At 70.9% G+C, this 112,638-nt stretch carries 109 protein-coding genes, 1 pseudogene and 2 riboswitches (1 of these 112 only partly in view); of the genes and pseudogenes, 43 read left to right on the top strand and 67 right to left on the bottom strand.

The annotated features are described in order from the left end of the window. Positions 1–817: the 3' portion of an ABC transporter ATP-binding protein gene (locus ACIA77_RS14410; protein WP_395886323.1), read on the top strand. The gene continues 47 nt to the left of window position 1, outside the view; only the last 817 of its 864 coding nucleotides appear in the window; the start codon falls outside the window, past its left edge; its stop codon occupies positions 815–817. A gap of 51 nt (positions 818–868) precedes the next feature. On the opposite strand, the gene ACIA77_RS14405 is transcribed toward ACIA77_RS14410, so the two are convergent. The 5 genes from ACIA77_RS14405 to ACIA77_RS14385 form a co-directional block, all read right to left on the bottom strand. Continuing rightward, positions 869–2,086, bottom strand: coding sequence for an acyl-CoA dehydrogenase family protein (locus ACIA77_RS14405; RefSeq protein WP_395886322.1), 1,218 nt, complete (start codon positions 2,084–2,086; stop codon positions 869–871). A gap of 44 nt (positions 2,087–2,130) precedes the next feature. Beyond that, positions 2,131–3,714 (bottom strand): benzoylformate decarboxylase, encoded by a 1,584-nt coding sequence (gene mdlC / locus ACIA77_RS14400; protein WP_395886321.1) that lies wholly within the window; start codon positions 3,712–3,714, stop codon positions 2,131–2,133. 220 nt (positions 3,715–3,934) lie between these two features. Further along, positions 3,935–4,099 carry a DUF397 domain-containing protein gene (locus ACIA77_RS14395; RefSeq protein ID WP_395886320.1) on the bottom strand — a complete coding sequence of 55 codons (165 nt, stop codon included), beginning with the start codon at positions 4,097–4,099 and terminating at the stop codon, positions 3,935–3,937. A 2-nt stretch (positions 4,100–4,101) separates the two neighbouring features. Then, positions 4,102–4,944, bottom strand: a complete 843-nt coding sequence (locus ACIA77_RS14390) for a helix-turn-helix domain-containing protein (protein WP_395886319.1) — start codon at positions 4,942–4,944, stop codon at positions 4,102–4,104. Between the two features lie 130 nt (positions 4,945–5,074). Further along, the gene (locus tag ACIA77_RS14385; RefSeq protein ID WP_395886318.1) at positions 5,075–6,715 is read right to left on the bottom strand and encodes a protease pro-enzyme activation domain-containing protein; all 1,641 of its coding nucleotides are present in this window, start codon (positions 6,713–6,715) and stop codon (positions 5,075–5,077) included. Positions 6,716–7,081: 366 nt separating this feature from the next. On the opposite strand from ACIA77_RS14385, the gene ACIA77_RS14380 reads away from it, so the two are divergent. Continuing rightward, positions 7,082–7,672 (top strand): sigma-70 family RNA polymerase sigma factor, encoded by a 591-nt coding sequence (locus ACIA77_RS14380; protein WP_395886317.1) that lies wholly within the window; start codon positions 7,082–7,084, stop codon positions 7,670–7,672. A gap of 233 nt (positions 7,673–7,905) precedes the next feature. On the opposite strand, the gene ACIA77_RS14375 is transcribed toward ACIA77_RS14380, so the two are convergent. From ACIA77_RS14375 to ACIA77_RS14360, 4 genes are all read right to left on the bottom strand, one after another. Continuing rightward, entirely contained in the window at positions 7,906–8,643 is a 738-nt protein-coding gene (locus tag ACIA77_RS14375) for an ANTAR domain-containing protein (RefSeq protein WP_395886316.1), read from the bottom strand. A gap of 36 nt (positions 8,644–8,679) precedes the next feature. Further along, entirely contained in the window at positions 8,680–9,225 is a 546-nt protein-coding gene (locus ACIA77_RS14370) for an ANTAR domain-containing protein (RefSeq protein WP_395886315.1), read from the bottom strand. 249 nt (positions 9,226–9,474) lie between these two features. Beyond that, the gene (locus tag ACIA77_RS14365) at positions 9,475–10,152 is read right to left on the bottom strand and encodes a copper homeostasis protein CutC (RefSeq protein ID WP_395886314.1); all 678 of its coding nucleotides are present in this window, start codon (positions 10,150–10,152) and stop codon (positions 9,475–9,477) included. A gap of 11 nt (positions 10,153–10,163) precedes the next feature. Beyond that, positions 10,164–12,953, bottom strand: a complete 2,790-nt coding sequence (locus ACIA77_RS14360) for a nitrate- and nitrite sensing domain-containing protein (protein WP_395886313.1) — start codon at positions 12,951–12,953, stop codon at positions 10,164–10,166. A 196-nt stretch (positions 12,954–13,149) separates the two neighbouring features. Between ACIA77_RS14360 and ACIA77_RS14355 the strand changes: the two genes are divergently transcribed. Beyond that, complete coding sequence (locus ACIA77_RS14355) at positions 13,150–14,115, top strand: ABC transporter substrate-binding protein (protein WP_395886312.1); 966 nt, start codon at positions 13,150–13,152, stop codon at positions 14,113–14,115. On the opposite strand, the gene ACIA77_RS14350 is transcribed toward ACIA77_RS14355, so the two are convergent. Further along, positions 14,112–14,741, bottom strand: a complete 630-nt coding sequence (locus ACIA77_RS14350) for a hypothetical protein (protein WP_395886311.1) — start codon at positions 14,739–14,741, stop codon at positions 14,112–14,114. The genes ACIA77_RS14355 and ACIA77_RS14350 overlap by 4 nt on opposite strands. 88 nt (positions 14,742–14,829) lie before the next feature. Here ACIA77_RS14350 and ACIA77_RS14345 point away from each other — a divergent pair, with 88 nt between their 5' ends. From ACIA77_RS14345 to ACIA77_RS14335, 3 genes are all read left to right on the top strand, one after another. Continuing rightward, a complete protein-coding gene (locus ACIA77_RS14345; protein ID WP_395886310.1) occupies positions 14,830–16,476 on the top strand; it encodes a DNA repair helicase XPB in 1,647 nt (548 codons plus the stop codon). A 299-nt stretch (positions 16,477–16,775) separates the two neighbouring features. Then, on the top strand, positions 16,776–17,537 hold the full coding sequence (locus ACIA77_RS14340; RefSeq protein WP_395886309.1) for a DUF4253 domain-containing protein: 762 nt from the start codon (positions 16,776–16,778) through the stop codon (positions 17,535–17,537). 238 nt (positions 17,538–17,775) lie between these two features. Continuing rightward, the gene (locus tag ACIA77_RS14335; RefSeq protein WP_395886308.1) at positions 17,776–18,615 is read left to right on the top strand and encodes a DUF72 domain-containing protein; all 840 of its coding nucleotides are present in this window, start codon (positions 17,776–17,778) and stop codon (positions 18,613–18,615) included. A 1,389-nt stretch (positions 18,616–20,004) separates the two neighbouring features. On the opposite strand, the gene ACIA77_RS14330 is transcribed toward ACIA77_RS14335, so the two are convergent. Beyond that, complete coding sequence (locus ACIA77_RS14330; protein WP_395886307.1) at positions 20,005–22,758, bottom strand: BTAD domain-containing putative transcriptional regulator; 2,754 nt, start codon at positions 22,756–22,758, stop codon at positions 20,005–20,007. Positions 22,759–22,825: 67 nt separating this feature from the next. Here ACIA77_RS14330 and ACIA77_RS14325 point away from each other — a divergent pair, with 67 nt between their 5' ends. Both ACIA77_RS14325 and ACIA77_RS14320 read left to right on the top strand, forming a co-directional pair. Beyond that, positions 22,826–23,761 (top strand): o-succinylbenzoate synthase, encoded by a 936-nt coding sequence (locus tag ACIA77_RS14325; protein ID WP_395886306.1) that lies wholly within the window; start codon positions 22,826–22,828, stop codon positions 23,759–23,761. A 424-nt stretch (positions 23,762–24,185) separates the two neighbouring features. Continuing rightward, positions 24,186–24,401, top strand: coding sequence for a PspC domain-containing protein (locus tag ACIA77_RS14320; protein ID WP_395886305.1), 216 nt, complete (start codon positions 24,186–24,188; stop codon positions 24,399–24,401). A 214-nt stretch (positions 24,402–24,615) separates the two neighbouring features. On the opposite strand, the gene groL is transcribed toward ACIA77_RS14320, so the two are convergent. The 7 genes from groL to ACIA77_RS14285 all read right to left on the bottom strand — a co-directional run bounded on the left by groL (position 24,616) and on the right by ACIA77_RS14285 (position 31,179). Beyond that, positions 24,616–26,244, bottom strand: coding sequence for a chaperonin GroEL (groL, locus tag ACIA77_RS14315; RefSeq protein ID WP_204093030.1), 1,629 nt, complete (start codon positions 26,242–26,244; stop codon positions 24,616–24,618). Positions 26,245–26,680: 436 nt separating this feature from the next. Continuing rightward, positions 26,681–27,283, bottom strand: a complete 603-nt coding sequence (locus ACIA77_RS14310) for an AAA family ATPase (protein ID WP_395886304.1) — start codon at positions 27,281–27,283, stop codon at positions 26,681–26,683. 120 nt (positions 27,284–27,403) lie between these two features. Next, positions 27,404–27,811 carry a low molecular weight phosphatase family protein gene (locus tag ACIA77_RS14305; protein ID WP_395886656.1) on the bottom strand — a complete coding sequence of 136 codons (408 nt, stop codon included), beginning with the start codon at positions 27,809–27,811 and terminating at the stop codon, positions 27,404–27,406. Between the two features lie 59 nt (positions 27,812–27,870). Further along, entirely contained in the window at positions 27,871–29,499 is a 1,629-nt protein-coding gene (locus ACIA77_RS14300; protein WP_395886303.1) for a serine/threonine-protein kinase, read from the bottom strand. A gap of 69 nt (positions 29,500–29,568) precedes the next feature. Continuing rightward, positions 29,569–29,775 carry a cold-shock protein gene (locus ACIA77_RS14295; RefSeq protein ID WP_204093028.1) on the bottom strand — a complete coding sequence of 69 codons (207 nt, stop codon included), beginning with the start codon at positions 29,773–29,775 and terminating at the stop codon, positions 29,569–29,571. A 104-nt stretch (positions 29,776–29,879) separates the two neighbouring features. After that, positions 29,880–30,500, bottom strand: a complete 621-nt coding sequence (locus ACIA77_RS14290) for an AIM24 family protein (RefSeq protein WP_395886302.1) — start codon at positions 30,498–30,500, stop codon at positions 29,880–29,882. A gap of 1 nt (position 30,501) precedes the next feature. Beyond that, entirely contained in the window at positions 30,502–31,179 is a 678-nt protein-coding gene (locus ACIA77_RS14285) for a TIGR00266 family protein (protein WP_395886301.1), read from the bottom strand. A gap of 75 nt (positions 31,180–31,254) precedes the next feature. On the opposite strand from ACIA77_RS14285, the gene glp reads away from it, so the two are divergent. Continuing rightward, positions 31,255–32,448 (top strand): gephyrin-like molybdotransferase Glp, encoded by a 1,194-nt coding sequence (gene glp / locus ACIA77_RS14280; protein ID WP_395886300.1) that lies wholly within the window; start codon positions 31,255–31,257, stop codon positions 32,446–32,448. An 84-nt stretch (positions 32,449–32,532) separates the two neighbouring features. On the opposite strand, the gene ACIA77_RS14275 is transcribed toward glp, so the two are convergent. Together ACIA77_RS14275 and ACIA77_RS14270 are read right to left on the bottom strand one after the other, a co-directional pair. Beyond that, the gene (locus ACIA77_RS14275; protein WP_395886299.1) at positions 32,533–33,753 is read right to left on the bottom strand and encodes an MFS transporter; all 1,221 of its coding nucleotides are present in this window, start codon (positions 33,751–33,753) and stop codon (positions 32,533–32,535) included. Positions 33,754–34,066: 313 nt separating this feature from the next. Further along, on the bottom strand, positions 34,067–34,618 hold the full coding sequence (locus ACIA77_RS14270; protein ID WP_395886298.1) for a winged helix-turn-helix domain-containing protein: 552 nt from the start codon (positions 34,616–34,618) through the stop codon (positions 34,067–34,069). A gap of 60 nt (positions 34,619–34,678) precedes the next feature. Here ACIA77_RS14270 and ACIA77_RS14265 point away from each other — a divergent pair, with 60 nt between their 5' ends. Then, positions 34,679–34,963 carry a GlsB/YeaQ/YmgE family stress response membrane protein gene (locus tag ACIA77_RS14265; protein WP_395886297.1) on the top strand — a complete coding sequence of 95 codons (285 nt, stop codon included), beginning with the start codon at positions 34,679–34,681 and terminating at the stop codon, positions 34,961–34,963. Positions 34,964–35,011: 48 nt separating this feature from the next. Here the strand turns inward: ACIA77_RS14265 and ACIA77_RS14260 are convergent, their stop codons facing one another. After that, positions 35,012–35,188: a hypothetical protein gene (locus ACIA77_RS14260; RefSeq protein ID WP_395886296.1), complete on the bottom strand. Its 177-nt coding sequence runs from the start codon at positions 35,186–35,188 to the stop codon at positions 35,012–35,014. 248 nt (positions 35,189–35,436) lie between these two features. On the opposite strand from ACIA77_RS14260, the gene ACIA77_RS14255 reads away from it, so the two are divergent. The 3 genes from ACIA77_RS14255 (at position 35,437) to ACIA77_RS14245 (ending at position 39,538) form a co-directional block, all read left to right on the top strand. After that, positions 35,437–36,150, top strand: a complete 714-nt coding sequence (locus ACIA77_RS14255) for a phosphatidylserine decarboxylase (protein ID WP_395886295.1) — start codon at positions 35,437–35,439, stop codon at positions 36,148–36,150. A gap of 2 nt (positions 36,151–36,152) precedes the next feature. Beyond that, entirely contained in the window at positions 36,153–37,157 is a 1,005-nt protein-coding gene (gene pssA, locus ACIA77_RS14250; protein WP_395886294.1) for a CDP-diacylglycerol--serine O-phosphatidyltransferase, read from the top strand. A 98-nt stretch (positions 37,158–37,255) separates the two neighbouring features. Further along, complete coding sequence (locus ACIA77_RS14245; protein ID WP_395886293.1) at positions 37,256–39,538, top strand: AAA family ATPase; 2,283 nt, start codon at positions 37,256–37,258, stop codon at positions 39,536–39,538. Between the two features lie 84 nt (positions 39,539–39,622). Here the strand turns inward: ACIA77_RS14245 and ACIA77_RS14240 are convergent, their stop codons facing one another. Together ACIA77_RS14240 and ACIA77_RS14235 are read right to left on the bottom strand one after the other, a co-directional pair. Next, on the bottom strand, positions 39,623–40,306 hold the full coding sequence (locus ACIA77_RS14240; protein ID WP_395886292.1) for a LytR C-terminal domain-containing protein: 684 nt from the start codon (positions 40,304–40,306) through the stop codon (positions 39,623–39,625). Further along, positions 40,303–40,611 carry a DUF3263 domain-containing protein gene (locus tag ACIA77_RS14235; RefSeq protein ID WP_395886291.1) on the bottom strand — a complete coding sequence of 103 codons (309 nt, stop codon included), beginning with the start codon at positions 40,609–40,611 and terminating at the stop codon, positions 40,303–40,305. The genes ACIA77_RS14240 and ACIA77_RS14235 overlap by 4 nt, the downstream gene beginning before the upstream one ends. A 137-nt stretch (positions 40,612–40,748) precedes the next feature. Here ACIA77_RS14235 and ACIA77_RS14230 point away from each other — a divergent pair, with 137 nt between their 5' ends. The 4 genes from ACIA77_RS14230 to ACIA77_RS14215 all read left to right on the top strand — a co-directional run bounded on the left by ACIA77_RS14230 (position 40,749) and on the right by ACIA77_RS14215 (position 44,586). Further along, the gene (locus ACIA77_RS14230; protein ID WP_395886290.1) at positions 40,749–41,318 is read left to right on the top strand and encodes a peptide deformylase; all 570 of its coding nucleotides are present in this window, start codon (positions 40,749–40,751) and stop codon (positions 41,316–41,318) included. A gap of 413 nt (positions 41,319–41,731) precedes the next feature. Next, positions 41,732–41,863, top strand: a riboswitch (TPP riboswitch). Beyond that, positions 41,857–43,500: a phosphomethylpyrimidine synthase ThiC gene (thiC, locus tag ACIA77_RS14225; RefSeq protein WP_395886289.1), complete on the top strand. Its 1,644-nt coding sequence runs from the start codon at positions 41,857–41,859 to the stop codon at positions 43,498–43,500. (Overlaps the previous riboswitch by 7 nt.) Positions 43,501–43,537: 37 nt before the next feature. Beyond that, complete coding sequence (thiD, locus tag ACIA77_RS14220; protein WP_395886288.1) at positions 43,538–44,356, top strand: bifunctional hydroxymethylpyrimidine kinase/phosphomethylpyrimidine kinase; 819 nt, start codon at positions 43,538–43,540, stop codon at positions 44,354–44,356. Positions 44,357–44,373: 17 nt separating this feature from the next. Beyond that, positions 44,374–44,586 (top strand): hypothetical protein, encoded by a 213-nt coding sequence (locus ACIA77_RS14215; RefSeq protein WP_395886287.1) that lies wholly within the window; start codon positions 44,374–44,376, stop codon positions 44,584–44,586. A 45-nt stretch (positions 44,587–44,631) separates the two neighbouring features. Here ACIA77_RS14215 and ACIA77_RS14210 read toward each other — a convergent pair whose 3' ends face one another. Continuing rightward, positions 44,632–45,027 (bottom strand): winged helix-turn-helix transcriptional regulator, encoded by a 396-nt coding sequence (locus ACIA77_RS14210; protein WP_395886286.1) that lies wholly within the window; start codon positions 45,025–45,027, stop codon positions 44,632–44,634. 95 nt (positions 45,028–45,122) lie between these two features. Here ACIA77_RS14210 and ACIA77_RS14205 point away from each other — a divergent pair, with 95 nt between their 5' ends. After that, positions 45,123–46,046 (top strand): NADP-dependent oxidoreductase, encoded by a 924-nt coding sequence (locus ACIA77_RS14205; protein ID WP_395886285.1) that lies wholly within the window; start codon positions 45,123–45,125, stop codon positions 46,044–46,046. Positions 46,047–46,111: 65 nt separating this feature from the next. Here ACIA77_RS14205 and ACIA77_RS14200 read toward each other — a convergent pair whose 3' ends face one another. After that, positions 46,112–47,131, bottom strand: a complete 1,020-nt coding sequence (locus ACIA77_RS14200) for a phosphatidylinositol-specific phospholipase C domain-containing protein (RefSeq protein ID WP_395886283.1) — start codon at positions 47,129–47,131, stop codon at positions 46,112–46,114. 115 nt (positions 47,132–47,246) lie between these two features. Between ACIA77_RS14200 and thiD (ACIA77_RS14195) the strand changes: the two genes are divergently transcribed. Beyond that, on the top strand, positions 47,247–48,080 hold the full coding sequence (thiD, locus tag ACIA77_RS14195) for a bifunctional hydroxymethylpyrimidine kinase/phosphomethylpyrimidine kinase (protein ID WP_395886282.1): 834 nt from the start codon (positions 47,247–47,249) through the stop codon (positions 48,078–48,080). Here the strand turns inward: thiD (ACIA77_RS14195) and ACIA77_RS14190 are convergent. The 5 genes from ACIA77_RS14190 to thiO all read right to left on the bottom strand — a co-directional run bounded on the left by ACIA77_RS14190 (position 48,077) and on the right by thiO (position 51,338). Next, a complete protein-coding gene (locus tag ACIA77_RS14190; protein ID WP_395886281.1) occupies positions 48,077–48,568 on the bottom strand; it encodes a hypothetical protein in 492 nt (163 codons plus the stop codon). The genes thiD (ACIA77_RS14195) and ACIA77_RS14190 overlap by 4 nt on opposite strands. Before the next feature lie 35 nt (positions 48,569–48,603). Continuing rightward, positions 48,604–49,035 (bottom strand): MarR family winged helix-turn-helix transcriptional regulator, encoded by a 432-nt coding sequence (locus ACIA77_RS14185; RefSeq protein ID WP_204093011.1) that lies wholly within the window; start codon positions 49,033–49,035, stop codon positions 48,604–48,606. A 245-nt stretch (positions 49,036–49,280) separates the two neighbouring features. After that, positions 49,281–50,036, bottom strand: coding sequence for a thiazole synthase (locus tag ACIA77_RS14180; protein WP_395886280.1), 756 nt, complete (start codon positions 50,034–50,036; stop codon positions 49,281–49,283). 1 nt (position 50,037) lies between these two features. Continuing rightward, positions 50,038–50,238 carry a sulfur carrier protein ThiS gene (gene thiS / locus ACIA77_RS14175; protein WP_395886279.1) on the bottom strand — a complete coding sequence of 67 codons (201 nt, stop codon included), beginning with the start codon at positions 50,236–50,238 and terminating at the stop codon, positions 50,038–50,040. Beyond that, complete coding sequence (gene thiO / locus ACIA77_RS14170) at positions 50,238–51,338, bottom strand: glycine oxidase ThiO (RefSeq protein WP_395886278.1); 1,101 nt, start codon at positions 51,336–51,338, stop codon at positions 50,238–50,240. The genes thiS and thiO overlap by 1 nt, the downstream gene beginning before the upstream one ends. Beyond that, a riboswitch (TPP riboswitch) is annotated at positions 51,333–51,438 on the bottom strand. It overlaps the preceding gene by 6 nt. 30 nt (positions 51,439–51,468) lie before the next feature. Here thiO and thiE point away from each other — a divergent pair. Next, on the top strand, positions 51,469–52,134 hold the full coding sequence (thiE, locus tag ACIA77_RS14165; protein WP_395886277.1) for a thiamine phosphate synthase: 666 nt from the start codon (positions 51,469–51,471) through the stop codon (positions 52,132–52,134). Here thiE and ACIA77_RS14160 read toward each other — a convergent pair. Continuing rightward, positions 52,131–52,955 carry a hypothetical protein gene (locus ACIA77_RS14160; protein WP_395886276.1) on the bottom strand — a complete coding sequence of 275 codons (825 nt, stop codon included), beginning with the start codon at positions 52,953–52,955 and terminating at the stop codon, positions 52,131–52,133. The two genes, thiE and ACIA77_RS14160, sit on opposite strands and share 4 nt — an antisense overlap. Before the next feature lie 150 nt (positions 52,956–53,105). Between ACIA77_RS14160 and ACIA77_RS14155 the strand changes: the two genes are divergently transcribed. Then, positions 53,106–54,050, top strand: coding sequence for a threonine/serine dehydratase (locus ACIA77_RS14155; protein WP_395886275.1), 945 nt, complete (start codon positions 53,106–53,108; stop codon positions 54,048–54,050). A 1-nt stretch (position 54,051) separates the two neighbouring features. Here the strand turns inward: ACIA77_RS14155 and ACIA77_RS14150 are convergent, their stop codons facing one another. Then, a complete protein-coding gene (locus ACIA77_RS14150) occupies positions 54,052–55,578 on the bottom strand; it encodes an MFS transporter (RefSeq protein WP_395886274.1) in 1,527 nt (508 codons plus the stop codon). A gap of 110 nt (positions 55,579–55,688) precedes the next feature. Next, positions 55,689–56,444, bottom strand: a complete 756-nt coding sequence (locus ACIA77_RS14145) for a GntR family transcriptional regulator (protein WP_395886273.1) — start codon at positions 56,442–56,444, stop codon at positions 55,689–55,691. Between the two features lie 156 nt (positions 56,445–56,600). Here ACIA77_RS14145 and ACIA77_RS14140 point away from each other — a divergent pair, with 156 nt between their 5' ends. Further along, the gene (locus ACIA77_RS14140; RefSeq protein WP_395886272.1) at positions 56,601–57,644 is read left to right on the top strand and encodes an SIS domain-containing protein; all 1,044 of its coding nucleotides are present in this window, start codon (positions 56,601–56,603) and stop codon (positions 57,642–57,644) included. Then, on the top strand, positions 57,641–58,645 hold the full coding sequence (locus ACIA77_RS14135; protein ID WP_395886271.1) for an N-acetylglucosamine kinase: 1,005 nt from the start codon (positions 57,641–57,643) through the stop codon (positions 58,643–58,645). Before ACIA77_RS14140 ends, ACIA77_RS14135 begins: the two co-directional genes overlap by 4 nt. A 107-nt stretch (positions 58,646–58,752) precedes the next feature. On the opposite strand, the gene ACIA77_RS14130 is transcribed toward ACIA77_RS14135, so the two are convergent. Continuing rightward, on the bottom strand, positions 58,753–59,433 hold the full coding sequence (locus ACIA77_RS14130; RefSeq protein WP_395886270.1) for a DUF3159 domain-containing protein: 681 nt from the start codon (positions 59,431–59,433) through the stop codon (positions 58,753–58,755). A gap of 276 nt (positions 59,434–59,709) precedes the next feature. Between ACIA77_RS14130 and ACIA77_RS14125 the strand changes: the two genes are divergently transcribed. The 6 genes from ACIA77_RS14125 (at position 59,710) to ACIA77_RS14100 (ending at position 64,391) form a co-directional block, all read left to right on the top strand. Beyond that, positions 59,710–60,537, top strand: coding sequence for an SGNH/GDSL hydrolase family protein (locus tag ACIA77_RS14125; RefSeq protein ID WP_395886269.1), 828 nt, complete (start codon positions 59,710–59,712; stop codon positions 60,535–60,537). Positions 60,538–60,624: 87 nt separating this feature from the next. Next, positions 60,625–61,359 carry an OmpA family protein gene (locus tag ACIA77_RS14120; protein WP_395886268.1) on the top strand — a complete coding sequence of 245 codons (735 nt, stop codon included), beginning with the start codon at positions 60,625–60,627 and terminating at the stop codon, positions 61,357–61,359. Between the two features lie 5 nt (positions 61,360–61,364). Continuing rightward, complete coding sequence (locus tag ACIA77_RS14115) at positions 61,365–61,790, top strand: LapA family protein (RefSeq protein WP_395886267.1); 426 nt, start codon at positions 61,365–61,367, stop codon at positions 61,788–61,790. Positions 61,791–61,861: 71 nt separating this feature from the next. Next, positions 61,862–62,338, top strand: coding sequence for a DUF6932 family protein (locus ACIA77_RS14110; RefSeq protein ID WP_395886266.1), 477 nt, complete (start codon positions 61,862–61,864; stop codon positions 62,336–62,338). Continuing rightward, complete coding sequence (locus tag ACIA77_RS14105; RefSeq protein WP_395886264.1) at positions 62,335–63,219, top strand: hypothetical protein; 885 nt, start codon at positions 62,335–62,337, stop codon at positions 63,217–63,219. Before ACIA77_RS14110 ends, ACIA77_RS14105 begins: the two co-directional genes overlap by 4 nt. Positions 63,220–63,641: 422 nt before the next feature. Then, the gene (locus ACIA77_RS14100) at positions 63,642–64,391 is read left to right on the top strand and encodes a hypothetical protein (RefSeq protein WP_395886263.1); all 750 of its coding nucleotides are present in this window, start codon (positions 63,642–63,644) and stop codon (positions 64,389–64,391) included. 313 nt (positions 64,392–64,704) lie between these two features. Here ACIA77_RS14100 and ACIA77_RS14095 read toward each other — a convergent pair whose 3' ends face one another. From ACIA77_RS14095 to ACIA77_RS14060, 8 genes are all read right to left on the bottom strand, one after another. Continuing rightward, positions 64,705–67,476 (bottom strand): BTAD domain-containing putative transcriptional regulator, encoded by a 2,772-nt coding sequence (locus ACIA77_RS14095; protein ID WP_395886262.1) that lies wholly within the window; start codon positions 67,474–67,476, stop codon positions 64,705–64,707. A 472-nt stretch (positions 67,477–67,948) separates the two neighbouring features. Beyond that, positions 67,949–68,851, bottom strand: coding sequence for an ectoine hydroxylase (gene thpD / locus ACIA77_RS14090; protein WP_395886261.1), 903 nt, complete (start codon positions 68,849–68,851; stop codon positions 67,949–67,951). Between the two features lie 76 nt (positions 68,852–68,927). Next, entirely contained in the window at positions 68,928–69,323 is a 396-nt protein-coding gene (locus ACIA77_RS14085; RefSeq protein ID WP_395886259.1) for an ectoine synthase, read from the bottom strand. A 92-nt stretch (positions 69,324–69,415) separates the two neighbouring features. Next, the gene (ectB, locus tag ACIA77_RS14080; RefSeq protein WP_395886258.1) at positions 69,416–70,666 is read right to left on the bottom strand and encodes a diaminobutyrate--2-oxoglutarate transaminase; all 1,251 of its coding nucleotides are present in this window, start codon (positions 70,664–70,666) and stop codon (positions 69,416–69,418) included. A 38-nt stretch (positions 70,667–70,704) separates the two neighbouring features. Next, positions 70,705–71,208 carry a diaminobutyrate acetyltransferase gene (ectA, locus tag ACIA77_RS14075; RefSeq protein WP_395886655.1) on the bottom strand — a complete coding sequence of 168 codons (504 nt, stop codon included), beginning with the start codon at positions 71,206–71,208 and terminating at the stop codon, positions 70,705–70,707. Positions 71,209–71,637: 429 nt separating this feature from the next. Further along, on the bottom strand, positions 71,638–74,718 hold the full coding sequence (locus ACIA77_RS14070; protein WP_395886257.1) for a patatin-like protein: 3,081 nt from the start codon (positions 74,716–74,718) through the stop codon (positions 71,638–71,640). A gap of 49 nt (positions 74,719–74,767) precedes the next feature. Further along, a complete protein-coding gene (locus ACIA77_RS14065) occupies positions 74,768–76,012 on the bottom strand; it encodes a DUF445 domain-containing protein (RefSeq protein WP_395886256.1) in 1,245 nt (414 codons plus the stop codon). A 1-nt stretch (position 76,013) separates the two neighbouring features. After that, positions 76,014–76,805, bottom strand: a complete 792-nt coding sequence (locus ACIA77_RS14060; RefSeq protein WP_395886255.1) for an Abi-alpha family protein — start codon at positions 76,803–76,805, stop codon at positions 76,014–76,016. A gap of 65 nt (positions 76,806–76,870) precedes the next feature. On the opposite strand from ACIA77_RS14060, the gene ACIA77_RS14055 reads away from it, so the two are divergent. Beyond that, complete coding sequence (locus ACIA77_RS14055; protein WP_395886254.1) at positions 76,871–77,719, top strand: maleylpyruvate isomerase family mycothiol-dependent enzyme; 849 nt, start codon at positions 76,871–76,873, stop codon at positions 77,717–77,719. A gap of 122 nt (positions 77,720–77,841) precedes the next feature. Here the strand turns inward: ACIA77_RS14055 and ACIA77_RS14050 are convergent, their stop codons facing one another. The 4 genes from ACIA77_RS14050 to ACIA77_RS14035 all read right to left on the bottom strand — a co-directional run bounded on the left by ACIA77_RS14050 (position 77,842) and on the right by ACIA77_RS14035 (position 81,008). After that, positions 77,842–78,225 (bottom strand): lipopolysaccharide assembly LapA domain-containing protein, encoded by a 384-nt coding sequence (locus ACIA77_RS14050; protein ID WP_395886253.1) that lies wholly within the window; start codon positions 78,223–78,225, stop codon positions 77,842–77,844. 68 nt (positions 78,226–78,293) lie between these two features. Next, positions 78,294–79,430, bottom strand: a complete 1,137-nt coding sequence (locus tag ACIA77_RS14045; protein ID WP_395886252.1) for a dipeptidase — start codon at positions 79,428–79,430, stop codon at positions 78,294–78,296. A gap of 10 nt (positions 79,431–79,440) precedes the next feature. Beyond that, positions 79,441–80,046 (bottom strand): alpha/beta hydrolase, encoded by a 606-nt coding sequence (locus ACIA77_RS14040; RefSeq protein ID WP_395886251.1) that lies wholly within the window; start codon positions 80,044–80,046, stop codon positions 79,441–79,443. Next, a complete protein-coding gene (locus ACIA77_RS14035; protein ID WP_395886250.1) occupies positions 80,043–81,008 on the bottom strand; it encodes a ring-cleaving dioxygenase in 966 nt (321 codons plus the stop codon). Before ACIA77_RS14035 ends, ACIA77_RS14040 begins: the two co-directional genes overlap by 4 nt. A 94-nt stretch (positions 81,009–81,102) precedes the next feature. On the opposite strand from ACIA77_RS14035, the gene ACIA77_RS14030 reads away from it, so the two are divergent. Then, complete coding sequence (locus tag ACIA77_RS14030) at positions 81,103–81,555, top strand: MarR family winged helix-turn-helix transcriptional regulator (RefSeq protein ID WP_395886249.1); 453 nt, start codon at positions 81,103–81,105, stop codon at positions 81,553–81,555. 47 nt (positions 81,556–81,602) lie between these two features. Further along, positions 81,603–81,983: a VOC family protein gene (locus ACIA77_RS14025; RefSeq protein WP_395886248.1), complete on the top strand. Its 381-nt coding sequence runs from the start codon at positions 81,603–81,605 to the stop codon at positions 81,981–81,983. A 162-nt stretch (positions 81,984–82,145) separates the two neighbouring features. Here ACIA77_RS14025 and ACIA77_RS14020 read toward each other — a convergent pair whose 3' ends face one another. The 7 genes from ACIA77_RS14020 to ACIA77_RS13990 form a co-directional block, all read right to left on the bottom strand. Further along, the gene (locus ACIA77_RS14020; RefSeq protein WP_395886247.1) at positions 82,146–82,640 is read right to left on the bottom strand and encodes an RNA polymerase sigma factor; all 495 of its coding nucleotides are present in this window, start codon (positions 82,638–82,640) and stop codon (positions 82,146–82,148) included. Positions 82,641–82,772: 132 nt separating this feature from the next. Then, entirely contained in the window at positions 82,773–83,627 is an 855-nt protein-coding gene (locus ACIA77_RS14015) for an amidohydrolase family protein (RefSeq protein ID WP_395886246.1), read from the bottom strand. 13 nt (positions 83,628–83,640) lie between these two features. Next, the gene (locus ACIA77_RS14010; protein ID WP_395886245.1) at positions 83,641–85,203 is read right to left on the bottom strand and encodes a benzoate-CoA ligase family protein; all 1,563 of its coding nucleotides are present in this window, start codon (positions 85,201–85,203) and stop codon (positions 83,641–83,643) included. A 10-nt stretch (positions 85,204–85,213) separates the two neighbouring features. Continuing rightward, positions 85,214–86,635, bottom strand: coding sequence for a benzoyl-CoA 2,3-epoxidase subunit BoxB (boxB, locus tag ACIA77_RS14005; protein WP_395886244.1), 1,422 nt, complete (start codon positions 86,633–86,635; stop codon positions 85,214–85,216). A gap of 4 nt (positions 86,636–86,639) precedes the next feature. Then, positions 86,640–88,295 (bottom strand): 2,3-epoxybenzoyl-CoA dihydrolase, encoded by a 1,656-nt coding sequence (gene boxC, locus ACIA77_RS14000; protein ID WP_395886243.1) that lies wholly within the window; start codon positions 88,293–88,295, stop codon positions 86,640–86,642. A 31-nt stretch (positions 88,296–88,326) separates the two neighbouring features. Continuing rightward, positions 88,327–88,764, bottom strand: a complete 438-nt coding sequence (locus tag ACIA77_RS13995; RefSeq protein WP_395886242.1) for a hypothetical protein — start codon at positions 88,762–88,764, stop codon at positions 88,327–88,329. A 183-nt stretch (positions 88,765–88,947) separates the two neighbouring features. Further along, the gene (locus tag ACIA77_RS13990) at positions 88,948–89,391 is read right to left on the bottom strand and encodes a MarR family winged helix-turn-helix transcriptional regulator (RefSeq protein WP_395886241.1); all 444 of its coding nucleotides are present in this window, start codon (positions 89,389–89,391) and stop codon (positions 88,948–88,950) included. A 54-nt stretch (positions 89,392–89,445) separates the two neighbouring features. Here ACIA77_RS13990 and ACIA77_RS13985 point away from each other — a divergent pair, with 54 nt between their 5' ends. Further along, positions 89,446–89,904 (top strand): DUF1579 family protein, encoded by a 459-nt coding sequence (locus ACIA77_RS13985; RefSeq protein ID WP_395886654.1) that lies wholly within the window; start codon positions 89,446–89,448, stop codon positions 89,902–89,904. Between the two features lie 9 nt (positions 89,905–89,913). After that, positions 89,914–90,776, top strand: a pseudogene (locus ACIA77_RS13980) (alpha/beta fold hydrolase). An 8-nt stretch (positions 90,777–90,784) separates the two neighbouring features. On the opposite strand, the gene ACIA77_RS13975 reads toward ACIA77_RS13980, so the two are convergent. The 7 genes from ACIA77_RS13975 to ACIA77_RS13945 all read right to left on the bottom strand — a co-directional run bounded on the left by ACIA77_RS13975 (position 90,785) and on the right by ACIA77_RS13945 (position 97,632). Next, a complete protein-coding gene (locus ACIA77_RS13975; protein WP_395886240.1) occupies positions 90,785–91,264 on the bottom strand; it encodes a DinB family protein in 480 nt (159 codons plus the stop codon). A 97-nt stretch (positions 91,265–91,361) separates the two neighbouring features. Continuing rightward, positions 91,362–92,126 carry a glucose 1-dehydrogenase gene (locus ACIA77_RS13970; RefSeq protein ID WP_395886239.1) on the bottom strand — a complete coding sequence of 255 codons (765 nt, stop codon included), beginning with the start codon at positions 92,124–92,126 and terminating at the stop codon, positions 91,362–91,364. Further along, entirely contained in the window at positions 92,123–93,517 is a 1,395-nt protein-coding gene (locus tag ACIA77_RS13965; protein ID WP_395886238.1) for a cytochrome P450, read from the bottom strand. The genes ACIA77_RS13970 and ACIA77_RS13965 overlap by 4 nt, the downstream gene beginning before the upstream one ends. Before the next feature lie 48 nt (positions 93,518–93,565). Next, positions 93,566–94,576 (bottom strand): hypothetical protein, encoded by a 1,011-nt coding sequence (locus ACIA77_RS13960; RefSeq protein ID WP_395886236.1) that lies wholly within the window; start codon positions 94,574–94,576, stop codon positions 93,566–93,568. Positions 94,577–94,592: 16 nt separating this feature from the next. Then, positions 94,593–96,047: a cytochrome P450 gene (locus ACIA77_RS13955; protein ID WP_395886235.1), complete on the bottom strand. Its 1,455-nt coding sequence runs from the start codon at positions 96,045–96,047 to the stop codon at positions 94,593–94,595. Positions 96,048–96,397: 350 nt separating this feature from the next. Continuing rightward, complete coding sequence (locus ACIA77_RS13950) at positions 96,398–96,850, bottom strand: hypothetical protein (RefSeq protein ID WP_395886234.1); 453 nt, start codon at positions 96,848–96,850, stop codon at positions 96,398–96,400. Next, complete coding sequence (locus ACIA77_RS13945; RefSeq protein WP_395886233.1) at positions 96,847–97,632, bottom strand: 2-keto-4-pentenoate hydratase; 786 nt, start codon at positions 97,630–97,632, stop codon at positions 96,847–96,849. The genes ACIA77_RS13950 and ACIA77_RS13945 overlap by 4 nt, the downstream gene beginning before the upstream one ends. 152 nt (positions 97,633–97,784) lie before the next feature. Between ACIA77_RS13945 and ACIA77_RS13940 the strand changes: the two genes are divergently transcribed. From ACIA77_RS13940 to ACIA77_RS13930, 3 genes are all read left to right on the top strand, one after another. Further along, the gene (locus ACIA77_RS13940) at positions 97,785–98,288 is read left to right on the top strand and encodes a VOC family protein (protein ID WP_395886232.1); all 504 of its coding nucleotides are present in this window, start codon (positions 97,785–97,787) and stop codon (positions 98,286–98,288) included. 38 nt (positions 98,289–98,326) lie between these two features. Next, the gene (locus ACIA77_RS13935) at positions 98,327–98,728 is read left to right on the top strand and encodes a CoA-binding protein (protein WP_395886231.1); all 402 of its coding nucleotides are present in this window, start codon (positions 98,327–98,329) and stop codon (positions 98,726–98,728) included. A gap of 94 nt (positions 98,729–98,822) precedes the next feature. Next, a complete protein-coding gene (locus ACIA77_RS13930; protein ID WP_395886230.1) occupies positions 98,823–99,380 on the top strand; it encodes an NUDIX domain-containing protein in 558 nt (185 codons plus the stop codon). 67 nt (positions 99,381–99,447) lie between these two features. On the opposite strand, the gene ACIA77_RS13925 is transcribed toward ACIA77_RS13930, so the two are convergent. Genes ACIA77_RS13925 through ACIA77_RS13915 form a run of 3 tightly spaced genes read right to left on the bottom strand, consistent with a single transcriptional unit; the run spans position 99,448 to position 102,695 of the window. Continuing rightward, positions 99,448–100,575, bottom strand: a complete 1,128-nt coding sequence (locus tag ACIA77_RS13925) for an NHL repeat-containing protein (RefSeq protein WP_395886229.1) — start codon at positions 100,573–100,575, stop codon at positions 99,448–99,450. Positions 100,576–100,627: 52 nt separating this feature from the next. Then, a complete protein-coding gene (locus tag ACIA77_RS13920) occupies positions 100,628–101,311 on the bottom strand; it encodes a response regulator transcription factor (RefSeq protein ID WP_395886228.1) in 684 nt (227 codons plus the stop codon). 1 nt (position 101,312) lies between these two features. Continuing rightward, positions 101,313–102,695, bottom strand: a complete 1,383-nt coding sequence (locus ACIA77_RS13915; protein WP_395886227.1) for a sensor histidine kinase — start codon at positions 102,693–102,695, stop codon at positions 101,313–101,315. Positions 102,696–103,008: 313 nt separating this feature from the next. Here ACIA77_RS13915 and ACIA77_RS13910 point away from each other — a divergent pair, with 313 nt between their 5' ends. From ACIA77_RS13910 to ACIA77_RS13900, 3 genes are all read left to right on the top strand, one after another. Next, positions 103,009–103,782, top strand: a complete 774-nt coding sequence (locus ACIA77_RS13910) for an IclR family transcriptional regulator (protein ID WP_395886226.1) — start codon at positions 103,009–103,011, stop codon at positions 103,780–103,782. A 258-nt stretch (positions 103,783–104,040) separates the two neighbouring features. Continuing rightward, positions 104,041–105,726 (top strand): L-lactate permease, encoded by a 1,686-nt coding sequence (locus tag ACIA77_RS13905; protein ID WP_395886225.1) that lies wholly within the window; start codon positions 104,041–104,043, stop codon positions 105,724–105,726. 110 nt (positions 105,727–105,836) lie between these two features. After that, positions 105,837–106,706, top strand: coding sequence for a thermonuclease family protein (locus ACIA77_RS13900; protein WP_395886224.1), 870 nt, complete (start codon positions 105,837–105,839; stop codon positions 106,704–106,706). A gap of 1,179 nt (positions 106,707–107,885) precedes the next feature. On the opposite strand, the gene ACIA77_RS13895 is transcribed toward ACIA77_RS13900, so the two are convergent. From ACIA77_RS13895 to ACIA77_RS13885, 3 genes are all read right to left on the bottom strand, one after another. Further along, a complete protein-coding gene (locus ACIA77_RS13895; RefSeq protein WP_395886653.1) occupies positions 107,886–109,064 on the bottom strand; it encodes an RNA polymerase sigma factor in 1,179 nt (392 codons plus the stop codon). A gap of 126 nt (positions 109,065–109,190) precedes the next feature. Continuing rightward, positions 109,191–109,547, bottom strand: coding sequence for a YciI family protein (locus ACIA77_RS13890; protein ID WP_395886223.1), 357 nt, complete (start codon positions 109,545–109,547; stop codon positions 109,191–109,193). Continuing rightward, entirely contained in the window at positions 109,547–109,975 is a 429-nt protein-coding gene (locus tag ACIA77_RS13885; RefSeq protein WP_395886222.1) for a YciI family protein, read from the bottom strand. Before ACIA77_RS13885 ends, ACIA77_RS13890 begins: the two co-directional genes overlap by 1 nt. Before the next feature lie 156 nt (positions 109,976–110,131). Here ACIA77_RS13885 and ACIA77_RS13880 point away from each other — a divergent pair, with 156 nt between their 5' ends. After that, positions 110,132–111,133: a small ribosomal subunit Rsm22 family protein gene (locus ACIA77_RS13880; RefSeq protein WP_395886221.1), complete on the top strand. Its 1,002-nt coding sequence runs from the start codon at positions 110,132–110,134 to the stop codon at positions 111,131–111,133. Between the two features lie 19 nt (positions 111,134–111,152). After that, on the top strand, positions 111,153–111,725 hold the full coding sequence (locus tag ACIA77_RS13875) for a dihydrofolate reductase family protein (RefSeq protein ID WP_395886220.1): 573 nt from the start codon (positions 111,153–111,155) through the stop codon (positions 111,723–111,725). 19 nt (positions 111,726–111,744) lie between these two features. Here the strand turns inward: ACIA77_RS13875 and ACIA77_RS13870 are convergent, their stop codons facing one another. Next, the gene (locus tag ACIA77_RS13870; RefSeq protein ID WP_395886219.1) at positions 111,745–111,888 is read right to left on the bottom strand and encodes a hypothetical protein; all 144 of its coding nucleotides are present in this window, start codon (positions 111,886–111,888) and stop codon (positions 111,745–111,747) included. Positions 111,889–112,323: 435 nt separating this feature from the next. Here ACIA77_RS13870 and ACIA77_RS13865 point away from each other — a divergent pair, with 435 nt between their 5' ends. Then, positions 112,324–112,488, top strand: coding sequence for a hypothetical protein (locus tag ACIA77_RS13865; protein WP_395886218.1), 165 nt, complete (start codon positions 112,324–112,326; stop codon positions 112,486–112,488). Positions 112,489–112,638 lie beyond the last annotated feature (150 nt).

Here is a 112,638-nt window from a genome sequence, read left to right as displayed (position 1 = left end):
CGGCGAGGGCGCGCACGTCGCCGTCAACGACCTGTCGTTCACGGTCGAGGCCGGCCAGCTGGCGTGCATCGTCGGTCCGTCCGGGTGCGGCAAGTCGACCCTGCTGCGGGCGATCGCCGGCCTCGTGCCGCCGACGGCCGGCACCGTGAGCCTCCACGGCGACCTGGTCACCGGCGTGCCGGACGACCTCGCCGTGGTGTTCCAGGACTACAGCCGCTCGCTGTTCCCGTGGCTGTCGGTGGCGAAGAACGTCGAGTTCCCCTTGCGCTGGACCAAACTCGACAAGGCGGCGCGGCGACGGCGGGCCGCCGAGGCGCTGGCGGCCGTGGGACTGGCGGGCGTCGGCTCGAAGTTCCCGTGGCAGCTTTCGGGCGGCATGCAGCAGCGCGTGTCCATCGCGCGGGCGCTGGCTTCGCGGCCGGCGCTGCTGCTGATGGACGAGCCGTTCGCCTCCGTCGACGCGCAGACGCGCTTCGAGCTGGAGGACCTGCTGCGGCGCGTGCAGACGGAGCAGGGCACCACCGTCCTGCTGGTGACCCACGACATCGACGAGAGCGTGTACCTGGGCGACCGGGTGCTCGTGCTGTCGAAGTCGCCGGCGTCGATCGTCGCGGACCTGCCGGTGGGCCTGCCGAAGGAGCGCGACCAGATCACCACGCGCGAGTCGCCGGAGTTCGTGACGATGCGCGCCGAGGTCGCGCGGCTGCTGCACGGGCCGGCTTCGGCGGCGGTGGCCGATGAAGCCGAGGCGGCGGCTGCCGATGAGGCTGTCTCGGCGGTCGCGCCCGAGAAGGAAGAAGCCAAGGCGCAGCACTGAAACTCGGCAACGGCAACGGGGCGCCCGGCTGCGGGCGCCCCGTTTCGCCTGTCAGGCCTTGGCGCGGGAGTCCGGGCCGGTTTCGTCGGGGCTGATCTCCGGCAGCGTCCGCACGCCCAGGACGTTGGCGCCGACCAGCTTGCGCGTGGCCAGGTTGCCCATCGGCATGAACGTGCTCGCCTGCACGTCGCGCCACAGGCGCTCGAACGGCAGCTTCTTCGTGTACGACATGCCGCCCAGCACGTCGACGAGGCGCTGCATCACCTGCACGGCGTTGTTGGCCGCCACGTACTTCACGACGGAGCAGCGAGCCACCCCGTCCTGCACGTCACCCGTGAAGAGGCGCCGCGACATCACGTCCTCGGCCTGGCGGTAGATGAGCGCGCGCGAGCTCTCGAGGAGGATCTGGCACTCGCCGATCACGTCCTGCAGCACCGGGTCGCCCGTCTTGCCCCGCTTCCGCAGCGACCGGACGGTCCAGTCCAGCGCACCGGCCGCGACTCCCGTGTAGACGGCCGAGAACGCCGGCATCGCCCACGCCCACACGGTTTCCAGCACGCGCGCGTCGAGGTGCTTCACCGGCAGTGAGTGCACCACGGCCGAGTCCTCGACGAACACCTTGGTGAGCTCGACGTCGTTGCTCTGGGTGCCGCGCATGCCCATGGTGTCCCACGTCTGGTGGATCCGGACACCCGGCTGGTCGAGCGCGATCTGGCACAGCAGCAGCCGCGGGCCGCCTTCGGCGTCTTCGTAGCGCGCGGTGGTGGAGCAGTGCGTGGCGACGGACGTGTTGGTGGCGAAGCTCTTGCGCCCGGTCAGCTCGAAGCCACCGTCGACGCGGACCGCTTGGGTGTTCGAGTCGGTCAGGTCGTTGCGCAGGCCCGTTTCGCTGGTCACCGACGCCCAGATCAGCTCGCCCTCGGCCGCTTTCGCGAGCAGCTCGGCCAGGCGCGGCGACTGCGTGCGGCGCCAGATGCTCGCCCACTGCCCCAGCGGCGACAGGTGCATCGTGAACGCCAGCGCGGTGGCGCCGTCGCCCATCGCCAGCCGCTCCAGCACGGGCAGGATCTCCGGCAGGCCCGCGCCGAGCCCGCCCAGCTCCTCCGGCACGGACAACCGCAGGAACCCGGCTGCCCGCAGGTCGTCGTAGTTCTCGTGGGGGAACGTGTTCTCGCGGTCGTGCTCCGGGGCGCGCTCGGCGAAGGCGTCGGCGAGCTTGCCGGCCTGGTCGACGAGTTCCTGCTGGCGGGGAGTGAGTAGAGGCTGCACCCGGCCATCACAACAGCGTCACCCGGTCGGGTCAATCGCGAAGATCAGTACAGTTTTTGCGGGTTCGGGTCGACCTTCACGTGCACGAGCCGTGGCCCGTTCTCCCCGAGCGCGTCCGCCAGTGCGTCGCGCAGGTCGGCGCCCTGTTCGACGGTCCGCGCCGGCACGCCCATGCTCTGCGCGAGCTGCGCGAAGTCGATGCCACCGAGCTCGGTGCCGGGGACCTTCGTGCCGCCGGCCGTCTCGCCGAGGATGCGGACGGCCGCGTATTGCGCGTTGTCGAGCACCACGAACGTGACGGGCGCGTTCTCGCGCGCGGCCGTCCACAGCGCCTGCACGCAGTACATGCTGGACCCGTCGCCCAGCACGGCGACGACCTTGCGGTCGGGCCGGCCCAGCGCCGCGCCGACGGCCGCGGGGAGGCCGTAGCCGAGCGTCCCGCTCGCGACGGTGAGGAACCCCGTGTCGGTCGAGGTGATCGGCAGGTGGTCGTGGAGGCAGTTGCGGTGGCTCGGCGTCTCTTCGACCACGATCGCGTTGTCCGGCAACAACTCCGCAACAGTCGCGTACGCGAAGTCGGGCGAGATCGGCGTGGTTTCCGCGGGCTTGGCGGGCTTTTCGGGCCTGGGCTTGGTTTCGCGCGTCTTGGCGGCGACGCGTTCGGTGAGGGCGCGGATCGCGAGCTTCGGCGTGGACCGGATGCCGGTGCCGCTGCCCGCGCGGGCGAGGATCTGCTCGTCGTCGCTCACGAGGTACAGCGGTGGCAACGGTTCTTCGGGCTCGCCGCGGTAGACGTGGTAGGTGAACGCGGGCGCGCCCAGCACCACCACGACGTCGTGCTCGCGCAGGGCTTCGGCCACCGCTTTGCGTTCCGGCTGCAGGAAACCGAGGAACAGTTCGTGGTCCTCCGGGAACGAGCAGCGCGACGACATCGGCGCGGCCCACACCCCGGCGCCGAGCTTCTCGGCGAGGCCCACGACGTCCGGCACCGCGCCGTCCCCGTCCACGCTGGCGCCGACGACGAGCGCGGGGTTGCCGGCCTGGTCCAGGGCATTCGCGAGTTCTCGCAGCGCGTCGGGATCGGGCGCGAAACCGGCGGTTCGCGTTCCGGTGGGCAACGGCATGGTCGCCTCGGCGTCCCAGTCGTCCACGGGCACCGACACGAACACCGGCCCCTGCGGCGCCTGCGTCGCGACGTAGTACGCGTGCGCGATGGCGGCCGGCACGTCCTGCGCACGGGCCGGCTCGATGCTCCACTTCACGTACGGCTTCGGGAAGTTCGCCGCCTCCACGGCCCCCAGGAACGGCTCGTCCGGCAGCAGCGACCGCGTCTGCTGCCCCGCCAGCACGATCAACGGCGCCCGGTCGCGGAACGCGGTGAACACGTGGCCCAGCGAATGGCCCACCCCACCGGCGGAGTGCAGGTTCACCAGCACGGGCTTGCGCGTCGCCTGCGCGTACCCGTCCGCCATCGCCACCACGGCCGACTCCTGCAGCCCCAGGACGTACGTGAAGTCGTCCGGCCACTCGGTCAGGAAGGCGATCTCCGTGGTGCCGGGGTTGCCGAACACCGTGGTCAGGCCCAGGTTGCGGAGCAGCTCCCGGGTGGCGTCGCGAATCGTGCGCATGATCCGGAGGCTATCTCGCGGCAGGGTTCCTGGTGTCACCCACCCGAGTGAACGTTGGGGGCGTGTTCGCAGGTGGGAACGGTGGGGTGGTGGGTTCGGGGGTTGGTGTGGGCCGAGGTTGATGTGGGCCTGGGGTGGCGGGGCCGGGGTTGGTGTGGGCCGGGGTCCGAGGACGCCCCCTCGGGAGGGCGGGGGCTTGTCTGCCGGGGATGGGCGGGGCTCAGCCGAGTTTTCGGAGGAGAGCGGACCAGGCGGCGGGCGGGATGGTCAGTTCGCCGCCGCGGCGGTTCTTGGTGTCGCGGACGCGCACTGTCTTGCGCAGCGCAGCCTCAAGGCAATTGCCCGTATCGGAATAGCTGGACTTGCGCCAAGCGCTGCCAAGCATCTTCAGGCCTCCAGTTCGGCGAGCACCCCCTGGATGAACTCGATGCTCTCCTGCTCGCCCAGGGCCAGTTCCGCCAGCTCCTTCGCGGCCTCGCGGTACGCGGCCACATCAGCCTCATCGTACAAGTAGGCACCGCCCCGAAATTCCTCCACGTGCACGATCGAAGGGAGGTTCTCGTAGTCGAGGACAACGAAGCACCCGTACAACCCGGGGTGGAATCCGGCCCCACGCGGCACAACCTGGATCGCAATGTTCCGGCGTCTCGCGACCGTGAGCAGGTGGTGCAGCTGGGCACTCATGGTCGCCGCACCACCGATGTTCTGCCGCAGCGCTTCCTCGCCGATCATCGCGGTGAACTCCGCCAGTCGGGAAAGAACGTCGCGGCGGGCCATCCGGATCAGCACCGCGACCTCGACATCGTCCTTCGACCACCCGCTTCGCCCGCCAAGGCTTGCGCGCACGTAGTCGCCGGTCTGGAGCAATCCCGGAATCAGCAGCGGCTGCCAGTTGAACATCGCGCTCGCGGTTCGCTCGCACTCCGCGTACACCGCGGCTTCGTTCGGTGCGCCGGGAACCACGCTTTCCAGCCAGTTCGGCTCGCGTGCGTTCCGAGCCAGCTCCCCCAGCCGGTCCCGCTCCTCGACGGTCATCCGCAGGCACCCCGCGAGGAGCCCCACCTCGGACTCCTTCGGCACCCGCAGGCCGGTTTCCCAGTTGTGCAGGTGGCCCGGCGAGATGCGGGCCATGCGAGCCAGCTCGCGCAGCGCCATCCGGCGCTCCTCGCGGGCGGCTCTGAGCGAGAAGCCCAATGCGCGAGCCCGGGGCGTCGCGATCAGTGTCGGCATGAGCGCATTGTGTCACCGATCACGCGGCGCTCCGAGCAGCAGGTTCGGGTCCGGTGTCACCCGTTGCAAACACGCGAGTGGGGCCCTCTCCGGGAGGAAAGGGCCCCACCGCGAGGAAAAGCGGGAGAACTCAGCCGATCAGACCCGACAGCCCGGTGCCCTTGAAGGAGCCCCAGCCGGTGACCTGGTCGTAGCCCGTGCCGGCGGAGAAGCCGGTGGTGCCGTTGAACGTGTTGTTGCCCGTGGTGACGTCGTGGAAGCCCGTGGAGTACGACGAGCCGTTGCCGATGCCGTAGAAGGTCGGGTTCAGGTTGCCGAGCGAGCCGCCGTGGATCTGGTTCTGCAGGGCGGTGAAGGAGGCCCACAGCGGGGCCGCGCCGGAGGTGCCCCAGACGTTGCCGGTCTGGCCGCCGGAGACGATGGTGTACGCCGAGCCCGAGGCGGCGTCGCCCGCGACGTCCGGAACCTTGCGCTTCGTGGTGCTCTGCTGCGACTGCCAGGACGGCGCGTTGAACAGCGTCGAGATGCCGCCACCGCCGGCGCCGGCCGACGCGCCGTCGTTCCAGGCCTTCTCGCTGCTGTAGGTGTTGGACGAGGTGACCGTCAGCTGGGTGCCGCCGACGCCGCTCACGTTCGGGCTCGACGCCGGGAAGTCGACGGCCTTCGACAGGCTGCCGGTCTGGCGGGCGCAGTCGGTGGTGCCGTCGTCGCCCGCGGCGGCGAAGTAGGAAATGCCCTCCGCGGTGCCGGTGGCGATCGCGTTGTTCACGCTGTTGGCCGCCGACGATCCCTCAGCCGCCTCGCACGAGCCCCACGAGATCGAAACCACGTCGACGCGGTCGTCCGACGCGATCTTCTGGTACATCGCCAGCTCGCCGGCGTTGGAGTTCGGGGCCTCGTACACGTACGAGCTCACGGCCGGGGCGAGGGCGTGCACGACCTCGATGTCCAGGTCGACCTCGACCTCGCCGTCGCCCGGGTTCGAGTCGTAGTTGGCGCCGCTCACCGGGACGGTGGTGACGCTGCCGCCGGCAAGGCCGTACTTGGTGTCGTAGCTGGTGATGTCGGACTTGCGGTAGCCGTCGAACTCGACGAAGCCGACGTTGACGCCCGAGCCGGTCGCCGAAAGCCCGCTGGTGGAGTACGCGCTGCGCAGAATGCTCGGCGTCACGGCCTTCACCACGCGCGGAGCGGCGTTCGTGGCCGAATGCTCCTTCACGGCGTGGTTGTCGAGGCCGACCACCGACTGCACCACCGAGGAAACCGAAGCAGGCAACGCGGGTGCCGCGTCGTTCGCGAAGAACTTCCGTCCGTTGCTCGTGTCGGTGTAATTGCCCAGCCGCGTGTGGAATGTCGATTCCAGCTGAGCTGCCGAACCGGTGAACGTGATGGCCTGGCGGTTACCGGAAACCTCGATTCCGCGAGCGCCGTTTTGTTTCAGGAATGAAACGGCCTTGGCCACATCGGCCTGCGTTGGGCCGAATGCACTATTGAATTGGGCCGGAGTGAGGAACCGGTGGTACTGCGGCGAGGCCGGGTTCTGGACGTCGGCGAGGAACTGCTGGAGGGCTTGCTGGTTGTGGAGCTTGAGCGAGAGAGCGGCGGTGATCTGCTTGCCCGCGTCGACGTCGCCAGTACGGGCGCTCGAGGTCAGGGGTGCGGCGTTGGCGCTCAAAGTGATCAAGGGATCGGCGTGGGCCACGCCGGCCAGGGAAAGGCACAGCAACGCCGGCAGCGGGACCGCTGCGGCGACGAGCTTGCGCAAGCGCATGGCAATTCCTCTCAAACGGTGGGGGACCTGGCCGAAACACCCTTCACAGACAGGCGTTGTCCCGGCCTGCGGATGAGCATAAGAACCACCCCGACACCGAGGAACCTACTTTTGGCTGGGGTTCGTTTGTCTTTCACCAGAACTATTCCTCGAGTTTTCGAGACCCTGTTCCGAATTGCGGCGCCGGTTCGTAAATGCGGGTTTTGCCGGGTTCGCCCTGCTTGCTGCCGATTCGCCATGGACAATCCGGTATCTTCGTAGCAGGCTTTCGCTTGGCTCGCGACGCTTCCCCCAGACCCCGGCGGTCGAGCGGCCCCGCCACCGCGGCGCTCAGGCGCGGTGGCCCGCACGAGGGGGAAGAACAACATGACGACCGACGACCGTGCGCCCGCACCACGCCCGGAGAGGCAGGTAGTCGAGGCGGCCGTCGACGGCGACCGAGCCGCTGTCGCCGAGTTGCTCGAGTTCCTGCGACCGCTGGTGCTCCGGTACTGCCGCGGCCGGCTCGGCACGCACAGCTCGGGCACCGCCGCCGAGGACTGTGCGCAGGACGTGCTCCTCGCCGTGCTCGTGGAGCTGCCGCGCTACCGCTACGAGCCGGAGAGCTTCCTGCCGTTCGTCTTCGGCATCGCGAGCCACAAGGTGATCGACGAGTTCCGCCGCCGCGCCCGCAACCGCGCCGACCCGCACGCGGACCCGGCCGACGAGAACAAACCCGGCCCCGACGAGTACGCCCGCACCGACTCACGGCTGGAGATCGAACAGCTCCTCGACCACCTGCCGCCGGCCCAGCGCGAGCTGCTGACGCTGCGCGTCGTCCTCGGCTACACGGCGGAGGAGACGGCCACGGCGCTCGGCCTGCCCAGTGCGGCGGCCGTGCGCGTGAGCCAGCACCGGGCGCTGACGAAGCTGCGCCGCCTGCTTCAGGGCGGCCCGCTGCCGAAGCAGGAGGACTGAGGCGTCAGCGGCGGCTCCGGTCCAGGCGGTGAGAGAACCACCTGAGCCATCGAATGCCGAACGCGATCGACGACACCCCTCGCCGAGTCCTCGAGCGCATCCCGAACTGGATCCGCACGCCCATCACTCGCCCCCTCGCCGGCCGGACCGGAACCGCAGTCCGCCGGGGGCCGGGACGGAACACTCCACGCTAGTCCCGAACCACCCGGAGGGGTTGCTCCGAGCGGCGGAAGTTAGCGCGCGGGCGGGTTGTCGAACAGCTCGCGCACGGTCTCCGCGCGGTTCACGACGTCCGCAGCCACCAGGCTGAGCTTGCGGCTGTGCGAGCGCGCGAAGTGGCGCAGCAAGGCGAACGCCTCGTCCATCGCGAGACCGAGGCGCTCGGCGATGAAGCCCTTCGCCTGTTCGATCACCACGCGACTGCTCAACGCGGTCTGCAGCTGCTCGACCAGCACCTCGTGCCGCTGGATCGCGCGCGCCTGCAGCAGGCCGATCGTGGCGACGTCGACCATGCCGCGCGCCACCCGCGCGTCCTCGGGCGCGAGCTCACCCGGGTCCGAGGAGAACAGGTTGAGCGCGCCGATGACCTCGGACCGCAGGCGCATCGGGAAGGCGTGCACCGCACGGAAGCCCTGGTCGAGCGCGACCGCTGCGAACGAGGGCCACTTTCCGTTTCCCGCGTCGGCGCTCAGGTCGGGGATGGTCACTGTCCGGCCCAGCCGGAAGGCGTCCAGGCAGGGACCTTCGTCCTTCTGGAGCTGGAAGAGCTCCAGGAGCCGCACCTGTTCGTTCGAACTGGCGACCAGCTGCAACTCGCCGTGCGCGTCGGCGAGCAGCAGACCCGCCGCGTCGACGGACAGCAGCTCGACGCTGCGAGCCGACAGCAAGTGCAAGAAGTCGATCACGTCGAAGTCATCCGTGAGCGTGTCCGCCAATTCGACGAATGTGTCGACGAGGCGTCCGTCAATCACCCGAACCATCTCCCACCACAACACCACACGCGAACTTCATGGGGTTCCCCCGTTGCGTTCGAACCTAAACCGCTTGGCCACGACTTCCGCGGCAATTTCCGAGAGAGGGCGCTGCTCGGCGAAGGCCCGCGCGCGCAGGGCGGCGAACGCATCGTCGAGGCTCACGTCGAGTTGCGCCGCGACCATGCCGGTCGCCTGGTGCACATACGTCGACCGCAGTGACAGGCCGACGGGTTCGAGATGTCCGCGCCCCGACTGCTCGTCGAGCAACAGCAGGAGCATCAATTCACCGTAGGCCAGCGCGTCGGCCAGTAAAACCGGCTCCAGCGGAGCTGCCGCCTTTCGGTGGAACACCAGCGTGCCGACGTCGATGTGCCCGACGCGCAGGGGCAACACGAACTCGGCGTGCACCCCGGCCTGTACGGCGAGCGGGGCGTACAACGGCCAGCGGCGCGAGTGCTCGGGGCCGTCGAAGTCCCCGACCAGCACGGGAGAGCCCAGCTCGCGGGCACTGCGCACCGGCCCCTCCCCCACCGTGATCTCCAGTTCAGCCAGCACGGGGGCGAGTTCGTCGGTCGCCACCCGGACTTCCTGCGCACCCGGCCCGGTGCTCACCAGCAAGCATCCTCCGGCTACCCTCAGCCACGCGACCGCCGATTGGCACAAGATCGAAACGGTGACGTCGCTGCGCAATCGCCGCGCCTGCTCGTTGACCCGTTCCCAGGCCCGGGACAGCGCGTTGTCCCCTCCTCTTCCGTGCTCACTCGCCTCCACAGCCCGCGCTTTCGACTCGACAAACCGGCTGGGCCGGAGAACTGCCGAAATGCTAGCTCAACTCTTGATGAGTTCGGCCCATTCGCGCACCACAGCGACGTCCACAGGGGACGCCCACCCATTCGGGCGGACAGCGCTGCCAACGTGGAACCCGCGCACCCCGCCGGCCCGCAGGAGGTGCACCTGCTGCGCCCGCAGACCACCGCCGACGAGCAGAGCCGGGCCGTCCGTCCGGCGCGCGAGCTGCTGCAAGACGGAAAGCCCGCTGCCGACGCCGTGCGGGCTGCCCGCCGCCAGCACCGTGTCGCAGCCGAGCTCGGTGAGCACGTCGTACGCGGCGAGCGGGTCGCGCGCGCGGTCGATCGCCCGGTGAAAAGTCCATGCGGCACCGTCGAGTTCCTTGAGCAGCGCGTGGCAGGCGTCAACGTCGACCTCGAGTTCGTCCGTCAGGAATCCGAAGACGAACTCGCGCGCACCGGCGGCCACGAGCCCGGCCGCGTCGGCGCGCAGGGCGTCGAGATCACCGGCGGCGAAGCCGTCCGCGGCGCGCAGCATGACGCGAACCGGCAGGTCGGTGGCCGCCAGGACGGCGCGCACGGTCTGCTCCGACGGCGTGAGGCCGTCCTTCGCCATGTCCGCGACCAGCTCGAGCCGGTCCGCCCCGCCCTCTTGAGCGCGCTCCGCGTCCTCGGCGCCCAGCGCGATCACTTCCAGCAGGGCGGTCTTCGAGCTCATCGGTCATCCGTTCAATCGGGTCGTGGCGTTTCGTCCCCCCGCGCGTGGCGACCACGCCGGAACCCGCCTTGAAGGCTCGTCATCCGCTCGCGCACCGCTTCGGGGGAAAGCGAGAGTATCGGCCGCTGCTCAGGCACCTGCCCGGGGCCGTCGTCTGCCACCGCGCCGACGTCCGAGACCCGCAGGAAGGGCCAGGTGTCCTCCCGGCCGTCCTCCTGTTCGAGTTCGTCGGAAGTCGGCCACTGCAGCGGTTCTCGCACCGGTTCGGCGGCTTCGTCGTCCGGGTCGGTCGTGGGGAACTCGTCGCGCGGGTACGCCGATTCGGCGTACTCCTGCTCGGTGAACTCCGGTCCGGGGACCGCGCGGTCGTGCCGTCGTTCCGGTTCGGCCGCCGGTGCCGGGGGCGGCTCCGGAGTGGCCGGCGGTGCTTGGGCGGCTGGCGGCTCCGGCTTGGGTGGTGGCGCCGGCACGGGTTCGGCCACCGGTAGCGGTTCGGCCGGCGCGGACGAGCCGCCCTCGGGCGGCGGGGAGGCGGCGTCGAACCAGCGGGACAGCACGTCCCGGTAGGCGGGCATGCGCTCGGTCGGCGCGTCGAGGTCCAGGTGGGAGCGGTCCTCGGGCGCAGGCCACTGCGGCGTGCTCTCCACCACCGGCGCGCGCCGCGGCGGGCCGGGCTCCAGCACCGGGCCGATCAGCGACTCCTCGACCGGCTCCGGCTCCTCTTCCTCCACGACCGGGGCCAGCGGCGCGAGCGGCGGCAGCAGATCCGGCTCGGGTTCGGCGGGTGCCGCCGGCGCGGGCGGTTCGGGCAGCGGCGGCGCTTCGACGATCAGCGCGGCCGGCACCAGCACCGTCGCGGTGATGCCGGTGCCTTCGGCGAGGCGCAGCGAGACGTCGATGTGGTGGCGCCCGGCGAGCGTCGCGACCACGTACAGGCCCATCCGGCGCGACACCTCGACGTCGACCTCCGGCGGGGTGGCCAGCCGCGCGTTGGTGCGGTCGATCTCGGCCTGCGGCATGCCCGCGCCGCGGTCGGTGATCTCGACGAGCCAGTCGCCCTCGGGGGTCTGCTCGCTTTCGACGGTGACGGTCGTGCGCTCGGCGGAGTAGCGCGTGGCGTTCTCGAGCAGCTCCGACACGACGTGCACGAGGTCGTTCACGACCTCGCCGCGCACCGCGAGCGTCGGCGCGGAGCCGAGCTCGATGCGCTGATAATCCTCCACTTCGGACAGTGCGGCGCCGATGATCTCGTCGGCGACCACGGGCCCGCTGTCCTCGCGCACGAGGTCGGTGCCCGAGAGCACCAGGAGGTTTTCGCTGTTGCGGCGCATGCGGGTGGCGAGGTGGTCGAGCTCGAACAGGCCCGCGAGCGTGTCCGGATCCTGCTCGCCGGCCTCCATGCGGTCGAGCACCGACAGCTGTCGTTCGACGAGATCTTGGCTTCGCTGCGAGAGGTTGACGAACATCGAGTTGACGTTCTCGCGCAGCATCGCCTGTTCGGCCGCGAGCCGCACGGCCTCGCCGTGCACCGCGTCGAACGCGCGCGCGACCTGGCCGACCTCTTCGCGCGTGAACACCGGCACGGGCGCGACGGCCGCGCGGTGGCGCAGGTTTTCGGGCGCGGGATCGGGGTCCGTGAGCAGCCGCTGCACGGCCTCCGGCAGCCGGTGATCGGCGACGTCCAGCGCAGTGCGCCGCAGCACGCGCAGCGGCCGCAGCAGGGAACGCGCGATGATCACGGACAGGATGCCCGCCACGAGCAGCACGGCCAGCACGATGCCGCCGTCCCAGATCGTCGACGTGCGGGCGCGCGCGGCCTGCGCGTCGGTCTGCTGCTGGAGCTGGACGAGCAGCGATTCCTGCACCTGGTGCGCGAGGTTCACGGTGTAGGTGGCCGCGGTGTCCCACTGGTTCGCGTCGAGGCCCTGCAGCGACTGGCCGTTCTCCGCGCGCGTCAGCGCCGACTCGACCATGTCGTTGCCGATGTCGACGACGAGGCCGATCACGGTGTCGTCGTACATGCGCAGCTGATCGGGCGTCGCGAAGGTGCGGTAGTCGTTGCGCGCGGCGTTGAGTTCCGCTTCGGCACCCAGGAGGGCGCGCGTGCGGTCGCGGTTGAGGCTGCCGACGGCCAGCGCCTCGGACATGATCGCGCGCTTGACCGACATCTGGTCCTTGATCCGCGCGAGTGCGTTGCCGGCCAGGCGCAGCCGCGCGAGGTCGGCGTCGGTCACGTCGGCCGCGGCCATGTCGCTGATGTCGAGCAGGCCGGAGATCAGCTCGCTGTACGAGCGGAGCACGGCGTCCGCGGGGAACGCCGAGTGCTCGGCGGAGTAGCGCAGGCCGCCGAGCACGCGCAGCCGGTCGTCGCTCTGCTGCAGGCTGCTGGCCGCGGCTTGGTCGAGCCGCGGTTTGCTGTCGGCGAGCGTTTTCTCGAACGTGCCGATGGCCTGGTCCACCCGCGTGCGCTGGCCGGTCAGGTCGGTCGTGGCGCCTTGCCGGTTGCCGGCGACGAAGCGGACGGTCACGTCGCGTTCGCGCTGCAGCTGGTGCAGGACCTCGGCGACGCTGCTGTCCACGCGGCTGCGGGCGGCGAACTCGGCGAGCTGCTGCGCGTCCCGCAGATCGGTGCTCACGCGCAAGCCGACGAGCCCGATCACGGCGAGCGCGGGGATGAGCAAGACCACGAAGAGCTTGGTGCGCAAGTGCCAGTTGCGCAGCCGCCAGCGGCTCCCGATCTTTCTCTCCGCAGCGGGATCCGTCGCGTCGCCCTTCGGGGGACGCGGGTCGCGACGGCTCACCTAAGCTTCCTTTTCCACCGCGGGACCTCACCCGCGGACGACCTCGGGGTTGTCCGGCTCCAGTCTACTGAACAGTAGGTATCGGTCACCGGACCGGCGGCCGCACTGGCGGGCTCACGGCCCTGTCGGGGATCGTATGGGCAGCGGCCCATACGATCCAGCTTGATGGGGAGATTCTCCCGGTAGGTGAGAGCGGATGAACGTGCGCGGAATGGTGTTGCCGCTGGTGGCGGTCCTGCTCGCCGTCAGCGGCTGCTCGCTGTTCTCCTCCGGTGACGCAGCGCCGTCTCCGGGATTGGAGCGGACCACGCTGCGAGTGGGCGTCGGCGGGCCGATCGACACCGCGCCGCTGCGCATCGCCGCGGCCGCCGGGAAGTTCCGCGAAGCCGGGCTGACCGTCACGCTCGTCGATCTCGGCACGGCCGACGGGATCACGAAACTCACGTCGGGGCAGCTGGACGTGACGTTCGCGAGCGACGTGTCGCTGTTCCGCGCGGCCGCTTCGGGCACCGCGCTGCAACTGCAGGGCGAGGCGTACACGTCGGGCAGCAACACGATCGCGCTCGTGACGCTGCCGGACTCCGACTACACCGAACCGACGGCGAAGAAGTCCCCGAAGATCGCGGTCGACGACGTGGACGACATCGGCGCGCTGACGGCGCGATCGGTGCTCACGACCGCGGGTGTCGACCCGGCGCGGATCCACTTCGAACCCCAGCCGTTCGACCGGATGCCCGGCGCTTTGCAGGCGGGCGACGTCGATGCGGCGCTCATGGTGGAGCCGTACATCACGCGCGCCGAGAAGGAGCTGGGCGCGCAGATCCTCGCGGACGGTTCCACCGGCGCCACGCTCGACTTCCCGGCTTCGGGCTACGCCGCGACCGGCGCGTTCGCGCGGAACAACCCGCGCACGCTGGCAGCGTTCCGGAGCGTGCTCATGCAGGCTCAGCAGGCGGCCGCCGACCCCGCGACGGTCCGCGACGCGCTGCCGACGTTCTCCGACATCGACCCGACCACGGCGGCGCTGATCTCGCTCGGCTCGTACCCGACCACGCTGTCCGCGATCCGGCTGCAGCGCGTGGCCGACCTGATGCACACGTCGAACCTGATCCCGAACCGGCTCGACGTGCAGGCGATGCTGCCCGCCGAGGGCCGGCCCTAGATGTTCTCGCCCGCCGGCGCGAGGCACACGGTGCGTTCGGGCGGGCCCGCGTAGACGAGCGAGGTGCCGTCGTCGCCGCAGGTGTCGCCGGAGGCCTGGCCGTCGTGGACGGTCGCGCGGGCCTCGGCGTCGGGGTCGGTGCAGCTGATCTTGCTGACCTCGGCTTCGTCTTCGACGTCGCGCAGGCAGTCGCCGGTGTTCACGTTCAGCGCGAGGCACAGCGTCTCGCGCGGCGAAGTGCTGCGGCTGCTGCTGGACGCGCCGAAGAGCTGGAAGCGGACGTAGTCGTCGCCGTGGCAACTCGACGAACCGTTCTCGACGTCGTCGACGCGGTAGGTGGCGCGCTGCTCGGAGCAGCTGATGCCGTGGTAGCTCTGCGAACCCGAGCCGACGTCGGACAGGTACAGGCAGCTGCCGGCCACCGGGGTGCCCGCCGAGCGCGCGATGGCGGCCACGCCGAACGCGGCGAGCACGCCGACACCCAGCGCCAGGACGATGCCCGCGGCGATCAGCGCTTTGGCCGTGCCGCCGACCCCGCGGGGCGCACCCGGCGGGGTGCCCGGCGGCGCGGTCGGCGGTTGGAACGGGTTCGCGGCCGACGGGACGCCGAACGGTGGTGTGGTCAAAGATCCCCTCCAGCTTTTTCTGCGGATCATCTTGGCACCCGCCCGGGCGCGACGGGAGGCACGGCCCGGGAGAACGTATAAAGGACGGGTGACTGATGGCCCCCTGATCGTCCAGTCCGACAAGACCGTGCTGCTCGAGGTCGACCACCCGAAGGCCGACGACGCGCGGATCGCGATCGCGCCGTTCGCCGAGCTCGAACGGGCGCCCGAGCACGTGCACACGTACCGGATCACGCCGCTGGCGCTCTGGAACGCGCGCGCCGCCGGGCACGACGCGGAGCAGGTCGTGGACGCGCTGACGACGTACTCGCGCTTCCCCGTGCCGCAGCCGCTGCTCATCGACGTCGTCGACGTGATGGGCCGCTTCGGCCGGCTGCAGATCGCGAACGACCCGGCCCACGGGCTGGTGATGACGACCACCGACCGCGCGGTGCTGCTGGAGGTGTCGCGCAACAAGAAGATCAGCCCGATGCTCGGCGCATCGATCGACGACGACACCGTGGTCGTGCACCCGTCCGAGCGCGGGCGGCTCAAGCAGGCGCTGCTCAAGGTCGGCTGGCCCGCGGAGGACCTCGCGGGCTACGTCGACGGCGAAGCGCACCCGATCGCGCTGGAGGAGCAGGACTGGCACCTGCGCGACTACCAGCGCAAGGCCGCGGAAGCGTTCTGGGCCGGCGGTTCCGGCGTCGTCGTGCTGCCCTGCGGCGCGGGCAAGACGCTCGTCGGCGCGGCCGCGATGGCCCACGCCCAGGCGACCACGCTGATCCTGGTGACCAACACCGTCGCCGGGCGGCAGTGGAAGCGCGAACTGGTCGCGCGCACGTCGCTGACCGAAGACGAGATCGGCGAGTACTCGGGCGAGAAGAAGGAGATCCGGCCGGTCACGATCGCCACGTACCAGGTCGTCACGCGCAAGACCAAGGGCGAGTACCGGCACCTGGAGCTCTTCGACTCCCGCGACTGGGGCTTGGTCGTCTACGACGAGGTGCACCTCCTGCCGGCGCCGGTGTTCCGCATGACAGCCGACCTGCAGTCCCGCCGCCGCCTCGGCCTGACCGCGACGCTCGTGCGCGAGGACGGCCGCGAGGGCGACGTGTTCTCGCTGATCGGGCCCAAGCGCTACGACGTGCCGTGGAAGGACATCGAGGCGCAGGGCTGGATCGCGCCCGCGGAGTGCACCGAGGTCCGCGTGACCCTGACCGACGCGGAGCGGCTCCAGTACGCCACCGCCGACGCGGACGAGCGCTACAAACTCGCCGCCACGGCCATGACGAAGACGCCGGTGATCAAGTCCATTGTGGAGCGTCATCCCGGCGAGCCCACCCTGGTGATCGGCGCGTACCTCGACCAGCTCGAAATGCTCGGCGCCGAACTCGACGCCCCGGTCATCCAAGGCGCGACCAAGAACAAGGAGCGGGAGGAACTCTTCGACCGCTTCCGCCGCGGCGAACTGCGCACCCTCGTGGTGTCGAAGGTGGCGAACTTCTCGATCGACCTACCGGAAGCCTCGGTGGCCATCCAGATCTCCGGCACGTTCGGCTCGCGTCAAGAGGAAGCCCAACGCCTGGGCCGCCTCCTCCGTCCCAAGGGCGACGGCCGCCAGGCCCACTTCTACTCCATCGTCTCCCGCGACACCGTCGACACCGAGTACGCCGCCCACCGCCAGCGCTTCCTGGCGGAACAGGGGTACGCCTACCACATCGTCGACGCGGAAGACCTGCGCCGGCCGCTGTGATCCCGGGGTCGGCTCTCGCCGTCCCTCACCGGAGAAACCCCGGCCAAGCCGCTGGGAGGGTCTACTTGTCGACCGCCCTGTGGACAGAGCCCGCTGCCCCGTGGGCCCATCCCTCACCCACCCACAGCCAACTTCCGACTACCCATTCGGCCCAACCGCCCCACCCGTCACACGAGCACCTCCGACCTGCGCTTTCCCTGATTCACTCGAACGGATGAGCGACCAAACCCCTGGAAATTGTCGACCCCTCGAACTACTGTTCGACAAGCAGGACCGAACACCAGTTCGAGGGGAAGCTCATGACGATCGCTCCGTTCCGCCCCAGCGTCGGCGCACCGCCGGTCCAGACGTTGCCGCCCGGGAGGTGGCACGGGCGCATGTGGGTGTCCGACGAGCCGCTCGCGCGGCCGCAGCGGTACCTGGCGTGCGTGGCCGACTTCGAGCGCTCCGGTCTCTGGCCCGTCCTCATCCCGCACGACCAGCGGTTCGCCGCGCGCGGTGAGGACTGGCTCGACGACCGGGGCCGCCTCGCGCCGGCCGGGCACCGGGTCGACTCGGCGGACCCCGCGGCGGCCCTGGCCAGGTGGTGGGACACCTCGTGCTGCGACGGCGCGTGCCTGCGCCCCTTCGGCACCCGTTTCCCCGGGCTCGCCCGCCGCACCCACCGCCGCGCCGACCCGCTGGCCGAGGCCGGCAACACGGGCTCGATCCTGGCGGCCCGCGCGCCGCACCGCCTCGGGCTGGTCCAGACCGACCGCCCGGCCGACGTCCCCGCCCTGCTCGGCTGGACGGGCATGATCAAGTCCACCGACCAGGTCGCGGAACTGTCCGCCGTCCTCCGCAGCTGGGAGGACCGCTTCGGCGCGACGCTGCTGTCCATGGGGTTCGACTCGCTCGAGCTGTCCGTGTCCGCGCCGCCCCGCACGCTGGCCCGCGCGCTCACCGTCGCCGCCGAGCACCGCGCCTTCAGCCTGCCCACGTACCTGTCGCAGCCGGGAAACCTGCGGGAGTACGCGAGCACCCTCGTGCAGTCCCGCCGGTGGAAGTTCTCGTGGGCGTGACCCGCGAGGCCGGCCGACCTCCCGGACCCCGGGGCCGGCCGGCACCCCTCACCACACGCGACCCCGGGCGCACCCGCCGAGCCGGGCTCCGGCTCACCGAGCGGGCGGTGATCCCGTGAGACGGCCGTCCGCCAGTTTGGGTCACCTGTCCCGAAGTCCGGTGCGCGTGTCCGGGCGGCCGCTGCGCGGGCGCGTTTACCGCAACCGGCCGCGGGGAAATTCGCGGCAGAGGAAGGCGGTGAGGGCAATCGCCGAAATTCGGGTGGGCACGTCCGGCTGGCGGTACCCGCCGTGGCGGCGCGAGTTCTACCCGGAGGGCCTGCCGCAGCGGCGGGAACTGGAGTACCTGTCGCGGCAGGTGAACTCGGTCGAGATCAACGGGTCGTTCTACTCCCTGCAGCGCCCCGAGTGGTACCGGTCGTGGGCTGCGCAGACCCCGGCCGACTTCGTGTTCGCCGTGAAGGGCGGCCGGTTCATCACCCACATGAAGCAGCTGCGCGACGTCGAACCCGCGCTGGCGAACTTCTTCGCATCCGGCTTGCTCGCGCTCGGTCCAAAGCTGGGTCCCGTCCTGTGGCAGCTGCCGGCGCGGCTCGAATTCGACCCGGACCGCGTCGACACCTTCCTCGGCCTGCTTCCCCGCACCACCCCCGAAGCCGCGAGACTCGGCGCGAAGCACGACGACAAACTCAAGGCCCCGCCCCACCTCGAACCGGGCGACGAACGCCCGGTCCGGCACGCCCTCGAAGTCCGCCACCCGAGCTTCGTCACGCCCGAGGCCCTGGAGCTGCTCCGGCGACACGGCGTGGCGCTGGTCGTCGCGGACACCGCGGGGCGCTGGCCGTACCGCGAGGACCAGACCGCGGACTTCACGTACGCCCGTCTCCACGGCGACGTCGAGCTCTACACCAGCGGCTACACCGACTCCGCCCTCCGCACCTGGGCCACCAAACTCACCGACTGGCACGACTCCGGCCGCCGCGACGTCCACGTCTACTTCGACAACGACGTCAAGGTCGAAGCACCCCGCAACGCCATCACCCTCGCGAACCTCCTGGGCCTGCACCCGGCGCAGTGAGCGCACAGTGAGCGCCATCCGGTTGGGTGACGCGTACCGGTGCGAGCGGTCTGCCTGCTGTCACTGGGGGTCGGCATGCAGACCGCCGCACCACCTGCTCCCCGGCAAGCCGCCACCCCGAATGGCAAGCCGCGATCTGCCTTGGCAAGCCGCCACGCCCAATGGCAACCCGCCATCCACCCCGGCACTCCCGCGACGGAACGGCACCTTGCCACGCCCCACGCCACCACCCACCACCAGCGGCAACCACGCCCACTCAACGGCAAGATGCCGAACGTCACGGCCGCCCGCCAACCGCAACCGGCAATAGACACCCGGCACGGCAAGCCGCACGCAGGCTCGGCAAGGCTCACCCGGCGCTCCAACTCGCGCCCGAGCACCGCACGCCCACCGGCACGCCCACTCGAACCTGAGCACGGCAGGGCTCATCCAGAACCGCAAGCCGCGCCCGAACACGGCAATGCCCCCCTAGCGCGGCAACATTCACGCGGGCGCGGCATGCCCCCCGGCACGGCAAGCCGCACGCGGGCTCGGCAAGGCTCACGCGGGGCGGCAAGCCGCAACGACGTACGGCAAGGCCTGCAAGCGTTCGGCAAGATCCGGCTCGAATGGCAATGGCAAGGCCCACGCACGGTGGCAACCTCACCAACGCCACGGCAAGAGCGTGCGTTGCTTGGCAAGGTGCTCGGCTGACTGGCAAGGTCCCCTTGCGAATGGCACTCCACGCGGCCTTGGCAACTCACCCGCCGAGCGCCGCGCTCACCAGCCAACCGCCGCAAACTCAGTCGCTGCAGGGCGGCAGCAGCCCGCCGAGCGCCGCGCACCTCACCCACCGAGCACAGCGGAACTCGCCAGCCAACCCCCGCGCAGGCCAGCCACCGCACTGCGGCACCAACCCGCCGAGCGCCGCGCTCGCCAGCCAACCGTCGGAAGCTCAGTCGCCGCAGGGTGGGACCGGCGCGTCGAGCGCCGCGCATCTCACCCACCGAGCGCAGCGCAACTAGCCGGCCCACCGCCGCGCAGGCCAGCCACCGCACTGCGGCAGCAGCCCGCCGAGCGCCGCGCTCGCCAGCCAACCCGCGCAGATCAGCCGCCGCAGGGCGGCAGCAGCCCGCCGAGCGCCACGCACCTCACCCACCGAGCGCAGCGCAACTCGCCAGCCAACCCCCGCGCAGGCCAGTCACCGCACTCCGGCAGCAGCCCGCCGAGCGCCACGCACCTCACCCACCGAGCACAGCGCAACTCGCCAGCCAACCCCCGCGCAGGCCAGCCACCGCAGGGCGGCACCAGCCCGCCGAGCGCCGCACATCACACCCACCGAGCGCAGTGCAACTCGCCAGAAGACCGTCGCAAGCTCAGCCGAAGCAGGGCGGGGCCGGCGCGGCGGGTTCAGCCGCCGACCAGTGCGGCGAGTTTGGCGCGCACGGTGTCCGCGTCGGGGTGGGACAGGTCGGTCAGGAGGCGGGCGGCGCGGAGCCAGCAGTCGCGCGCGGCGGCCGGGTGGCCGAGGCGCTGGTGGGCCGAGCCGAGCTGGGAGAGGACGTCGGCGGCTTCGTAGTGTTCGTCGACGGCGAAGAACTGGTCCACCGCGTCCGACATGCACTCGATGCCCTCCCCGTGCCGGCCGAGGCCGAGCAGAGCTTTTGCGCGCGTGGTCAGCGAAAACCGGCCCGCGCGCGGGTCGCCGCCGACCAGGGACAGGGATTCGTCGGCCAGGGACAGCGCGCGCGGGTAGTCGCCGAAGCGGGCGCACAAGTCGCCCAGGGCGCGCAGCACGTTGGCCTCGAAGCCGACCAGCCGCAGGTCCCGCACGATGTGGAGGGCCTCGTAGCCGTGGGCCAGCGCGGCGGGGTAGTCGTCCTGGCTGTCGGCGGCCATGGCGAGGTTGTAGAGCGCCCGCGCCTCGCCCAGCCGCGAGCCGAGCGAGCGCTGCAGCTCCAGCGCCTGCGACAAGTACAGCCGCGCCGACGCGTAATCGCGCACCACGCCGTCGATCACGCCCAGGCAGTTCAAGATCCCCGCCTCGCCCCGGCGATCGCCCGACAGCCGGGTGCCGCGCAGGGCCAGCTCGTTCAGCGCGCGCCACTCGTCGATGCGCCCGCGGCCGGCGAAGTACGTGAACATCAGCCACGTCAGCTGCCAGCAGTGCCTGAAGTACCGCAGCCGGAACGCCAGGTGCACGGCCGCGACCAGGTTGCCGTACTCCTCGGTGAACCACGCGAGCCCCGCGTGGTAGTCGGCGAACTCCAGGCCGCCGTCGGCCGGCTCCAGCCCCAGCGACTCGTAGATCCGCTCCGGCCGCATGGCGCGCGACGCGTTCAACGCCGAAGCGACGGAGAAGTCCAGCAACCGCAGCCGCGCCGCCGAGCGCGTCTCGTCGCTGTCGACGCGGTGACTCAGCTCCGCCGCGTACGCGCGGATCAGGTCGTGGAACTGGTACCGCCCCGGCTGCGGCTGCGCCAGTAGGTGCGCCGAAACGAGCGCGTCCAGCGCACTCGACGAGGGCTTGCCCAGCAGCACCGAGGCGACGGCCGGCGTCACGTCCGGCCCGGACGGCAGGCCCAGCAACCGCAACAGCCGCGCCGCCTCCTCGGGCAACGCCCGGTAGGAGTACGAGAACACCGACCGGATGTTCGTCTCGTCGCCGTCACCGAGGTCGAACGACCCTAGCCGGTCGGATTCCAGGGAGTCCACAAAGGACCCCAGTGGGTAGTCCGGGAACTGCGCCGCCCGCACCGCCAGGATCCGGATCGCCAGCGGCAGCCCGCCGCAGTACCGCACGAACCGCGCGGTGGCCGCCGGATCCGCGTTCACGCGGTCGACGCCGATCGCGGACGCCAGCAGCTCCACGGCGTCCGGCTCGTCGAGCTCTTCCAGCGCGATCCGCCGCGCGCCGTGCGTCGCGACGAGCCCGCGCAGCTGCCAGCGGCTCGTCACCACGACCAGGCACCCCGGTCCCGGCACCAGCGGCCGCACCTGTTCGGTGCTGTTCGCGTTGTCCAGCACCACGAGCAACCGTCGCCCGGCCGTGTGGGTGCGCCAGGTCGCGGCGCGCCCGTCGAGGTCCGCCGGGATCTGCTCGCACGGCACCCCCAGCGCGGCGAGCAGGGTTTCCAGCGCTGCCAACGGTTCCACGGGCTCACCAGGCCCGTACCCGCGCAGGTTCAGGAAGATCTGTCCACCCGGGAACCGGTCCGCGATGGAGTGTGCGAAGTGGACGGACAAAGTGGTCTTCCCCATGCCTCCCATGCCTTCGACGGAGGCGATGGGCGTCGACGTGCTGTCGTCGGCCGGCAGCAAAGCGCGCAGCGCCTTCAGATCCGCCTCGCGGCCGGCGAACGCGCCAAGGTCGGGCGGCAGCTGGTGCGGCACCTGCGGCTCGGCGGCCGGCTGGTACGGCGCACCGCCCAGCACCAACCGGTGCACGCGCTGCAGCCCCGCGCCCGGGTCGAGACCCAGCTCCTCCGCCAGCACCGCGCTGATCCGCCGGTGCACCTCCAGCGCCTCGGCCTGCCGTCCGGAGTGGAACAACGCGAGGATCAGCTGTTCGTGCAGCCGTTCCCGTAACGGGTGTTCCCGCGTGAGCCGCGTCAGCTCCGGCACGACCGCGCCGTACTCGCCGACGGCGATCAGCGCGTCGGCCCACTGCTCGCGCACGCGTGTGCGTTCCTCGGCGAGCTGGCCGGCCTCGTCGCGGTGGAGGGCGTCGGACTCGACGTTCTGCAGCGCCGGCCCGCGCCACTCCGCCAGCGCCTCCGCGAACAGGGCCGCCGCCCGCCGGTGCGCGCCCTGCTCGGCGGCGGCCCGGCCGCGAACGGTGAGCGCGCGGAAGCGGCCCAGGTCCGTCGCGTCGGAGTCGATCTCCAGCACGTACCCACCGCGCTCGGTGCGGATCACCACGGCCTCGCCCAGCGCGCGGCGCAGCCGCAGCACGTACGTCTGGAGCGCGCCCTTCGAACGGCGTTGGTCGTCGTCCCACAGCCAGCGGCCCAGCTCGTCGACGGACACCACGCGGTTGGCGCGCAGCAGCAGCCCGGCCAGCACGATCAACGGCCGGCTCCCGCCCAGCGGCACGGCGCGGCCCTCGGCCACGACCTCAGCCGGGCCGAGCACCCGGAAGTCGAGGCCGTCCACGCGTCCCATTCTGGCCGGTCACGGGCTGATCGGCACGTGACTTCCGCGCTTCGAGGGGGTGGCATGATCTGCGGTGATGAAGGTATACGCGCTGCCGCTGCACAACCGGTTCCGGGACATCACCGTCCGTGAAGGGCTCCTGCTCGAGGGGCCCGCCGGATGGGGTGAGTTCTGCCCGTTCGCGGACTATTCGGACGCCGAAAGCGTCCCGTGGCTGGCGAGCGCACTCGAAGCGAGTGAGCAGGGCTGGCCCGCGCCGGTGCGCGCTCGGGTCGAGATCAACACCACCGTCCCGGTCGTGCCGGCGGACCGCGCCCACGCACTGGTCCGGGCGTCGGGTTGCCGCACGGCGAAGGTGAAGGTTGCCGACAAGCGCTCGTCGCTCGCCGAAGACTGCGCGCGCCTCGAAGCGGTGCGGGACGCCCTCGGCCCGGCCGGCGCGATTCGCGTCGACGCGAACACGGCGTGGGACGTCGACACCGCGGTGACCGCGCTCGCCGCCCTGGACAAGGCGGCCGGCGGTCTCGAGTACGCCGAACAGCCGTGCCGCACGATCGACGAGCTGGCCGCCGTCCGCCGCCGCGTGTCCGTGCGCATCGCGGCCGACGAGTCCATCCGTCGCGCGGAAGACCCGCTGAAGGTGGCCGTCGCGGGCGCCGCCGACATCGCCGTGCTGAAGGTCGCGCCGCTGGGCGGGGTCCGCCGCGCGCTGGAGGTCGCCGAGGCGTGCGGGCTGCCGTGCGTGGTGTCGTCCGCGGTCGAGACCAGCGTGGGCCTCGCGGCCGGCCTGGCGCTCGCGGGCGCCCTGCCGACGCTCGACTTCGCCTGCGGCCTGGGCACGATGTCCCTGCTGGCGGGGGACGTGTGCACCTCGTCGCTGTCCCCTGTGGACGGTCACCTCCCCGTGCCGCGACAGGCGCCCGTCCCCGACCGGTTCGCCGACTTCGCCGCTTCGCCCGACGTCACGCAGGCGTGGCGCGCCCGGTTCGAGCGCGTCCGCGCACTGCTCTGACTCACGCCCAGGACGCCAGGTGCGCGCGAGGCTGAGTGCGAACGCAGCAGGAATCAAGTGCGGCGGAGTCGCGGGCGCAACTGGGCCGACTGTGCGGCCAAACCGAGACAGGCCTCGGGCACAGCGGGGGCGGCCAGCGTCTGTGGCGCGCCCGGCGGTGGCCGGTGATCTTCGGAGTCCCGGCAGGGGTGCACAGCCGCGCCGGTCGCTGGGTCGTCGGCCAGGCTCGCGAGCGTGGCCGGGGCAGACGGCGCCTCGGCGGCATGCGCGGACGTTGCAGGGCCGAAGCTCGCCGCTCCTCAGGTGCGCTGGGTCGGCGCGGACATCCGAATTTCCCTGAGGTCGTCTCGGGGTCGGAGTCCAGGGTTGGGGTCCGGGGCGTTCCCCGATGTGCCCGGCGGCCGCGGGGCGCAGGATTCATGGCATGACGAACAGCGTGTACACCCCGGAAACCAAGAAGCTCTACCGCAGCCGCGGCGACCGGATGATCACCGGCGTGTGCGGGGGCTGGGCCGAGTACCTCGGTGTGGACCCGTCGATGGTCCGGATCGCCGTGGTGGCCGCGGCGGTGTTGTCCGCTGGGCTGGCAGTGCCGGTTTATCTCGCCGCCGCGGTGCTCACGCCGGAGGCGGCTTCCTGATCCGCCGCGGCCTGGGGAGGGCCGCGGTTGCTGGGGGAAAACGGGGTGGCACCACCAGGAGGGGGAGAAGAAGCCCGGGCGTTGGGGAGCGTCCGGGCTTTTTCGTGTGTCCACATCGGACTCAAAGGCGAGCCGAGCAGACGGCCCTGCGCGCAAGGAAAAGCCCGGTCCGCCGAAGCGGACCGGGCTTTCCGGGTCTAGCAGCGAGGCGAACTCAGAAGTCCATGCCGCCCATGCCACCGGACGGGTCGGCCGGAGCGGCAGCAGCCTTCTCCGGCTTGTCCGCCACGACAGCCTCAGTGGTCAGGAACAGCGCCGCGATGGAGGCGGCGTTCTGGAGCGCCGAGCGGGTGACCTTCGTCGGGTCCGGCACGCCGGCCGCGAGCAGGTCCTCGTACTCGCCCGTGGCGGCGTTGAGGCCGTGGCCCTGCGGGAGGGACTTGACCTTCTCCGCCACGACGCCGCCCTCGAGGCCGGCGTTGATCGCGATCTGCTTGAGCGGAGCTTCGACGGCGACCTTGACGATGTTGGCGCCAGTGGCCTCGTCACCGGTCAGCTTCAGGCCCGCGAAAGCGGCCTCGGCAGCCTGGATCAGGGCCACGCCACCACCGGCGACGATGCCCTCTTCCACGGCGGCCTTGGCGTTGCGCACCGCGTCCTCGATGCGGTGCTTGCGCTCCTTGAGCTCGACCTCCGTCGCGGCACCGGCCTTGATGACGGCGACGCCGCCGGCCAGCTTCGCGAGGCGCTCCTGCAGCTTCTCACGGTCGTAGTCGGAGTCCGAGTTCTCGATCTCCGCGCGGATCTGGTTGACGCGACCCTGGATCTGGTCGGCGTCGCCCGCACCCTCGACGATCGTGGTCTCGTCACGGGTGATGACGGCCTTGCGGGCGCGGCCCAGCAGCGACAGGTCCGCGTTCTCCAGCTTGAGGCCGACGTCCTCCGAGATGACCTGGCCACCGGTCAGGATCGCGATGTCCTGCAGGATGGCCTTGCGGCGGTCACCGAAGCCCGGAGCCTTGACGGCGACGGACTTGAAGGTGCCGCGGATCTTGTTGACCACCAGGGTCGCCAGGGCTTCGCCCTCGACGTCCTCGGCGATGATCAGCAGCGGCTTGCCGGACTGGATGACCTTCTCCAGCAGCGGCAGAACGTCCTTGACGTTCGAGATCTTGGAACCGAAGAGGAGGATGTAGGGGTCCTCCAGCTCGGCTTCCTGGCGCTCCGGGTCGGTCACGAAGTAACCGGACACGTAGCCCTTGTCGAAGCGCATGCCCTCGGTGAGCTCGAGCTCGAGGCCGAAGGTGTTGCTCTCCTCGACGGTGACGACGCCTTCCTTGCCGACCTTGTCCAGCGCCTCGGCGATCAGTTCGCCGATGGTGCGGTCAGCGGCCGAGATCGAGGCGGTAGCAGCGATCTGCTCCTTGGTCTCGATCTGGACGGCGGCCTTGTGCAGCTGCTCCGTGATGGCCTCGACGGCCGCCTCGATGCCGCGCTTCAGGCTGATCGGGTCGGCACCCGCGGCCACGTTGCGCAGACCCTCGCGGACGAGAGCCTGGGCGAGCACGGTGGCGGTGGTGGTGCCGTCACCCGCGACGTCGTCGGTCTTCTTGGCAACTTCCTTGACGAGCTCGGCCCCGATCTTCTCCCACGGGTCCTCGAGCTCGATCTCCTTGGCGATGGAGACACCGTCGTTGGTGATCGTCGGCGCGCCCCACTTCTTTTCGAGCACGACGTTGCGGCCACGCGGGCCGAGGGTCACCTTGACGGCTTCGGCGAGGGTGTTCAGGCCGCGCTCGAGACCGCGGCGGGCGTCCTCGTCGAACGCGATCAGTTTGGCCATTGCGGTGTGGTCCTCCGGTATTGGGCGCCACCGCCGCGCGTGCTTCGAACGTCTCAGCAGCGGCGGCAGCAGGACTCTTGCGTTGGCCAGGCTCGGTGCCCGCGACGGACGACCGACCGGATGGGTCAGCCTCACCGTCCCGACCTTCAGGCGAGCGGTCCGCGACCACTCACCTGGCACTCGACGGCGCCGAGTGCCAATGCCGTGTTTAGCACTCCCACGGGGAGAGTGCAAGAACCGCAGGTCAGTGGCGGCTGATCTCGCTGGTCATGGTCACCATCGGCGAACCTGCTCGGCCGGTCGCGGTAGCAGCTGTTCCGCGCCTCGCCTTCTGCCTGCTTCCAGGCTACGGGCGCGCCCTTGGCCTCCCGTCGGAGCAGCCGCTCCTGGAACGCGATCCGCGATCGATACCCGGATCGTCGGCGGGCCGTCCGGGTCAGCTGTCGGTGCAGGAGGGCCATTTGGCTACCGCCCACTCCGTCCAGCTCGGCCAGCCCGCCGGCGGGGTGGGAATCTCGCCGCCGTGGAGTTCGGCGGCGTCGGGCACCTCGAACTGCTCCCGCCAGGCATCCAGGTCGGCCTCGCTCATCGGGAACGTCTGATGCGGTGTCGTTTCCTGGCGGAGCGCGATGCGGGCGAGCTGGACGTCCTTGTCCACGGGCAGGTAGACCACCTCGCACGATGCCCCGGCCGACCGGGCCAGCCAGCGCAGTGCCGACCGTTCATCGCGGCTCCAGAGCCCGAAGTCGAGTACGACGCTGGTCCCGAGCCGCAGCGCTTGAAGGGCGACCGAGATGAGCCGCCCTTCGAGCACCCAGCGCTTGCCGTCGGCCATCGAATCGCCGAACAGCGGGATCATCCAGTGATCCGGGGTCAGCCGCAGCGCCCGGTGGGTTGCGGCGAGCTCTTGGGCACGGGTGGTTTTCCCAGCCCCGGGGAGCCCGACCATCAGGAGCAGGGTGGCGGGCCGGGGGTGCTGCGTCGTGCTGGGTCCGGTTGCACGCGGGTGCGGTGAATCAAAACGCTGCGACTGAGACATGACTTCCCTGATCAGGCAGGATGGCCCGGCAGCACAGGAATACGAGTGACTGCCGGCAGGACACTGATCCGGCGGTACGTCATGGCACTGCCCGCGCGAGGGGGCAGGCAATGGCCGCGGTTACAGCAACCGCGGTACCGCCGCTAAGCGGCGGTTGTAGTCGTGGGAGCGCAGCAGCACATGCCTTGATCGTAGCGGACAGCCGATCCGGTGGGGACGGATATCTGTGCTGCGCATGATCGTCAGCGTTGCCGGATTCACGGAGTCAGCCGGGGCGGAGCCGGCCGAGCGGACCCTGACCCGCTCGCGGCCGCGGTGAGTGAGGAAGGCGGCTGCCATCGGGGAGCGGCCGGCGTTGTGGGCACAGACGAACAGCTCGCGGCGACCCGGAGAACCGTCGACGACGACCTGCTCACGAAGGTCTACACCAAGTCCGTACGCGCGACACCGGCAACAGGAAGATCGAAAGTTCCTTGACAACCCGCTCGACCAGGCCCGGTAGCGTTGCCGTGCCCCCAGACGAAACACCAGGTCCGGGGACACATCGGCGTTCCGCTTCTGTTCCGCAGGTCAGTGGCGAGCGGTGGTCAACGGCTCGGCTGGATGGGGATCGACGTCGGAGGGGCGTTGAGCGACGACCCGGGCGCGTTGGGCTGCGAGCCGTCCGGGCCGACCGGGATGTTCGGGGCGGTGGTGGGGGTGGTGGTGCCGCCACCGGAGTCGTCGCTGCCGAACAGGAAGATCGCGCCGACGACCAGGCCGGCGACCACGACGATCCCCAGCACGATCCACAGCCACTTCAGGCCACTGCCGCGGGATTGCTGGAACGCGCCGGCCCCACCGGCCGGCGACGGCGGGCGCAGCCGCATCGGGTCGCCGGGCGGGCCGTAACCCGGGGGCACGGCCGGGTAGCCCTGCTGCTGGTTCGGGTAGCCGTAGCCGGGGTGACCCTGGGGGCCGGGCGGGACGCCGGGGTAGCCGTAGCCGGGCGGCGGAACCTGCGGCGGGCCGCCGGGGTGCTGCGGTGCGCCCGGCCATCCGCCGGGAGCACCCGGACCGGGACCACCTTGTCCACCCGGGACACCAGGAGCGCCCTGTCCACCGGGGACACCAGGAGAAGCTGGTCCACCGGGGACACCAGGACCCGCGGGACCAGTGGGACCGCCGGGAGTGCCTTGTCCACCGGGGACACCGGGTCCGCCCGGCGCACCGGGAGCACCCGGCCACTGCCCGGCACCGTTGCTCCCCGGTCCGCTTTGCCCGTAGGGCTGTTGTCCGCCGTAGGGCTGCACGGCGGTTCCCTCCCCCTGCACCGGCGCGGGCGGTCCGTTCGGCTGAGCGCCCGGCGGGCCAGGCGGCGTATCGGACGTCGCGAGCGGGCCGAGGGCGGTGCGGGCGGCGGCGATCATCGCGACGCAGCTCGGGTAGCGGTCGGCCGGGTTCTTGGCCATGCCCTTGCGGATGACGTCGTCGACGGCGGACGGCAGCGCGACCACGCGCGCCACGGAGGGCGGTTCGCCGTTGAGGTGACCCTTGATGACGGTCGGCACGTCGCCCTTGAACGGCGGGCTGCCGGTGAGGCACGCGTAGAGCACGCAGGTGAGGGCGTACTGGTCGGTGCGCCCGTCGAGCGGTTCGCCGCGCAGGTGCTCGGGCGCGGCGTACGTCGGGGAACCGAGGAAGTCGCCGCCGCGGGTGCGGTGGCCCGTGGCGCCGCGGCGCGTCAGGCCGAAGTCGGCGACGTAGACGTGTTCGCGCGACGTTTCGCGACTGGTCACGAGCACGTTCGCGGGCTTCACGTCGAGGTGCACCAGGCCGCGGTTGTGCAGGGTGTCGAGGGCGTCGGCGACCTGGTCGAGCAGGGTCAGGGCTCGGGCAGGCGCGATCGGTCCCGACGAGATGAGCCCGGCGAGGTCACCGCCGTCGACCATGCGCATGGCGATGTAGAGCATGCCGTCGAGCTCGCCGAAGTCGTACAGCGGCACGATGTTGGCGTGGTCGATCGCGGACGTGTTGCGCGCTTCGTCCACGAACCGCTCGCGGAACTCGGCGTCGGTGCCCAGGTGGTCGCCGATGACCTTCAGCGCCACCTTCCGGCCGAGCCGCACGTCGGTGGCCTGGTAGGTCACGCTCATGCCGCCCTTGCCGAGCACCGAGTCGATGCGGTAGTTGCCCAGCCGGCGACCGGTGAGGTCCCCCGACACATCGCCTGTCACGCTGCGCAGCTTAACGCCCTGCAATCCGCAGCGATGGGGGGTTCGCCCAACCGGTCGGGCGAGGAGAACCTAGGAGACCTTGCGGACGTCCGCGGCCTGGCTTCGTCCGTCGCGGCCGGACTGGACCTCGAACTCCACGCGATCGCCTTCGTCGAGAGTGCGGAATCCTTCGGCTTGGATAGCCGAATAGTGGACGAACACGTCCGGACCCTCCGCGGATTCGATGAAGCCGTAGCCTTTTTCCGAGTTGAACCATTTAACGGTGCCGACAGCCACGGCGCCCTCCCTCAAGGACAAGATCCGCTCTCCCGGTAGCGGCTGGAACAGCAGTTCACGCTACCGGAATTACGCACTTCGGCAATGGTCAATTCGGAGATTCGTCAGGCCCGCGAAACCCGCCTGTTCCGCGCTTGGACCAGAACCGTGCCGGGCCCGGCGAAATCGAGGACCAGACCTTCGCCCGTCCGCAGCGACTGCGGGCCGCTCGGATCGACGGCGCGCAGCCGGCACTGCAACGTGTCCGGGTAGGCCAGCACGTAGTCCGGCCGCACCGTCACGAGCTCTCCCGGCTTCAGTTCGAACGAGTCGACCGGTCCCGGCGCGGTGAGCACGAGCGGACCGGTGCCGCTGTAGTGGTCGAGGAACCCGCTGTCGGCCCCGAAGAGCTGCTGCAACGGCGCCCAGGCCTGGTCGTGGCGCACCGACGCGGGCCGCGCGAGCACGGCGTCGTGGTGCACCGACCAGCCGGTGCTGCCGGTGAGCTCCAGCGGGTAGACGTCGCCGGGCCCGATCGGCGCCAGGTCCACCCAGCCGCCCTCGGCGGGCGCGGTGAACACGGACAGACCCGGTTTGCGCGAGCCCCCTCGGCCCGGCGGCGCGCCCTCGCGCACGCCGAAGCTGGTGGCGAGCATCGTGTCGGCCGCCGACTGCACGGCCTCGCCGGGCGCCAGCAGCACCCGCGCGACGCCGAAGTTGGGCGTGTGCCTCGTGTGGACGCGCATGTCAGCGGGAGGGGACGTGCGACAGGATCCAGCTGATCAGGGCGGACGGGTTGCGCGTCTGCGTGAGCACCTGCCCCGGGCCGGCGAAGTCGAACACGAGGCCCTCCCCGCTCTTCATCGACTGGATCACGCCCTTCGAAGCCTTGCGGACTTGGTACTGCACAGTGTCGGCGTACGCGACGACGTGACCGGTGTCGATCGTGACGGCCTCGCCCGGCTGCAGCGTCATGAGGTCGAGCCCGCCGTAGCAGGACACCAGCACCTGCCCCTGGCCCGTGGCGTGGGACAGGAAGCCGCCCTCGCCGCCGACGAGGTTCTTGAAGCCGCCCCAGCGCGTCTCGGTCTGCACGCCGTGCGACGACGCGAGCCAGCTGCCCTGGGTGATGCACCAGCCGGTGCGGCCGTCGAGGGTCACGGTCTGGATGTCGCCGGGGAGGTTGGCCGCGATGTCGACCCAGCCGCCGTTCTGCGGCGCGGTGAAGGTGGAGGTGAAGAAGGACTCGCCACCCAGCAGCGAGCGGCCCAGGCCCTTCATGATCCCGCCCTGCGCCTGCGACTGGACGGTCACGCCGTAGCTGGTCGCCATCATCGCGCCCGACTCGACCTGCACGGGTTCACCCGGTGCCAGTTCCAGCCGGGCCACCGCGAACGAGGGCTGGTGGCGGACTTGTACCTGCATGACTTCTCCCCTGAACCCCGACTCTTGCCGCGGGAGAGTGTTGCACGCCCGCGCGCGCGGGGGAGGATGGTCCGCGTGATCTCCGTCGACGCCTACCGCGAGGCCGTGACCGAACTGCTCGGCCGCGCGCCCGTGACCACCCTGCCCCTGGCCGACGCCGCCGGGCTCGTCCTCGCCGAAGACGTGCTCGCGGGAGTGTCGCTGCCGCCGTTCGACAACTCCGCGATGGACGGGTACGCCGTGCGCGCCTCCGACGTCGCCGGAGCGCCCGTGACCCTGCCCGTCGCCGACGACATCCCGGCCGGGCGTGTGGACGTCCAGCCGCTGGAACCGGGAACGGCGCAGCGGATCATGACGGGCGCGCCGATCCCGCCGGGGGCCGACGCCGTCGTGATGGTCGAGGACACCGACCGCGGCACCGAGCAGGTGCGGGTCTCCGCGGCCGCCACCGCGGGCGACCACGTGCGGCGCACCGGTGAGGACGTGTCGCAGGGGACGGTGGCGCTGCACGCCGGCACCGTGCTCGGGCACGCCCAGCTGGGGTTGGCCTCCGCCGTCGGGCTGGCCGAGCTGAAGGTGTACCGGCCGTTGTCGGTGCTCGTCGTGTCGACCGGCACGGAGCTCGTGGAAGCGCCGAAGCCGTTGCGGCACGGGCAGATCTACGAGTCGAACAGCGTCATGCTCGCCGCGGCGCTGCGCGAGCTGGGCTGCCGCGTGGCCGTGGTGCGCAGCGTGGTGGACGACGTCGAGGAGTTCCGCAAGATCATCGAGCCGAAGCTCGCGGACGCCGACCTGCTCGTGACGTCGGGCGGCGTCAGCGCGGGTGCGTACGAGGTGGTGAAGGACGCGCTGACCGGCCAGGGCGTGCAGTTCCGGAAGGTCGCGATCCAGCCCGGCGGGCCGCAGGGGTGCGGCCGGTGGAACGGCGTGTCCGTGGTGACGCTGCCGGGCAACCCGGTGAGCGTGCTGGTGTCGTTCGAGGCGTTCCTGCGCCCGGCGCTGCTGTCGGCGATGGGGCACACGGAGCTCGACCGCCGGCGCGTGCGGGCGCGGCTGACCGAGGCGATGACGTCGCCGGGCGGCCGGCGCCAGTTCCGGCGCGGGTACTACACGCCGACCGAGGGCCAGGTGACCGGTGTCGTGGGGCCGCGCGGTGGGCCGGGGTCGCACCTGCTGGCGGCGTTCACGCAGGCCAATTGCCTGATCGTGTTGCCGGAGGACGTTACGGAAGCCGCTGAGGGTGCCGAGGTGGACGTTTTGCTCTTGTAGGGAGCTCGCGCAGCGGCTGCAACGAGCTGTGACCGAAGCCGCCGAAGGTGCCGAGGTGGACGTGCTGCTCTTGTAGGGAACCGGTTAACGAGCTGCCGGGAAGTTCCGGTGGCGGCGCAGTGGGCTGGTGAGCAGGACCGCGAGCGAGCCGAGCTGCACCACGGCCATCGCGAAGAGCGTTTCGCGCACGCCGATCGCTTCGCCCAGCGCGCCGCCGAGGAGCGCGCCGAGCGGGATGGTGCTGTAGTTGACGACGGCGGAGCTCGCGGTGATGCGGCCGTAGAGCTCGGGTGGGCAGTACTCCTGGCGGAAGGTGCCGGCGAGCACGTTGGACCCGACGATCCCGGCGGCGACGCCCGTACCGGAGAGGATGAAGAGGACAAGACCCGCTCCGGGCGTCGCGAACGGGCCGAGCAGCATCGCGGGCGCCGCGAGCCCTTCGCAGAAGAGGAAGGCGCGCGCGGTGCCGGCTCTGCGCGCCAGCCGCGCGGCGAAAGGTGCCCCGGCGACTCCGCCGGCCTCGGCGAGGGCCAGCACGACGCCGGTGGCCGTCGCGCCGAGGTGGAGGTCGTCGACGAGGAAGACGACCTGGATGGCCGCGTACCCGTCGAGGGCGAGGTTGGCGATCGCGGCGGACGCGACGAGCGTGCGCAGGTACGGGTCTTTCGCCAGGAACCGCAGTCCTTCGGCGATTTCGGCGCGGAGCCGGGTTTTCGCAGGCTCGGGCCGGGGTTCCCGCTTGCGGACCCGGTGCAGGCAGAGCACGGAGATCGCGAAGCTGACGGCGTTCGCCAGCACCCCCGTCACCGGTCCCGCTGCGGCGGCGAGCAACCCGGCGAGCCCCGGCCCGGCCACCTGGGCGGCGGATTCGCTGCCCTGGAGCTTGACGTTGGCCTCGAGCAGCCGGTCCTTCGGCACAAGCACCGGCAGGTAGCCCCGGTAGGCGAGGGAGAAGAACACCTTCGCGACGCCACCCACCAGCGCCGCCGCGAGCAGGAACGGCACGGACAGCACGCCGGTCACGTACGCGAGGGGCACCGCCGCGAAGGTCAGCGCGGAGACGACGTTGCAGACCAGCATCACGCGCCTCTTGCGCCACCGGTCCACCCACGCCCCGGCCGGCAACGCCACCACCAGCCACGGCGCCCACGCAATCGCCGACAACGCGGCGACCTCGAACGTGCTCGCGTGCAGGACCAGGAGGGCCGTCAGCGGAAGCACCGTGTCGGCGACCGCGCTGCCCAGCGCGCTGATCGTCTCGCCGGTCCAGACGAGACTGAAGTCGCGATCGCGCCGGAGACTCACCCGCGTTCTCCTGCGCGAACCGGTTTCGGTTGCCGCGCAACAACTTCCCGCGACCAACCCCGCTGCCGCGCCCAGCCCCACCACCCAGCGAGCCCCCGCCCAGTCCTAGGGGGACGGCCCTTGTCCAGTATATCGCGCCCCACCGGCAAAACCGCCTGCTCAGCCAGGTTGTCCACAGGGGAGCCGAGTTGTGGACAACCCCATCTCTCGACCAGATCGACCTGACTAGCCGGCTCGAGTGCGACTCCCAGCTCCACCAGGCCGTCCAGGCCGGCCACCTCGACCACGACAACCGGCCCGGCCGCCTGAACCGTCACGGTTCAGCACGAAAACCGCGCGCGAACAGGAACACCGGCTGCCGCTCGATTCCGTCGTCGGGCGGCTCGCGGTCGGCGTACTCCGCGAACAGCGCCAGGATCCGCGAGCTCAGCGAAGCCAGCTCCGCGGGCGACAGCCGCGCCCACGTCTCGTTGGTGAACCACGAGTCCCGCCATTCGGCCGGCGCGGTTTCCAACGCGGACAGCCACGAGCGCGACAGCGAAGCCTGCCGGTCGAGCGCGACGGCCTCCGCGGCGTCGCCGACGGGATCCCCGACGAAGTCCGAAGTGGACCACGACAGCGCCCCGTCGGGGCGGCGCCACCAGCGTTCGCGGCGGTCGCGCGCCAGCTCCGGCGCCTCTTCGACCAGTCCGGCGCCCGCGAGCACCTTCAGGTGGTGGCTGACGTTGCCGACCGCGGAGCCGAGCGCAGCGGCCAGACCGGACGCCGTCGCCGGGCCGTCGAGGCGCAGGACGTCGAGGAGGCGGCGGCGCAGCGGGTGCGACATGGCGGTCAGCACCCGGGAATCGCGAATCTCGTGGACCACGATGCACAAGAATAGTTGTACAACATCTCTTGTGCAATGGCCGCCAGGTACCCTCGCCCCATGGGCTTCTTCACCTGGATCATCTTCGGCGCGCTGGTCGGCTGGCTCGCGAACCTCGTGGTCGGCGGGCCGGAGCGGCGCCGGCAGGGGTGTCTGGTCAGCGTGCTCGTCGGCGTGCTCGGAGCGGCCCTCGGCGGCTTCATCTACCGCCTCGCGACGGGTGAGCAGCAGCGGTTCGAGTTCGACTTCCCCAGCTTCGGCGTCGCGATCCTCGGCGCGATCGTGCTGCTGGCGCTCCTGCGGCTGATCAGCGCGATCGGCCGGCGACCCAGTGACCGTTTGTAACGGTTTGCCCACGAACCGTCAGTAGCGTCCCCGAAACCCGTAAACTACTCAGTTCCGCGTCCGGGTGCATGCGTCGTCGGGGGATGCATGCACCCGGCCCGCCCTGGCGGCCTCCCGGACCACGCGCACGGCAAGCGCCGTGTCCACGAGCACGGGCATCGGCGCGGCGGAGATCTCCCGTCGCCAGGCGCACAGCAGCTCGAAGAGCGGATCGGGCACGGACATCGCTTCCTCGACGGTTTCGGCTCGGGCGCCGGGCCCGAACGGCTGGTACTACTGGGAGTTGTCGAGGAATTCGACTCGTCGTTACCGGTTTGTGGGCATGCCCACCCGCTGCGGGGAAACCCTTGCGGGGGAGCGCCCGCCAGCCCTGGGCGTGTCCGCCCGCCGACGGGCGGTAGCGTGGTGACGCCCAAATCGGACGTGAAACCGTCCCCTCCCTCCGATCGCAACGAAACGCGGGGAACCGACCCATGAGCGGCAAGCCCACCGGCAATCCCCTCACGCACGCAGTGCAGCTCGCGCGGGAGACCATCCCGCCGATGCACCCCGCCGGACGTCCGTTCGTCCTCGGCGGCCTGGCGGCGACGCTGGTGCTGCGCCGGTTCTCCAAGCGCCTCGGCGTGGTGGGCGCGCTCGCGACGGCGGCGACCGCCGCGTTCTTCCGCGAGCCCCAGCGCGTGGCGCCGGAGCGGCCGAACATCGCCGTGGCGTCGGCCGACGGGCTGGTGTCCCTCATCGAGGAGGCCGTGCCGCCGGCGGAGCTGGGGCTGCCCGCCGAGCCGCGCCTGCGCGTGAGCGTGTTCCTGTCGGTGTTCGACGTGCACGTCCAGCGGATCCCGGCGCCGGGCGTCGTCGAGAAGGTGGCCTACCGGCCCGGCAAGTTCCTCTCCGCGGACCTGGACAAGGCGAGCGAGGACAACGAGCGCAACTCCGTGCTCATTCGCACCGTCGACGGCCACGAGCTCGTCGTCGTGCAGATCGCCGGCCTCGTCGCGCGGCGCATCGTCTGCGAGATCCGCGAGGGCGACAAGGTGGCCGCCGGTGCCACCTACGGCCTCATCCGGTTCGGCTCCCGTGTCGACCTCTACCTGCCGCCCGGCAGCCGCGTGCTCGTCTCCAAGGGCCAGCGCACGGTCGGCGGCGAGACGGTGCTCGCCGAACTCCCGGCACTGGGAGAAGGCTGATCATGGTCCGCGTGACCACCCCGGGCATCCGGCTGCTGCCGAACGCCATCACCGTGCTCGCGCTGTGCGCCGGCCTCTCGGCCGTGCAGTTCGCGCTCACGAACAACTACGCGATGGCCATCGCGTCGATCGGCATCGCGGCCGTGCTCGACAGCCTCGACGGCCGCATCGCCCGCCTGCTGGACGCGACGTCGAGAATGGGCGCCGAGCTCGATTCCCTCTCCGACGGCATCTCGTTCGGCGTGGCGCCCGCGCTGGTCCTGTACGTGTGGCAGTCGCACGGCGACCGGATCGGCTGGGTCGCGTCGCTGATCTTCGCCGTCTGCATGATCCTGCGGCTCGCGCGCTTCAACACGCTGCTCGACGACACCGACCAGCCCCCGTACGCCGCGGAGTTCTTCGTCGGCGTCCCCGCCCCGGCGGGGGGCCTGGTCGCGCTGCTGCCGCTCATCGCCACGCTCCAGTGGGGTGAGGGCTGGTGGTCCGAGCAGTACGTGGTGATCGTCTGGACGATCGCCATCGCCGCGCTGCTGATCAGCCGCATCCCGACGCTGTCGCTGAAGACGGTCAAGGCCCCCGCCAAGGCCATCGCCCCGCTGCTGGTCGGCGTCGGCCTCCTGGCGGCGGCGATCATCCAGTTCCCGCTGGTCGCGCTGGCGATCGCACTCGTGCTGTACCTGCTGCACATCCCGTACTCGGTCTACCGGCACCGCTGGCTGGCCGCGCACCCGGAGGCGTGGACGGTGCCGCCGCGCGAGCGCCGCGCCATCCGCCGGGCCCGCTCCCAGCGCCGGCTGCGGCTGCGGCCGGCCTCGCGCCGTGTCGCGGGCGCCATGCGCGCCGTGCGGTTGCCGCGCAACGGGTCGGATTTCGTGCGCGTGACGCGCGCGCTGCGGGACCGGGACCGGGGTACCACCGGCACGGTCGGCGGGGCGAGCGGCAACGGCACGTCGGGCCCCGGGCAGCGCCGGCGGTCGTGGCGGCGGATCGGCATCCGCCGGCGCTAACCGGAACCGGTGTGGTTCGCGCCTGGAGTTCCCCCGGCCGGTGAGCGACATCCGTCGTTCGGCCCCTGGGGTGGCCTCGCGTCGCTAGGGTGAACGACGTGAGCGATCCGCAGATCACGCTGACCGTCCGGCACACACCGTCCGCGCTGGATTCGCGGCGGGGGGTTGTGCGGTTGCACCCGGAGGTGCTCGACGCGCTCGGGCTGAGGCCCTGGGACGCCGTGCACCTCACCGGCGCGCGCCGCAGCGCCGCGCTGGCCGCGCCGGCCGAAGAAGAGGGCACTCCCGGCGTCGTGCTGGTCGACGACGTCACCCTGTCGAACCTGGGCGTCTCCGAGGGCGGCGAGGTCGTGGTGGCGCCGGCCGCCGTGGCGGCCGCCAGGACGGTGACGGTCGCCGGCTCGAGGCTGGCCAGCGTCTCCGTGCCGCCGCAGACGCTGCGGCTGGCGCTGACCGGCAAGGTGCTCACGCGCGGCGACGCGGTGTCGCTGCTGCCGCAGGACCTGGCGCCGGCGCCGGGGTCCGACGTCGCGGCCGTGCGGGGGCAGCTCTCGCGCGTGATCGGCGCGACGTGGACCAACGAACTGCTCACCGTCACCGCGACCGAGCCCGCGGATGCCGTCGTGGTCGGACCGTCCACAGTGGTCAGCTGGCGCGACGGCGCGCGCACGGGCGAGCCGGCCGGCGACCCGACGCCCGTCCGCAGCGCCACCGCCCTCGTGCGCAGGACCGCCGTCACGGCGGCCGAGGACTACCTGGACGCGGAGATCGTGGAGGAGCCCGAAGAGCAGGAGCTGGCGGAAGCGGTCCCGCCGGTCACCGACCTCGTCGGCGCGGAGGGTGCCGCCCGCAAGCTCGCCGAGTGGTTCGACTTGGCGTTCCACCGGCCGGACCTGCTCGAACGGCTCGGCACGTCGGCGCACCTGGGCGTGCTGCTGTCGGGCCCCGAAGGCGTCGGCAAGGCGACGCTGGTGCGGTCCGTCGCGCAGGCCGAGAAGGTGCGAGTGGTGTCGCTGACCGCGCCGAACATCGCTGTGCTGGAACCCGGCGCCGTGCACGCGCGGCTGCGTGAGGCCATCGGCCACGCCGCCGACGGTGCGGGGCCCGGCGTGCTGCTGATCAACGACGTCGACGCGCTCCTGCCGGCCAGCCAGCCGCCGCCGGTGGCGACCGTCGTGCTGGAGGAGCTGCGCGCGGCGATGCGGCGCGACGGCATGGCCGTGGTGGCGACGACGCAGCGCGCCGAGTCCGTCGACCCGCGGCTGCGCGCCGCCGACCTGCTCGACCGCGAGCTCGGCCTGCCGCTGCCCGACGCGAAGACTCGGGTGGAGCTGCTGCGGATCCTGCTGCGCGACGTGCCCGTCGAACCGGGCGCCGACCTGGGCGTGCTCGCCGAAAAGACACCGGGGTTCGTGGCCGCCGACCTCATCGCGCTGCGCCGCGACGCCGCGCTGCGCGCCGCCTTGCGCCAGCGTGACGTCGAGGAGCCGCGCATCTCGCAGCAGGACCTGCTCGACGCGCTGGCCACCGTCCGGCCGATCTCCCTGTCCACTTCGGACAACCTCGCCACGGGCGGGCTCACGCTCGAGGACGTCGGCAACATGGTCGACGTCAAGCAGGCCCTCACCGAGACGGTGCTGTGGCCGCTGCGCTACCCCGACTCGTTCGCCCGGCTCGGCATCGACCCGCCGCGCGGCGTGCTGCTCTACGGCCCGCCCGGCGGCGGCAAGACGTTCCTGGTCCGGGCGCTGGCGGGCACGGGCGCGCTCAACGTGTTCGCGATCAAGGGCGCCGAGCTGCTGGACAAGTGGGTCGGCGAGTCCGAGCGGGCGGTGCGGGACCTGTTCCGGCGAGCCGCCGACGCGGCGCCGTCGCTGATCTTCCTGGACGAGATCGACGCGCTGGCGCCGCGGCGCGGCCAGTCGTCCGACTCCGGCGTGGCCGACCGCGTGGTCGCGGCCCTGCTGACCGAGCTCGACGGTGTGGAGCCGATGCGTGAGGTCGTGGTGCTGGGCGCCACGAACCGGCCCGAGCTCGTCGACCCGGCCCTGCTGCGGCCGGGCCGCCTGGAGCGCCGCATCTACGTGCCGCCGCCCGACGCCGAGTCCCGGGCGGCCATCCTCAAGGCGGCGTCGAAGAACACCCCGCTGGCGTCCGATGTGGATCTGGCGGCCCTCGCGTCCACCCTGGACGGTTATTCCGCCGCCGACTGCGCCGCTCTCATCCGCGAAGCGGCCCTGACGGCGATGCGGGAATCGCTCGACGCGCGCGAGGTCACGGCCGCCCACCTGGCGAAAGCCCGGGAAACCGTGCGGCCTTCATTGGACCCCGCTCAGCTGGCCACGTTGGAGGCTTACGCGCAGGCGCAGCAGGAACGCTGACCGATCGCTCGCCGGGCACGTTCGCGGGTCCGGCGAAAACGAAGGACCCGCCTCGGGAGGCAGCGGGTCCTTCGTTTTAGCTGGTCAGCTGCCCTTGTGGCCGCTCTGGTAGTCCTTCGTGATGATCACGATGACGCCCGGGCTCGAGTTCTGGATGCCTTCGAACCGCGGCTCGGCCACGAAGCCGAACTCGGCGGCCAGCTGCTTCGCGGCGGCTTCCTCGTCGGTGCCGGGGCGGAAGTAGGCCGTGGTGCGCGGGATCACGCCCTGGGAGTAGTTGCCGACCTCGGCGACGTTCCAGCCCGCGGCGCGGAAGTCGCTCGCGGCCTGCTCGGCGAGGTGCTGGACGAGGGAGTTGTTGTAGACGCGCAGGGTGACCCACTTGTTGGACGCCTGCTGGTCGCCCGGCTGCCCCGGCTGACCGCCCGGCTGTCCTGGCTGGCCGGGCTGGCCCGGCTGCCCGGATTGCCCCGGCTGTCCGCTCGGCTGGCCCGGTTGACCCGGCTGACCGGACGCGCTGCCCGGTGCGGACGACGGCGCCGAGGACGCGGCCGACGACGAGGGTGGCGTCGCGGGTGACGACGAACCCGGAGCCGGCGACGACGCCGAAGGGCTGCCCGAACTGCTGGTGGGCCCGGCGGTGTTGTTGTTCGAGCCGCCGCCCGACAGCGCGGTGACGCCGCCGATGATCGCGGCGATCACGGCGACCCCGATGAGCGCGACGCCCGCGGCCCGCATGGGCCGGGACAGTCCCGAGAAGAAGCTCATGACAGTTCGATCCCCAGCCGCCGGGCGCCGCGCTTGCGCTGCCGGGCGGCGCGCGTCTTGCGCAGCCGCTTCACCAGCATCGGGTCGGCCGCCACGGCCTCAGGCTTGTCCAGCAGTGTGTTCAGCAGCTGGTAATAACGGGTCGAGGACAGCGAGAAGCGTTCCCGGATGGCGTTCTCCTTGGCACCGGCGTGCCGCCACCACTGGCGCTCGAACGCGAGGATTTCCAGCTCTCGCTCGGTCAGGCCACCCGTAGTTTCCGGCGGCGACGGCTGATCACCAGCCATCGACTCCGCGGCGTCCATGCGGTCCTCGCAATCGCTTCGGCTGTCCTTCCGCGGGCGTCATTGAACCACGGAACCCACGCTCGACATGGGCATCCGGCGCGGCGCGTCACGGTCCGATCCAGGTGGATGCGCGGGTCCGACTAAACTCGCTGCTCGTGACCGTCCACCCCATCCGCATCGCCGGCGATCCCGTGCTGCACCAGCCGACCCGTGAGATCACGGAGTTCGACGACGAGCTGCGCACGCTCACCGAGGACATGTTCGAGACGATGTACGCGGCCGAGGGCGTGGGCCTCGCGGCCAACCAGGTCGGCCTCGACCTGCGCCTGTTCGTCTACGACTGCCCCGACGACGAGGGCGTCGAGCACCGCGGCGTGGTGGTGAACCCGAAGCTGGAGACCTCCGAGATCCCCGAAACGATGCCCGACCCGGACGACGACTGGGAGGGCTGCCTGTCGGTCCCCGGCGAGTCGTACCCGACCGGGCGGGCGTCCTGGGCCCGCGTGACGGGTTTCGACGTGTCCGGCGAGCCGATCACCGTCGAGGGCACGGGCTACTTCGCCCGGTGCCTCCAGCACGAGACCGACCACCTCGACGGGCACCTGTACCTGGACCGCCTCGTGGGCCGGCACGCGCGCGCGGCGAAGAAGATGCTGAAGAAGAACAAGTGGGGTGTGCCGGGGCTGAGCTGGCTGCCCCCGAAGGAGGAATCCGCGGAGGCCTGAGCGCCTCCGGTTTCCCGCGGAGTCTCCTCGCCCGGTGGGCGGGGAGACTCTTTTGCGTTGCCGGGCGGTTTCCGCTGACCGTCCCGGGGCACCGGAGAATTGCCGAGGGGGCGGGAAATCGCGGCGTCGCCGTTCTCGGCGTCGCGGAGGAAGTGCGGTGCGGGTGCCCGCGGTCCATTCGCCGGAACGGTTCGGCGGGGCAGATCCGGCGGAGCCAGGCTCGCGCTGGAACCGCACTCGCCCACACGAGTCGGGTGAGCAGGACTTCCCGCACGAGAAACCCCCAAAGCCGCGAATCGAAGCGCCCTCGTGAACCCCTGTCGGCCGCCTGCTCCGATCCGGTGAAGAACACACCGGTCGACAAGTCGCCTTGTGCTCGCGTGATCCGCCGTGGCATGGTCGAGGGACAACCCCATAACCAACGCGGGAGCTCGCGCCATGGCGGGCTGAGAGGGCGGCTGGTGTCTGTCTGAGGACACCCGGTGCCGCCGACCGCATGAACCTGACCGGGTAATGCCGGCGTAGGGAGTGAACGTCGTTGACGACGCTGGAGAACGAGCCCACCATCACGCCTTCCGTGACCACGGGGCCGATCACGGGCTCGCGCAAGGTCTACCACCCCACCGAATCCGGCCTCCGGGTCCCGGCGCGGCGGATCGACCTGACGAACGGTGACCACTTCGACGTGTACGACACGTCCGGTCCGTACACGGACACCGACGTTACGATCGACGTCCACAGTGGACTTCACCCGCTGCGCGCGGGCTGGGCCGACGGCCGCGCGCACAACACCCAGCTCGGCTGGGCCAAAGCCGGCGTGATCACGCGCGAGATGGAGTTCATCGCCGCGCGCGAGCGGTGCTCGCCGGAGTTCGTGCGAGACGAGGTGGCGCGCGGCCGGGCGGTGATCCCCGTCAACCGCAAGCACCCCGAGACCGAGCCGATGATCATCGGCAAGAAGTTCCTCGTGAAGATCAACGCCAACATGGGCAACTCGGCCGTCTGGTCCTCGGTCGAGGAAGAGGTCGACAAGATGGTGTGGGCCACCCGCTGGGGCGCCGACACCATCATGGACCTCTCCACCGGCAAGCGGATCCACGAGACCCGCGAGTGGATCATCCGCAACTCCCCCGTACCGGTCGGCACCGTGCCGATCTACCAGGCGCTCGAAAAGGTCGACGGGGAGCCGGAAAAGCTGTCGTGGGAGGTCTACCGCGACACCGTGCTGGAGCAGTGCGAGCAGGGCGTGGACTACATGACCGTCCACGCGGGAGTGCTGCTGCGGTACGTGCCGCTGACCGCGCGCCGCGTCACCGGCATCGTCAGCCGCGGCGGGTCGATCATGGCCGCGTGGTGCCTGGCGCACCACCAGGAGTCCTTCCTGTACACGCACTTCGAGGAGCTCTGCGAGATCCTGCGGAAGTACGACGTCACGTTCTCCCTCGGCGACGGCCTCCGGCCCGGCTCGATCGCCGACGCCAACGACCGCGCCCAGTTCGCCGAGCTCGAAACCCTCGGTGAGCTCACGCACATCGCGCGGGAGCACGACGTGCAGGTGATGATCGAAGGCCCCGGCCACGTGCCGATGCACAAGATCAAGGAGAACGTCGAGCTGGAGGAGCAGCTCACCGGCGAGGCGCCGTTCTACACCCTCGGTCCACTCGCGACGGACATCGCGCCCGCCTACGACCACATCACGTCCGCCATCGGCGCGGCGCAGATCGGCTGGTACGGCACGGCGATGCTCTGCTACGTCACGCCGAAGGAGCACCTCGGCCTGCCCAACCGCGACGACGTGAAGACCGGCGTGATCACCTACAAGATCGCCGCGCACTCCGCCGACCTCGCCAAGGGCCACCCGCACGCGCACGAGTGGGACGACGAGCTGTCCAAGGCCCGCTTCGAGTTCCGCTGGACCGACCAGTTCAACCTGGCGCTCGACCCGGACACCGCACGCTCGTTCCACGACGAGACACTGCCCGCGGAGCCGGCGAAGACGGCCCACTTCTGCTCGATGTGCGGGCCGAAGTTCTGCTCGATGCGGATCACGCAGGACGTGCGCAAGTACGCCGAGGAACACGGTCTGTCCACTGTAGAGGCCATCGAGGCCGGCATGGCGGAGAAGTCCGCCGAGTTCGGCGAGCAGGGCAACAAGGTTTACCTGCCCGTCGTGGGTCAGTGACCCGCGGGCAGTAGCACCAGCACAACCGGAGAAAGTCATGACCAGCACTCCCCGAACCGCCCTCACCATCGCCGGATCCGACTCCGGCGGTGGTGCGGGCGTGCAGGCCGACCTGCGCACGTTCTTCGCCAACGGCGTCCACGGGCTCGTCGCACTCACCGCGGTGACCGTGCAGAACTCCCTGGGCGTGCAGGGTTTCACCGAGATCCCGGCCGACGTGGTCACGGCGCAGATCAAGGCCGTCGCCGGCGACATGGGTGTCAACGCGGCCAAAACGGGCATGCTCGCCACCGCCGACATCATCCAGGCGGTGGCGAAGACGCTCGACGAGGTCCGCATCGGACGCGACACGGACACGCCGTTCGTCGTCGACCCGGTGGCGGCCTCGATGACCGGGCACGCGCTGCTGCGTGAGGAAGCGCTCGAGGCCATCCGCACCGAGCTCTTCCCGCGCGCCACGCTGATCACGCCGAACCTCGACGAGGTGCGCCTGCTCACCGGCGTCACGGTCACCGGCGCCGAAACCCAGCGCGCGGCGGCCGACGCGTTGCTGGAGTTCGGTTCGTCGTGGGTGCTCGTGAAGGGCGGGCACCTCTACGAGGCCGAAGACTGCGTGGACCTGCTCACCAACGGCACCGACGTGATCGAGCTCAGCGGACCTCGGATCGCGACGGAGCACACCCACGGCGGCGGCGACACGATGGCCTCGGCGATCACGTCGTCGCTCGCCAAGGGCGCCGACGTGCCGACAGCCGTGGCCGAGGCCAAGCGGTTCATCGAACGCTGCGTCGCGGAGGCCTACCCGCTGGGCGCCGGCGTGGGGCCCGTCTCCCCGTTCTGGCGGCTGGCCGACTGACCGGCCACACTGGACCCGTGACCGACGACGCCGCCGCCCGCGCACTGTGGGCCACCATGCCACTGGACCTGCAGTTCGAGGTCGACAAACTGGTTTCGGACAACCGCCCGGCGCAGGCCCTCAAGGTGATCCGGAAGTGGGGCCTGGACCCCAAACCCGGCATCGCCGAGAGCCGCGCGGTGACCGATTACCGGGCGAGCGTGCTGAAACCGCCACCGCGCTTCACGTGAGTCCGAACTGGATTTTCCGCGCGGTGCGGACGAAATCGCCCGCGCTCACGTGACGGGTTCGAGCGAGCGCGAGTCGTAGCCGCTGCGCGCCTCGCGGATCCGGTCGAAGTTGGACTGCGACCAGCGGCTCAGCGCCACGAGGTGCTCACTCACCTCGGCGCCCATGTCGGTGAGCGCGTACTCGACCGTCGGCGGCGTGGTCGGGAACACCGTGCGGGTCACGAACCCGTCGCGCTCGAGGCTGCGCAGGTCCTGCGTGAGCATCTTCTGGCTGATGCCCCCGACGGCGCGGCGCAGCTCGCCGAACCGGTGCGGCCCGCGGCTGAGCACCCCGAGCACGAGCGCGGTCCACTTGTTCGCGAGCAGGTCGAGCACGTCGCGGCAGGGACAGCTCTTGAGGTAGACGTCCCACGAATGCTGCTGGTCAGCGGTGGTTTCCATCGGGTACCTAGTTTACCGGGAAGTGCCTTCTGGCGAAAAGCGCCGGCTCCCCCGAGCATGGGTGGCGAAGATCCACGACGAAGGAGAGAGCACGGATGCGAGTCGTCACGCAGCAGGAGTTCGGCGGACCGGAGGTGCTGCGGGTCACCGAGGCGCCGCGGCCGGTGCCCGGCCCGACGGAGGTGCTGGTGCGGGTCCACGCCGCCGGCGTCAACCCCGTCGACTGGAAGTCGCGGGCGCACGAGGTGTTCCTGGGCGAGCCGCCCTACACGCTGGGCTGGGACGTGTCCGGAGTGGTCGAAGAGGTGGGCTTCGGCGCCACCGGCGTGCAGGCGGGCGACGAGGTGCTCGGCATGCCGTGGTTCCCGCGCCAGGCCGGTGCCTACGCGGAGTACGTGAAGGCGCCGTCGCGCCAGTTCGTGCACAAGCCGGCGGGGCTCTCGCACGTCGAAGCGGCCGGGCTGCCGCTGGCGGGACTCACGGCGTGGCAAGCGCTCGTGGACGTGGCCGGTGTCCGGAGTGGACAGCGCGTGCTCGTCGACGCGGCCGCCGGCGGCGTCGGGCACCTCGCCGTGCAGATCGCCAAGGCGCGTGGGGCGTACGTGCTCGGCACGGCCAGCACGGCCAAACACGACTTCCTCCGGTCGATCGGCGTGGACGAGCCACTGGACTACCGCGACGAAACCGTCACCGCGTCGGATGTGGACGTCCACTTGGGACTCGTCGGCGAGCGTGGTGACCTGCGCTGGCTGCCCGCGGTGAAGGAAGGCGGGCTGGTGATCAGCGTGCCCGGCGGCGTGGCGCCGTCGGTGCTCGCCGAAGCGGAGAAGCGCGGCGTGCGGACGTCGCCGCTGCTCGTGGAACCGGACCGGATCGGGCTGCTCGGCCTCGTCGAACTGGCCGAGCAGGGGAAGCTGAAGGTCCACGTGGACCGGACGTTCCCGCTCGACGAGGTCGCCAAGGCCCACGAACTGGGCGAGGCCGGCCGGGCGACCGGGAAGATCGTCCTGACTGTGTGACGTGACGCGGCCCCCGGGCGAGCACCCGGGGGCCGTGCACTGTGGACACCGTGCACTGTAGACACTCAGCCGCGGGCGATCACCTGCGGCAGCACCGTGGTCAGGCCGGTCCAGTCGGACGTCACGACGGACGCGTGCTGCTTCGCGAGGTCGGCCACGCGCTGGTTCGCCTGGTCGACGGTCGGGTTGTGGTCGTCGATGGCGGGCGAGACGTTCTGACCGTCGGTCATGATCACGTAGTAGTGGTTGGCGTCGTACCACCACGGGCCGGTCTGCGTGACCCACGTGTTGGCGTCGCCGTCGAAGACCACGAACCACGGCTTGAGGTTCGCCGCGTACTTGTCACGCGGGTCGCCGCCGACGGCGCCGTGCACGGTCGGGAAGATCTGGACGTCACCGAGTTTGCCCGCGTTCTTCTGCGCCAGCAGGTAGTTCACGTACTCGACGTCGGTGTGCAGCGTGTCGGTCGGGTTCTGCTCCTCGACCGTGCCCGGGATGATCTCGGTGAGCACTTTGCCCTGGAGCGCGTCCACGGTGGGCCAGTTGTCCGCTTTGGCAGCGTCGTCGAGCGTCGCGTAGCCGCCCAGGAGGTCAGCCGGCTTGAAGACGGCGCCACCGAGGTGGGCGCGGAACGCGGCGTCGAGTTCGTCCGGGCCGAGGCCGTGGTTGTCGGAGAAGCCCGTTTTCATCTCGAGCTTGAGGGTGAGCGGCGCGTGGCCCGGGTGCGCCGCGAGCCAGATGCGGATGTCGTCGAGGCAGTACTCGAGGTCCTTGTTCGCACCACCCCGGTACAGGTCGGCCGCGGTCGAGGCGGCGACGCAGTTGTTGCTGTTGCCCAACGGGTTCGAGTGGCTCACCTTCCACTCGTGGGTGATGGTGTCGGGCCACACGTCGAGCTCGATCAGCGACGAACCGTTGTCCAGCGCCTGCGCCAGGAACGGGTACGCCGCGGGGTCGTAGGTGTTGTGCACGCCGACCATCGTCACGTGCGAGAGCTTCGGACTGTCCGCGTTCGCCGCGGCCGTCCCCGACAACGTGGTGGCGATCAACGCACCGGCCACCACAACCACGTGAGAGAGCTTCATCCCGTCCCCTTCGCCCACACCGGCAGTGCAACGGCTTTCACACTGTGCCACCGTGGTGGACTGTGGATGAAGCACAGCTGACCAAATGGACTAGACCAGAAGTCGGAAAGCGACCATGACCGAAAACCCGAGCCCCCCGTCGGCGCTGACGATCGCCGGTTCCGACTCCGGCGGCGCCGCCGGGCTGCAGGCCGACCTGCGCGCGTTCCTCACGTGTGGCGTCCACGGGCTCGTCGCCGTGACGGCCGTGACGGTCCAGAACACCCTGGGGGTGCACGACCGCGCGGACATCCCGCCGCACGTCGTGGCCGGCCAGATCGAGGCCGTCGCGTCGGACATGGGGGTGGGCGCGGCGAAAACGGGCATGCTGGCCTCGGCCGAGATCATCCACGCCGTGGCGGCCGCGTGCGACAACGCGGGCATCGGGCGTGATCGCGAAGTGCCGTTCGTCGTCGACCCCGTGGCGGCGTCGATGACCGGGCACCCGCTGTTCGACGCCGAGGGGCTCGTGGCGCTGCGCGAGGAACTCCTACCGCGCGCCACCGTGCTCACCCCGAACCTCGACGAGGTGCGGTTGCTGACCGGCCTGACGGTGACCGACCGCGACGGCATGCACGCCGCGGCCGTCGTGCTGCACCGCCTCGGGCCGAAGTACGTGCTCGTCAAGAGCGGCCACCTCGTCGCCGACCCGGAGTGCGTGGACCTCCTCTTCGACGGCTCGAAGTTCATCGAGCTGCCGGGGCCGCGCTTCCACACCCCGCACACCCACGGCGCCGGCGACACCATGGCGTCCGCGCTGACGGCCGGCCTCGCCAAGGGCATGTCCGTCGAGGACGCGGCCCGCTACGGCAAGTGGTTCGTCTCGCACGCCGTCGAACACTCGTACCCGATGGGCGCGAAGGTCGGCCCGGTGTCGGCCTTCTGGCGGCTGGCGCCAGAGGACCGCTAGGCGACCGCAGCCTCGATCGCCTTCGCGAGTTCAGTCGCGTTCTCGGTGTGGCCGGCGAACGTGAACCGCCGGCCGTCGGTCAGGCGCACGACGCAGCGGAAGTCGAAGGCGAGGGCGTGGCGCGGGCCGGTGACCTCGGAACCCTGAGGATGCACTGTCGCGATCGCGCTCCACGGGATCGCTTCAGCGCCGCGGAGCAGTCCTCGTTCGTGCACCTCGATGACCTCACCGCGGCAACGGGCCCACTTGATCAGTTTGAGCACCGCGACGACCAGGAGGACCACGCCGCCCACGGTCAGCGCACCGGCCAGCGCTTCGGGACGTTCCGAGGAAGTCTCGCCCGGGCCGAACGGGCGGCTGAAGATGCTGACGCTGAGGGGGATGCCGGCGCCGAGCGCGACCACAGCGAGGGCGAGCACGGCGATTCCGGCGACCCGACGCTGGTCGTCGTCGGTCGGGTGGCTGCTGACGAGCGGGCCGAGATCCATGCGGAAGTCGTAGGCCGGGCAGCCGGGAGGGGTCCCTAGTTGTCGTCGGAGATGAGGGCTTCCAGGGCCGGGAGGGCGGCGGTGATGGCGTCGCGGTCTTCGCGGCTCAGTTTGTCGAGGCGGCGGTTCAGTTCTTGCACGCGGGTGGACCGCACGCCCGACACGAGGCGCTCGCCCTCTTCCGTCGCGCGGGCGAGCCAGGCGCGGCGGTCGACGGGGTCGGACTCGCGCGTGACGTAACCCGACTCGACGAGCGTGGCGATGATGCGCGACATCGTCGCGGCGGCGACGCCCTCCTTGGCGGCCAGGTCGCCGAGGCGGAGCTGACCGAAGTGGACGAGCGTGGCGAGGGCGGAGATCGCACCGTGGCCGGGGCCGGGGACGCCCGCCTGCCGCAAGGAGCGCGAGAGGCGTCCGACGGCCAGGTACAACCTGCCCGAGACATCCTGGACCGAGGACAGTGTCACGGCTGGCTCCTCCTGCTGCTGTTGCCCGCCGCTGGTGCGCCGGAAAGGTGCCGTCCACCATAAGGCCTCGCGGTGCTACGTCGGCGTCAAGCGCGGACGAAATCACCGGCCGGGGCGCGAAACGCGGCCCAGATGCACTGGGCGGCTTACCCGTGTGTACCCCGCGAGCGTGAAATCCTCGCGGGGAGACGGCGACCGCGCGTGGCCGGCCCAGCACGCGCAGGAGCCGGCACGCGCCGAACGCGTCAGCGCGGCGGGGAAGACGCGTGCGCCCAGAACCGCTGCGGCACCCGCCCGGCGTCGCGGGCCAGGCGGCCCGCCTCGACGCCCGCCTTCATGGCCGCGGCCATGCGTTCGGGGTCCTTGGCGCGCGTGACGGCGGTGGACAGCAGCACGGCGTCGCAGCCGAGTTCCATCGCGAGCACCGCGTCGGAGGCCGTGCCGATGCCCGCGTCGAGGATGACGGGGACCATGGCGCGCGCGACGATCAGCTCGATGTTGTGCGGGTTGCGGATGCCGAGGCCCGTGCCGATCGGCGCGCCCAGCGGCATGACGGCCGCGCAGCCGGCCTCCTCGAGCCGCAACGCGAGGACGGGGTCGTCGTTCGTGTACGCGAGCACGGTGAACCCGTCGGCGGCCAGCCGCTCGGCGGCGTCCAGCGTCTCGAACGGGTCGGGCAGCAGGGTGCGGTCGTCGGCGTGGACCTCGAGCTTGACGAGGTCCGTTTCCAGCGCCTCGCGCGCCATCTCCGCCGTCAGCACGGCTTCGGCGGCCGTGCGGCAGCCCGCCGTGTTCGGCAGCAGCTTGATGCCCAGCCGGCGAACCACGCCCAGCACGCCGGTGCCGTGCTCGGCGTCCGCCTTGCGCATGGCGACGGTCGTGAGCTCGGTGCCCGACGCGATCAGCGCGCGTTCCAGCACCGAGAGGTTCGCCGCGCCACCGGTTCCGATGATGAGCCTCGACGAGAGCTCGTGCTCGCCGATGACCAGAGCGTCGTCCACGTCAGCCTCCCTGAACAGCGGTCAGCACGTCGATGCTCGCACCTTTCGGCACCACCGACTCCGCCCACTCGCCCCGCCGCACGACCACGCCGTTCACCGCGACGGCCACGCCCTGGGGCGAAACGTCGAGCGCGTCGAGCAGCTGCGCCACCGTCGCGCCGTCGGGGAACTCGCGCCAGTCCCCGTTGACCTTGATCTCCATCAGACTCGTTCCTCCACTGCGGAATTCGGACGCGGAGCGGGCAGCCGGGCGGGCGTGGCCGCACCGATCTCGTCCGGCGGCCGCTCGCCGGTCAGCCACGCGACCACCGCGTCGGCGGTCACGGGAGCCATCAACAGGCCGTTGCGGTGGTGACCGGTGGCCGCGTACACGCCTTCGCCGAGCTCGCCGATGTACGGCAACGCGTCACGACTGCCGGCGCGCAGGCCCGCGGCCGTCTCGACGAGCTCGTACTCCGTGATCCCCGGCAAGATCCGTTCGGCGCCTTCCAGCAGCTCACGCACGCCCCGCGCGGTCACGGCCACGTCGAAGCCCGCTTCGTACTGCGTCGCGCCGAGCACCAGCTCGCCGTCGGCGCGCGGCACCAGGTAGATCGGCCGGCCCTCGACCATCGCGCGCACCGTGTACGGCGGAGGCGGCAGGCAGCCCCGGCGCGGCCGCAGCCGCAGGATCTCGCCCTTCAACGGCCGCACGGCGTCGGCCAGCAGCGGGTGCAACCGGCCCGTCCAGGCGCCGGCCGCCAGCACGACGGGACCGGTCACGTCGTCGAGCCGGGACACCCGCGCGGACGAGAACTCGACCCCGCGTTTCGAGCACGCCTGCAGCAGCGCGGTGAGCAGCTTCCGGTTGTCCACGGCCAGGTCGCCCGGCACGTGCAGACCGCTGCGCACGGCCCCGAGCCCCGGCGCGAGCTTGCGCGCCGCCCGGCCCGTGAGCCGCTCGACGGAACGGCCCAGCGACGTCAGGTACTCCGCGAGGATGTCCAGGTGCCCGGCGTCGGCGCTGTCGAACGCGACGACGATCGTGCCGTGCCCGGCCAGCCCCGGGTCCGTACCCTCGGCCTCGAGGTCACGGGCGAAAGCCGGCCAGCGCCGAAGCGACTCCTCGCCCAGGCTGAGCACGTGCTCCTCACCCGGCCACGCTTCCGTGACCGGGGCCAGCATCCCGCCGGCCACCCACGACGCGCCGCCCCGCCCGGGCGAAGGATCGGCCACCGTCACGCGGTAGCCGCGGGCCGCCGCGCGCCAGGCCGCGGACAGGCCGATCACCCCGCCGCCGACGACGGTGAGGGTCTTGCTCATGGAAATCACGCTCCCTGCGCCGGCATGACCCGGATCAGGTTCCACGGTCGGAGCGGCAGCTCCCTCTCAGCCCGTGCCTCGGGCTCCCGTGCGGACCACCCCACCGTAGCGCGCGGGTAACGTCGCCGCCATGCCCGCCCTCACCGGAGAACAGATCCGCACCCGCCTGGCCGGTTCGCGGCTGTACCTGTGCACCGACGCCCGCTCCTCGCGCGGCGACCTCGCCGAGTTCGCCGACGCCGCGCTGTCCGGCGGCGTCGACATCGTCCAGCTGCGGGACAAGTCCGGCGGCGCGCCGCTCGAAGCGGCGCAGGAGATCGCGGCGCTGGAAGTGCTCGCGGAAGCCTGCGCGCGCCACGGCGCGCTGCTCTCGGTGAACGACCGCGCCGACGTCGCCCTCGCCGTGGGCGCCGACGTGCTGCACCTCGGCCAGGACGACATCCCGGTGCCGCTCGCGCGCCGCATCCTCGGCGACGACGTGGTGATCGGCCGCTCCACGCACTCCGTCGAGCAGGCCGAAGCGGCGGCCGCCGAGGACGGCGTGGACTACTTCTGCACCGGCCCGTGCTGGCCGACGCCCACCAAACCCGGCCGCCACGCCCCCGGTCTCGACCTGGTGCGCGCGACCGCGGCCAGCGGCACCGCCCGGCCGTGGTTCGCGATCGGCGGCATCGACGAGCAGCGCCTGCCCGAGGTGCTGGCCGCGGGCGCGTCGCGCATCGTCGTGGTCCGCGCCATCACCGACGCCGACGACCCGGCCGAAGCCGCGCGGAAGCTCAAGGCCCAGCTCGGTTAGGGAGTCGGGGTCGCCGACGCCGCCTTGGTCCGCGGCTGGCTCTGCGTGGTCGACGGCGCGCCGCCCGTGCTCGACGGCGGCGGGGTCTCGCTGATGGAGGTCTGGGACGTCGGCGTCTCGCTCGTCGAGGTGCTCGACGACGAGCTGCTCGGCGGCGGCGCCTGCGACACCCCGGTCGACGGCGGCGGGCTGTTCTCCGACGTCGCCGGCGGGTTGTCGTCCTTCGTCGGCTCCTGCTGTGTCGTAGTGGGCTTGTTGTTGTGGTAGATGAACCCGGCGCCCGCCTGACCGTGAGACACCGCCTCCACCCCGACCATCACGGCGATGGCGATCGCCGTCGCGAGCACGCTCGTGCCGGCGATGAGCGGCCAGCGCAGCTTCCGCAGCTTGTCGGCGAACGACTCGGGCTCTTCGGGCTGGGTCTGCGCCTGGGTCTGTGCGGCGGCCGTCGGCGAGAGCTTCGAGATGCGCACGGTCGGCATCTCCGACGGGTCGAGCGGCAGCAGCACGGTCGGCATCTGGGCGGGGTCGTCGACCGGCGCGAAACCCGGACGGCTCGCCCGCCGCTGTCCCGCCGTCACGAGCGCTTGGCGCGCCTTCAGCGCGGCTTCGCGCCCGCGCTGCAGCGAACGCAGGTACAGCTCACCACCCACGGTGGTGATGACGCTCGCGACCCCGGCCCCCACCACGGTGCCGGTCACGCCGAGCGTCGATCCCAGCAACGCGGCCGTCACCGCGGCGAGTGCGGTGGCCAGCACCTGCACCGTCCGCGGGCTCTTCTTCTCGCCCTGCTCCGACGTCTTTTCCCGCTCGTCGACCATGATCCCGTTCTGCAGTCCCGTTTATTCCCCGAGCCTCTCAACGATTGAGGCGCGTGGGGAACTCCCATCGTTGCCCGAGCGTGAGCGACGCCACGTCGACCGTCCACAGTGGATGGACCACGGTTCACACTTTCCTGACATACTCACCACATGCGATTGGTGACGATCTTCGAAATCGAGGCCGCGGCGAAGCGCGTGGCGGACCACGCCGTGCACACCCCGTTGCTGCGCCAGCCCTGGGCCGACGGCGAATTGTGGCTCAAACCCGAGAGCCTGCAACAGATCGGCGCGTTCAAGATCCGCGGCGCCTACAACGCGATCGCTTCGCTCGACGAAGCCGCCCGGGCGCGCGGTGTGGTCGCCTACTCCAGCGGTAACCACGCGCAGGCGGTCGCCTACTCCGCGAACGCCTTCGGGATCCCGGCCGTGATCGTGGTGCCCGACGTCGCGCCGCGGCTCAAGGTCGAGGCCACCCGCCGCTGGGGAGCGGAGGTCGTGGAGGTGCCGATCGCGGACCAGGCGCCGGCCGCCGCGGCGCTCGCGGCCGAGCGCGGGCTCACGCTCATCCCGCCGTTCGACCACGCCGACGTGATCGCCGGGCAGGGCACGGCCGGCCTGGAAATCGCCACCGACCTGCCGGACGTCGACACCGTGCTCGTGCCGGTGAGCGGCGGCGGCTTCGCGGCCGGCGTCGGCACGGCGATCAAGGCCCTGTGCCCGCGGGCGAAGGTCTACGCCGTGGAGCCCGAGCTGGCCGGCGACACCGCCGAGAGCCTGCGGGCCGGCCGGCGCGTCGCGTGGCCGATGGAGCAGCGGGCCCGCACGATCGCCGACGGCCTGCGCGCCGAGCCGTCGGCGCTGACGTTCGCCCACCTGCAGCAGGTGCTCGACGGGATCGTCACCGTGACCGAAGACGAGATCCGCGACACGGTGCGCGTGCTGGCCCGCCGCGCGCGGATCGTCGCCGAGCCCAGTGGTGCGACCGCCACCGCCGCGTACCTGCACCACGCGGACGAGCTGCCGGGCGGCAAGACCGTGTCCGTCGTCTCCGGCGGCAACATCGACCCGGCGCTGCTCGCCGAGCTGCTCGGGTAGGTCAGTCGCGCGCCGGGCCCGGGCGGACGTAAGTCGGCGGACCCTCCACGCCGCAGTGGAAACACTCGCCGGGATGTGGAGCTTCTTCGTCCACAACACGTTTCCGCTCGGGCTCGGCCACACCCGCGCCGAGCACGCCGTTGTGAATCCCCAACGCGATGAGGCCGCCGGCGATCGCCAGGACGGCGCAGATGAGCAACGCCATGCGCCAACCGGCGGTCAGCGCGACGGGGTCGCGGTACGCCGAACCGGTCAGTCCGGCCGCCGCGGGGAGCACCGCGACCGCAAGAAGTCCACCCGTTCGGGCGATCGCGTTGTTGACTCCGGAGGCGACTCCGGCAAATCGGTCAGGTGCCGCGGCCAGCACGGTCGCCGTCACGGGCGCCACCGTGCACGCCAGACCGAGGCCGAACACGACCACCGCGGGGAACACCGAACCGAGGTACGACGAGCCCGGTTCGACGCGGATGAGCAGCAGCATGCCGACGCCGATCACCATCGGTCCGACCACGAGCTGCAGGCGCGGCCCGATGCGCTGGGCCAGTGCGCCCGAGCGGCCCGACAGCAGCAGCATGATGATCGTGATCGGCAGCCCGGCCAGGCCGGCGAGCGTCGGCGGGTAGTTCAGCGACACCTGCAGCTGCAGCACGAGCAGCCACATCACGGCGCCGAGCGCGGCGTAGACCACGAAGGTGAGGGCGTTGGACAGCGTGAACGTGCGGCTGCGGAACAAGCTCGGCGGCACCAGCGGCTCGTGGGAGTGGTGCTGCTGCCACACGAACAGCCCGAGCCCGGCCACGCCGGCGACCAGCGCGATCAGCACGATCGGATCGGCCAGCCCGCGCACGGGCGCTTCGACCAGCGCTCCGGTGAGGCCCGCCAGGCCGATCGCCCCCGTCGCCGCGGCGGCGAAGTCGGGGTGCCCGGTGGCCGTCTCGTCACGCGACTCGGGTACGAACTTGAACGCCATCAGCACCACGACGAGCGCCAGCGGCAGGTTGATCAGGAACGCGAGCCGCCAGGACCAGACCTGGACCAGGACACCGCCGAGCAGCGGTCCGACCGCGGCGGCCAGACCACCCAGTCCGGACCACGCGCCGATCGCGCGCGCCCGGTCGTTGTGCGCGAAGGCCGACTGCAGGATCGCCAGCGACCCGGGGGTGAGCAGCGCGCCGCCGATGCCCTGGATGATCCGGAACACGACGAGTTCGGTGGTCGAGGTCGCGATCGCGCACAGCCCCGACGCGAGGCCGAACCAGATCACGCCGATCAGGTACACCCGGCGCCGCCCGTAGCGGTCGCCGAGGGAACCCGCGACCAGGATCAGGGCGGCGAGCGCCAGCATGTAGCCGTCGAGGATCCACTGCAGGCCGGCCACCGACGCCTGCAGTTCTTCGCCGATCCGGGGCAGCGCGACGTTGACGATCGTCCCGTCGAGCATCGCCATGCCCGATCCGAGGATCGTCGTCGCGAGCACCCCGCGCGCCAGGGGCGTACCCCAGCGGATCCCGCTGTCTGTCGTCGTCACCGTGCGGTCACCGCGCACGCTCGAAGCTCATGCGCACACGGTGGCGAACCGGACGGCCGGGCGCAACCACCTGCGCCCGGCACTGCCCGTTCCAGCTCACAGCCGCGGTCTCACGGCAGCAGCGTGGTGACGAACTTGTAGCGGTCGCCGCGGTACACCGAGCGCGCGAACTCGACCGGCTTGCCGTCCTTGCCGAACGAGTGCCGCGTCAGCATCATCACCGGCATGCCCACGTCGGCGCCGAGCATCTCGGCTTCCTCCGGGCCTGCGAGCGACGTCTCGATCGTCTCCTCCGCGCGCTCGAGTTCCACGCCGTAGTGCTCCTGGAGCACCGCGTAGAGCGACCCGCCCGCCGAAATGTGCTTGCGCAGCCCGCGGAAGCGGCCCAGCGGCAGGTGCGTCGTCTCGAGCGCCATCGGCTGGGAATCGGCCAGCCGGAGGCGACGAAGGCGAAGAATTTTCGCACCCTGCCGGATCCCGAGCAGTTTCGCGAGTTCGCCCTCCACGGGCAATTCCTCGAGTTCGAGCAGTTTGGACGACGGCTTCAGGCCCTGCTTGCGCATGTCCTCCGTGTACGAGGAGAGCTGCAGCCGCTGCGCGAGCTTCGGCTCGGCCGCGAACGTGCCCTTCCCTTGAACGCGGTGCAAGCGGCCTTCGGCCGTCAGGTCCGCCAGCGCCTGCCGCACGGTGGTGCGCGAGACGGTGAACTCGCCCGCCAGCGCCCGTTCCGTCGGGATCGGCGAGCCAGGCGGCATGGCGTCGAGCAGATCCAGCAGGTGCTGTTTCAACGCCCAGTACTTGGGTTCGCGCTGACCGCGCACACCCGCCGTGGTCCCCGCCTCACTCGCGGGGGTTGTCTCCAACATGACCGGCTCCCTCAGCTTTCCCTCACTATCGCGCCACATCCCCGTCAAGAAACGTACCCTTCACCACAAACACTCCGCCCGGCTAGCATTGGTCTAGACCTGAACGCACGCTGCTCAGCACACCCGGGGCTCCCAGTCCCGGCGGAGAGGAAAGTGATGACCCAACAACGCCCCGGCGAGCACATGGCCGCGGAAATCTCGGAGCAGCCTGCCGTACTGGCCGGCCTCGTCGAGAGGCAGGGCGAAATAGCGGAAGTAGCTGAAAAGATTTCACAAAAGCCGCCCCGTTTCGCTTTGCTCGCCGCACGGGGTTCGAGTGACCACGCTGCGTTGTATGCGAAGTACCTGATCGAGGTACTCCTGGGTCTTCCCGCGGGTCTCGTGTCACCGTCCACCGCCACGCTCTACGGCGCACGACCGGACCTGCGAGACGTGCTCTTCGTCACCGTCAGCCAGAGCGGCGGCTCGCCCGACCTCATCGAGGTCACCGAAGCCGCGCGGCGCCAGGGCGCGCTCACGGTGTCGGTCACGAACACGCCGGACTCGCCGCTGCGCGCGGCGGCCGAGCTGGGCGTCGACATCGGCGCCGGCGTCGAGAAGGCGGTGGCCGCCACCAAGACGTACTCCGCGACGCTGCTGGCGCTGTACCTGTTCGTCGACGCCGTCCGCGGCGGCAAGGCGGCCGACGCGCAGGAGCTCGGCGAGCTCGCGCAGCGGACGCTCGACGGCGCGGCCGAGGGCGTGCAGCGCGCGGTGGACCGCTACCGCTTCGTCGACCGCGTGCTCACCACCGGCCGCGGCTACTCGTACGCGACCGCGCTCGAGGGTTCGCTGAAGCTCGCCGAGACGAGCTACCTCGCAGCGCGCGCGTACAGCGGCGCCGACCTCCTCCACGGGCCGGTCGCGGCCGTCGACCGCGAGACGGCCGTGCTCGCCGTGACGAGCTCGGGCCACGGCGGCGAGGCGATGCGCGAGGTCCTCGACGCCGTCGGCAAGCGCGGCGCCGACGTGCTCGCGGTCGGCTCCGCGTCGGCCGACGTGCCGGCCGCGCTGCGGATCCCGGTGGCGCCGACGGCCGAAGAGCTCGCGCCGATCCTCGAGATCCTGCCGGTCCAGCGCATCGCGCTCGGCTTGTCGCTCGCGCGCGGCGGCGACCCCGACAGCCCGCGCGGGCTGCTGAAGGTGACCAAGACCCGGTGAGCCTGGTCGTCGGTGTCGACGCCGGTGGCACGTCGACCCGCGCGCTCGCGGTCGACGCCACCGGCGCCGTGCTCGGCGCCGCCACGGGCGGCGGCGCCAATCCGAACTCCCACGCGCCCGCGGAAGCCGCGGCGCGCATCGCCGACACCGTCGAACGCGCGCTGGGCGGGCGCACCGGCGTGCTCGCCGCCGTGGTCGGCCTGGCCGGGGTCAGCAAGCTGTCCGACCCGATCGTCGCGGCGGTGTTCGCCGACGCGTGGGACCGGATCGGGCTGGGTGGACTGGTCCGCGTGGTGGCCGACGCCGAAGTCGCGTACGCGTCGGCGACGCCGGCCCCCGACGGCACGGTGCTCGTGGCCGGCACCGGCTCGATCGCCGGCCGCATCCGCGGGCGCCGGATGATAGCGACGTCGGGCGGCTACGGCTGGCTGCTCGGCGACGAGGGCTCGGCGTTCTGGCTCGGGCGCGAGGCGGTGCGCTCCACATTGGATGCGCTCAGCCGCGGGCCGGACCTCGCCGGGCTGCCGGCCGCCGTGCTCGCCGAAGCGTTCGAACCGTCCCCTGTGGACGCGCACAGCCCGGCCCCCGCGGATTGCGGCAACAGAACTTTCCCCAATTCGCCTGTCACGGAAGCGAATCGACTGAATACCGCGCGTGCTCTCATCACCCGGGTCAACGCCGAACCGCCCATCCGGCTCGCCCGGTTCGCCCCGCTCGTGAGCTCCGCGGCGGCCGCCGGGGAGCCGGCGGCGACGGACATCGTCACCCGAGCGGCCGAGCACCTGGTCCGAACGGCCCTCGCCACGCGCGACCCGGATGAGAAAACTCCGGTCGTGCTCGTGGGCAGCGTCCTCGCGGCAACCGGTCCCGTCGGGCGGCTCGTGCGGACGAAACTGGCCGGCCTCGACGTGCTGACCAGCTCCGACGGCGTGCTCGGCGCCGCGTGGCTGGCCGCTGTGGACGCTTGGGGGGAGTCCGCGGCGCGGCCTTCCCGATCGTGAACCCCGGCAAAACCGGGTTCGAAGTGTCCAAACCGTCGACTCAACCCCTCCGGTCCGGGTACCGTAGGGATCGGCCCCCGGACCCTCCCCCCTCGCCGGGGGCCGCCTTATGTCCTCGGTCCGTTTTCCGGACGCGGTTCCGAACCCGGTTCCGGCGCCAGGCGCAGCCCCGGGTGATCGGGCGGGAGTGCTTTGTAGAGCACCCAGCCGCTCACCGCGACGGTCGCCGCGACCAGCGGCCACGACAGCACCGTGCGGGCGACGCCGAGTGCGACCACTTGCCCCGTCCACCACAGCAGGCCGTAGACGACCACGCGCACCAGGTACTGCAGCACCCACACCCAGCTCGCCCACGAGTAGGCGCGCACGAGCGCGGGGTCGCGGCGCCAGCGCATCTTCTGTCCGATCAGGAGCCCGACGATCACACCCAGCAACGGCCAGCGCACCACGATGCTCGCCGCGAACAGCAGCGCGCTGGCGGCGTTGGAGAGCAGCTGCAGCAGGAAGAAGTCCTCGGCGCGGCCGGTGTGCAGCGCGATGAGCGCCGCGATCACCACGGCGGCGAGGCTCACCACCACGGCGCGCGCCTTGTCGCCGCGGATCAGCCGGTAGGCACCGAGCACCACGGCGACCGCGATGGCGGTGATCGCGCCCCAGGAGATCGATTGCCCGGTGGCGAGCCAGCCGACCACGAACGCCGCGGGCGGGATGCTGGCGTCGATCGCGCCTCGGCGGCCGCCGAGGATCTGCGTGAGCGACTCGCGCGAGGGCGTCGTCTCGTCCGTCACATTCCCAGCCTGCCCGATACCTGCGCGAACGTCCCGGACTGGGAGAGCTACCCCACACAGAGTGTCCGCTCGATGCTCGTCCGAGTGGTTCGTCACCTCGCTCGACGGTGAAATTCCCGTAATACGAGCGACGGGGAAGCCGACAAGGTAAGAGACTGTGGCTTCCGGCTGAACCAGGGGTGGCGGACGGGAAGGATACGGGGACGTCCGACTGTTAGTTGTGGTGTACAACTTCACTCGGGGTAGGCGCGCAAGACGGGGAAAGGGGATCCCAGGGTGTTCGGAATCGACAGTTACGTGGCGATCGGTGACAGTTTCACCGAAGGCCTCAACGACGGGCTGCCGGACGGCTCTTTCAAGGGCTGGGCCGACCGCCTCGCCGAGATGCTCGCCGCGGGCCGGCCGGACTTCCAGTACGCCAACCTGGCCCTGCGCGGCAAGATGCTCGACGAGATCATGGAAGAGCAGGTGCCGATCGCGCTCGAGCTCAAGCCCGACCTGGTCACCCTGTGCGCCGGCGGCAACGACGTGATCGTGCCCGGCGCCGACGTCGACGCCATCGCCGCCCGCTTCGAGGCCGGGATCGTCAAGCTGCGCGAGGCCGGCATCCCGGTCGTGATCTTCAACGGCCCCGACACCAAAGCGCTGTCGGTGATGAGCGTGCTGCGCGGCAAGATCGGCATCTACAACACGTACCTGTGGGCGATCGCGGCCCGGCACGGCGCGAAGATGGTCGACCTCTGGACCATGGAGCCGCTGCACGACCGGCGCGCCTGGAGCGAGGACCGCCTGCACTTCACACCCGACGCGCACCGCCGCATCGCGCTGCTGACCGCCGAGGTCCTGGGCGTGCCGGTGACCGAGGACTGGCGCGAGCCCTACCCCGCGAGCACCGAACCGGCCACCTGGATCACGTCGCGCCGCTCCGATCTCACGTGGACCAAGGCGCACCTGCTGCCGTGGATCCGCCGTCAGCTCAAGGGCGAGTCCATGGGTGACGGGCTGTCACCGAAGCGCCCGCAGCTGTCCCCGCTCGTCCAGGGGGACTCGGCCGCCTTCGAACTCGGTCTGGGTGACTTCCAGGACAACGCCACCGCGAGCTGACCGAGGGTGGTCCGATCGGGCCAGCGCCACCCGAATGGCGCCCCCGACCAGGTCGCCATCGGGCCTTGACCGGCCTATGGTCCCTTTATGTCCGGTGTACGCGGGTGGCTCCGCCTGATCCCGATCGCGGTGCTCGTGACGGCCGTGCTCGCGGGCGTGGCGACGTTGGTGCGCGCCGACGGGATCGAGACGGACCTCGCCGGGCGATCACGCTCCGCGCTCGCCGCGGCCGGCATCACGGGCGGCGACGTGACGTTCTCCGGCCGCCAGGCGACGCTGTCGGGCTTCCGCGCGGAGCAGGCCGGGCGCGCGCTGGGGATCGTGCAGGGGGTGGCGGGCGTCGAGTCCGCGCGGGTGTCCGGCGGACCCGCGCCGGTGCCGCCTTCGCCCGCACCTTCGACCACGGCGTCTTCGAAGCCGCCGACCAGCAGCGCGCCGCCGACCACGACGTCGTCGACACCGCCGACCGACCGCGCGGGCGTGCAGGACGAGGTGGACGGGCAGCTGGCCGACGCGCCGATCACGTTCAAACCCGACAGCGCCCAGCTCACGCCCGAGGGCACGCAGGCCGCGCGGGCCATCGCGAAGCTGCTCGCGGCCGCGCCCAACAGCTTGCGCTACCGCATCACCGGGCACGTCGGCGAAGGCCCGGGCGGGCGCGCGGCGGCGGTCCGGCTGTCGCAGAGCCGGGCGCGGGCGGTGGTGCGGCTGCTCACCGCGTCGGGGGTGCCGGCCAGCCGGCTGCTGGCGCGCGGCACGGGGACCGCGGCGCCGGGTGAGGGTGGCGACCGGCGCGTCGAGATCACGGTCGAAGAGAGGTGACGGGGATGCTGTGGCTCTTCGGGCAGATCTGGTTGTGGCTGCTCGTCGCGTTCCTGCTGGGGGCGCTGGTGATGTGGCTGATCACGCTCGCGATCCGGCCGAAGCCGCGCCGCGAAGCGGAAGCGGAAGCGGCGGTGCCGCAGCGCGTCGACGTGCCTGAACCTTCCGACGCCGAACGCACCCAGTACATCCCGGTGACCCACTACGACGAGGCGCCGGAACGCGTCTACAACGACTACCCCGACGTGGATCCGGACGAGCCGTACGCCCCGGACGACCATTCCGGCCACCGGACCGGCGAACTGCCGGACGCCGAACCGCGCCTGTCCGGCGAGCTGAACTGGCCCGCCGCCGACGGGCCCGCCGACGACTGGCCGCACGAGGACGAGCCGCGCGAGCCCGCGCCCCGGCGACCTGGGCGAGGTGGCTGACACCCACCTGGTAAGTTCGGCTACGCACTGTGAGCGGGAGCCGTGAGCCCCGGACGACGTCAGGAGGTCCGATGGCGCTCCCGCACTGGACGCCGCAGAACCTGCTGCCGCCGGGCCGGCACCACGCCGATCTCGCCGACGTCTACGAGCGGCTCGTGTACGACGCCCCCCACCAGAACGAGCGCGAGATCCTCTTCAGCGCGCTCAACAGCTACCTCGGCGTCGCCCAGCGGGTGATCCCGTCGGGGCGCGCGTGGATCGGCGGCGCGTATGTCACGCGCACGGCCCACCCGCCGCGAGGGCTCGACGTGGTACTGCTGCCCGACGAGTGGGGCGCGCTCAAGCGGCTCGACGACAGCGGGCGGACGGCGTTGTACGGCTTGCTCACGCTGCGCGGAGTCATCGTCGGGCAGCCCGCGATGTACCTCGACCAAGTCCAGCCCGTGGGCGGCATCCTCGACGGGTTCCTGTGCCGGCCCGGCGACGAGGACGTGTGGGAAGCCGTGTGGGCCGAGGGCGGCAAGGGGATTCCGGAGTTGGTGTGGTGAAGAACGAGTTCCGGCGCATCGCCGACGAGATCCCCGGCGGAACCTGGCTCGACGACCTGGCGCGCGCGTCGGCGATGGCGGCCAACGCGAAGTTCGAGCGCACGTCGCGCTCGCCGCTGCTGCACGTGTCGGTGATCGGCGAAACGCACATCGACGCGTACACGTTCTCCGACATCAGCCGCGCGCTGCAGGACGCGACGGCGAAGATCGGGCACATCATCCGGAACCCGTCGAACGAGGTCACGTTCGTCCAGCAGGCCGACCGCGACAAGGCGCCGCTGATCCAGAAGGGCCAGGCGGGCAACGCGATCTTCTTCGGCTTCCCCGAGCCGGCGCTCGACGACGCGCTGATCCACGACGGCATCGAGACGCTGTCGGAGCGGGCCGTGAAGGAGCTGTGCGACTTCCTGCCGGCCAACGGTTCCGACGACGGCGCGCTCGACGCCGTGCTGCTGCAGCGCGACACGGTGCGCAACGCCGTCAGCGACGTCGTCAACGCGGTGAGCAAGCACGCCGGCATCGGCATGGCGCTCACCCCGACCGCGGGCGAGCAGGTCACGCGGAGCATGACGACCGAACAGGCGCGGGTGCTGCAGGGCAGTCTGCGCGAATCGCGCGAAGCGGTCGGCTACGAGACCGTGACGGGCCGCCTCGACGGCGTCCGCACGCGGCGGCGCATCTTCTACCTCGAGCGCGAATCGGGCGGGACGATCCAGGGTGCCGTCGCGGAGGACCTGCTGGACCAGATCAAGGAGAACCTGGACCGGCCGGTGACCGCGCGCCTGCGCGTCGTCCGCACCACGACCATCGACGGGCGCCGGGGCCGGCCCGTGCACGAACTGCTTGAGATCACTCCCGAGGTGAGCTTGTTCGACCACTGAAATCGGGCGCGGATTTGCTCACCAGTGCGAATTTCGCTGCCGTTTCGCATGCGCCGCGTATACAAGCGCGATATTTGCTGGGTCTTCCGACTTTCCGGGCGACGAACGACCAGGTCACGGGCCGGTTCCGAGGGCGGTAAATGACCGGTGGTTCATCGACGTGGTGAATAGCTGACGTTTTCCACTGCGTAACGATTTCGCCTCTTGCCCGTACGTGTGGGTTAACGTCGTCGCACTTCGACCCGGAAGGCCCCCCACGCATGACCTCCGATCCCCGGCACCCGTCCGCACCCGCGCGCCACGGCCGATCTTCTGGACGCGTACCCGGACCGCCGGGCGACCGGGGTCCTGTTCCGCCCGGTGGCACGGGTTCGTGGCCGGTCGAGCCGGCTCGTGGCCCTTCGGACTCGGGCGCGTGGCCGGTGGAGCCGTCCGCGGCGCGGGGCGGGCGGGGTGAGCCGCGTGCCCGGCAGGCCGATCCGCGCGACGGTTCGCGACGGCTCGACCGCGTCGCCGACGCCCGTGGCGCGGCCGCGCGACAGGCCGCGTCGGCCCCCGGCGGTGTGGTGCCGGTGCCGCCGAGCCGGCCGCCGGTGCGGCCGAAGCCGAACGCGCTGGGGATCGTCGGTCTGGTGCTGGGCCTCGCGGCGGCCGGGGCGGTGTTCGTGCCCGATTACGGGTACGTGGCGTGGCCGCTGGCGGGTGCCGGGCTGGTGCTCGGGGTCCTCGGCGTGGTCCAGGCCGCGCGCGGGAAGGCGCGCGGCAAGGCGATCGCGGTGGTGGCGGTGGTCGTCGCGGTCGTGGCGGCGCTGCTGTCGGCGACGATGGTGCTGTTCCCGTCCGTGTTCGGCGCCCGCAGCGCCGGCGAACTCCACATCCCGCCCGCGCCGGGTGACCAGCACCAGGTCGACTTCGTCGTGACCTCGGCGGGTGGGGCGACCGTCCGCTACGGCACCCTGAACGACCAGCGCACCGAAACGGCCCCCGCGAGCACCGACGACTGGCACGGCCGCGGCTCCTTCAGCGGCGGCACCCCGATCCTGTCGCTCACCGCCGACACCGCGAACGCGAGCGTCGCGAACCAGATCTCCTGCTCCATCGTCGTCGACGGCCAGAAGGTCGCCGACAACAGCGGTTCGACGATCGCGCTCTGCACCGCCAACGTCGAGTGAGCCGGGGCTGCGGGGCCACGCCCCAGGGGCCTGGCGGCCGGCCGGCCTACCCCCACGTCGGCCGGCCAACCGCCACCGAGCCGCTCCTGGCGGCTCTTCCGGGCCCACCGCACGCGACTGCGAGCCCGCGGCGCCGGCTTCACAGCCTGCCCCTCCCCTAGGGCTCCCCCGACACCGTCACCGACCCTACGCGGACTCGGCCCCGGGACGCTAAGAAACCACTAAGTATGCCCGGCCAGGGTATCCCCGACCTGCGCAAACGCGGGTGAACATTGTCCAAGAACCCGCTTGCGCAGATCACGCACGGCGATCTTCAGCCGAGCGAATCCGCCTCGGCGCGCACGTCCGCGACCTGCCGCGGGTTCACCCGCTCGTACAACCGCGCCGCCAGCTCGTACTCCTCCCGGGCCGACGCGACCGTCACCGGTGCCAGGCGCAGGATCCGCGCCAGCGTCACACGCAGGATGGCCTCGTGCAGGTCGAACCCGCGGGTGTGCGCCAGCGCGATCCCCTCGCGCGCGTAGCGCGAAGCGGCCGCCGGATCGCCCAGCCGCAGCGACAGTTCGGCCAAGTTGTTGAGGGACACCGTCACGTAGCTGTCGTCCCCGAGCTTGCGGTCGATGGCGAGCGACGCGAGTTCGTGGGCGACCGCTTCCTCCAGCCGGCCCGCGCGTTTCTCCGTCTCCGCGCAGTTGTTGAGGGCCTGGCCGCGCAGTTCGAGGTCGCCGGTGCGCTCGGTTTCGGCGACGGCGTCCAGGAGGCGGGAGATGGCCTGGTCGTGGCGGGATTCGAGCGACAGCATGCTGCCGAGGTGGATGTTGGCCACCGTGACGGAGCGCTTGTCGCCGAGCCGGGCGGCGAGTTCGAGAGCGCGTTCGGCGTCCCCGGGACACAGTGCCGGCAGCTCGAAGGTCAGCGCGATCGCGCAGCGCGAGATGAGCATCCAGCACTGGCCGAGCACCTCACCCGACGCTTCCGCCGCCGCCAGGCCGAGATCCACCATGCGCGTCCACTCGTCGAGCAGCGGGCACACGACGCGGTAGGTGTGCGCGACGCGCGCGAGCCGCCACGTGTCGGTGTAGAGACCGGCGGCGTACGCGGCGTCGAGCAGAGCCAGGACGCTCGCCCACTCCGCCGCGAACCAGTCCTGGGCCTCGTCGAACGCGTGGAAGACCGGCAGCGCGTCGGCCGGCATGAGGTCCGTCAGGTCGAGCGGGTCGACGATCCGCAGCATCCGCCGCCGCGCCGTGTCGGAGGCGGCTTGGTAGAACCGCACCGCGCGCGAGAGCACCGCGGCGTGCGCGGCACCGTCCAGTTCGGACTCCGCGAGCTCGCGCAGGTACAGCCGCACGAGGTCGTGGGGCGCGAAGACGTCGCGGGCGGTCTCGGTGAGCAGGTTGTGCGCCGCGAGGGTGCGCAGCGCGCGACGGGCCTGGACCACTGGTACGCCCGCCACCGCGGCGGCCAGGTGCGGGCCGACCTGCCGCACGGGCAACGCGCCCAGCCGCAGCAGCAGATCGGCCACCGGCGGCGCCAGCCCCCGGAACGACACGTCGAACGCGGCGCGCACACCGCCGTCGGCACCGTCGGCGCCGTCGACCTCCAGTGCCGCCAGACGGGTGCGTTCGTTGCCCAGTTCGTCCACCAGGTCCTGCGTGGTCCACTGTGGACTCGCGGACAGGCGTGCACCCGCGATCCGCAGCGCCAGCGGCAAGTACCCGCACAGCCGCGCCAGCGCGTGGTTGAGGTCGAAGTCCGCGGGCCCGGCCAGCTCCTCGATCACCCGCACGGCGTCCGCGGGTGCCAGCGTGCCGAGCACGCGCAACCGGGCCGCGTTGGACACCGCCAGGCCCTCGAGTTTCGACCGGCTGGTCACCACGGTCATGGACCGCGAGCTCGGCGGCAGCAGTGGCCGCACCTGCTCGGCCGAACGCGCGTCGTCGAGCAGCACGAGCAGCCGGCGGTCCGCGATGAGCGAGCGGTACAGCGCGACGCGTTCGTGCAGCCGGTCGGGCACCTCACCCGTCGGGACGCCGAGGCCGAGCAGGAACTGCGTGAGCAGGTCCGCCGGCTCCAGCGGGGCGTGCCGCGGGTCGAAGCCGTGCAGGGATGCGAACAGCACGCCGTCGGGGAAGCGCGCGGCCGCGCGGTGGGCCCACCACACCACGAGCGCGCTCTTGCCGACGCCCGCCGTTCCCGACACCACCGCGACGGTGCTCTCGCCCGTCTCCGCCAGCTCGTCGAGCCACGCCAGCTCGGCCTCCCGGCCGGCCAGCGACGGCACCGCGGCCGGCAACTGTGAAGGCGCTTTCCCCGAATCGTCCGGACCTGTCGCGACCACGTCCAGGTCGTCGTTCAGCACGCGCTCGTGCAGCGACCGCAGGTCGCCGCCGGGCTCGACGCCCAGCGTCCGCAGCGTCGCGCGCGAGACGGTGCGGTACAGCTCGAGCGCGTCGCCGCGCCGGCCCGCGTGGTACAGCGCGCGCATGAGCTGCCCGGCCGTGCGCTCGGCCAGCGGGTCGGCTCGCACGAGCGGGCTCAGCTCCACGATCAGCTCGGCGTGGCGCCCCAGCTCCAGGTCGGCGTCCACGCGCGCGCCGTGGATCGCCAGGCGCAGGTCTTCCAGCTCGGGCGCGCGCACGGAGTCGGGCACCCCGGCCAGCGCCGGTCCCTGCCACAGCGCCAGAGCCTCGCCCAGCAGCGCCGAGGAGCGCTCCGGCGCCTCCAGCACGGCCCGGTCGAGCAGCGCCCGCGCGCGGTGCGCGTCGATGCGGCCGGGATCGACCGCCAGCTGGTACCCCGGCGGGCTCGTCAGGATCTCGGCCACGGCCGCACCGCCCATGTCACGCAGCACGCGGCGCAAGTGGGAGACGTTGCCGTGCACGATCGTCCGCGCGGTGGCGGGCGGGTCGTGGCTCCACAACGCGTCGATGATCTCCTCGAGCGGCACGACCTTCCCGACGCGCAGCGCCAGCAGCGCGAGGAGGCCCTTCACGCCCGGACCCCCGATGGAAACCGCACGTGCACCGTCGAGCAGCTTCACCGGGCCGAGCAGCTGCACGTGCGCGCCCGAGAATTCGCCCATGCCGGCGCGCACCTCCCGTCCCGGCGTCTCCCCCGCCAGAAAGGCACAACCTACCGTGATCGAGAGCTGACAGATACAACTCTTTCGTGAACTCCACCCGCCGGACACCAGCACGTAAGCCGGTGTTTCACCGGTTGTGCACACGGTTTTCCCCAGCGAGCAGTGGCCGTAGCCCGAATGCCGTAACGGGATCACCCTCCGGCACAAACGAATCCGGCCCCGCACCATCAGTCCCGATCTGATGGTGCGGGGCCGGACTCGGTGACGTCGACTGGGCCGCCAGGGGGCGCGGTCCACCCGACCTCATAGCTGTCCCGGCGGGACGGGTGGGCTCACCCCGAGCGAAGAACCCGGACTGCCGCGGACAGCTGCTCCGCGGCGGACCCGAAGGGTCCCGACGGAGTGGCGACAAAGTAACAGGGTGCGCATCCTCCGCTACGGGCGACCCGCCCGGACGATGTCGTAACGCTGGTCACCGTCGCACCGGGGTGCTGTCGCGGCCGGCGATGAACGACGGCCGCGGCTCGCTCGCGGCGAACGGCGCGCCCAGCGCGTTCTCGACGCTGTTGAACACCAGGAAGATGTTCGACCGCGGGTACGGCGTGATGTTGTTCGACGAGCCGTGCATGACGTTGGAGTCGAACCACAGCGCCGAACCGGCCGTGCCGGTGAACTGGTCGATGCCGCACTCGGCCGCCATCTTCGTGATGTCGTCCTCGGTCGGGACACCGACGCGCTGGTCCTTCAGCGAGCTCTTGTAGTTGTCGTCCGGCGTCTCGCCGACGCACTGCACGAACGTGCGCTGCGAGCCCGGCATCACCATCAGGCCGCCGTTGAACGCGTAGTTGTCCGTGAGCGCGATCGAGCAGCTGACGGCCCGCGGCGTCGGCATGCCGTCCTCGGCGTGCCAGGTCTCGAAATCCGAGTGCCAGTAGAACCCCGTGCCCTTGAAGCCCGGCATGTAGTTCACCCGGCTCTGGTGGATGTACACGTCGGACGCGAGGATCTGCTGGGCCCGGTCGAGGATCCGCGGATCCTTGACCAGCTCGGCGATGAGGTCCGAGATCACGTGCACGTCGAAGATCGACCGGACCTCGCCCGTCTTCGCCTCGGTGATCACCCGCTCGTCGGCTCGCAGCCCCCGGTCGGAGGACAGCCGCACGAGCTCCTGCCAGTACGTCTGGACCTCACCGGGCGAGAGCAGGCCTTCGTCGATCGTGTACCCGCGGGCCTCGTGGTTGGCCAGCGTGGCGGCGTCGATCGGGCCGTCTGCCTCGGTGCCCCACACCGTGGGGTGCACGCGCGGAAGGTGCTCCGGGGTACCGGTGATCCGCGTCGGATAACTGTCTCCGACCCGGGTGTCCATGAGCGTCACAGTGGCTCGCCTCCTGGTTTCTAACGTTCTTTCTCGTCGGGGTGTGGTGGTGGCAGCGGGCGGTCGCCGGGAGGGCTCAGGCGGTTTCTTCGGTCACGAGCGGGTACACGCCGTTCTCGTCGTGCACTTCCTTGCCGGTAACCGGCGGGTTGAACACACACACGCACTTGATCTCGGTCTTGGGCCGTACTTGGTGCTTGTCGTGCTTGTTCAGCAGGTAGAGGGTGCCCGGCTTGAGCGGGTACACCTCGCCCGTCGCCTTGTCCTCCACCTCGCCCTCACCGGAGGTGATGAAAACGGCCTCGATGTGGTTTGCGTACCAGAAGTCGTTCACCGTGCCCGCGTACAGCGTGGTTTCGTGCACCGAAAAGCCTACGCCTTCTTTGGCGAGGATGATGCGCTTGCTCCGCCAGTTGGGCGTCTTGATGTCAGCGTCGGTGTCGGTGACTTCGTCGAGCGTACGGACCAGCAAAGGTCGCTCCTTGTCTTCTCAGGACAGAACTTTTTCAGCCCAGGACTTTCGGGGCCGGCAGTGATCTTCCGGCCGGTTCGAGTCCGAAGTGGCTACTTCAGGACGGCCGCGATGGACTCGTCGATGATCGACAGGCCCTGCGTCAGCTCGTCGTCGGTGAGGGTCAGCGGCGGCAGCAGTTTCATGACTTCGCCGTCGGGGCCCGAAGTTTCCATCAGCAGGCCGCGTTCGAAGGCAGCCTTGCACACGGCTCCGGCGAGGTCGCCGCTCGCGAACTCGATGCCCCGCGCGAGACCGCGGCCCTTGGCGAGCAGGTTCGCCTCGGGGTAGGCCTCGACGATGTCCTTGAAGGCACCGGCGATGCGCTCACCCTTGGCCTTGGTGGACTTTTCGAGTTCGTCGTCGCTCCAGTACTCCTTGATCGCCTCGGTGGCGGTCACGAACGCGGGGCTGATGCCGCGGAACGTGCCGTTGTGCTCACCGGGCTCCCACACGTCGAGCTCCGGTTTGATGAGCGTGAGCGCCATCGGGATGCCGTATCCGGAGATGGACTTCGACAGGCAGACGATGTCGGGCTTGATGCCCGCTTCCTCGAAGCTGAAGAACGGGCCGGTGCGGCCGCAGCCCATCTGCACGTCGTCGAGGATGAGCAGGATGCCGTGGTTCTGGCACAGCTCCGACAGGCCCCTGAGCCAGGCGGTGCGCGCCGCGTTGATGCCACCCTCGCCCTGCACGCCCTCGACGATCACGGCGGCCGGCTCGTTGAGGCCGCTGCCGGAGTCTTCGAGCAGCTTCTCGAAGTACAGGAAGTCGGGGATCGTGCCGTCGAAGTAGCGGTCGTACGGCATCGGCGTCGCGTGCACGAGCGGGATGCCCGCCCCGCCGCGCTTCATCGAGTTGCCGGTGACCGACAGCGCGCCCAGCGTCATGCCGTGGAACGCGTTGGTGAAGTTGATGACCGATTCCTTGCCGGTCACCTTGCGGGCCAGCTTGAGCGCGGCTTCCACCGCGTTGGCGCCACCGGGACCGGGGAAGACGATCTTGTAGTCGAGCTCGCGCGGCCCGAGGATCTTCCCCTGGAAGGTCTCCAGGAAGTCGCGCTTGGCGACGGTGAACATGTCGAGCGCGTGCGTGACGCCGTCGCGCTGGATGTAGTCGATCAGCGCGGCCTTGAGCTTCGGGTTGTTGTGGCCGTAGTTCAGCGCACCGGCACCGGCGAAGAAATCGAGGTAGGGCTTGCCGTCCTCGCTGTACAGCCGGCTCCCCTGAGCGCGGTCGAACACGACCGGCCAGCCCCTGCTGTAACTGCGGACTTCCGATTCGAGCTCTTCGAAGATGCTCATGACTTTTCTCTGCTCCTACTCGCCCCGAAATTGACGCGTTATTGACGGACCAACGGTCCGATGCGGTAAAGGTCTTCGGGCTCGTGCCCGCCTTCGCCGTCTTCCGGGAAATCTACGGTTTCGAACAGTCTGCTGCGGTCCAACGAAGCGTTCCACCGCTTCGCGAACGACGCGAACAGGCGGATCGAAGCTTCGTTGTCGGGGGTGATCGTGGTTTCGAGGTACCGCACCCCGTTGTCGACCAAGCGGGAATACAGGGCGTCGAGCAGTTGCCCGGCCAGGCCTTTCCCGCGCTGTGAAGCGTCGACTGCGACTTGCCACACGAGCGCGACGTCGGGCTCGGTCGGCCTCCGGTAGGCGATCACGAACCCCACCACCGCACCGTCGACTCGGGCGACCACCGAACTCTCCGCGAAATCGCGGCACCACAGCAGGTACGCATACGGAGAGTTGAGATCGAGCTTCTGCGAATCACGCGCGATTCGCCAGAGGGCGGCGCCATCGGCCTTGGTCGGGGATTCGATCAAGTGCTTTCCGGACATACTCAGGAAACGTAACAGAGAATTTTCTTCCTGCCAGCGACGCACACCACGCCCACCTCCCTCACCTGCGGCAACGCGAACCGTCCGGTGAGCAGGCCCACAAACACGTTTCATCCGCGCCCGCACGGGGCATACGCGCGCCTGGACCGCCCACCTCGGTGAGCGGCCTCCGGAGAGGTTCGCACTTCCGACGATGACGCCTCACGGGGCTCCGCGCAACGCGGACGCCGCGTTTCCCCGGTCAGGCGGCGCGTCCTGACCTGGGCCTTCGACTTCCACCGTGACGTGCCGAACCCGCTGGGTGATCAACGCGGGCGTCCCGAAGACCGGTGCGGACCAGCGGATTTCCGGCTGCGGGGCACCTCGGCCGGCCGCGTCGGCCAATACCACCCGGTATGAACTTTTCACTTCGCCACAATTGACGCTCGGTCAGCTCCCGGTCGTCGTCGCGCCGGCCGCGCGGGTCCGCCGCTTCGCGGGCCGCCGGGAGCGGTTCCGGCGTCGCAATGCCGCGACCGGGGTCCACACCGCGGGGAGCACCAGCAGCAGCACCACCAGCAGCCACCACACCGGCGCCTCCCCGTGCTGCCAGCCGGTGACGAGCGTGCCGAGCAAGCCGAAGAGCGGCACCGCCAGTACGGGCAGGAAGGCGGCGAAGAGCAACGCCAGCGCCACGAGCACGCACAGCAGTGTGAGCAGCATCCGCCACGTGCGCTTGAGCGTCAGCAGGCTCACCACGAGGAACACGACCGCGCCCGCGGCAACCGGCGGGCCGACCCACTGCAGGACCTGGCCGCCGTTGCCGCCGAGGACGAGACCGGCGACGGCGGTCACGGCGGCGGCGATGAGGTTCCACGGGCGCCCCAGCCGCGTCGCGCCCTGCGTGACCCACCAGGCGCTGCGGCCGGTGGCCTGCGCGACCTTGGCGGCCGGTTGCAGCGACGCCGGCACGCGGGTGGCGCTCGCGGCGGCGTTGACGCCCGTCGCGCCGGCTTTCACCAGCGTCTTGGTCAGCAGCATCGTGCCGCGTTCGCCGTCGAAACGTTCGGCCGAGACCTGGCAGGCTTGGAACGCACGCTGCGTCGCGGCGGCGTCCGCGGGCGGCGTGGCCATCACCTTGCGGAACGCCTCGGACGGTTTGCCGTTGCCCAGCGCCGCGTCGGCCGCGGCCTGCTCCGCGACGACCGGCAGCTCCTCCTGCGCGATCTCCAGCTGACGGGCCCGCGCGAGCACCATGGACGTCATCGGCAGGCTGGTCGGCAGCTCGTCGGTGAACGCGACGTCGCCCAGCTGAGCGTCCAGGCCCAGAAACCCGAGCTCCTCGCCCACCTGCGCCACCAGCGCCTCGACGTCCGCGGCCGGCACGTTGTCCGCGACGCTCGGCAGCTGCCAGCCGACGGCCTTGAACGCCTCTCGCACCTCGTCGCGGAACGCCTCCGCGCCGAGTACGTTGCGCAGCACCCGCAGCCGGTGCGGGTCCAGCAGGCACTGCACGAGCCAGCCGGCACCGTCGATGCGGCCCCACAGCCAGTCGTTCGCGCGCCACGAAGCCTTGTAGAACGCGCCGAAGAAGTCCGCCTGCAGGCCCGTGAGCTTGTCCCAGGCGCGCTGCCGGCTCAGATCGAGCAGCGTGCGCGTGTCCGCGCTGACCTGCACGAGATCCACGCGCTGGTCCACCGACGGCGGTTGCGAGAGCAGGCCGCGGGTCGCGACGTGCAGCAGGAGCAGCTTCGACAGCAACGCCTGCTCGGAGACTTCCGGCTCGGACAGGCCGAACCACTCGAGCAACGTCGAGACCGCGTCGGCCGCGTTGCCCACGGCCTGGCCCAGGTCGGCCGGCAGCTCGCTCCCGTCGTTGCCGCGCACCCCGCCGGTCTTCGCCATCAGCGCTTTGTCCGACGGCTCGGCCAAGAGCTCCCTCAGCACCGGCGCCGCGTCCCGCAACGCCGAGGTGAGGAGCGACCACGCCTGCACCAGTGCGTCCGACTTGCCCAGCCGCGCCCACTCCTGCGCCAGCTGGGTGACCCAATCGGGCAACGACGTGCCGTCGGCCGGCGGCTCGTGCCGCGCCACCCACGGACCGAGGCGGACTCCGCGGGCGGCCTTGTGCCGAGCCGCGTGCAGCCGGGCCCGGACGTCGTTCAGCTTCGCCGCCTGCCGCTGATCCGGGAACAGGTGGAACGCGGCGTTCAGCAGTTGCAGGCCGGCCGCAACGGAATCGTCGAGTGCCGTGGTGCGGTACGCCTCGAGCTCCTCGGCCCGGCACAGCGCGCCGGGGGCCTGGTCCGGCATCCCGTTGCGGAGTCCGAGCGAAGCGATCTGCTGCAGGTCCTGGGACCTGCCGGTCGCCCACTGCGTCCGCGGAGCCGCCGAACCCGACAGCGCGTAGTACCTCGTGGCCGTGCGCACCAGCTCGGCCGCGTCTTCGGCCACCCGCCGCTCGAGGTAAGCCGCCATCACCCGGTCGTCGACCAGCGCCCCGCTCTTGAGTCCGAGTGCGGCGAGCGAAACCCGGGTGTTCCGCGTGGCGGAGACGGCGAAGTTGTGCTCGGTCAGCTCCTGGAGGTCGGCGCTGATCGTCTGGTTGATCACGGTCGAAGCGATGCGGGCCAGCCCGGTGCCCAGCAACGGCGGACTCGCCGGGTCGACGGGGAGCACCGCTTCCTCGCGCTCGACGGTGGGCACGACGTACAGCAACAGCCGGCGGACGTCCTCCACCGACGAACGCTCGAAGATCTCCCGCATCGCCGGGCGCAGCGGTTTGTTCACGAGCATGCCGCCATCGGTGAGCCAGTGCGACCGCGTGAGCTCGGTGTAGTCGGTCATGTCGGGGTGGAGCCGGTCGGCGACCTCGCTCCCGACGGGCAGCCGGGACAGCTCGAACGCGCCGGGGAACGACGCCGTGGACCGCGCCGCGAGCGCCAGCGGCGCGGGCACCGTGTTGTTCCACAGTGGACCTTCGAACCGGAACAACATGCGGTGTTCGTTGTCGCGCACCAGGTTTCCGAGCGCGTCGCTGTAGCGGACGGTCTCGCCGTCGAGCATCGTGGCGGGCATCAGCAGGGTGACGTCCGGAGGTTCCACGGGTGTCGCACCCGAGGCGGTGATCGCGCGCAACGCCCCTTCGAGATCACCGAGCAGGCGGTCACCGTCGAGCAGCGACCGCGGCTGCTTCTCGTTGGGGTCGCGGATCAGGTTCTCCAGCGAAACCGAGGACAGCAGCGCGTCGCGCAACGGTTGCGGCGAGGACTTGAAGGCTTCCGCGAGCCCGAGTCCCGCCGCGCCGATGCCGCCGGCGCTCGTGCCCGTGAGCACGTCGACGCGCACCTTGGCCCGCAACAGGTCCAGCAGCTTCCGATACCCGCTGGTGCCGGTCTCGGACCTCGACGCCCGCGTCAGCGCCGACGTCTCCGTGGCCACCCCGCTCATCCAGACGGCCAGGCTCGCGCCCCCGACCATCGTCATCGCGAGCCGGATCTCCTGCGGCCACGGGGCCGCTCCCTCAGTCATGCCGCACCCCTCGACGTCCTGTCCCGACGGCAGCACAGTAGCGGGGTGATCAAGAAGCGAGGTGTTCGAGCAGCAGAACTTGGCCCTCTCCTACCAAAAAACCGAGTACAGCGCCCGTCGCGATGAGGATCCACTCGTCCTGCTGGAACGCGGGGCGCAGCAATTGCTCGAACTCCTCGGGCGAGAGTTCTTTCATCTTGGTGACCAGCACGTTGCGGATGTCCATCGCGTCGGTGGCGTAATCCTCGATGTAGCGCATCGTCTCGGGCAGGCGCGCCATGATCTGCTCGGAGATCGCGAACTTCACGTCCTGGTAGCGGCGGCTGCCGATGGCGAACACCAGCAACGGTTTCGCGACGTTCGCGGCGCGGCCGATCTCCACGTCGAGCTGGCGCTGGATGAGCGCGAGCACGCGGTCGGAAAGCGGACCGCGCAGGATGGCCTCGATGACGTTGTGCGGCGTGATGATCTCCTTGGCGATCAACGCGCCGTACGATTCCGCCACCTCCGCGCGCCGCTTGAGGAACAGGCCCTGCCACTGCACGCCGAAGTACCGCTTGGGCTCCAGCGGGTAGAAGATCATGCGCAGCGCCAGCCAGTCGGTGAACCAGCCGGTGAAGAGACCGAAGATCGGCATGATCGGCGGGAACTTGAACAGCACCCACGCGATCATCTGGATCACGCCGATCAGCCCGCCGAACGCCAGGCCCGACCGGGCGATGAACTTGAACTCCTGCGCTCCCGCCTCCTGGAAGATCCGGTTGAGCAGGCGTTTGTCCTTCACCAGGCTCGTGACGACCATGCCCTTGAGGTCGAACACGCTGTCCACATCGGACTTGATGAGCTCCAGCACGGCCTTGACCATGTGCGGCGATTCGGTCTGCACGCGCTGGATCACCAGCCGCTGCACCCCCACCGGCAGCGACTCCCACAGGCCCGGCTGGTAGTGGCCCGCGACCTCGCGCACGATGTCCTCGACCGCCGCCTGCAACGGTTTCTCGATCTCCCGCGCGATCCGGTCGGCGTCCAGCCGCGCGACGATCTCGGCCGGTTTGATCAGCTGCTCGGTCATCGTGTCGCACGCGATGCTCGCCATCCGCGCGGCGCGCTTGGGCACGATGCCCTGCCAGCCGAGGAACGGCTTGATCCCGAGGAACTCCACGGGCTGGAACATCATCCGGATCGCGACGAGCTTCGTGCCGTACCCGATGAGCGCGGCGACGACGGGGATCGTGACGTAGAGCGGCCAGTGGCGGACGAAGTCGTCGACGACGCCGGCGAGGAAGGCGCCCACGCTAACCCAAGCTCGGGTCGCAGGCCTGCCAGAACTGCGCGCCGAGCCGGGAGATGTGCACGGTCCGGCGGATCACCTTCACCCGCTTCACCTGCTTCTCCACCTCGCGCACGGTCTCGTCGGTCAGCAGGATCTCGTACTGGGTCTCGAGCGCGGGCACCTCTTCGTCGAGGTCGACGAGGCCGAGCCCGATCAGCCGCGTGACGTAGCCGGGCACCTGGTCGGGCAGCGACACCCCGGCCGCCTTGCCGACCGTCGACGCGTTGCGCAGCACGATCCGGCCGGTGGCGCCGAGGTTCGTGCGCTCAGCGACGTCGACGGTGGGGAACGGCGAACCGTCGGACAGCGCGGCGAGGATGCGCGCCTCGTCGGGGGTGAGCTGGCGCAGGATGATCGCGTAGAGGTACTCGCGGGCCCGGTCGCGGCCGAAGCCGATGGAGTGGTTGAGCAGCTCGGCCATCGCGGCGCGCAGCGGCTCTTCGTGCTGACGCGCCGGCACGAGGGTCACGGTCGACTCGACCACGCGGCCGTTGACCTCGCCGCGGTTCATGGCCGACGCCGCGGTGAGCGCCGCGTGGTACGGGTCGTCGACCTCGTCGAGGCGGCGGCGCAGCTCGCTCAGCAGGGTGCGCTCGACCTGCCGGATTCCGCGCTCCGCGGTGTCGACGCCGGGCAGCTTGCGCGTGAGCCCGAAGCCGGCGCGCGCGGCCCAGCCGGCCAGCTGCCCCGCGCGGCGGGCCACGGTGGCCACGTCGTCCACCGGGGTCCGGCCGTTCGGTCGCTGACTGTCCACAGGCGTGTCCTCCTCGTGTTCCGCGCTGATGCTACCTGCGGGTAGGCAATCTGGCGTGGTGTTGGATGACGCCCATGACCGCGACGCTCTGGGGACCGCCGATCGACGTCCTCCCGCTGTTCGCCCGCGAGGAACAAGCCCTGGTCAGCGTGCTCACGGACCTCGACGCGGACCAGTGGGCCGCACCGACCGCGTGCCCCGGCTGGAGCGTCCACGACCTCGTCGCCCACGTCCTGGGCGGCAAGCTCGGCCGGCTCTCCCGAGACCGCGACGGTTACGAGGCGACCTCGCCCGCGCCGGGCGAGCCGTTCCCCGCGTTCATCCACCGGATCAACGACGAGTGGGTGCGCGCGTGCCGGCGCCTGTCGCCGGAGGTGCTGTTCGCGATGGTCGTGGACAGCACGGCGCAGCTCACCGAGATGTGGAAGCGCCAGGACCTCGACGAACTCGGCGGGCCCGTCACGTGGGCGGGTCCCGCACCGGCGCCGCGGTGGCTCGACGTGGCGCGCGAGTACACGGAGCTGTGGGTGCACCAGCAGCAGATCCGCGAAGCCGTGGGCGCGCCACTGCTCGACGACCCCGAGTTCCGCGCGCCGGTGGTGGACACCTTCATGCGCGCGCTGCCGCACACCTTGCGCGACGTCACGGCGCGCAGCGGCCGGCAGATCGGCTACACCGTCACGGGCCCGGGCGGCGGCCGGTGGACCGCTCGCGCCGCGGACGGCGGCTGGACGCTCGACCGCGGGGCGCCGTCGTCGCGCGCACCGCTCGCGTCGGTGACCACCGACGCCGACACGTTCTGGCGGCTGTGCGTGCGCATGGTGAAGCCCGCGGACGTGGCGGGTCGCGTCTCCGCGAAGGGCGACGAAAGCGTTTGCGCGGCGGTGCTCGAGATGGTGTCCGTCATCGCGTGACCACGGCGTTCGGTGGCGCGCAAGCGTTTGCGGCGACCGGGGCTGCCCCGTCGGACACAGGTGTCACCGGTGGATGTCGCACCGCCGGCTTCGGCGCGCGACATTCACCGGTCCGGACCCCGTCACTTCTGCAGGCGCTTGGACTGCTTCTTCAGCTGGAAGATCCGGGCCCCGCCGACCAGGGCGATCACGATCATGCCGCCGAGCGCCGCCAGCAGCATCGCGATGCCGAGCGGCAGGCTGCCCGACATGCCGAGGAAGTGCACCGTCACGCTGTCCAGGTTCTGCAGGATGAACACCAGCAAGAACGCCAGCAGCACGATGGCGACGACCGCCGCGATCCAGGCACCGCTGACGCGCGTGGGGCGCTTCCCGGTCTTGGTCGGCGTGGTCGTGCCACCCGGCTGAGTCGGAATCGGCTCGGTCCCGGGCACCTGGACACCCGGCACCTCGGGGGTCCCGGAGCCGGTCGCTCCGGTGGTGTGCTCACTTCGTGCGTGGGACATGCCCCGATTGTCCGCCCCGACCCGCGCGAACGCCGGTTCTGGAACCCTAACGGGTGAGTACCGGTCTTTCAGCGCTTGGCGTCGACGTCCCGCAGCACGCGCAGCGCATTGCGGCCGGCGAGCTTCGCGCAGTCCTCGTCGCTCCAGCCGCGGTCCAGCAGCGCGGCGAACAGCACCGGGTACTTCGACACGTCCTCCAGGCCCTCCGGTAGCGAGGCGACGCCGTCGTAGTCGCCGCCGAGGCCGATGTGGTCGACACCGGCGACTTCCCGCGCGTGCTCGACGTGCGCGACGACGTCGGCGACCGTCGCCTTGGGCTTCGCCGGGCCGCCCCACGTCTCGGCGAAGCGGTTGCGCTGGCCCAGGTTGCGGAACTCCTGGCCCGCGGCCGCCATCGCGGCCTTGAGCTCCTCGTCCCACGCGGCGACGGCGGGCGAGATGAAGGCGGGCACGAACGTCATCATGGCGACGCCGCCGTTGCCGGGCAGCTGCGCGAGGACGTCGTCGGGGATGTTGCGCGGGTGGTCGTTGACCGCGATGCACGACGAGTGGCTGAAGATCACCGGCACGCTGGAAACCTCGAGCGCGGCGCGCATGGTGCTCGGCGCGACGTGCGAGAGGTCGACCAGCATGCCGATCTCGTTCATCGTGCGCACGACCTCGCGGCCGAAGTCGGTGAGCCCGCCGTGCGCGGGTTCGTCGGTGCCGGAATCGGCCCACGTGGTGTTGAAGTTGTGCGTCAGCGTCAGGTACCGGACGCCGAGGCGGCGCAGGATCCGCAGCACGCCGAGGGATTCGGCGATGCTGTGGCCGCCTTCGGCGCCGAGCAGCGACGCGATCCGGCCGTCGGCGAACGCGGCCTCGGCTTCGTCGGCCGTGGTCACGATGCGCAGGCGGTCGGGGTAGCGCTCGGCGAGCTGGTACACGACCTCGATCTGCTCCAGCACGGCCGTGACCGCGCTGTCGCCCTCGAACTGGCACGGCACGTAGACCGACCAGAACTGCATGCCGAGCTTTCCGTCGGCCAGCTTGGGGAAATCGGTGTGCAGTGACGGCTGGCGCACGGTGAGGTCGAGCGCCGCGGCCGCGGCCGCGGGGTCGGGTCCACCCTGCTTCCGCAGCTCCCACGGGAGGTCGTTGTGCCCGTCGGACAGGATCGTCTTGCTCAGCAGGTTCGTCGCGCGCTCGAGTGCCCCGGAAGTCATGGGCTCGACCCTAGCGAGCGAGCCACTCCCGGGCCGCGCGGACGCCGTCGAGCGTGATCTGGTGCCCGCCGGGCTGGCGGTGGATCGTCACGTCCGCGTGGCGTTCCTCCAGCAGCCGGATGTACTCCTCCGTCGAGGGCAGCGGGGCCATCGGGTCCTGCTCGCCGTTGGAGAGGAACACGCGCGAGCCCGACAGGTCGAACTCGGGCGGCTGCGGAACCGGGGACATGCCGGAGAACAGCGCGGCTTCCTTCAGGACTTCGGGCCGCAGCAACGTGACGGCAGCGGCGATGTTGGCGCCGTTGGAGAAGCCGACGGCCACGAGCCGGCGATCACCCAGGCCGTACTCCTGGCGCGCCCACTCGACGAAGTCGGCGAGTTCGCCGGCGCGCTTAACCACGTCCGCGTGGTCGAACACGCCCTCGGCGAGCCGGCGGAACCACCGCGCCGCACCGAATTCGGACACCGGCCCGGCCGGGGCGAGCGTCGCCGAGCCGGGGCTCAGCTCGCGCGCCAGGCCGAGGAGGTCGTCGGGGCCGCCGCCGGTGCCGTGCAACAGCAGCAGCACGGGCTTCGTCGCGTCGCCTTCGGCGTACTTGTGCTCGAGCGTGCTCATGCCAGCTCCGGGTTGTTCTCGGTGGGGAGGTTGAGCTTCGGGAGCATGTGCCGGATCTCGTCGCGGCGCGGTTCGAGCCACGGCGGCAGCTTCAGCGCGCGGCCGAGTTCGAGCAGCGGCTCGTCGATCGCGAAGCCGGGCGCGTCCGTGGCCACTTCGAGCAGAGTGCCGCCGGGTTCACGGAAGTAGATGGAGCGGAAGTACTGCCGGTCCAAAATGGACGTCACGTGCACTCCCTTGTCCACCAGCTCTTCCCGCCACGCGGCCTGCGTCGGCTCGTCGGGCGCGCGCCACGCGACGTGGTGCACGGTGCCGGTGGCCACGAGTCCACGCGGGACTTCCGGCGTCACCAGGACGTCGACGTACGCACCGGGGCCGCCCGCGCCGGCTTCGAAGCGGAAGCGGTTTTCTTCCTGGCTGCGGAAGGAAAGTCCCAGCCCGTCGGTGAACATGCCGGCCGTCGCGTCCTCTTCGGACACCGAGAGCGTGACGGAGTGCAGGCCGCGGATGGCGTTCTCCGCCGGCACGAGCTTCGTGTCCCACGGGTCGCGCGGGTCGCCCTGCGGGTGCGCGACGAGCGCGATCTGCAGGCCGTCGGGGTCGCGGAAGGTCAGCGTCTCTTCGTTGTCCGCGTTGCGGATCTTGCTGGTTTCGACGCCCTGTTCCTTGAGGTGCTGCTGCCACCAGCCGAGCGAGGTCTCCGGGACGGAGAACGCCGTGGTGGTCGCCTGGCCCGTGCCGAGGCGGCCGCTGGGCGCGTCGGGCCACGGGAAGAAGGTCATGAGCGAGCCGGGTTTGCCGGACTGGTCGCCGTAGTAGAGGTGGTAGGTGCCCGGGTCGTCGAAGTTGACGGTGGTCTTCACCAGCCGCAGCCCCAGGGTCCGGGAGTAGAAGTCGACGTTGCGCTGCGGGTTGCCGCCGATGGCGGTGACGTGGTGCAGCCCGCTGGTCTTGATGGACATCAGGTCTCCTCGGGTGCTGTTGCTCAACGCTAACCCGCAAAACCTCTCGCGCGCAAGATATATTCCGGTGAGACTGTGGGGTAGCCTGTGGCCCGTGACACCTGACCCGCGCACGGACGACGACGAGATCGTGACCTGGTGGGGCCTCGTCATCGAGGGCTACCTGGCCACCCAGGACACGCTGATGGGCGAGATCGCCGACCGCTTCGGCCTGGCGCCCGCGTCGTTCGACATCCTGCTGAGGCTCGTGCGATCGCCCGACCACCGCATGCCGATGACCCGTCTGGCCACCGAGGCCGCGCTGTCCAGCGGCGGTTTCACGAAGGTGGCCGACCGGCTCGTCGCCGCGGACCTCATCTGCCGCATCCCGAGCCCGGACGACCGGCGCGTCACGTTCGCGTCGCTGACCGAGCACGGCTTGGACGTCGCGCTGAAAGCCCGGTCGGCGTGTGCGGAGATCCTGCGCCGCATCGTTCTGACGCCCCTGGGCGAAGACGCCGCGTCGCTGGCGTCGGCCATGCGGACCCTGCGTTCGGTCAACGGCTGAAAAACGGGCACTACCGGCGTTTTACCTGGTCGGCGCATGCTTTTGACATGCTCACCGACTCGACCATCACGACCATGCTCCCGGTGAACGACGCCAACCGCGCCGCCCACTTCTACTCGGACGCCCTCGGCCTCGCCCCCGTCACCACCGGCGAGGACGGCACCCAGTACTTCGCGGCCGGCGCCGGCACCATCGGCCTGCGCCCCATGCCCCCGGGGTCGCAGAGCCCCAACACGGCCCTGAGCTTCGAAGTGACCGACCTGCGGGCCGAGATGTCCGCCCTGGAGAACCGCGGCGTGGAGTTCCAGGACGTCGACGTGGAGGGCCTCAAGACCGTCGACCACATCGCCGAGGTGGGAAAAGAACGGGCGGCGTGGTTCTCGGATTCGGAGGGGAACGTGCTCTGCCTCCACGAGATCAGGGGCTGACGACGGTCTGCTGATTAGCGGATCCCGCTGATTCCGCTGAGCGGCTGTTGTCCGCCGGCCGGCGGATCCCGCTGATTCCACTGAGCCGCTGTTTTCCGCTGCTTGGCGGTTTTCCGCTGATCGGCAGCGCTTGCTGCGCGTCTCACCGGGTTCGTCCGCTGCTCAGGGATAGCTGTACCCCTGCGCAGTGAGCCGATACCTGAGCACCGCCAGGCACCGGCTCCTCAACTTGCCCAGACTGCTCGGCGACACACCCAACTCGGCCGCCACTTCCCGAGCCGACAGCTCCGGCCGGTGCGCCAGCAACCACATCAACCGCCGATGCCGATCCGGCAACCCCTCCACCGTGCGCCACAACGCGGCCGCCAGATCCCCGCGCACCGCCACCGCCTCCGGCGACTCGGCCGCACCGTCGGCCGCCAAATCCATCCCGGCGCCCCGCGCCTGCCGCCGCACCGACCGAATCGCGTGCCGCCGCGCGACTGTCGACAACCAGGCACCGAGCCGCGACCGATCCCGCACCCCGACGGGCCGCCCCAGGAACTCCACCCACGCCGCCTGGCACGCGTCCTCCGCCTCACCCCGCAACCCCGGATCGGCGGCCACCACTCGCACGACCAGCTCCGAAAGCCGCCGTAGCTCCCCGTTGTCGGCCATGCCCACGTCCTTTCGTCCGCAACGCAGACGACGCGCGCACCCTCGCCGGATCCCCTTGCCCCGACACGCCGCCGAATCGGGCGAAAAGATGTATCCGCAGGCAGACGAGCTGCACCGGGTGAAGCGAGGGACCTACTTCAGCCCCGGCATCAGCTTCAGCGCGTTGCCCGCCAGCACGTCGCCCAGGGTGTCCTCCGGGAGGCCCAGCCCGGCGATCGCGCGGACGTTCGTGGCGGTCCCCGGGACGCCCGGCCAGTCGGTGCCGAAGATCCACTTGCGGGCCAGCCGGGAGAGGTCGAAGCGGGCGTAGTAGTCCGGGAGTTTCTTGGGTGGCAGGCCGGCCAGGTCGAGCCAGACGTTGGGGCGCGCTTGGGCCATGAAGGCCGCGATGTCGTACCACCAGCCGCGGCCGCCGTGGGCGAAGACGAAGTTCACGGACGGGAAGTCTTCGACGACGTCGGAGAGCAGGGCCGGGTCGCCGAAGCTGGCGCGGGAGCCGGGGAACACGGACCAGCCCGAGTGCAGGATGACGGGTACGCCGAGGGAGGCGCAGAGCTCGTAGACGGGGTACAGCTCCTTGTCCGCGGGCGAAAAACACCCGTGGACGGGGTGGATCTTCAAGGCCACCGCGCCCAGGTCGAGCTGGCGCTGGACCTCGTCGCGCAGCGGGTGGTGCAGGTGCGGGTTCACGTTGGCCACCAGGCGGAACCGGGTGGGGTTGTACGCGACCAGCGGCAGGTTGTCCTCGATCGGCTGGATGCCGGTGGCGCGCGGGCTGTACTCGCAGAACAGCAGCACCCGGTCGACGCCCTCGGCTTCCATCAGCTCGTCCATCGCGGCGGGAATCACCGACCCGGCGTCGTCATACACCGTGCGCCACGGGTACGCCCCGGCGAAGTCGTGGGCCCAGTCCTTCCACGCCTGCTTCACGGTGGGGATCCGGGGGGTGTGGACGTGGGCGTCCACCACGAAACGGCCGTCGATCATGCCGATCAGTCGATCACGGTTTCGCCGGAACCGGCAGCAGCGACTCGCGCACCAGGTCGCGAATCACGTTGCGGCGGATCTTGCCCGTCGCCGTCTTCGGCAGCTCCGGCAGCTCCACCACGCCGCGCGGGCGTTTGAACGCGGCGAGCCCGGCGCGGCAGAACTCGATCAGCTCGTCCGGCTCCACCGCGAACCCGGGCGCCGCGACGACGCACGCCACCGGCTTGTCCAGTCCGTCCGAGTCCGGCGCGGCCACCACGGCCACCTCGGCGACGGACGGGTGCTGCAGGAGTCGTTCCTCCACTTCGGACGGTGACACCCAGATCCCGCCCGCCTTCAGCATGTCGCCGAAGCGGCCGAGGCAGGTGAACGTGCCGTCGTCGTTGCGCACGTAGCTGTCGCCGGTGCGCAGCCATTCCCCTTGGAACACGCGTTTCGTGGTCTCGTACCGCGCCCAGTAGCCCATCGCCGTCGACGGGCCCGCCACGAACAGCTCACCCGGCTGCCCGGCACCCTCGATCAGCGCGCCGTGTTCGTCGCGGATCTCCACGGCGTAGCCGGGCACGGCCGTGCCCGTGCTGCCCGGCCGGATCGCGCCCGGCCGGTTGGACAGGAAGATGTGCAACGCTTCAGTGGACCCGATCCCGTCGAGGATCTCGACGCCGAACCGGTCGCGGAAGCGGGTGAAGATCGAGGCGGGCAACGGTTCCCCGGCCGACACGCCGTAGCGCACCGACTCGAACGAATCGTCCGGCACGTCGCTGGCCAGCACGGCGGCGAAGAACGTCGGCACCCCGAAGAACAACGTCGGCTTGTCGGCCCGGGCGCGGGCGGCGAACAGCGCGGGCGTCGGCCGCGCCGGCTCCAGCAGCGTCGTGCCGCCGGCGGCGAGCGGGAAGAACGCCGAGTTCCCCAGCCCGTAGGCGAAGAACAGCTTCGGCACGGACAGGAACCGGTCGGCGGGCGACGTCGCCAGGATCTCGCGCGCGTACGTCTCGCACACCGCGCGGATGCTCGCGTGCCGGTGCATCGCGCCCTTCGGCCGGCCCGTCGTGCCCGACGTGTACAGCCACAGCGCGGGCGAATCCTCCCACGTACGAGCGGGTTCGAGGTCCGGATCGTCCACAGTGGTCACCGCCGACCATGCGTGGGTCGCGACGCCCGGCGGGAACTCCGCCGCGTCCGCGCGGTCGAGCAGCACGTCCGTGACCTCCGGAGCGGCCGACAGCGCCGCCACCGCCTGCCCGGCGAACTCACCCGACACGCACAGCACGCGCGCCCGCGAGTCGGCGAGCACCTTGCCCAGCTCGAGACCGGTGACCATCGTGGACACCGGCACGGCGACGGCACCCGCGAGCATCGCGCCGAGGATGCCGGTGAGCAGCTCGACGTCGTCGACCATGCAGAACATCACGCGTTCCTCGGGGCGCACGCCCAGGGACCGCAGTCCCGACGCGACCCGGTGGGCCTCGTCGGTCAGCTCGGCGTAGCTCAGGGTCCGCCGCGCGGAGACGACGGCGGGTGCGCCGGGACGCCCCTGGGCCAGCAGGTACTCGGCCGCGTTGAACCCGCTCATGGGGCCCCCTCTAGGTGAGGTGCACGTACTCGTAGTCGAACGGCTTGCCGTTGATGCCCTGCCGCGGCGGCGCGACCCAGCTCGCGATCTTCCCCCGCTGGTACACGGGCTGCATGAGCGAGCGGACGAAGGTCAGGTCCTCTGCGGTCGGCAACCAGCGCTGCCGGTTCGCCTCCCACGTCGCCTCGTCGACGATGTTGCCGTCGGGAGTGATGTGGTGGCCGGAGTTTATGCCGACCTCGCGGTTGAAACCAGGGTGCGGCAGCTTGAACCGGAAGTCGATGTCCGCGTCGGCGAGGATCTTGTTCCAGCGGTTGACACCCGTCTGGCAGTCGGCGGTGTACTCGCCGCGCAGGTCGAGGTTCAGCAGCAGGATCGCCTGCAGTTCGTCGCTCGACCACGTGCCGTCCTCGTTGGGCCGGTCGAGTTCGCGGGCGTCTTCGGTGAGCTTGTGGTCGTCCTTGCGGCGGGTCTCCTGCCAGCGGCCCTTGAGGCCCGCCGTGTAGTAGTTCGCCGCGTTCGTGGAGGTCTCGCTGCCGAACAGGTCGAGCGACACGGTGTAGTGGAAGTTCAGGTACCGCTGCATGACGTCGAGCGGGATGCCGCCGTGCGAGCCGATCTCCATCGTGTCGTGCTCGCGGATCAGCTCGGCCGAGCGCTGCACCACGCGGTCGACACCCGTGGTGCCGACGAACATGTGGTGCGCCTCTTCCTTGAGCATGAACTCGCACGTGCGCGAGAGCGGGTCGAACGAGCTCTCCTTCAGCGTCCCGAGCTGGTACTTCCCGTCCCGGTCGGTGAAGTAGGTGAACATGTAGAAGGCCAGCCAGTCGGCCGTCTCCTCGTTGAACGCGCCGAGGATGCGCGGCGCGTCGGGGCTGCCGGAGTTGCGCAGCAGCAGGCCCTCGGCCTCCTCGCGGCCTTCCCGGCCGAAGTACGCGTGCAACAGGTACACCATCGCCCAGAGGTGACGGCCCTCTTCGACGTTGACCTGGAACAGGTTCCGCAGGTCGTACAGGCTGGGCGCGGTCAGGCCGAGCAACCGCTGCTGCTCGACCGACGCCGGCTCCGTGTCGCCCTGGATCACGATCAGCCGCTGCAGGTCCGCGCGGTACTCACCCGGCACCTGCTGCCACACGGGCTCGCCCGCGTGCTCACCGAACGCGATTCGGCGATCGCGGTCGCGCTCGGCGAGGAAGATGCCCCACCGGTAGTCCGGCACGTTCACGTGGTCGAAGTGCGCCCAGCCCTCCCGGCCGACGCTCACCGCCGTGCGCAGGTAGACGCCGTGCGTCTCGAGGGTGGGGCCCATCTCGCCCCACCAGTTCATGAACTTGGGCTGCCAGCCCTCCAGTGCCCGCTGCAACCGCCGGTCGTCGCGGAGGTTGACGTTGTTCGGGATCTTGGCGTCGTAGTCGATCCGCTCGGGCATCGGCTCAGACCCGCTTCCTGTCGAAGATCGCCTTCTGGCCCGTACCGTAGCGCCGCAGCGCGCCCTCGGGGCCAGAAGCGTTGGGCCGGGTGAAAATCCAATTCTGCCACGCGGTGAGGCGGCCGAAGATCTTCGTCTCGATCGTCTCCGGGCCGACGAACCGGTGGTTCGCCTCCATCCCGGTGAGCGCGTCGGGGCTCAGCGAGGCCCGGCCTTCGAGCGCGATTCGGATCTCGTCCTCCCAGTCGAGGTCGTCCGGCGCGTCGGTGACCAGGCCCAGCTCCACGGCCTCCGCCGGCGTCAGCGTCCGGTCGCGCTCACGGACCAGCCACGCGAGGTGGTCGTCGTCGCCGTAGAAGCGCGACTGCAGACGGGTGAGGCCGTTGCCCATCGGGAACGGGCCGAAGTTGGCTTCCGACAAGGTGATCGACGCGCGCTCTTCGGAATCTTCGTCGTCGAGCGGCGGACCGTCCAGGATGTACTGGCGGTCGGCGGCGAGCGCGAGCTCCAGCAGCACGCCGGCGAAGCAGCTGCCCGGCTCGATGAGCGCGACGAGCGTGCGGCTCGTGACGTCGAGGCGCTTCAGGGTGCGCTTGTAGTAGTGGAGGATCTCGTTGCCCAGCCAGTCTTTCGCACCGAGCACGGCTTGTTCGTGAAGGAGCACCTTCGCCGGGTCGCCCTCGGTGCGCAGGACCCACGTGCCGAGCTCGGTTTCGTTGGTGCGCAAGCGGAGGATCGTGTCGTCGAGTTCGCGGGTGAGGCGCAGCAGCCAGCCGTCGGCGCCGTCGGCGTGCAGGTCGCCGGGTTCACCCTCGGGGCCGCGGACGGTGATCGTCGCCAGCGCGGCCGCCCGGTCGTAGGTGACCTCCACGTACCGGTACTCGATGCCGTCCTCGGTGACCTCGGGGTCGAGCGGCGTGAGGGCGACGCCCTGGTCGCCGGGCAGGCGCTCGGACTCGGCGGCCAGTTCGTGCGCCCGCGCCAGCACGGACTCGCGGAACTCCTGGCGCGGCACGAGTTCGTCGACGAGCCGCCAGTCGACGGCCGTTTTTCCCTTCACGCCGTCGGGGCGCGTCGCGAACACGTCGGCGAGGTCGCGGCGCACGCGGCGCTTGTCCACCACGCGGGTGAGGCCGCCGGTGCCGGGCAGCACGCCGAGCAGCGGTACCTCCGGCAGCGCGACCGTCGACGAGTTGTCGTCCACGAGCAGGATCTTCTCGCAGGCGAGCGCGATCTCGTAACCGCCACCCGCACAGCTCCCGTTGACCGCCGCGAGGTACCGCTGGCCGGAGAACTCGGTGGCGTCCTCCAGGCCGTTGCGGGTTTCGTTGGTGAACTTGCAGAAGTTCACCTTCCACTCGTGCGGCGACGACGCGAGCATCCGGATGTTGGCGCCCGCGCAGAACACCTTGTCCTTGGCGCTCGTCACGATCACGGCGCGCACCTCGGGGTGCTCGAACCGCAGCCGCTGCGTGGCGTCGTAGAACTCGATGTCCACGCCGAGGTCGTAGGAGTTCAGCTTCAGCTCGTAGCCCGGCACGAGGCCGCCCTGCTCGTCGACGTCCATCTCGAGCCAGGCGACCTCGCCGTCGACGGTGAGCTTCCAGTGCCGGTAGGTGTCCGGGTGGCGCTCGAACGTCACTGTCGTGGAGGTGGTCACTCCCTGATTGTCTACATATCGGTGACTAGCGTCAATGTTGTGTAGACGCTTGATCGAGCACGCTCACCCGGTTGAGCTTCGACGCGGCCCACGACACGAACAACCACAACGCGATCGCCGCCGCGGTGTCGGTGAAGATCGTCGAGAACCAGAACGCCGGGATCTGCGGCACGCCCACCAGGAAGTGCCCCGCGCTGACCAGGCCGGCCAGCGAGTAGACCACCAGGAACCCGAGCGCCCGCCAGTACCGCTCCTGCACGTAGTAGCGGTACCCGAAGAAGCCGAACGCCGTGAACAACACCCACCCGAACGCGACGGTGATCTGCGCCGCGAGCACCGAGATGCCCGGGATCTGCGGGTAGTCCTGCGCGCGGATGATGTTGTGCGCGTAGTGCAACGTGGTCGTGAGCAGCGTGAACCCCAGGATCACGCGAAGGGTGGTCAGTCCTTTCCCCTGCAGAACGTCCATGTGTTTTCGCCCCCTTGCGATTTGATAGATCGCTCTAGCGAGGAGCGTAGCGCTGATCGGCCGACAGGCCAAGTCGATCCGGTATCGAATTGCGAACTGGCCGGACTTTTCGAAAATCGCCACCGCTCTCTCGCGGATCCGGACGACGACGAGCACCGAATCGGTGCGGTCCGGAAAACGGCGTCAGTCGGTCGGGACTTCGGCCAGCAGCGTGCGGACAGTCTCAAGCGTCCGCAGTGTCACTTCGAGATCTTCCGGCGAGAGCCCCGCCGCCACGGCGTCCGCCCAGCGGTCGCGGCGCGCGCCCAGCTCACGGAGGGCCGCGCGGGCCTTCGGCGTCACGGCGAGCAGCGGCGCCCGAGCGTCGGCCGGGTTGGGCGAGCGCGTCAGCATTCCGTTGCGCAGCAACCGGTTCACCGTCTCCTGCACGCTCTGCCGGCGCAGGCCGCGGCGGCGGGCGAGCTCCGCCGCGGAAGCCGGGCCGTCTTCGAGGAAGCCCAGCACCAGCCACTGCGCGGCCGTCAAGCCGGACGGTGCGGTCAACGCATCTCCCGCCGACAGCAGTGCTCCGTTGGTGACGATGACGTCGTTGACGAGCTGCGTAACGCGTTCGGCCCGGGCGGTCATGCGTGCTAGCCTCCCATATTGACAGGTACCTGTCGAAAGGAGATCGCCGTGGAGATGCCCGCGAAGACCGAGGCGCACGAGGCGCTGACCGCGCTCGTCGGGGAGTGGACGGGGACCGAGGAGCTCGCCGCGTCGGCGTGGGCACCGGCGACGAGCGCGAAGGCGACCGCGAGCTACCGGGAGGCGCTCGCCGGGTTCGCCGTCGTGCAGGAGTACGCGCAGACGCGCGAGGACGGCGGGCACCTGTTGGGCCACAACGTCTTCACGGTCGACCCCGCGACGCAGGAGACGCTCTGGTACGGCTTCGACAGCTACGGCTTCCCGCCCGGCGAGCCGGCGCGCGGAGGCTGGCGCGAGGGGACCCTCCACCTCGAAAAGCACACCGCGCGTGGCGTCGCGCGGCATCGGCTCACCCCGCACGACGACGTGCTCACCCACGAGATCGACGTCCGGATGATCGACGCGGCCGAATTCACCCCGTTCCTGCGCGCCCGGTACACGCGCACCCAGTAGAAAGGGGCCATGACCGAGGCGACGATCGAGGCCAACGGCATCACCCTGTGCCACGAGGAGTTCGGCGACCCGGCGGACCCGCCGCTACTGCTGGTCATGGGGCTGGCCGCGCCCATGACCTGGTGGGACGACGACTTCTGCGCGCAGCTCGCCGGCCGCGGGTTCCGCGTGATCCGGTTCGACAACCGCGACGTCGGGCGCTCGCAGCGCATGTCCGGGCGCACCCACATCGCCCGCGCCTACCTGCTGCGCACCGCGCCGTACTCGATCGCCGACATGGCGGACGACACGGCGGGGCTGCTCGACGCTCTCGGCATCGAACGCGCCCACGTCGTCGGCGCGTCGATGGGCGGGATGATCGCGCAGGCGCTCGCGATCCGGCACCCGGCGCGGTCCGATCACTGACGTCGATCATGTCCACCACCGGCAGCCGCCTGATCGGCCACCCGAGCCCGCGCGCGGCCGCGTCGATGCTCGCGCCCCGGCCGCGCGGCCGCGCCGAGTACGTGGAGCTGCTGCTCAACACGTTCCGCCTCATCGGCTCGCCCGGCTACCCGTTCGACGAGAGGCGCATGCGCGAACGCGCCGAACGCACCTTCGACCGCGGGATCAACCCGGCCGGAGCCGCACGTCAGCTCGCCGCGATCCTCTCGACGCGCGACCGCACGGCCGCGCTGCGCCGGCTCAGCGTGCCGTCGCTCGTGGTCCACGGCGCGCGCGACCCGCTCGTCCACGTCTCGGGCGGCCGGGCCACGGCGCGTGCGCTGAGAGCCGACCTCGACGTCGTGCCCGGGATGGGCCACGACCTGCCGGAGGAGGTCTGGCCGCGCGTGCTCACCGGCATCGAACGTGTGGCCGCCCGTCGGCCCTAGCCCGGAACTCAGCCCGCGAGCACCTGTTCGCGCAGGATGTCGGCGTGTCCGCAGTGGTGGGCCAGCTCCCGCAGGACCTGCAGGTACACCCAGCGAAGCGTGCGTGGTCCGGATCGGTGGCCGGTCACGACGGCGTCCAGCGGCAGGCCGGCGACCACCGCCCGGGCCGTGGCGCAGGCGTCCCGGTGGGCCGCCGTGACCGAGGCGACGGTGTCGCCGTCGGCGAGCCGGAAGGATTCGTCCGGGCTCCGCACCAGGCTGAGCTCCTTGCGGGACGTGCCGCCGACGCACTCCTCGAACCACACCCGCTGCATCCACGTGACGTGCTTGAGCAGTCCGAGCAACGTCGTCGCCGACGAGACGAGCCGGCGGCGGGCCTGGTCCTCGGTGAGACCTTCGAGAGTCGCCTCGATGCCGCTGCGGTACTCGTCGATGAACGCCTCGAACTGCGTGCGTTCGTCGTCGAGCGGCACATCGAACGAACCCATCGGGTCTCCTCTCTCGCTACTGGAAGCCACCCCCAGGTGACCCGACGCCAGTCAACCAGTTCGCGACCCCCTCCGACCGCCGACGCCCGGTCTCGGCTCACTGCGCCACCAGACCCCCGTCCACGGCCAGCGCCTGCCCGGTCACGAACGACGCGCGGTCCGACAGCAGCCACGCCACCGATTCGGCGATCTCCTCGGGCCGGGCCGAGCGGTTGATCGGCTGCATGGCCGCGATCTCCTCCTCGGTGACGACCCCGGTCGCCACGACCTGCTCGTACATGCCGGTCCGCACGGTGCCGGGGCAGACGGCGTTGACCCGGATCCCCCGCGTCGCGTATTCGAGCGCCGCGGCGCGGGTGAGGCCGACGACGCCGTGCTTGGCCGCGACGTAGGCGGACAGCCCGAGCCCCATGCCGACCAGGCCGCCGATCGACGAGTTGTTCACCACCGCCCCGCCGCCGGTCGCGAGCATCGCGCGGATCTCCGACCGCAGGCACAGCCACACCCCGTCGAGGTTCACCGCCATGACGCGGTTCCAGTTCTCCCGCGTCGAATCGGCGACGGATTCGAACGCGCCGTCGATGCCGGCGTTGTTGAACGCGCCGTCGAGCCGGCCGTACGTCACGACGGCGGCCTCGACCATCGACCGTACGTCGTCCTCAAGGGACACATCGGCCTTCACCGCCTTGGCGACGCCACCTTGAGCCGCGACCAGCTCCGCCGTCTCGGCGCACGTGCCGTGGTCGACGTCGGCCAGCAGCAGTTTCGCGCCGTGGCCGGCGAGCACGAGGGCGGCGCTGCGCCCGATCCCGGAGCCCGCCCCCGTGATGACGATGGCCTTGTCTTCGAGCAGTGCCGTCACGATTCGTGCCCTTCGGTGTGGTCGGGCCCGCCGACCGCGGCCGCACGTGGTCGCGAGTGGACGGTCAACGGCAACCGGTCCAGGTGGACGATGCTGGACACGACGGTCTTCGGCCGGTACCCGGCGGGAACCACGAGGCGGCGCCCGGCGACCACCCTGGCAACGGTGACCTTCATCTGCACCCACGCGAACGCGTCGCCGACGCACTGCCGGTTACCGAGGCCGAACGGCAGGAACGCCTGCTGCATCCGCTGCGTCGGCGCATCGCCGAGCCAGCGGTCCGGGTCGAACCGCAGTGGGTCGGCGAAGATCGACGGATTGCGCTGCATCGCGGCCGGGCTGTAGAGCACCTCGTCGCCCGGCTCGACGCGTACGCCGCCGAGGGTGAGCGGGTTGACCGCCCGGCGCATCAGGATCCACAGTGGATGGTGCAGGCGCGTGTTCTCCTGGACGAACGCGTCGGTGAGGGTCAGCGCGGGCAGGTCGGCGGGCGTGAGGTCCCGCCCGCCGAAGACCTCGTCGACCTCCGCCTCCAGCCGCTGCCGCAGGCCGGGATTGCTCGCGAGCTCGTACATCGCCCAGCTCATCAGCGTCGCCGGAGTTTCGATTCCGGCGATCAGCAACGTCATGATCTGGTCGCGGATCTCCGTGTCGGACATCGTGGTCCCGGTCCGCGCGTCGCGCGCGGACCTGAGCAGGGACACGAAGTCGTGGAGATCACCGTGGTTGTCGCGGTATGCGGCGACGAGCCGGTCGGCCGCCGCGCGCAGGTTGTCGCACGCCGCGTCGAACCGGCGGCTGACGCCGGTCGGCACCCGGGCGAGGAAGTCCGGTAGCAGCGTGCGCTGCCCGAGACCCGCGAGCAGGGCCGGGAGCTCGTCGCGGGCCAGGTCGACGACCTCCCGCGCCTCCGGGGCGCGGAACATGGTCTGGCCGATGATCTCGCTGGCCAGCACGTGCATCTCGCGGTCCATCGCGACGGTCGAGCCGGGCCGCCAGCTCGCGACCTGGTCGCGCACCACGTCGTTCATGATGCGGACGCTGCGCTCGATCTGTCCCTTGTGGAACGCCGGTTGCACCATCCGGCGCTGGCGCAGGTGTTCGGAACCTTCGGCGGTGAAGAGCCCGTCGCCGACGTACGGGCGCGCCTTCTGGAAGATGCGGCCGCGGTCGAAGTTCTTGCCTTCCTCCACCATCACCCTGCGGACGAGCTCTGGGGAGTTCAGCACCAGGAACGGGCGGGTCCCGATGCGGAGCCGGACGAGGTCGCCGGCCGGTTGCAGCGACGTGAGGTAGCCGACGCGGTCGCGCCGCAGCAACGACAGCGTGTGCCCGAGCAGGGGCAGGTCACCCGGCGCGGCAGGCGCCTGGCGGATCGTGGGCGTGGTCATGGAACGCTCCCGTGCGGAGTGTGAGCGAACGGAGAAGAGCGGAGCCGGCTAGGCCGTGGTCGGCCAGTCGAGCAGATCATCCACATAGGATGCTTTCGCGCCGGGTGCCGGCGCCTCGGCGTCGGCGAACCGGATCGTGTCGGTGCGGTCCCAGGCCTCCATGCCGGCCGCCCAGGACTGCATGTCCTGCGCGCACCGCACGACTGGCGCGAGCCCGTCGAGCCCCAGCGCGGCCATCGTCCGCGGCAGCTCACGCGCCGCGGCGAGGTGGTCCTCGACGCGCGCCTCGATCCGGGCGGCCACGGCGTCGATCGCGTCCTGGACACCCAGGTGCTCGTGGTGCTCCAGCACGGTGACGAGGTTGATCGGGTCACCCTGCTCCATGTGCAGCGAGTGGATGTCGTTGATCCAGCACATGATGTCGGCCGTGCCGAGGACCAGCGTCCGGTACTGCGGCGTCCGGTACAGCGCGTCGGGAATCGCCGCGCCTTCCACGAACTCCACGAGGTCGAGCGTCGGCAGCACGGTGGACGCGTCCCGCCGCACCGCGACGTAGTCCGCGACCGTGGGCACGGTGCCCGACGTGCGGTAGGCGTTCTCCGCGAGGTGGCCCGTCAGCCAGCGGTCCAGGTTGTGGCGGAACCGCGCCACCCAGGGGGCGGGCCGCCCGGGGAGCGTGCGCCCCAGGAGGTCGCGCAGAGCCTCGACGAGCGGGTGGTTGTCGTGCAACGCCGGCCGGTCGTCGCCGTCGATGATCCGGCGCATCGTCGCCACGAGGCTTTCGTAGAGCTCGACGCGGCCGGTGGTGACCGCGACGTTCTGCTGGTCGTCGGTGACGAAGAAGAAGCTGTTCCAGTCGGTGATCAGCACCAGGCCCTCGAGCGGCGCCTCCGGGCAGAGCGTGGCCATGATGCGGCCGTAGCCGAGGGCGTGGAACTTGGCGGCCACTTCGGGCGAGCGCAGCAGGCCGAGCCGGCGGCACCACGCTTCCGTGAGCTCCTGCGAGCGCTGCGCTTCGGGGTGCGTGGCGGTGACGAACGGCAGCCGCAGATCGGGCACGACGTAAGTGTCCACTTCAGACCGCCGCGGGATGCTCGGCCGGCTGGCGCCGGTGCACGGTCATCGGCAGGCGGTTCGGCCGGATGAGGGCGCTCGCGACCTCGCGGACCGCGGTGCCGGGCACGACCTTCAGCTCCCACCGCGAGCAGATCACCGCGGTGATCAGGATGAGCTCCAGCTGGGCGAACACCTTGCCGATGCACTGGTACGCACCGGCTGCGAACGGGATGTACGCGCCCTTCGGGATGCGCTGCGCGTTCTCCGGGAGCCAGCGGTCGGGGTCGAACCGGTCGGGCTCGGGGAACCAGCGCGCGTCGTGGTGCAGCAGGTACGGGCTGTAGATCAGCTCCGCGTCGGCCGGGATGGTCGACTGGCCGGCCCGGACCTCGGTCAACGTGCGCCGCGAGAACAGCAGCGGCGTGTGCAGGCGCAGCACCTCGTCGACGACGCGGCCGAGGTACTCCAGCGCGGGCAGGTCGTCGTACTGCGGGGCGCGGCCGCCGAGGACCGCGTCGAGTTCGGCGTGCACGCGCGCGGCCACCTCGGGATCGCGGCCGATCTCGTACAGCACCCAGCCCAGCGTCGCCCCGGGTGCTTCGACGCCGGTGAGCGCGAGCGTCATCACCTGCGCGTGGAGCTCCTGGTCGGACAGGCCGTTGCCGTCGTCGTCGCGCACGGCGAGCAGAGCGGACAGCACGTCGCCCCGGTCCTCACCCGCCTCGCGGTAGGCGGTGACGACCTCGTCGATCGAGCGGTTCATGCGGTTCATCGCGCGGGTGAAGCGGAGATTGCCGGGCGTCGGGACCTTCTCCCAGGCCGGCGGCAGCACGATGCGCTTGAGCAGGCTGTGGGTCAGCAGGCGCATGCCGTGCTTGATCGCTTCGGCGGTCTCCGCGGTGGCGGTGAACTTGAAGAGGCTGCGGGTGAGCGCGGTGAGCGCCAGGTCGTTCATGGCCTCGTCGGCCGCGAGGACTTCGCCGTCGCGCCAGGAATCCGCCGCTTCTTCGGCGGCCGTGCGCATGATCGACGAGTACTCGACGAGGCGCTCGCGGCTGAACACGGGCTGCAGCAACCGGCGCAAGCGGCGGTGCTCGTCGCCGGACGCGGTCGCGATGCCTTCGCCCAGGCCCGGCTTCAGCCGCTCGAAGCAGAGGCCCCGCTTGTAGTCGAGGTCGCCGGGCACCAGCACGTCGCGAACGGCGTCCGGGTCGGCGATGACGTAGACCGGGAACCCGCCGAACCGCACCTTGACGACGTCGCCGTAGCGGGCGAGGGCGGGCAGGAACTCCAGCGGCTTGCGCAGCACCGGTACGACGTGGCCGAGGACGGGCCACGCTCCGGGCGCGTCGACGGCCGGTCTGCCGGTTCTCGGTCTCGCCGCTTCCGCACCGTCGTCCGTCTGATGTGGACACTCGGCCGGTGGCGCGGCGGTTTTGGGCGCGCTGATCGGACGTTCACTTGCGCGTGACACGGCTTTCCCCTTGGTGCAGTGGTGGAATGGGCCCGCCGACTTCAGATCGGAGTCGCGGATCGCAGAGGTCTGAACCTCGTGCGCCACCGATTTCAGGCGTGTCACCGGAATCTGTCAAGCACCCGTTCGTCAGCGGAGGTGACTACCTGTTCGCCGGCGTTGCGCCGAGCGGGTGCCCTCTTCCCCGAAATCCGCGCGAATCGCCCCGGGCCACCCCCGGGTCACCCCCGGGGCCCGGCCCGGGTTCGCCTCCGGTTGTCACCCGAGCAGCGCAAACCCCGCGGGATGCCGAACGGGCAAGACGAGCGCCCGAACGAACGTTGAAAACGGAAACCGTTCGGGCAACCGGGTTACAACGTCACCGAGCCCAGGTGCGTGAAGTGCGCGGCGATCCGGCGGCCGATTGCGGCGGGTGGCGTCAACCCGTCCGTCACGACCAACCGGCCCGCTCCGCCGGCGTTCGCCAGCGCGTCGGCCGGATGACCCAGCGCCGCGCCCGTCGCGGTGTCGACGATCTGCCCGTCGGCTTCCAGCAGCACGGCTTCCAACGTGAGGTCGAGCCCCGCGGGCACCACGCCGACCGGGCCGAGCCGCACGGCCTCGACCTCACCGTCGCTCAGAATCGCGAGCCCGCCGTAGACGTGGGAAACCGCGGACAGCGCGGTGACACCCGGGCCCGCGATCGCGTCGCCCAGCAGGAAGGCGAGCACCGGCTGCGCCAGCGACCCGGCGGACGCGGGCGCCGTCAGCATCGCCTCGGTGAGTGGTGTCCGGGTGCCACCCCGGGAGATCAGCCCGATCACGCGTCCTCCTCCGGAGCGAACACCGCGGTCACACTGCCGAGCCCGGCGACCGCCGCGACGACCGTGTCGCCCGGGCTCACCGGGAACGCGCGGGTCATCGACCCCGGCAGCACGACGTGGCCCGGCTCCAGCGTCACACCCAGCGGCCCGACCGTGTTGGCCAGCCAGACGAGCGCGTTGAGCGGCGAGCCCAGCACCGCGCCGCCGGCGCCGGTCGCGACGAGCGAGCCGTTCACGTGGAGCGTGCAGCCCGCGAGCCGCAGGTCGACCTCTCCCAGCGCCGTCGGGCGGCTGCCGAGCACGACGCCGCCGGACGACGCGTTGTCGGCGATGGTGTCGAACAGGGAGATGCGCCAGTCGCGGATGCGCGAGTCCACGATCTCCAGCGAAGGCAGCACGACGTCGACGGCCCGCACGGCGTCGGCGACGGTGACCCCCGGCCCGCGCAGCGGCGCGCCGAGCACGAACGCGATCTCCGGCTCGATCCGCGGCTGCAGGAACAGCCCGACGGGGATGGGCTGGTGCTCGAGGTGGAACATCGACGCGGTGAGGTGCCCGTAGTCGGGCTGGTCGACGCCCATCTGGCGCTGCATCGCCGCCGACGCGAGCCCGACCTTGTGCCCGCGCACGGCGTCGCCGGCGGCGACCCAGCGGCGGACGAGCTCCAGCTGGATCCGGTACGCGTCCTCGGCCGTCCCGCCGGCGAAGGGCTCGACGGGCTCGCGCCGCGCGTGCGCCTTCTCGAGGGTGGTGACGGCTTCCTGCAGTTCGGTGGCCTCCACGACGGAGCACTGTGCCTGGCCGGCCCGGCTTCCGCCAACGAGCCCGTTCCACTGGGCGGCACGGCAATATCTCTCGCTAGAAAACTTCTTGCGCGCGAGAGATATTGCGAGTAGCGTGCTATGACATCAGCCCCAGAAAGGACGTGATCCCGATGGCTCCCACCGAGACCGAAGTCGCGAAGCTCACCGAAGCCCGTGACGCGCTGCGGACGAAGCACCTGCACCCCGCCGCCGACCGGGCCACGACCGCCGGCCGCGGCATCCACCACACCGCGCTGATCTCCAGCGACGTCGAGCGCACGATCAGGTTCTACCAGGACGTGCTCGGCTTCCCGCTCACGGAGCTCATCGAGAACCGCGACTACCCGGGCTCCAGCCACTTCTTCTTCGACGTCGGCAACGGCAACGCCGTCGCGTTCTTCGACCTGCCCGGCCTCGACCTGGGCCCGTACGCGGAGGTGCTCGGCGGCCTGCACCACCTGGCGCTGTCGCTCACCCCGGAGAACTGGGCGGCCGCGCGCTCGCGCCTCGACGCGGCGGGCGTGAAGTACCAGGAGGAGAGCGGCACGTCGATCTACCTCGCCGACCCGGACGGCGCCCGCGTCGAACTCATCGCCGACGACCTCGGTGAGATGTACGGCTCGAAGATCGGGTGACGCGGAATCCTCCTTTCGCGGAGGACGTTGTTCCCGACATGCAAGCTGAAGAGATCCTCGCGAACGCCACGACGATCGCGGTGGTCGGCCTGAGCCGCGACCCGGCGAAGGCCGCGCACGGGGTGCCGGCCACGCTGCAGGCGCACGGCTTCCGCATCATCCCCGTGCACCCGTCGGCAACCGAGCTGCTCGGTGAGAAGGTCTACCGCTCCCTCAAGGACATCCCCGAGCCGGTGGACCTCGTCGACGTCTTCCGCCCGGCCGCCGAGGCGCCGGGCATCGCGGCCGACGCCGTGGCGATCGGCGCCAAGGCGCTGTGGCTGCAGCAGGGCATCGTCTCCGCCGAGGCCCGCCGCATCGCCGAAGAGGGCGGGCTGGAGTACGTCGAGGACCGGTGCACCGCCGTCGTCCGCGCCGTCGCGGCGATCAGCAAGAACTGATCCCGGTGGCGTTGGCTGGGCTTCGGCTGCCCGCGTAGCCTTCGGCTGCCGCCGGTACGAGCCGGGCGGCCGCGCTCCGATCCGGCGAGGCACCGTGACCGAGGACCAGCCCCACCACTGCGGCGATCCGGCCGTGTTTGCGCGGGACGTGCTGGCCCAGGGTGAGCCGGAGGCCGAGTTCAACCCGGGCATCGCGAGCCGGCTGCCGCGCAAGAGCGCGGCCGCCGGTGTGTTCGCCCGTGACGCCGGTGGACGGGTGCTGTTCGTCCACCCGACCTACAAGCCGTTCCTGGACATCCCGGGCGGGCTCGTCGAGGACGACGAGTCCCCACTCGCGGCGTGCCGTCGTGAAGTGCGGGAAGAACTGGGGATCGAGCTGGCGGTGGGGCGGCTGCTGCTCGTCGACTGGCTGCCGGCCCACGGGGTCTGGCGGGACAGCCTGCAGTTCGTCTTCGACGGCGGGGTCCTGAGCGCCGCGCAGATCGACGCGATCGAACCCGCCGCTGACGAGCTCAGCCGGTGCGAGTTCCGCACGCTCGGCGAGGCCGCACCGCGGCTGCGGCCGGCGATGGCCAGGCGGCTGGAGCTGGCGCAGCAGGCGCTCGGCACCGGCGAGACTCGCTACGGCGAGTTCGGCCGCTCACTGCGGTAGCTGCACCACGGCCGAACGAGCGGTTCTCCGGCAGGAAGAGTCTCCAGCCGGCGGCGGGGCCGCTCGATCACACTCCCACTCCGAAGTGGACGACGCGGTCGTTTCCCGTGTCCGCCACGAAGATCCGGCCCTGCGCGTCGACGGCGATGCCGAGCGGGAAGCTCAGCGCGCCCGGACCGGCGGTGCCGAACTCGGTGCGGTAGGGCCCGGTGGTGCGGAATTGCGCCACCCAGCCGTGGTCGGGGACGGTGACGAACGCGTCGCCGCCGGCGTTCAGGGCGACGCCGGCCGGGTTGGCCAGTCCGCCGGACTCGCTGCGGCGGTCGCCGCCGATCGAGCCGAGCACCTTGCCGTCGGCGTCGTAGTGCACCACGGCGACTTTCCCGCTCGCCGAGCGTCCGCTGTGGACGATCCACACGCCACCGTTGCCGTCGCTCACGATGCCTTGCGGCGAGCTGACCTTCTCCGTGATGTCGGTGAGCGCCTTGCCGGTGAGCGTGTCGAAGCGCGCGACGCGCTGGTGCCCGGTGTCGGAGACGAGCAGCCGGCCCGCGGTGTCGATGGCGACGCCACGCGGGTTGGCGAGTTCGCCCGCACCGTATTCGCGCGAGAACCCGCCCCACCACGAGTACTGGACGACGCGGTTGTTGCCGGTGTCGGCGACGTAGACGTTGCCCGCGCGGTCCACGGCCACCGCCTGCGGCGCCTTGAACCGGCCGGCGAGCACGCGCACCAAGCAGCCGTCGCGGGTGAAGGCCTGCACGCGGTCGTTACCGGTGTCGGCGACCCAGATCTGGCCGCGCGCGTCGACCGTGAGGCCCGCCGGGCTGCTGAACTGCACGGGACCGCGGCCGCTGCGCCCGAACGCGCCCAGGAAGGTGGGCGGCGGGATCTGCGCGACGGCTCGCACGGTGAAGCGCGCGGGTTCGGCGAGCCGGGCGGATCCGTCGTTCGCGAGGGAGAACGCGACGTAGTCGCCGGGCGGCAGCGAGCCGGTCGAGAACGAAACGGTGCCGTTCGCGTGTGGGGTGTGCTCCCACCTCGTCGGCGGGCCGACGGGCCCGTTGCCGGGGTCGGGGTAGAGGCCGACCCGGTTCTCCGGGGTCACTGACGACTGCGGCGTCGTGTAGGTGAAGGTGATCGGCTCGCCCTGCTCCACGGAGGTGGCACTGCCGATCAAGGTGCCAGTAGCCACGGCCCCAGCATCCGCCGGCACGGCCGTACCAGGAAGCGCCGGGAAAGGGTGTTCAGGAAGAGTTCTTCCAGGTGACGAGCCGGTAGCCGACCCCGCGCACGGTTTCGATCGTGTGCGTGCCGAACGGGGCGTCGATCTTGCGCCGCAGGTAGCCCACGTACACCTCGACGACGTTCTCGTCGCCCTCGTAGTGGGCGTCCCAGACGTGGCCGAGGATCTCGTTCTTGGACAGTGCGGCGCCCTGGCGGCGCAGCAGGAACTCGAGCAGGCCGAACTCGCGGGCCGTCAGCTCGATGCGCGTCTCTCCCCTGTGGACGGTCCGCGCGGCGGGGTCGAGCCGCAGGTCGCCGGCGGAGAGCACGGCCGGGCGGGCGGGGGCGCCGCGGCGAAGCAGGGCGCGCAGGCGCGCGACGAGGACGACGAAGGAGAACGGCTTGGACAGGTAGTCGTCGGCGCCGAGGTCGAAGGCGTCGGCTTCGTCGTACTCGCCGTCCTTGGCCGTGAGCATGAGGACCGGCGTCCAGTTCTCGGCCGCGCGCAGGCGTTTGAGGACTTCGTAGCCCGACAGCTCGGGCAGCATGATGTCCAGCACGACGGCGTCGTAGTCGTGCTCGGTCACCGACCACAGGCCGTCGCGTCCGGTGTGGACGACGTCGACGGTGAAGCCCTCCGCGACGAGTCCACGCCGGACGGTTTCGGCGAGTTCGCGTTCGTCTTCGACGATCAGCAGGCGCATGTCAGCCGTCCTCCTCGATCCGCGGGAGCTCGATGCGGAAGTGCGCACCGGGGTAGCTGGGATCGGTCTCGTCCGCGTAGTGCGCGCGGCCGCCGTGGCGCGCGGCGATCCCCGCGACGATGGGCAAGCCGAGCCCGGTGCCGCCGTGGCCGCGCTGGCGCGACGAATCGAGGCGGACGAACCGTTCGAAGACCCGTTCCCGGTCTTGCGCGGGCACGCCGGGGCCGTCGTCGCTGACCTCGACGACCGCGGCTCCGCGGTGGACCCAGCTGGCGATTCGGACGCGTTCGCGGGCGTGGCCGCGCGCGTTGTCGACGAGGTTGCGCACGGCGCGGCGCAGTTGCGCTTCGCTGCCGCGGACTTTCGCGGGGCCGGCGCGGACCTCGATCTCGACGGGACCTTCGGCGCGCAGCCGCTCGGCCTCCGCCCGGACGATGTCGTCGAGGTCCACTTCGGTGCTCGCGGGGCGATCGGTGGTGTCGTCGGTGCGGGCGAGCATCAGGAGGTCGTCGACGAGTTCCCGCAGCCGCGCGGTTTCGCGGGTGATCACGGGGACGAGCTCGCCGGTCGTCTCGGGGTGGCGGCCGGAGACGTCGAGCGCAGTGCTGATGGTCGAGAGCGGGGAACGCAGCTCGTGGCTGGCGTCGGCGACGAACCTCCGTTGCGCGGCTTGGGTGGAGGCGAGGCGGGCGAGCATTTCGTTGAGCGTGACGGCGAGGCGGTGCACCTCGTCCCGGCCGGGCGGCAACGGCACGCGCGCGGCGAGGTCGCGCGTCGAGATTTCGGCGACGGTGCGGCGCATCCGTTCGACGGGCCGCAGCGCGGCGCCGACCGAGCGGTAGACGGCGAAGCCCGCGATCGCCAGCAGCGGCAGGGAAATCAGGCCGAGCAGGAGCGTGAGGCGGGTGGACGCTTCGGTGACGGGTTCGAGCGAGCGGGCCGAGATGACCGTGTAGGGACCGCCGGGACCGCTCACGCCCTGCGAGACCACGCGGTAGTCGTCACCGTCGCCGTTGAGCCCGAGCGGGAGGGTTTGCACACTTTCGCCGCCGGGCGCCGGGCGCGCGCCGGTGAGCGGCGGATGACCGACGATGGCGGGGTCGCCGGCGATGGGTGTGCCGCGCCGGTCGAGCACCTGCGTGACGGCTTCGGTGTCCCCGGTGCTGGCGACGTCGCTGGAGGAGAGGTCCTTCGAGCCCTCGCGCACGAGCTGGATGGCGACCTGGCGGGCGGTGCTGCGTGCACTCTCCGTCACGCTGCGGTCGAGCGACTCGTCGAGCAGCAGGACCACGACCACGCAGGCCGCGGCGATGGCCAGCGCGAGCGCCAACACCGCGACGGCCGTGGTCCGCATCCGGACGCCGGTCACGGCAAGCAGTTTCACGTACGCAGCGTAACGAGCTTGGTGTGAATCCACTGTGGTCACCGAACGGCCGCCGGTTTCGGTTCAGCGGGGTGCATCGGCGAAACCGTGCCCGCGTGGCGCTGTGATTTCCCTGAGAGCGTGACCGGTGTCGCGGAAATGGTTTGTTACTTGTCCTAACGATCGGAGGTTGAACCATTCGGGGTGTCCATGACCAGGAGCAATACGAAAGTAGGTCAAGATCTTTCGCACATAGATCGGAGCTGTTAGCGTCCAACCCCGCTTAGCGGAAACACGTGCCGGTGAGCGGGAATCAGGTGAAGGGGCGGACGACGTGGCGGAACGGACACTGGACCAGAGCGGCACCCTCGAGCGCGGGCTCGCGGTGCTCGAACACGTCGGGCAGCACCAGGAGATTTCCACCAATGCGATCGCGAGGCAACTGGGTCTTTCGCGCAGCGCCGCGTACCGGATCGTCGGCACGCTCAAGCGGCTGGAGTACCTGGAGGCCGACAGCGTCACGGGCCGCGTGCGGCTCGGCACCCGGCTCGTCGAGCTCGGGGCGCGCGCGATGGCCGCCACCGACCTGCACCGGTGCGCGCCGCGCTACCTCGCGTCGCTCGCCGAGCGCTCGGGCGAGACCACGTACCTCGCCGTGCCGGACAACGACACGATGGTCTACGTCGCGACCGAGCGCAGCGCCAGCGCCGTGACCTTGGCCTGCCGGCTCGGCACGCGCCGTCCCCAGCACGCCACGTCGCTCGGCAAGGCCTGGCTCGCGGCACTGCCCGAGCACGACCGGGTCGAACGCGTCCGCCGCATGAAGCTCGACAGCCTCACGCTCAAGACCATCAACGACCCCGGCCGCCTCCTCGACGAACTCGCCCGCACCCACCGCCGCGGCTGGGCCGTCGACGACGTCGAAAACGAACCCGACGTCGGCTGCGTCGCCGCGGCCGTCCGCGACCACTCCGGGCGGCCGATCGCCGCGATCAGCGTCGCCGGCCCCGCGCCCCGCGTCCTGCGCCGCGCCGAAGAACTCGGCGCCACGGTCGCCGGGACGGCCGCCGCCCTGTCCCTGCGCCTCGGCTACGTCCGCAGCCGGTAGCGGCCTGTCTGGCTTCGGCCACTCCGACGGCTCCGGCTCGGACACCCGTATTCGGCAAGGCCACGCGGATACACAGCGTCCGCAGGCACGCCGCAAACGCCGATCCTGGCTCAGCCCAGCCGGCCGACACCCATCGACTCCGACAAGCCCAACCCACCCCGGCTCGGCACCCGCCGCAGCCGGAACTTCCCCATCCCCTCCGCCTCCGGGAACCGCCGCCGCTCGGGAGGTGCGACGAATCAGCAAAGGGGCTGACGCGTGACCTGGATCCAGGACTACCAACCGGCGGGCGGACTGTGGGTGTCCGCGCTGCTCGCCGCGCTGCCGATCATCGTGCTGCTGGTGGCGCTCGGTGTCGTGAAGCTGTCGGCGCACCTGTCGGCTGCGCTGGCGCTCGTCACGGCGCTCGGGGTGGCGCTGCTGCTCTACCGCATGCCCGTGGGCCTCACCCTCGATTCCGCCGTGATGGGCGTGTTCTTCGGCGTGTGGTCGGTGGCCTGGATCGCGTTCCACGCCGTGTACTTCCACAACGTCACGGTCACCACCGGCCGCTTCGACCACATCAAGCGCGTGCTCGCGGGCTTCAGCGAGGACCGCCGGCTGCAGGCGCTGCTGATCGCGTTCAGCTTCGGGGCGTTGCTCGAAGGCGTCGCGGGCGGTGGGTCGCCGATCGCGATCACGGCGGCGATGATGGCGGCGCTCGGGTTCCCGCCGGTGAAGGCCGTGGTGCTGGCGCTGCTCGCGAACACCGCGCCCGTCGCGTTCGGCGGGCTCGGCAACCCGCTGATCGTGCTCGGCCGCCTGACCGCGCCGATCATGCACCTCAAGCCGGAAGAGGCGACGGCCGCCTTCTCCTCGATGGTCGGCCGCCAGGTGCCGTTCCTGGCCGTGATCATCCCGGCGTTCCTGATCGTGGTGCTCGCCGGGTGGAAGAAGATGCTCGAGGTGTGGCCGGCCGTGGTCACCGCCGGGCTGGCGTTCGCGCTCATGCAGTTCGCGGCGTCGAACTACATCAGCGCGAGCCTCGTCGACGTGCTCGCGGCCCTCGCCGCGATGGCCGCCCTCTACGTGCTCACGCGGTTCTGGCAGCCGAAGACGGTCTGGCGCTTCGAAGGCGAGGAACCGGTGCGTGCGTCGACGAGCCTGGGCGCGGCCCGAGCCGAACGCGGCGCGCTGCACGCGTGGACGCCCTACATCATCCTGATCATCGCGATCTTCCTCTCCCGCATCGGCACGATCTTCACGCACCTGCCCGTGTGGTTGGACCTCACGAAACTCCTCCACAAGGCCGACTGGGTCTTCGCCTGGCCGGGCCTGCACGACCACGTGATCCAGCACGCGCCGATCACGCCGAAGAACACGCCCTACGCGGCCACGTTCACCGTCGACTTCCTGTTCTCCCCCGGCACGGTCGCCCTGATCGCCACGGTGCTCGCGGGGTTCGCCATGGGCGCCCGGCCGAAGCAGCTGCTCCGGACGTACCGCGACACGTTGCACCAGATGCGCTGGGCCCTGGCGACGATCTTCACGATCCTCGCCATCGCGTTCGTCATGAACTACTCCGGCGCCACGCAGACGCTCGGCCTCGCGCTCGCGACCACCGGGGTCCTGTTCCCGATCTTCTCCGCGTACATCGGCTGGCTCGGCGTGTTCCTCACCGGTTCCGACGCGTCGACCAACAGCCTCTTCGGGCCCATGCAGGTGATCTCGGCGCAGCAGCTGCACCTCGACCCCGTGCTGGCGGGCGCCACGAACACGTCCGGCGGGGTGATGGGCAAGATGATCTCGCCGCAGAACCTGTCGATCGGCGCGACGGCGATCGGGCAGAGCGGCAAGGAAGGATCGCTGCTGCGCCAGACCTTCCTGTGGTCGCTCGCCCTCACCGCCGTGGTCGGCGTGATCTCGCTGCTGCAGGCAACCGTGCTCGGGTTCATGATCCCTTGACGAAGTTCCCGCGCTTCCGGTCAGCCAGTCACCGTCCACAGTGGGCGGTGGCTGGGCTGTCCGGATGAAAACCGGACACCTCCGCCGCCGCGCGACCTACCGTGGAACACATGCCACTGACGCTGATCAAAGGCACGTTCCAGCTCCTCGGTGCCGCACCGGACGGCGACTCCGTGCGGTTCTACCCCGACGACCCCGAAGCGACGAAGAAAGCCGGCCTCCGCGTGCGGCTCAACTCCCGCGGCGGCATGCAGCTGCGCCTCGACGCGATCGACGCGCTGGAGACGCACTACCGCCCCCGCGGTGGCGACATGCTGCACCAGCCCGCCGGCCTCGGCGGCGCGGCGGCCGACCGGCTCGTCGCGCTCCTCGGCTTCACCTCCGTGACCCGTGACGACGGCGGTGTCGTCACGGCCGCGAAACCGGAGAAAGTCGCCGGGCACATCCTCACCCGGTTCGCCGACAAGTACGGCCGCGCGGTCGCGTTCACCTTCCCGGGCCAGCGGCCCGGCCGTTCGGTCGACGGCAGCGAAGTGTTCCTCGACGGGAAAGCGCTGAAGAACTCGGTGAACTACCAGCTCGTCGCCGAAGGCCTCACCTACCCCACTTTCTACTCGTTGCTGTACGTCGACCTGCGCCAGTCGCTCGCCGAAGCGGCCGAAACCGCACGCGCCTCGGGCAGCGGCGTGTGGGCCTCGGACGTGACGACCGCGGGCTTCCGGCTGCGCTCCCGCGCGCAACTGGAAGACGAGCTCGTGGTGCTGCCCAAGCTCTTCCGCCGCCTCGCCGACTACCTCGCACTGGACGAGACGGGCGGCGTGTCCCTGGCCGGCTTCGCACACTTCCTCGACACCCGCGACGACCGCCTGTTCACCGTCCCGGAAGGACAGTCGACGGAGCTCGCCACGCTCGTCGAAGTCAAGCGCCAGACCGTGAGACTCATCGTGCCACCGGAACGCATCGTCTTCGTCGAAGCGTGAGCACTTGTCCACAGGGCAGGCGAGTTGTGGACAGCTCGGGCCCGGATCGGCTTGGGGCCGGGTTTTGTCGGGGGTGGCGGATAGAATGGGCTTGGGGACGCCCCCCTGGGAGGGCGGGGGACTTTTCTCCCGGCGGGGGTGGGCCAACAGTTCACCCGATGGGGCTGTGACGGTGCTGGTGGTCCGCGGTGAGGAACTGTGGGATGCCTTGGGGTGTCCCGGTTCCCGGGAGGGCTCGCGCGGTAGCTCAGTCGCGGCTGTGTCCTGGGGACGACGGCGGCGATCGTGTCGAGAGAGATTCTCGGACCGCGGGCCCCGCTGGCGATCCGGAATCTGTTGTCCTGAAATGGAAACTGCTCCGAAATCAGCAGCGCTGGCTGGTGCCACGGCCGGCGTTTCGTACTCCGGCAGCAGATCCTGAGCCTGGCGACCGGCTTTCCTGGCCTGTCGCCACCGGGGCAACGTAGGCCGCCCGATACCTGGCCAGCGGCCTGCCACCCCGCTAACAACGCCGAATGCCGCAGCACAGCGCGGGACCCGACCAGCAAGCCGCGCGGCTTCCCCGCTCCCTAGCCCGCCGTCGCTGGTGCACGCTAGGTCGCCCGTTCACCGAACAGCAGCTTGCGCCCCGCGCGAAACGCCGAATGCCGCTGCACAGCGGCGGGGACCCGAGCAGCAAGCCGCCGCGCAGCCTCCCTGCTCCCCGGCCCGGCGTCGCCGACGCAACGTAGGCCGACCGATACCCGGCCAGAAACTGGCCGCCCCGCGCACAACGCCGAATTCCGCAGCACAGCGGCAAACCCGATCAGAAAACCGGGTCGCTTCCTGCTCCCTAGCCTGCTGCTACCGGCGCAAGGTAGGCCGCCTGTTCCGGACCAGCGCCTTGCCGCCCCTGCTTGCAACCCCGAGTAGCGCTGCACAGCAGCAGAACCGGAGCAGCAAGCCGCCGCGCCGCCTCCCGCCCCCTGGCCTACCGCCGCCGGCGCAACGTACGCCGGCCCAATACCCAACCAGCGACCTACCAGCCCGCCCACACCCCCGAATGCTGCCGCGCAGCGGCAGAACCCGATCACCAAGCCCGCTGCGCGGCCTCCTTGCCGCCACCAGCGCAAATCCAACCAGCGGCCCGCCACCCCCGGCGCACAACGCCAGATACCACCACACAGCAGCAAAACCCGATCAACAAGCCGCCGCGCGGTTGAGGAGGAGGGTGCGTTCGCGGGCGTTGCCGGTCATGTCCGCGGCGCGTTCGAATTCCGCCTTGGCTTCGCGCAGGCGGCCCAGTTTCGCCAGGAAGTCGCCGCGGACGCTGGGGAGGAGGTGGTAGTTCTTGAGGGCCGGTTCGTCCAGGAGTTTGTCCACGAGGGCGAGGCCGGCTTCCGGGCCGTCGGCCATCGAGACGGCGACCGCGCGGTTCAGTTCGATCACGGGAGACGGCGTGAGCTGGGCGAGGCCGGAGTACAGCGCCGCGATGCGGGTCCAGTCCGTCTCTTCCGGGGTGCGGGCGCGGGCGTGGCACGCGGCGATCGCGGCCTGCGCCGAGTACGGCCCGTACGCGCCGTCCGCGAGTTCTTCCGAGCGGGTCAGCGCGGCGAGTCCACGGCGGATCAGCAGCTGGTCCCACCGGCCTCGATCTTGTTCCAGCAGCAGAACCGGCTCGCCACTCGGGCCGGTGCGCGCGGCCGAACGCGACGCCTGGATCTCGAGCAGCGCCGCGAGCCCGTGCACCTCCGGCTCATCGGGCATCAACCCGCTGAGCACGCGCGCGAGCCGCAGCGCGTCTTCGCACAGGGCGGGGCGCATCCAGTCGTCGCCGCGGGTGGCGGAGTAGCCCTCGTTGAAAATCAGGTAGATCACTTCGAGCACGGAGGAAAGCCGCGCCCGCCGTTCTTCGCCGACGGGCACCTCGAAGGGCACCTTCGCGTCGGCCAGCGACTTCTTCGCGCGCACGATCCGCTGCGCGACCGTGGACTCCTTGACGAGGAACGCGCGGGCGATCTCGTCGGTGGTCAGACCACCGAGCATGCGCAGCGTCAACGCGACCCGCGCCGGCGTCGCCAGCACCGGGTGGCACGCCGTGAACACGAGTCGCAGGATGTCGTCTTCGATGTGCTCCTCGTCGAGCGCGGCGTCGAAGTCCGGCAGCACCCCCTCGCTGAGCTGCTGGTCGCGCCCGATCTCCTCGAGCTTGCGGCCGAACGTTTCGTTGCGGCGGAACTGGTCGATCGCGCGGCGCTTGGCCGTGGTCATCAGCCACGCGCCGGGGTTGCGCGGCACACCGGTCTCCGGCCACTGCTCGAGCGCGGCGACCAGCGCGTCCTGCGCGAGCTCCTCCGCGAGCCCGACGTCGCGCACCATCCGCGCGAGACCCGCGATCACTCGCGCGGACTCGATCCGCCAGACCGCCTCCACGGCACCGTGCGTGTCCACGAGCCCATCAGACAGGCTGGTTCGCCCGAGGGCAAGCCTCGGGCGAACCACGGGTCAGACCGTGTCGAACAGCGGCCGGATCTCGACGGTGCCGGGCTGCAGCTCGGGGTTGGGTGCGCGCTTGACCAGCTCCACGATCTCCGCGAGCGACTCCCCCTGCAGGATCCACACCCCGGCCACGAGCTCCTTCGTCTCCGCGAACGGCCCGTCGACCACCTGGGGCTCGGGCTCACCGCCGAAGTAGACCAACCGCGCGCCTTCCGAGCTCGGGGTCAGTCCTTCGGCCGCCACGAGGTGGCCCGAGGCCGCGAGCTCGTCGTTGAACTTCTGCATCTGTTGGACGAGCTCGCGGCTCGGCGGGACCCCGGCTTCGGAATCCGCGTTGGCCTTGATCATCACCAGGAAGCGCATCAGGCGTTCTTCGCCGCCTGCTCGCGCAGCTTCTCCTCGGCTTCGCGCAGCTCCGGGGTCAGGTTGTCGCCGAAGTCCTCGGCCTCGGCGATGCGCCGGATCTCGATCTCGTGGTGCGCGCCGTCGGTGTTCGGCACGCGCTTGACCCACTCGATGACCTCTTCCTTCGACCGGACCTGCAGGATCCAGAAGCCGGCCACGAGCTCCTTGCTCTCGGCGAACGGGCCGTCGACCACCGTCGGCTCGGACTTGCCGGAGAAGCGCACCCGCGCGCCGTCCGCGCTCGAGGTCAGGCCCTCACCGGCGAGCATCACGCCGGCCTTCACGAGCTCCTCGTTGAACTTGCCCATTTCGGCGAGCATCTCGGTGCTGGGCAGCTGGCCGGACTCGGACTCTTCGCTGGCCTTCATGATCACCATGAACCGCATTTCGGAGATCCTCTCTGTGTGTTCGGCTTGTCTTCACCCCTGCGTCGAACGGGCGGCCACTGGATCGACAAGGCCCCCGAACTTTTTCCCAGGCGCCGAAACTAGCAGGTCAGGCTCCGGCTTGGGGACAAATCGGGCGTGGGAGAATGTGGGGTCGTGGCACACCTCCCCGACGACCTGCGCACCGCCCTCGACGACGAGCTCGGCCGGTTCCCCGAATCCCGGCTCGCCCAGGCGGTCGACAAACTCAGCTCTCGCTACCGCTCGGGCGATTCCGCGACGGCGCCGATCCTCGCGTCGGAGCTCGACGTCGCCGCATACGCGGGGTACCGGATGCCGGCGACGTTCGCGGCGGTCAGCTCCGTGCTCGGCGAGGTCGCCGCAGCCACCCCGTCGTTCGCGCCGCGCACGCAGCTCGACGTGGGCGGCGGCACGGGTGCGGCGGTCTGGGCCGCGGCCGGGGTGTGGCCGACGCTGGAGAAGTGCACGGTCGTCGAACAGGTCGCGGGCGCGGTGGCGCTGGGCCGCAAACTGGCGGCGAACGCCGACGAGCCGGCGGTACGCGGTGCGACGTGGCAGCGGGGGCTGATCGAGCCGTCGGTGCCCTTGCCGGCCACGGATCTCGTGACGCTGTCGTACGTGCTGGGTGAACTGCCGGAGGCCAAGCGCGCCGATGTGGTGCGCTGGCTGGCCGCGTCGGCGGGGGCGGTCGCGCTGATCGAGCCGGGCACACCCGCCGGCTTCGCGCGCATCCGCGCCGCCCGCGAAGTGCTGCGGGAGCTGGGCCACGCGGTGGTCGCGCCGTGCCCGCACGACGGCGAGTGCCCAATCGTCCCCGGCGACGACTGGTGCCACTTCGCGGCGCGCCTGCCGCGGTCCGGGCTCCACCGCCGCATCAAGTCGGGCACGCTCGGGTTCGAGGACGAGAAGTTTTCCTACGTCGTCACGGCGCCGGCGGGCACCTCGCTCGACCGACCCGGCGCGCGGATCCTGCGCCACCCCCGAAAGCACAAGGGTTTCGTGCAGCTGGATCTGTGTACCGTGGAGGGCCTCACGCCGGGGGTCACGGTGTCCAAACGCCACGGTCCCCGCTACCGCGCCGCCCGCGACGCTTCCTGGGGCGACGCTTGGACCACAACGGAACAAGCCGGCAGCTGAACCACGGAGGAGCACGCCGATGGGGAAGGTCATCGCGGAGATCAGCATGTCGCTCGACGGCGTCGTCGCCGGGCCCGGCACGAACACCGAGCACCGGCTCGGCCGCGACGGCGATCTGCTCCACACGTGGATGGCCCACGGCAACGAAGTCGACCACGACGTGCTGGCCGGGTTTTTCACCCGCACCGGGGCGTTCGTGCTCGGGCGCACGACGTTCGACATGGGCATCGACGTGTGGGGTCCCGACGGGGCGTTCGAACGGCCGTCGTTCGTGCTCACCCACCGCGCGGCCGAACCGCGGGTGCAGGGCAAGACCACGTTCACGTTCGTCACCGACGGCCCGGAAAGCGCGCTGGCGCAAGCGAAAGCGGTCGCGGGTGACCTCGACGTCGTGCTGATGAGCGGTTCGGCGATCAACCAGTGCCTGCAGCTCGGCGTCGTCGACGAACTGCGCATCCACCTGGTGCCGCTGGTGTTCGGCGAGGGTGTGCGGCTGTTCGGCGATCTGGCCGAACGGCACCTCGCGCTGCAGCGCACCGACGTGGTGACCACGCCGACGATGACGCACCTGACCTACGAGGTGGTCCGCTGACCCGCCGCGGCGGCGCGGGTCAGCGCGCGAGGTAGCTGTCCAGCATGACGTCGAGCAGCCGGTCGACCTGCGCCTGATCGCCGTGCTCCTCCGTGGCCCAGGCGACGCCGGTGACGGCGACGACGAGGACGTCGAGCGGCCGGAGGTCGGCACGAACGGGCACCAGCCTCGACGAGCTGGGAAACAGCGTCGACGAGCAGTGCTTCGCTGTCGACCGGACGCTCACCGGCCTGGCCGACGACGCGGCGCAACGCTGGGGAGAGACCGCGTTTGGTGCGTGCGTCGGTCGGGGCGGTCGGCGACGTCGCCGGCCGGGTGGTGGTGCGGGCCGCTGGACGTGGTGGTGAACAACGCCGGGTTCAGCGTGATCGCCGCCGCGGGCCTCGAAGGGTTCAGCGAGTCGCTCGCCCAGCACGTGGCGGGGTTCGGCATCCGGGTCACGATCGTGGAGTGGGTGTATCCGGACGGGGTTCGCGCAGGCCTTGCGGTTCGCCGAGGCGGTGCCGGCGTACCGCGACGGGGCCGTCGGGCGGTTCCGCGAGTTCGTGCCCGCCGCCGGGGCCGGCGTTTCACCGGGGATCCGGCGAAAGTCGCCGCGGTGGTCCATGAGATCAGCCGCCGGGTCGACCCGCTGCGGCTGCCACTGGGTGCGAGCGCGTTCGGCGGCGTGACCACGGCGCTGCGCGAACGGCTCGCCGCCCTCGAGCCGCTCGCGGACCTGGCGCGGTCGATCGCGTTCGACGCGATTCCGGAACACCCTTGATGTCCCGTGTCCGGTCCGCCGGCGCGGTTCCGACTTCCCCGTGAACCGAACGGGAAAGGACTTCCCAATGGGGATTGTCAAGTCACGCTGCTGCTGGGATCGGGGGTGAGGCGTGGTAGTTGGCGTTGTCGCGGAGCATGGCCCACAGGA

This window comes from Amycolatopsis sp. NPDC051903, from assembly GCF_044452505.1.
Taxonomy (GTDB): Bacteria; Actinomycetota; Actinomycetes; order Mycobacteriales; family Pseudonocardiaceae; genus Amycolatopsis.
Note: the sequence above shows the minus strand (reverse complement) of the source record. Positions and strands in the feature narration are given on the sequence as shown.

What these genes read in the sequence shown, in the direction of transcription:
- ACIA77_RS13965 (WP_395886238.1), bottom strand. Translation starts at nt 93,517, where the DNA reads ATGACCACGCCCACGATCCGCCAGGCGCCTGCCGCGCCGGGTGACCTG.
- ACIA77_RS14115 (WP_395886267.1), top strand. Translation starts at nt 61,365, where the DNA reads ATGCTGTGGCTCTTCGGGCAGATCTGGTTGTGGCTGCTCGTCGCGTTC.
- ACIA77_RS13890 (WP_395886223.1), bottom strand. Translation starts at nt 109,547, where the DNA reads ATGCGCTTCCTGGTGATGATCAAGGCCAACGCGGATTCCGAAGCCGGG.
- ACIA77_RS14140 (WP_395886272.1), top strand. Translation starts at nt 56,601, where the DNA reads ATGACCCAACAACGCCCCGGCGAGCACATGGCCGCGGAAATCTCGGAG.
- ACIA77_RS13985 (WP_395886654.1), top strand. Translation starts at nt 89,446, where the DNA reads ATGCCCGCGAAGACCGAGGCGCACGAGGCGCTGACCGCGCTCGTCGGG.
- ACIA77_RS14155 (WP_395886275.1), top strand. Translation starts at nt 53,106, where the DNA reads ATGCGATTGGTGACGATCTTCGAAATCGAGGCCGCGGCGAAGCGCGTG.
- ACIA77_RS14330 (WP_395886307.1), bottom strand. Translation starts at nt 22,758, where the DNA reads ATGGGACGCGTGGACGGCCTCGACTTCCGGGTGCTCGGCCCGGCTGAG.
- ACIA77_RS14310 (WP_395886304.1), bottom strand. Translation starts at nt 27,283, where the DNA reads ATGTCTCAGTCGCAGCGTTTTGATTCACCGCACCCGCGTGCAACCGGA.
- ACIA77_RS14255 (WP_395886295.1), top strand. Translation starts at nt 35,437, where the DNA reads ATGAGCGGCAAGCCCACCGGCAATCCCCTCACGCACGCAGTGCAGCTC.
- ACIA77_RS14070 (WP_395886257.1), bottom strand. Translation starts at nt 74,718, where the DNA reads ATGACTGAGGGAGCGGCCCCGTGGCCGCAGGAGATCCGGCTCGCGATG.
- ACIA77_RS14325 (WP_395886306.1), top strand. Translation starts at nt 22,826, where the DNA reads ATGAAGGTATACGCGCTGCCGCTGCACAACCGGTTCCGGGACATCACC.
- ACIA77_RS14010 (WP_395886245.1), bottom strand. Translation starts at nt 85,203, where the DNA reads ATGAGCGGGTTCAACGCGGCCGAGTACCTGCTGGCCCAGGGGCGTCCC.
- ACIA77_RS13975 (WP_395886240.1), bottom strand. Translation starts at nt 91,264, where the DNA reads ATGGGTTCGTTCGATGTGCCGCTCGACGACGAACGCACGCAGTTCGAG.
- ACIA77_RS14210 (WP_395886286.1), bottom strand. Translation starts at nt 45,027, where the DNA reads ATGGAAACCACCGCTGACCAGCAGCATTCGTGGGACGTCTACCTCAAG.
- ACIA77_RS14240 (WP_395886292.1), bottom strand. Translation starts at nt 40,306, where the DNA reads ATGAGCTTCTTCTCGGGACTGTCCCGGCCCATGCGGGCCGCGGGCGTC.
- ACIA77_RS14290 (WP_395886302.1), bottom strand. Translation starts at nt 30,500, where the DNA reads ATGCGCGTCCACACGAGGCACACGCCCAACTTCGGCGTCGCGCGGGTG.
- ACIA77_RS13935 (WP_395886231.1), top strand. Translation starts at nt 98,327, where the DNA reads ATGCAAGCTGAAGAGATCCTCGCGAACGCCACGACGATCGCGGTGGTC.
- ACIA77_RS14145 (WP_395886273.1), bottom strand. Translation starts at nt 56,444, where the DNA reads ATGTTGGAGACAACCCCCGCGAGTGAGGCGGGGACCACGGCGGGTGTG.
- thiE (WP_395886277.1), top strand. Translation starts at nt 51,469, where the DNA reads ATGCCCGCCCTCACCGGAGAACAGATCCGCACCCGCCTGGCCGGTTCG.
- ACIA77_RS14260 (WP_395886296.1), bottom strand. Translation starts at nt 35,188, where the DNA reads ATGTCCGTGCCCGATCCGCTCTTCGAGCTGCTGTGCGCCTGGCGACGG.
- ACIA77_RS14390 (WP_395886319.1), bottom strand. Translation starts at nt 4,944, where the DNA reads ATGCCGACACTGATCGCGACGCCCCGGGCTCGCGCATTGGGCTTCTCG.
- ACIA77_RS14020 (WP_395886247.1), bottom strand. Translation starts at nt 82,640, where the DNA reads ATGGCCGACAACGGGGAGCTACGGCGGCTTTCGGAGCTGGTCGTGCGA.
- ACIA77_RS13940 (WP_395886232.1), top strand. Translation starts at nt 97,785, where the DNA reads ATGGCTCCCACCGAGACCGAAGTCGCGAAGCTCACCGAAGCCCGTGAC.
- ectB (WP_395886258.1), bottom strand. Translation starts at nt 70,666, where the DNA reads ATGAGCATCTTCGAAGAGCTCGAATCGGAAGTCCGCAGTTACAGCAGG.
- ACIA77_RS14190 (WP_395886281.1), bottom strand. Translation starts at nt 48,568, where the DNA reads ATGGATCTCGGCCCGCTCGTCAGCAGCCACCCGACCGACGACGACCAG.
- ACIA77_RS14050 (WP_395886253.1), bottom strand. Translation starts at nt 78,225, where the DNA reads ATGTCCCACGCACGAAGTGAGCACACCACCGGAGCGACCGGCTCCGGG.
- ACIA77_RS13885 (WP_395886222.1), bottom strand. Translation starts at nt 109,975, where the DNA reads ATGCGGTTCATGGTGATCATGAAGGCCAGCGAAGAGTCCGAGTCCGGC.
- boxB (WP_395886244.1), bottom strand. Translation starts at nt 86,635, where the DNA reads ATGCCCGAGCGGATCGACTACGACGCCAAGATCCCGAACAACGTCAAC.
- ACIA77_RS14040 (WP_395886251.1), bottom strand. Translation starts at nt 80,046, where the DNA reads ATGAGCACGCTCGAGCACAAGTACGCCGAAGGCGACGCGACGAAGCCC.
- ACIA77_RS14205 (WP_395886285.1), top strand. Translation starts at nt 45,123, where the DNA reads ATGCGAGTCGTCACGCAGCAGGAGTTCGGCGGACCGGAGGTGCTGCGG.
- ACIA77_RS14095 (WP_395886262.1), bottom strand. Translation starts at nt 67,476, where the DNA reads ATGGGCGAATTCTCGGGCGCGCACGTGCAGCTGCTCGGCCCGGTGAAG.
- ACIA77_RS14110 (WP_395886266.1), top strand. Translation starts at nt 61,862, where the DNA reads ATGGCGCTCCCGCACTGGACGCCGCAGAACCTGCTGCCGCCGGGCCGG.
- ACIA77_RS14285 (WP_395886301.1), bottom strand. Translation starts at nt 31,179, where the DNA reads ATGCAGGTACAAGTCCGCCACCAGCCCTCGTTCGCGGTGGCCCGGCTG.
- thiD (WP_395886288.1), top strand. Translation starts at nt 43,538, where the DNA reads ATGACCAGCACTCCCCGAACCGCCCTCACCATCGCCGGATCCGACTCC.
- ACIA77_RS14055 (WP_395886254.1), top strand. Translation starts at nt 76,871, where the DNA reads ATGACGCCCATGACCGCGACGCTCTGGGGACCGCCGATCGACGTCCTC.
- ACIA77_RS14340 (WP_395886309.1), top strand. Translation starts at nt 16,776, where the DNA reads ATGACGATCGCTCCGTTCCGCCCCAGCGTCGGCGCACCGCCGGTCCAG.
- ACIA77_RS13895 (WP_395886653.1), bottom strand. Translation starts at nt 109,064, where the DNA reads ATGGTGCGCGACGTCGGGCTCGCGGAGGAGCTCGCGCAGGACGCGCTG.
- ACIA77_RS14045 (WP_395886252.1), bottom strand. Translation starts at nt 79,430, where the DNA reads ATGACTTCCGGGGCACTCGAGCGCGCGACGAACCTGCTGAGCAAGACG.
- ACIA77_RS14025 (WP_395886248.1), top strand. Translation starts at nt 81,603, where the DNA reads ATGCTCACCGACTCGACCATCACGACCATGCTCCCGGTGAACGACGCC.
- ACIA77_RS14235 (WP_395886291.1), bottom strand. Translation starts at nt 40,611, where the DNA reads ATGGACGCCGCGGAGTCGATGGCTGGTGATCAGCCGTCGCCGCCGGAA.
- ACIA77_RS14200 (WP_395886283.1), bottom strand. Translation starts at nt 47,131, where the DNA reads ATGAAGCTCTCTCACGTGGTTGTGGTGGCCGGTGCGTTGATCGCCACC.
- ACIA77_RS14320 (WP_395886305.1), top strand. Translation starts at nt 24,186, where the DNA reads ATGACGAACAGCGTGTACACCCCGGAAACCAAGAAGCTCTACCGCAGC.
- ACIA77_RS13900 (WP_395886224.1), top strand. Translation starts at nt 105,837, where the DNA reads ATGCCACTGACGCTGATCAAAGGCACGTTCCAGCTCCTCGGTGCCGCA.
- mdlC (WP_395886321.1), bottom strand. Translation starts at nt 3,714, where the DNA reads ATGCGCACGATTCGCGACGCCACCCGGGAGCTGCTCCGCAACCTGGGC.
- ACIA77_RS14380 (WP_395886317.1), top strand. Translation starts at nt 7,082, where the DNA reads ATGACGACCGACGACCGTGCGCCCGCACCACGCCCGGAGAGGCAGGTA.
- ACIA77_RS13990 (WP_395886241.1), bottom strand. Translation starts at nt 89,391, where the DNA reads ATGACCGCCCGGGCCGAACGCGTTACGCAGCTCGTCAACGACGTCATC.
- ACIA77_RS13920 (WP_395886228.1), bottom strand. Translation starts at nt 101,311, where the DNA reads ATGCGCCTGCTGATCGTCGAAGACGAACGCGAACTCGCCGAAACCGTC.
- ACIA77_RS14160 (WP_395886276.1), bottom strand. Translation starts at nt 52,955, where the DNA reads ATGGTCGACGAGCGGGAAAAGACGTCGGAGCAGGGCGAGAAGAAGAGC.
- pssA (WP_395886294.1), top strand. Translation starts at nt 36,153, where the DNA reads ATGGTCCGCGTGACCACCCCGGGCATCCGGCTGCTGCCGAACGCCATC.
- ACIA77_RS14015 (WP_395886246.1), bottom strand. Translation starts at nt 83,627, where the DNA reads ATGATCGACGGCCGTTTCGTGGTGGACGCCCACGTCCACACCCCCCGG.
- thiO (WP_395886278.1), bottom strand. Translation starts at nt 51,338, where the DNA reads ATGAGCAAGACCCTCACCGTCGTCGGCGGCGGGGTGATCGGCCTGTCC.
- groL (WP_204093030.1), bottom strand. Translation starts at nt 26,244, where the DNA reads ATGGCCAAACTGATCGCGTTCGACGAGGACGCCCGCCGCGGTCTCGAG.
- ectA (WP_395886655.1), bottom strand. Translation starts at nt 71,208, where the DNA reads ATGTCCGGAAAGCACTTGATCGAATCCCCGACCAAGGCCGATGGCGCC.
- ACIA77_RS14355 (WP_395886312.1), top strand. Translation starts at nt 13,150, where the DNA reads ATGAACGTGCGCGGAATGGTGTTGCCGCTGGTGGCGGTCCTGCTCGCC.
- ACIA77_RS14120 (WP_395886268.1), top strand. Translation starts at nt 60,625, where the DNA reads ATGTCCGGTGTACGCGGGTGGCTCCGCCTGATCCCGATCGCGGTGCTC.
- ACIA77_RS13995 (WP_395886242.1), bottom strand. Translation starts at nt 88,764, where the DNA reads ATGGACGTTCTGCAGGGGAAAGGACTGACCACCCTTCGCGTGATCCTG.
- ACIA77_RS14265 (WP_395886297.1), top strand. Translation starts at nt 34,679, where the DNA reads ATGGGCTTCTTCACCTGGATCATCTTCGGCGCGCTGGTCGGCTGGCTC.
- thiD (WP_395886282.1), top strand. Translation starts at nt 47,247, where the DNA reads ATGACCGAAAACCCGAGCCCCCCGTCGGCGCTGACGATCGCCGGTTCC.
- thiS (WP_395886279.1), bottom strand. Translation starts at nt 50,238, where the DNA reads ATGGAGATCAAGGTCAACGGGGACTGGCGCGAGTTCCCCGACGGCGCG.
- ACIA77_RS13875 (WP_395886220.1), top strand. Translation starts at nt 111,153, where the DNA reads ATGGGGAAGGTCATCGCGGAGATCAGCATGTCGCTCGACGGCGTCGTC.
- ACIA77_RS14385 (WP_395886318.1), bottom strand. Translation starts at nt 6,715, where the DNA reads ATGCGCTTGCGCAAGCTCGTCGCCGCAGCGGTCCCGCTGCCGGCGTTG.
- ACIA77_RS14035 (WP_395886250.1), bottom strand. Translation starts at nt 81,008, where the DNA reads ATGTCCATCAAGACCAGCGGGCTGCACCACGTCACCGCCATCGGCGGC.
- ACIA77_RS14395 (WP_395886320.1), bottom strand. Translation starts at nt 4,099, where the DNA reads ATGCTTGGCAGCGCTTGGCGCAAGTCCAGCTATTCCGATACGGGCAAT.
- ACIA77_RS14365 (WP_395886314.1), bottom strand. Translation starts at nt 10,152, where the DNA reads ATGAGCTCGAAGACCGCCCTGCTGGAAGTGATCGCGCTGGGCGCCGAG.